Origin of the sequence: Pseudarthrobacter sp. NPDC059871 (genome assembly GCF_042731175.1) — a bacterium.
Classification (GTDB): domain Bacteria; phylum Actinomycetota; class Actinomycetes; order Actinomycetales; family Micrococcaceae; genus Arthrobacter.
The window spans coordinates 57,672-173,014 of record NZ_JBHWJV010000012.1; the positions used below are offsets into that span (position 1 = coordinate 57,672).

General features: G+C 67.0%; 96 protein-coding genes and 1 pseudogene (2 of these 97 cut by a window edge). 54 read left to right on the plus strand and 43 right to left on the minus strand.

Annotation, left to right across the window (positions count from 1 at the left end; all coding sequences use genetic code 11):
* Positions 1 to 1,735: the 5' portion of an excinuclease ABC subunit UvrB gene (uvrB, locus tag ACFV4R_RS16340; RefSeq protein ID WP_377203468.1), read on the minus strand. The gene continues 380 nt to the left of window position 1, outside the view; the window shows 1,735 of its 2,115 coding nt (coding positions 1-1,735); the start codon lies at positions 1,733 to 1,735; its stop codon lies off the left edge, out of view.
* 80 nt (positions 1,736 to 1,815) lie between these two features.
* Complete coding sequence (gene coaE / locus ACFV4R_RS16345; RefSeq protein WP_377203467.1) at positions 1,816 to 3,030, minus strand: dephospho-CoA kinase; 1,215 nt, start codon at positions 3,028 to 3,030, stop codon at positions 1,816 to 1,818.
* Positions 3,031 to 3,124: 94 nt separating this feature from the next.
* Here coaE and ACFV4R_RS16350 point away from each other — a divergent pair, with 94 nt between their 5' ends.
* The 4 genes from ACFV4R_RS16350 to ACFV4R_RS16365 are packed head-to-tail and all read left to right on the plus strand — an operon-like array spanning position 3,125 to position 6,606.
* Complete coding sequence (locus ACFV4R_RS16350; protein WP_377203466.1) at positions 3,125 to 4,063, plus strand: ABC transporter ATP-binding protein; 939 nt, start codon at positions 3,125 to 3,127, stop codon at positions 4,061 to 4,063.
* Positions 4,060 to 5,358: an ABC transporter permease gene (locus ACFV4R_RS16355; protein WP_377203465.1), complete on the plus strand. Its 1,299-nt coding sequence runs from the start codon at positions 4,060 to 4,062 to the stop codon at positions 5,356 to 5,358. Before ACFV4R_RS16350 ends, ACFV4R_RS16355 begins: the two co-directional genes overlap by 4 nt.
* Before the next feature lie 44 nt (positions 5,359 to 5,402).
* Complete coding sequence (locus ACFV4R_RS16360; protein ID WP_377203464.1) at positions 5,403 to 6,104, plus strand: IMPACT family protein; 702 nt, start codon at positions 5,403 to 5,405, stop codon at positions 6,102 to 6,104.
* Complete coding sequence (locus tag ACFV4R_RS16365) at positions 6,088 to 6,606, plus strand: GNAT family N-acetyltransferase (protein ID WP_377203463.1); 519 nt, start codon at positions 6,088 to 6,090, stop codon at positions 6,604 to 6,606. Before ACFV4R_RS16360 ends, ACFV4R_RS16365 begins: the two co-directional genes overlap by 17 nt.
* 101 nt (positions 6,607 to 6,707) lie before the next feature.
* Here ACFV4R_RS16365 and rpsA read toward each other — a convergent pair whose 3' ends face one another.
* The 3 genes from rpsA to polA form a co-directional block, all read right to left on the minus strand.
* Entirely contained in the window at positions 6,708 to 8,183 is a 1,476-nt protein-coding gene (rpsA, locus tag ACFV4R_RS16370) for a 30S ribosomal protein S1 (RefSeq protein WP_056078912.1), read from the minus strand.
* A 284-nt stretch (positions 8,184 to 8,467) separates the two neighbouring features.
* Positions 8,468 to 9,757 (minus strand): GNAT family N-acetyltransferase, encoded by a 1,290-nt coding sequence (locus tag ACFV4R_RS16375; protein ID WP_377203512.1) that lies wholly within the window; start codon positions 9,755 to 9,757, stop codon positions 8,468 to 8,470.
* Positions 9,758 to 9,844: 87 nt separating this feature from the next.
* Positions 9,845 to 12,487, minus strand: a complete 2,643-nt coding sequence (polA, locus tag ACFV4R_RS16380) for a DNA polymerase I (protein ID WP_377203511.1) — start codon at positions 12,485 to 12,487, stop codon at positions 9,845 to 9,847.
* A gap of 184 nt (positions 12,488 to 12,671) precedes the next feature.
* Here polA and ACFV4R_RS16385 point away from each other — a divergent pair, with 184 nt between their 5' ends.
* Positions 12,672 to 13,139, plus strand: a complete 468-nt coding sequence (locus ACFV4R_RS16385) for a PaaI family thioesterase (RefSeq protein WP_377203462.1) — start codon at positions 12,672 to 12,674, stop codon at positions 13,137 to 13,139.
* Between the two features lie 54 nt (positions 13,140 to 13,193).
* Here the strand turns inward: ACFV4R_RS16385 and ACFV4R_RS16390 are convergent, their stop codons facing one another.
* The 7 genes from ACFV4R_RS16390 to ACFV4R_RS16420 all read right to left on the minus strand — a co-directional run bounded on the left by ACFV4R_RS16390 (position 13,194) and on the right by ACFV4R_RS16420 (position 17,563).
* Entirely contained in the window at positions 13,194 to 13,499 is a 306-nt protein-coding gene (locus tag ACFV4R_RS16390; protein ID WP_377203461.1) for a transcriptional regulator, read from the minus strand.
* Positions 13,499 to 13,969, minus strand: coding sequence for a hypothetical protein (locus tag ACFV4R_RS16395; protein WP_377203460.1), 471 nt, complete (start codon positions 13,967 to 13,969; stop codon positions 13,499 to 13,501). The genes ACFV4R_RS16390 and ACFV4R_RS16395 overlap by 1 nt, the downstream gene beginning before the upstream one ends.
* Positions 13,970 to 14,025: 56 nt before the next feature.
* Positions 14,026 to 14,580 (minus strand): dihydrofolate reductase family protein, encoded by a 555-nt coding sequence (locus ACFV4R_RS16400; RefSeq protein WP_377203459.1) that lies wholly within the window; start codon positions 14,578 to 14,580, stop codon positions 14,026 to 14,028.
* Between the two features lie 93 nt (positions 14,581 to 14,673).
* Positions 14,674 to 14,895, minus strand: a complete 222-nt coding sequence (locus ACFV4R_RS16405; RefSeq protein ID WP_056078903.1) for a hypothetical protein — start codon at positions 14,893 to 14,895, stop codon at positions 14,674 to 14,676.
* Positions 14,892 to 16,205, minus strand: coding sequence for an anion permease (locus tag ACFV4R_RS16410; protein ID WP_377203458.1), 1,314 nt, complete (start codon positions 16,203 to 16,205; stop codon positions 14,892 to 14,894). The genes ACFV4R_RS16405 and ACFV4R_RS16410 overlap by 4 nt, the downstream gene beginning before the upstream one ends.
* 152 nt (positions 16,206 to 16,357) lie before the next feature.
* Complete coding sequence (locus ACFV4R_RS16415) at positions 16,358 to 16,864, minus strand: HAD domain-containing protein (RefSeq protein WP_377203457.1); 507 nt, start codon at positions 16,862 to 16,864, stop codon at positions 16,358 to 16,360.
* Between the two features lie 18 nt (positions 16,865 to 16,882).
* Positions 16,883 to 17,563, minus strand: coding sequence for a hypothetical protein (locus ACFV4R_RS16420; RefSeq protein WP_377203456.1), 681 nt, complete (start codon positions 17,561 to 17,563; stop codon positions 16,883 to 16,885).
* 67 nt (positions 17,564 to 17,630) lie between these two features.
* Here ACFV4R_RS16420 and ACFV4R_RS16425 point away from each other — a divergent pair, with 67 nt between their 5' ends.
* The 3 genes from ACFV4R_RS16425 to ACFV4R_RS16435 all read left to right on the plus strand — a co-directional run bounded on the left by ACFV4R_RS16425 (position 17,631) and on the right by ACFV4R_RS16435 (position 21,199).
* Positions 17,631 to 18,185: an SDR family NAD(P)-dependent oxidoreductase gene (locus ACFV4R_RS16425; RefSeq protein WP_377203455.1), complete on the plus strand. Its 555-nt coding sequence runs from the start codon at positions 17,631 to 17,633 to the stop codon at positions 18,183 to 18,185.
* Between the two features lie 80 nt (positions 18,186 to 18,265).
* Positions 18,266 to 19,879 carry a LuxR C-terminal-related transcriptional regulator gene (locus ACFV4R_RS16430; RefSeq protein WP_377203454.1) on the plus strand — a complete coding sequence of 538 codons (1,614 nt, stop codon included), beginning with the start codon at positions 18,266 to 18,268 and terminating at the stop codon, positions 19,877 to 19,879.
* Between the two features lie 237 nt (positions 19,880 to 20,116).
* Positions 20,117 to 21,199: a class I SAM-dependent methyltransferase gene (locus ACFV4R_RS16435; protein ID WP_377203453.1), complete on the plus strand. Its 1,083-nt coding sequence runs from the start codon at positions 20,117 to 20,119 to the stop codon at positions 21,197 to 21,199.
* A gap of 73 nt (positions 21,200 to 21,272) precedes the next feature.
* Here ACFV4R_RS16435 and ACFV4R_RS16440 read toward each other — a convergent pair whose 3' ends face one another.
* The 3 genes from ACFV4R_RS16440 to ACFV4R_RS16450 form a co-directional block, all read right to left on the minus strand.
* Positions 21,273 to 21,707 carry a VOC family protein gene (locus ACFV4R_RS16440; RefSeq protein ID WP_377203452.1) on the minus strand — a complete coding sequence of 145 codons (435 nt, stop codon included), beginning with the start codon at positions 21,705 to 21,707 and terminating at the stop codon, positions 21,273 to 21,275.
* A gap of 118 nt (positions 21,708 to 21,825) precedes the next feature.
* Positions 21,826 to 22,548, minus strand: coding sequence for a response regulator (locus tag ACFV4R_RS16445; protein WP_377203451.1), 723 nt, complete (start codon positions 22,546 to 22,548; stop codon positions 21,826 to 21,828).
* Complete coding sequence (locus ACFV4R_RS16450; RefSeq protein ID WP_377203450.1) at positions 22,545 to 24,452, minus strand: DUF4118 domain-containing protein; 1,908 nt, start codon at positions 24,450 to 24,452, stop codon at positions 22,545 to 22,547. Before ACFV4R_RS16450 ends, ACFV4R_RS16445 begins: the two co-directional genes overlap by 4 nt.
* Before the next feature lie 183 nt (positions 24,453 to 24,635).
* On the opposite strand from ACFV4R_RS16450, the gene ACFV4R_RS16455 reads away from it, so the two are divergent.
* Together ACFV4R_RS16455 and ACFV4R_RS16460 are read left to right on the plus strand one after the other, a co-directional pair.
* On the plus strand, positions 24,636 to 26,612 hold the full coding sequence (locus ACFV4R_RS16455) for an amino acid transporter (RefSeq protein WP_377203449.1): 1,977 nt from the start codon (positions 24,636 to 24,638) through the stop codon (positions 26,610 to 26,612).
* A gap of 50 nt (positions 26,613 to 26,662) precedes the next feature.
* Positions 26,663 to 27,283, plus strand: a complete 621-nt coding sequence (locus ACFV4R_RS16460; RefSeq protein WP_377203448.1) for an L-threonylcarbamoyladenylate synthase — start codon at positions 26,663 to 26,665, stop codon at positions 27,281 to 27,283.
* A gap of 122 nt (positions 27,284 to 27,405) precedes the next feature.
* Here the strand turns inward: ACFV4R_RS16460 and ligD are convergent, their stop codons facing one another.
* Positions 27,406 to 28,443 carry a non-homologous end-joining DNA ligase gene (gene ligD, locus ACFV4R_RS16465; protein WP_377203447.1) on the minus strand — a complete coding sequence of 346 codons (1,038 nt, stop codon included), beginning with the start codon at positions 28,441 to 28,443 and terminating at the stop codon, positions 27,406 to 27,408.
* A 69-nt stretch (positions 28,444 to 28,512) separates the two neighbouring features.
* Here ligD and ACFV4R_RS16470 point away from each other — a divergent pair, with 69 nt between their 5' ends.
* Positions 28,513 to 29,199: an alpha/beta family hydrolase gene (locus ACFV4R_RS16470; RefSeq protein ID WP_377203446.1), complete on the plus strand. Its 687-nt coding sequence runs from the start codon at positions 28,513 to 28,515 to the stop codon at positions 29,197 to 29,199.
* A 22-nt stretch (positions 29,200 to 29,221) separates the two neighbouring features.
* Here ACFV4R_RS16470 and ACFV4R_RS16475 read toward each other — a convergent pair whose 3' ends face one another.
* From ACFV4R_RS16475 to ACFV4R_RS16495, 5 genes are all read right to left on the minus strand, one after another.
* On the minus strand, positions 29,222 to 29,368 hold the full coding sequence (locus ACFV4R_RS16475; RefSeq protein WP_377203445.1) for a hypothetical protein: 147 nt from the start codon (positions 29,366 to 29,368) through the stop codon (positions 29,222 to 29,224).
* 151 nt (positions 29,369 to 29,519) lie between these two features.
* Positions 29,520 to 32,150 (minus strand): ATP-dependent helicase HrpB, encoded by a 2,631-nt coding sequence (hrpB, locus tag ACFV4R_RS16480; protein WP_377203510.1) that lies wholly within the window; start codon positions 32,148 to 32,150, stop codon positions 29,520 to 29,522.
* Between the two features lie 67 nt (positions 32,151 to 32,217).
* Complete coding sequence (locus ACFV4R_RS16485) at positions 32,218 to 32,862, minus strand: hypothetical protein (RefSeq protein WP_377203444.1); 645 nt, start codon at positions 32,860 to 32,862, stop codon at positions 32,218 to 32,220.
* Positions 32,852 to 33,199: a hypothetical protein gene (locus ACFV4R_RS16490; protein ID WP_377203443.1), complete on the minus strand. Its 348-nt coding sequence runs from the start codon at positions 33,197 to 33,199 to the stop codon at positions 32,852 to 32,854. Before ACFV4R_RS16490 ends, ACFV4R_RS16485 begins: the two co-directional genes overlap by 11 nt.
* Before the next feature lie 171 nt (positions 33,200 to 33,370).
* Positions 33,371 to 33,883, minus strand: coding sequence for a flavin reductase family protein (locus tag ACFV4R_RS16495; protein WP_056078865.1), 513 nt, complete (start codon positions 33,881 to 33,883; stop codon positions 33,371 to 33,373).
* 347 nt (positions 33,884 to 34,230) lie between these two features.
* On the opposite strand from ACFV4R_RS16495, the gene ACFV4R_RS16500 reads away from it, so the two are divergent.
* The 6 genes from ACFV4R_RS16500 to ACFV4R_RS16525 are packed head-to-tail and all read left to right on the plus strand — an operon-like array spanning position 34,231 to position 42,128.
* Positions 34,231 to 35,667 (plus strand): FAD-binding oxidoreductase, encoded by a 1,437-nt coding sequence (locus ACFV4R_RS16500; RefSeq protein ID WP_377203442.1) that lies wholly within the window; start codon positions 34,231 to 34,233, stop codon positions 35,665 to 35,667.
* A gap of 39 nt (positions 35,668 to 35,706) precedes the next feature.
* Positions 35,707 to 37,350, plus strand: coding sequence for an ABC transporter substrate-binding protein (locus tag ACFV4R_RS16505; protein ID WP_377203441.1), 1,644 nt, complete (start codon positions 35,707 to 35,709; stop codon positions 37,348 to 37,350).
* Positions 37,347 to 38,300, plus strand: a complete 954-nt coding sequence (locus ACFV4R_RS16510) for an ABC transporter permease (protein ID WP_377203440.1) — start codon at positions 37,347 to 37,349, stop codon at positions 38,298 to 38,300. Before ACFV4R_RS16505 ends, ACFV4R_RS16510 begins: the two co-directional genes overlap by 4 nt.
* A complete protein-coding gene (locus ACFV4R_RS16515) occupies positions 38,297 to 39,148 on the plus strand; it encodes an ABC transporter permease (protein WP_377203439.1) in 852 nt (283 codons plus the stop codon). Before ACFV4R_RS16510 ends, ACFV4R_RS16515 begins: the two co-directional genes overlap by 4 nt.
* Positions 39,145 to 40,920, plus strand: coding sequence for a dipeptide ABC transporter ATP-binding protein (locus tag ACFV4R_RS16520; protein WP_377203438.1), 1,776 nt, complete (start codon positions 39,145 to 39,147; stop codon positions 40,918 to 40,920). The genes ACFV4R_RS16515 and ACFV4R_RS16520 overlap by 4 nt, the downstream gene beginning before the upstream one ends.
* Positions 40,917 to 42,128: a PLP-dependent aminotransferase family protein gene (locus ACFV4R_RS16525; RefSeq protein WP_377203437.1), complete on the plus strand. Its 1,212-nt coding sequence runs from the start codon at positions 40,917 to 40,919 to the stop codon at positions 42,126 to 42,128. Before ACFV4R_RS16520 ends, ACFV4R_RS16525 begins: the two co-directional genes overlap by 4 nt.
* Before the next feature lie 41 nt (positions 42,129 to 42,169).
* Here ACFV4R_RS16525 and ACFV4R_RS16530 read toward each other — a convergent pair whose 3' ends face one another.
* The 7 genes from ACFV4R_RS16530 to ACFV4R_RS16560 form a co-directional block, all read right to left on the minus strand.
* Complete coding sequence (locus ACFV4R_RS16530) at positions 42,170 to 43,117, minus strand: 5'-3' exonuclease H3TH domain-containing protein (protein ID WP_377203436.1); 948 nt, start codon at positions 43,115 to 43,117, stop codon at positions 42,170 to 42,172.
* 66 nt (positions 43,118 to 43,183) lie between these two features.
* Positions 43,184 to 45,091 carry a GTP cyclohydrolase II RibA gene (ribA, locus tag ACFV4R_RS16535; RefSeq protein WP_377203435.1) on the minus strand — a complete coding sequence of 636 codons (1,908 nt, stop codon included), beginning with the start codon at positions 45,089 to 45,091 and terminating at the stop codon, positions 43,184 to 43,186.
* A 119-nt stretch (positions 45,092 to 45,210) separates the two neighbouring features.
* Positions 45,211 to 45,840, minus strand: coding sequence for a dihydrofolate reductase family protein (locus tag ACFV4R_RS16540; protein WP_377203434.1), 630 nt, complete (start codon positions 45,838 to 45,840; stop codon positions 45,211 to 45,213).
* A 154-nt stretch (positions 45,841 to 45,994) separates the two neighbouring features.
* Positions 45,995 to 47,995: a VWA domain-containing protein gene (locus ACFV4R_RS16545; protein ID WP_377203433.1), complete on the minus strand. Its 2,001-nt coding sequence runs from the start codon at positions 47,993 to 47,995 to the stop codon at positions 45,995 to 45,997.
* 31 nt (positions 47,996 to 48,026) lie between these two features.
* Positions 48,027 to 49,415, minus strand: a complete 1,389-nt coding sequence (locus ACFV4R_RS16550) for a sigma 54-interacting transcriptional regulator (protein ID WP_377203432.1) — start codon at positions 49,413 to 49,415, stop codon at positions 48,027 to 48,029.
* 140 nt (positions 49,416 to 49,555) lie between these two features.
* Positions 49,556 to 50,602, minus strand: a complete 1,047-nt coding sequence (locus tag ACFV4R_RS16555; protein ID WP_377203431.1) for an NAD(P)-dependent alcohol dehydrogenase — start codon at positions 50,600 to 50,602, stop codon at positions 49,556 to 49,558.
* Between the two features lie 59 nt (positions 50,603 to 50,661).
* Positions 50,662 to 51,402, minus strand: a complete 741-nt coding sequence (locus ACFV4R_RS16560) for an SDR family NAD(P)-dependent oxidoreductase (RefSeq protein WP_377203430.1) — start codon at positions 51,400 to 51,402, stop codon at positions 50,662 to 50,664.
* Between the two features lie 146 nt (positions 51,403 to 51,548).
* On the opposite strand from ACFV4R_RS16560, the gene ACFV4R_RS16565 reads away from it, so the two are divergent.
* Positions 51,549 to 52,166 (plus strand): TetR family transcriptional regulator, encoded by a 618-nt coding sequence (locus tag ACFV4R_RS16565; protein WP_377203429.1) that lies wholly within the window; start codon positions 51,549 to 51,551, stop codon positions 52,164 to 52,166.
* Positions 52,167 to 52,191: 25 nt separating this feature from the next.
* On the opposite strand, the gene ACFV4R_RS16570 is transcribed toward ACFV4R_RS16565, so the two are convergent.
* On the minus strand, positions 52,192 to 53,016 hold the full coding sequence (locus ACFV4R_RS16570; protein ID WP_377203428.1) for a DUF1206 domain-containing protein: 825 nt from the start codon (positions 53,014 to 53,016) through the stop codon (positions 52,192 to 52,194).
* Between the two features lie 189 nt (positions 53,017 to 53,205).
* On the opposite strand from ACFV4R_RS16570, the gene ACFV4R_RS16575 reads away from it, so the two are divergent.
* The 14 genes and pseudogenes from ACFV4R_RS16575 to ACFV4R_RS16640 all read left to right on the plus strand — a co-directional run bounded on the left by ACFV4R_RS16575 (position 53,206) and on the right by ACFV4R_RS16640 (position 66,204).
* Positions 53,206 to 53,844 (plus strand): DedA family protein, encoded by a 639-nt coding sequence (locus ACFV4R_RS16575; protein WP_377203427.1) that lies wholly within the window; start codon positions 53,206 to 53,208, stop codon positions 53,842 to 53,844.
* Positions 53,845 to 53,904: 60 nt separating this feature from the next.
* Positions 53,905 to 54,057, plus strand: coding sequence for a hypothetical protein (locus ACFV4R_RS16580; RefSeq protein WP_377203426.1), 153 nt, complete (start codon positions 53,905 to 53,907; stop codon positions 54,055 to 54,057).
* Between the two features lie 48 nt (positions 54,058 to 54,105).
* Complete coding sequence (locus tag ACFV4R_RS16585) at positions 54,106 to 55,119, plus strand: cation:proton antiporter (protein WP_377203425.1); 1,014 nt, start codon at positions 54,106 to 54,108, stop codon at positions 55,117 to 55,119.
* A 113-nt stretch (positions 55,120 to 55,232) separates the two neighbouring features.
* On the plus strand, positions 55,233 to 56,732 hold the full coding sequence (locus ACFV4R_RS16590) for an FAD-binding oxidoreductase (protein WP_377203424.1): 1,500 nt from the start codon (positions 55,233 to 55,235) through the stop codon (positions 56,730 to 56,732).
* Between the two features lie 320 nt (positions 56,733 to 57,052).
* Positions 57,053 to 58,495, plus strand: a complete 1,443-nt coding sequence (locus ACFV4R_RS16595) for a flotillin family protein (protein WP_377203423.1) — start codon at positions 57,053 to 57,055, stop codon at positions 58,493 to 58,495.
* Positions 58,496 to 58,502: 7 nt separating this feature from the next.
* On the plus strand, positions 58,503 to 58,745 hold the full coding sequence (locus ACFV4R_RS16600) for a hypothetical protein (RefSeq protein ID WP_015936959.1): 243 nt from the start codon (positions 58,503 to 58,505) through the stop codon (positions 58,743 to 58,745).
* Positions 58,746 to 58,846: 101 nt separating this feature from the next.
* Positions 58,847 to 59,896: pseudogene (locus tag ACFV4R_RS16605) on the plus strand (acyltransferase family protein); the annotation flags it as partial.
* A 273-nt stretch (positions 59,897 to 60,169) separates the two neighbouring features.
* Positions 60,170 to 60,916: an SGNH hydrolase domain-containing protein gene (locus ACFV4R_RS16610; protein ID WP_377227119.1), complete on the plus strand. Its 747-nt coding sequence runs from the start codon at positions 60,170 to 60,172 to the stop codon at positions 60,914 to 60,916.
* A 317-nt stretch (positions 60,917 to 61,233) separates the two neighbouring features.
* Positions 61,234 to 62,025, plus strand: coding sequence for an amino acid ABC transporter ATP-binding protein (locus ACFV4R_RS16615; RefSeq protein ID WP_377203422.1), 792 nt, complete (start codon positions 61,234 to 61,236; stop codon positions 62,023 to 62,025).
* Positions 62,026 to 62,032: 7 nt separating this feature from the next.
* Positions 62,033 to 62,680, plus strand: coding sequence for an amino acid ABC transporter permease (locus tag ACFV4R_RS16620; RefSeq protein ID WP_377203421.1), 648 nt, complete (start codon positions 62,033 to 62,035; stop codon positions 62,678 to 62,680).
* Entirely contained in the window at positions 62,680 to 63,342 is a 663-nt protein-coding gene (locus tag ACFV4R_RS16625; RefSeq protein ID WP_377203420.1) for an amino acid ABC transporter permease, read from the plus strand. The genes ACFV4R_RS16620 and ACFV4R_RS16625 overlap by 1 nt, the downstream gene beginning before the upstream one ends.
* Positions 63,343 to 63,427: 85 nt before the next feature.
* Positions 63,428 to 64,294: a substrate-binding periplasmic protein gene (locus ACFV4R_RS16630; protein ID WP_377203419.1), complete on the plus strand. Its 867-nt coding sequence runs from the start codon at positions 63,428 to 63,430 to the stop codon at positions 64,292 to 64,294.
* A gap of 119 nt (positions 64,295 to 64,413) precedes the next feature.
* Positions 64,414 to 64,842 (plus strand): universal stress protein, encoded by a 429-nt coding sequence (locus tag ACFV4R_RS16635; RefSeq protein WP_377203418.1) that lies wholly within the window; start codon positions 64,414 to 64,416, stop codon positions 64,840 to 64,842.
* A 33-nt stretch (positions 64,843 to 64,875) separates the two neighbouring features.
* On the plus strand, positions 64,876 to 66,204 hold the full coding sequence (locus tag ACFV4R_RS16640; RefSeq protein ID WP_377203417.1) for a flavin monoamine oxidase family protein: 1,329 nt from the start codon (positions 64,876 to 64,878) through the stop codon (positions 66,202 to 66,204).
* Positions 66,205 to 66,240: 36 nt separating this feature from the next.
* Here the strand turns inward: ACFV4R_RS16640 and ACFV4R_RS16645 are convergent, their stop codons facing one another.
* A complete protein-coding gene (locus ACFV4R_RS16645; protein ID WP_045732715.1) occupies positions 66,241 to 66,543 on the minus strand; it encodes a DUF4193 domain-containing protein in 303 nt (100 codons plus the stop codon).
* Between the two features lie 103 nt (positions 66,544 to 66,646).
* Between ACFV4R_RS16645 and ACFV4R_RS16650 the strand changes: the two genes are divergently transcribed.
* The 6 genes from ACFV4R_RS16650 (at position 66,647) to ACFV4R_RS16675 (ending at position 73,355) form a co-directional block, all read left to right on the plus strand.
* The gene (locus ACFV4R_RS16650) at positions 66,647 to 67,321 is read left to right on the plus strand and encodes a haloacid dehalogenase type II (RefSeq protein WP_377203416.1); all 675 of its coding nucleotides are present in this window, start codon (positions 66,647 to 66,649) and stop codon (positions 67,319 to 67,321) included.
* A 3-nt stretch (positions 67,322 to 67,324) separates the two neighbouring features.
* Positions 67,325 to 68,296, plus strand: a complete 972-nt coding sequence (locus ACFV4R_RS16655) for a D-2-hydroxyacid dehydrogenase (RefSeq protein ID WP_377203415.1) — start codon at positions 67,325 to 67,327, stop codon at positions 68,294 to 68,296.
* Positions 68,297 to 68,463: 167 nt separating this feature from the next.
* Positions 68,464 to 69,981, plus strand: a complete 1,518-nt coding sequence (locus ACFV4R_RS16660; RefSeq protein ID WP_377203508.1) for an ABC transporter substrate-binding protein — start codon at positions 68,464 to 68,466, stop codon at positions 69,979 to 69,981.
* 30 nt (positions 69,982 to 70,011) lie between these two features.
* A complete protein-coding gene (locus ACFV4R_RS16665; protein WP_377203414.1) occupies positions 70,012 to 70,953 on the plus strand; it encodes an ABC transporter permease in 942 nt (313 codons plus the stop codon).
* A complete protein-coding gene (locus tag ACFV4R_RS16670) occupies positions 70,946 to 71,782 on the plus strand; it encodes an ABC transporter permease (RefSeq protein WP_377203413.1) in 837 nt (278 codons plus the stop codon). The genes ACFV4R_RS16665 and ACFV4R_RS16670 overlap by 8 nt, the downstream gene beginning before the upstream one ends.
* Entirely contained in the window at positions 71,775 to 73,355 is a 1,581-nt protein-coding gene (locus ACFV4R_RS16675) for an ATP-binding cassette domain-containing protein (RefSeq protein WP_377203412.1), read from the plus strand. The genes ACFV4R_RS16670 and ACFV4R_RS16675 overlap by 8 nt, the downstream gene beginning before the upstream one ends.
* A 25-nt stretch (positions 73,356 to 73,380) precedes the next feature.
* Here the strand turns inward: ACFV4R_RS16675 and ACFV4R_RS16680 are convergent, their stop codons facing one another.
* The 3 genes from ACFV4R_RS16680 to ACFV4R_RS16690 all read right to left on the minus strand — a co-directional run bounded on the left by ACFV4R_RS16680 (position 73,381) and on the right by ACFV4R_RS16690 (position 76,831).
* Positions 73,381 to 74,139 (minus strand): lytic transglycosylase domain-containing protein, encoded by a 759-nt coding sequence (locus ACFV4R_RS16680; RefSeq protein WP_377227118.1) that lies wholly within the window; start codon positions 74,137 to 74,139, stop codon positions 73,381 to 73,383.
* 449 nt (positions 74,140 to 74,588) lie between these two features.
* Positions 74,589 to 75,614 (minus strand): LacI family DNA-binding transcriptional regulator, encoded by a 1,026-nt coding sequence (locus tag ACFV4R_RS16685; RefSeq protein WP_377203410.1) that lies wholly within the window; start codon positions 75,612 to 75,614, stop codon positions 74,589 to 74,591.
* A 14-nt stretch (positions 75,615 to 75,628) separates the two neighbouring features.
* Entirely contained in the window at positions 75,629 to 76,831 is a 1,203-nt protein-coding gene (locus ACFV4R_RS16690) for a Gfo/Idh/MocA family protein (protein ID WP_377203409.1), read from the minus strand.
* Positions 76,832 to 77,068: 237 nt separating this feature from the next.
* Between ACFV4R_RS16690 and ACFV4R_RS16695 the strand changes: the two genes are divergently transcribed.
* The 13 genes from ACFV4R_RS16695 to ACFV4R_RS16755 all read left to right on the plus strand — a co-directional run bounded on the left by ACFV4R_RS16695 (position 77,069) and on the right by ACFV4R_RS16755 (position 99,469).
* The gene (locus tag ACFV4R_RS16695; protein ID WP_261620408.1) at positions 77,069 to 78,013 is read left to right on the plus strand and encodes a carbohydrate ABC transporter permease; all 945 of its coding nucleotides are present in this window, start codon (positions 77,069 to 77,071) and stop codon (positions 78,011 to 78,013) included.
* A 10-nt stretch (positions 78,014 to 78,023) separates the two neighbouring features.
* Positions 78,024 to 78,950, plus strand: a complete 927-nt coding sequence (locus tag ACFV4R_RS16700) for a carbohydrate ABC transporter permease (RefSeq protein WP_377203408.1) — start codon at positions 78,024 to 78,026, stop codon at positions 78,948 to 78,950.
* A gap of 73 nt (positions 78,951 to 79,023) precedes the next feature.
* The gene (locus ACFV4R_RS16705; protein ID WP_377203407.1) at positions 79,024 to 80,370 is read left to right on the plus strand and encodes an ABC transporter substrate-binding protein; all 1,347 of its coding nucleotides are present in this window, start codon (positions 79,024 to 79,026) and stop codon (positions 80,368 to 80,370) included.
* 152 nt (positions 80,371 to 80,522) lie between these two features.
* Entirely contained in the window at positions 80,523 to 82,736 is a 2,214-nt protein-coding gene (locus tag ACFV4R_RS16710) for an alpha-galactosidase (RefSeq protein WP_377203406.1), read from the plus strand.
* 222 nt (positions 82,737 to 82,958) lie between these two features.
* Positions 82,959 to 83,228, plus strand: coding sequence for a hypothetical protein (locus tag ACFV4R_RS16715; protein ID WP_377203405.1), 270 nt, complete (start codon positions 82,959 to 82,961; stop codon positions 83,226 to 83,228).
* A gap of 100 nt (positions 83,229 to 83,328) precedes the next feature.
* Entirely contained in the window at positions 83,329 to 93,924 is a 10,596-nt protein-coding gene (locus ACFV4R_RS16720) for an amino acid adenylation domain-containing protein (protein ID WP_377203404.1), read from the plus strand.
* 64 nt (positions 93,925 to 93,988) lie between these two features.
* Positions 93,989 to 94,201, plus strand: a complete 213-nt coding sequence (locus tag ACFV4R_RS16725) for an MbtH family protein (RefSeq protein ID WP_045730439.1) — start codon at positions 93,989 to 93,991, stop codon at positions 94,199 to 94,201.
* Complete coding sequence (locus ACFV4R_RS16730; RefSeq protein ID WP_377203403.1) at positions 94,198 to 95,175, plus strand: ATP-binding cassette domain-containing protein; 978 nt, start codon at positions 94,198 to 94,200, stop codon at positions 95,173 to 95,175. Before ACFV4R_RS16725 ends, ACFV4R_RS16730 begins: the two co-directional genes overlap by 4 nt.
* On the plus strand, positions 95,172 to 95,972 hold the full coding sequence (locus tag ACFV4R_RS16735; RefSeq protein WP_377203402.1) for an ABC transporter permease: 801 nt from the start codon (positions 95,172 to 95,174) through the stop codon (positions 95,970 to 95,972). Before ACFV4R_RS16730 ends, ACFV4R_RS16735 begins: the two co-directional genes overlap by 4 nt.
* Positions 95,969 to 96,721 carry a 4'-phosphopantetheinyl transferase family protein gene (locus ACFV4R_RS16740; RefSeq protein WP_377203401.1) on the plus strand — a complete coding sequence of 251 codons (753 nt, stop codon included), beginning with the start codon at positions 95,969 to 95,971 and terminating at the stop codon, positions 96,719 to 96,721. Before ACFV4R_RS16735 ends, ACFV4R_RS16740 begins: the two co-directional genes overlap by 4 nt.
* 245 nt (positions 96,722 to 96,966) lie before the next feature.
* Entirely contained in the window at positions 96,967 to 97,680 is a 714-nt protein-coding gene (locus ACFV4R_RS16745; RefSeq protein WP_377203400.1) for an SDR family oxidoreductase, read from the plus strand.
* Between the two features lie 82 nt (positions 97,681 to 97,762).
* Complete coding sequence (locus ACFV4R_RS16750; RefSeq protein ID WP_377203399.1) at positions 97,763 to 98,761, plus strand: NADP-dependent oxidoreductase; 999 nt, start codon at positions 97,763 to 97,765, stop codon at positions 98,759 to 98,761.
* 105 nt (positions 98,762 to 98,866) lie between these two features.
* Entirely contained in the window at positions 98,867 to 99,469 is a 603-nt protein-coding gene (locus ACFV4R_RS16755; RefSeq protein ID WP_377203398.1) for a TetR/AcrR family transcriptional regulator, read from the plus strand.
* A 48-nt stretch (positions 99,470 to 99,517) separates the two neighbouring features.
* On the opposite strand, the gene ACFV4R_RS16760 is transcribed toward ACFV4R_RS16755, so the two are convergent.
* Positions 99,518 to 101,131 (minus strand): hypothetical protein, encoded by a 1,614-nt coding sequence (locus ACFV4R_RS16760; protein WP_377203397.1) that lies wholly within the window; start codon positions 101,129 to 101,131, stop codon positions 99,518 to 99,520.
* A gap of 340 nt (positions 101,132 to 101,471) precedes the next feature.
* Here ACFV4R_RS16760 and ACFV4R_RS16765 point away from each other — a divergent pair, with 340 nt between their 5' ends.
* A complete protein-coding gene (locus ACFV4R_RS16765; protein ID WP_377203396.1) occupies positions 101,472 to 103,916 on the plus strand; it encodes a zinc-dependent metalloprotease in 2,445 nt (814 codons plus the stop codon).
* A gap of 87 nt (positions 103,917 to 104,003) precedes the next feature.
* Here ACFV4R_RS16765 and ACFV4R_RS16770 read toward each other — a convergent pair whose 3' ends face one another.
* From ACFV4R_RS16770 to ACFV4R_RS16805, 8 genes are read right to left on the minus strand one after another with little or no spacing between them, the layout of a single operon-like run.
* Positions 104,004 to 105,668 (minus strand): dipeptide ABC transporter ATP-binding protein, encoded by a 1,665-nt coding sequence (locus tag ACFV4R_RS16770; protein ID WP_377203395.1) that lies wholly within the window; start codon positions 105,666 to 105,668, stop codon positions 104,004 to 104,006.
* Positions 105,665 to 106,576, minus strand: coding sequence for an ABC transporter permease (locus ACFV4R_RS16775; protein ID WP_377203394.1), 912 nt, complete (start codon positions 106,574 to 106,576; stop codon positions 105,665 to 105,667). The genes ACFV4R_RS16770 and ACFV4R_RS16775 overlap by 4 nt, the downstream gene beginning before the upstream one ends.
* A complete protein-coding gene (locus ACFV4R_RS16780; protein ID WP_377203393.1) occupies positions 106,573 to 107,517 on the minus strand; it encodes an ABC transporter permease in 945 nt (314 codons plus the stop codon). Before ACFV4R_RS16780 ends, ACFV4R_RS16775 begins: the two co-directional genes overlap by 4 nt.
* A gap of 6 nt (positions 107,518 to 107,523) precedes the next feature.
* The gene (locus ACFV4R_RS16785) at positions 107,524 to 109,161 is read right to left on the minus strand and encodes an ABC transporter substrate-binding protein (protein ID WP_377203392.1); all 1,638 of its coding nucleotides are present in this window, start codon (positions 109,159 to 109,161) and stop codon (positions 107,524 to 107,526) included.
* A 24-nt stretch (positions 109,162 to 109,185) separates the two neighbouring features.
* On the minus strand, positions 109,186 to 110,253 hold the full coding sequence (locus ACFV4R_RS16790; RefSeq protein WP_377203391.1) for a ketopantoate reductase family protein: 1,068 nt from the start codon (positions 110,251 to 110,253) through the stop codon (positions 109,186 to 109,188).
* Positions 110,250 to 111,080, minus strand: a complete 831-nt coding sequence (locus ACFV4R_RS16795; RefSeq protein WP_377203390.1) for an SDR family NAD(P)-dependent oxidoreductase — start codon at positions 111,078 to 111,080, stop codon at positions 110,250 to 110,252. The genes ACFV4R_RS16790 and ACFV4R_RS16795 overlap by 4 nt, the downstream gene beginning before the upstream one ends.
* On the minus strand, positions 111,077 to 112,021 hold the full coding sequence (locus ACFV4R_RS16800; RefSeq protein ID WP_377203389.1) for a polysaccharide deacetylase: 945 nt from the start codon (positions 112,019 to 112,021) through the stop codon (positions 111,077 to 111,079). The genes ACFV4R_RS16795 and ACFV4R_RS16800 overlap by 4 nt, the downstream gene beginning before the upstream one ends.
* A gap of 13 nt (positions 112,022 to 112,034) precedes the next feature.
* Positions 112,035 to 113,426, minus strand: coding sequence for a M20/M25/M40 family metallo-hydrolase (locus ACFV4R_RS16805; RefSeq protein ID WP_377203388.1), 1,392 nt, complete (start codon positions 113,424 to 113,426; stop codon positions 112,035 to 112,037).
* Positions 113,427 to 113,602: 176 nt separating this feature from the next.
* Here ACFV4R_RS16805 and ACFV4R_RS16810 point away from each other — a divergent pair, with 176 nt between their 5' ends.
* Complete coding sequence (locus ACFV4R_RS16810; protein WP_377203387.1) at positions 113,603 to 114,292, plus strand: GntR family transcriptional regulator; 690 nt, start codon at positions 113,603 to 113,605, stop codon at positions 114,290 to 114,292.
* 91 nt (positions 114,293 to 114,383) lie between these two features.
* On the opposite strand, the gene ACFV4R_RS16815 is transcribed toward ACFV4R_RS16810, so the two are convergent.
* The gene (locus ACFV4R_RS16815; protein ID WP_377203386.1) at positions 114,384 to 114,938 is read right to left on the minus strand and encodes a helix-turn-helix domain-containing protein; all 555 of its coding nucleotides are present in this window, start codon (positions 114,936 to 114,938) and stop codon (positions 114,384 to 114,386) included.
* Positions 114,939 to 114,969: 31 nt separating this feature from the next.
* Here ACFV4R_RS16815 and ACFV4R_RS16820 point away from each other — a divergent pair, with 31 nt between their 5' ends.
* Positions 114,970 to 115,343 carry the start of a DMT family transporter gene (locus tag ACFV4R_RS16820; protein ID WP_377203507.1) on the plus strand. 586 nt of this gene lie beyond the right edge of the window, so the window shows 374 of its 960 coding nt (coding positions 1-374); the start codon lies at positions 114,970 to 114,972; the stop codon falls past the right edge of the window.

Consider the following 115,343-nt stretch of genomic DNA (forward strand, 5'->3'; position numbering starts at 1 on the left):
GGCGCCGATTGGTTTCATCGATGGCGTGGGCCATGGAGTCCGTGATCCGGTCCGCGTACATGTGCACCTGGCCGGAGACGTTACGGGCCGCACGGCCGATGGTCTGGATCAGCGACGTGGAGGACCGGAGGAAGCCTTCCTTGTCGGCATCGAGAATGCTGACCAGGGAGACCTCGGGCAGGTCAAGGCCCTCCCTCAGGAGGTTAATGCCGACGAGGACATCGAAGGTCCCCATCCGCAGCTCCCTCAACAGCTCCACGCGGCGCAGGGTATCGACGTCCGAGTGCAGGTATTCGACTTTGACCCCGTGGCCCAGCAGGTAGTCCGTGAGGTCTTCGGCCATCCGCTTGGTGAGGGTGGTCACCAGGACGCGTTCGTTCTTTTCGGTACGCGTCTTGATCTCGCCCAGCAGGTCATCGATCTGCCCCTTGGTGGGTTTGACCACCACCTCGGGATCGATCAGGCCCGTGGGCCGGATGATCTGCTGCACAAAGCCGTCAGCCTTGCCCAGCTCGTATTTGCCGGGCGTTGCCGACAGATAGACCGTCTGGCCGACCCGCTCAAGGAATTCGTCCCACTTCAGCGGCCGGTTATCCATGGCGGAAGGCAACCGGAAGCCGAAGTCCACGAGGTTCCGCTTCCGGGACATATCACCTTCGTACATGGCGCCGATCTGCGGCACGGTCACGTGGGATTCGTCGATGACCAGCAGGAAGTCGTCCGGGAAGTAGTCAAGGAGGCAGTGCGGAGCGGTGCCGCGGGCGCGTCCGTCAATGTGGGACGAATAGTTCTCGATGCCGTTGCAGAAACCCATCTGCTGCATCATTTCCAGGTCATAGGTGGTGCGCATGCGCAGCCGCTGGGCTTCCACGAGCTTGTTCTGGCTCTCCAGCACCTGGAGCCGCTCGGCGAGTTCGTCCTCGATGCGCTTGATGGCGCGGGCCATCCGTTCCGGACCGGCCACATAGTGCGAGGCCGGGAAGACGTACATTTCCTCTTCATCCTGGATGATTTCGCCGGTCAGCGGGTGAAGGGTCTGGATGTTTTCGATTTCGTCGCCGAAGAACTCGATCCGGATGGCGAGTTCTTCGTACATGGGGATGATTTCCACGGTGTCGCCGCGGACACGGAATGTGCCGCGGTGGAAGTCCATGTCGTTCCGGGCGTACTGCATGGAGACAAACTTCCGGAGGAGGTCGTCCCGGTTCATTTCGGCGCCCTTGCGCAGCGTCACCATGCCGGCGATGTACTCTTCCGGAGTGCCCAGGCCGTAGATGCAGGAGACGGTGGCAACCACAATGACGTCGCGCCGCGTGAGCAGGGCGTTCGTGGCGGAGTGCCGCAGCCGTTCGACTTCCTCGTTGATGGACGAGTCCTTCTCGATGAAGGTGTCCGTCTGTGCGACGTACGCCTCAGGCTGGTAGTAGTCGTAGTAGGAGACGAAGTATTCCACCGCGTTGTTGGGCAGCAGCTCACGGAATTCGTTGGCCAGCTGCGCGGCGAGGGTCTTGTTCTGGACCATCACCAGGGTGGGCCGCTGCACCTGCTCAATGAGCCAGGCGGTAGTGGCACTCTTGCCGGTACCCGTGGCGCCCAGCAGCACCACGTCTTTCTCGCCGTTGTTGATCCGCTCCGTCAGGTCGGCGATGGCGGCAGGCTGGTCGCCGGCCGGCTTGAACTCGCTGATGACTTCGAAGGGCGCTACAACACGGTTGATATCCTGCGCAAGGCTCATGGATCTAATCTACAACCGGGCACTGACACTGGGCGGTCCAGTCCGTTACGGGCGAACAGCCCAGCGCGGTATTGGCGCCTTCAGGGTGCGTACGACGGCGGTTCCCACCCGGTTGCGGTGGCCCACGCTGTCATGGCGGGCCACGCGACATCCGTGAACCACGGTTCCTTGGCTTCCGCATACGGCCTGGTGCTGGCGGCGCCGGCGAATCCGTGTGCGAGTTCAGCCTTATGCGCCGCGTACAGCCGCCGCGCCTGCCCGTCTTGCCGCAGCCAGTCCCGGAACAGCAGGGCGTAACGCCAGCCGGGAGCGCCTGCCACCCGCACGTGGATGTTGACTGCCCTGCCGGGATCGGCGTTGGCGTGGAACCGCTTCTGCCACTGCCCCGGGTCGGGGTCGGTTGGTTTCGGCGTGTCCTGGCCGGCGCCGGGCACCAGGGGGAAGCCTGCAGCACCCAGCATCGGCGCCAGCCTGTCCGCAGCGTCCAGTCCGGACACCGCAACCTGCAGGTCGATGACGTCCTTCGCGGCCAGGCCCGGGACGGAGGTGGAACCGACGTGGTCCACTGCGAGGATTGCCCCGGGTGCCGCAGCCATGAGCCTCGCGGCGATCCGGGCGGCCTGCTGCGGCCAGTCGTCACGGTACGCCTCCAGTACGGGCGCACCGGTCCGTGCGGCCCGCACGCCGGCTGCCAGGTTCCGGGCGTACGGCAGCAGGCGGGTCTCCCAAAGGCTGTCCACCTGCTCCAGCACGTGCTGCAAGGTGCCGGAGTTGTCCAGGACGACGTCGGCCGCGGCCAGCCTGGTATCCCGCGGGGCCTGCGCTGCCATCCTGGCGCGCGCCGCTTCAGCGCTCATGCCCCGCAGTTGCTGCATCCGCTCAATCCGCAGCGCGTCCGGGGCATCCACCACCAGGACGAGGTGGAAGTTGCTGCCCTGGCCGGTCTCCACCAGCAGGGGAATGTCCTGGACCACCACCGCATCTTCCGGCGCGGCTGCCGTGATGGCCGCCGCCCGGGAGCGCACCAGCGGATGCAGAATGCCGTTCAATACGGCCAGGCGGTCCTTGTTGCCGAACACCGCTTCTCCTAGCCGCGGGCGGTCAAGCCGGCCTTCGGCGTCGAGCATGTCCTGGCCAAACTCGGCAACGATGCGTTCCAGGCCTTCGGTGCCGGGCTCCACCACCTCGCGGGCGAGTGCATCAGCGTCCACCAGGACCGCCCCGCGCTCCTTCAGCCGGGAGGCAACCACCGACTTCCCCGACGCGATCCCGCCGGTCAATCCGATCTTCAGCACCGTCCCAGCCTAGACGGACGGCGGGCGGCGCCGCGCCACGTTCCGGCTCGCGCCGCAAGGCCGGGACGGCAGCATGGTTGGGTAATCTGAGTCCATGACTGCAGGGGGTGCGGCCACGGAGCCGCTGGTCCACATCAAGGATTTCCGGATGGATTTCGGTGACGCCACCGTCATCAGGGACCTGTCCTTCGATGTGCGTGCCGGGGAAACGTTCGGGTTCCTGGGGAGCAACGGGTCAGGGAAGACCACCACGCTGCGGGCCCTGCTGGGGATCTACCAGCCCACCGCAGGGACGCTCCACATTGGCGGGAAACCCTTTGAACCCAGCGACGGCGCCCGGCTGGGTTACCTGCCGGAGGAGCGCGGGCTGTATAAGAAGGAACCGGTCCTGGACGTCATGGTCTACTTCGGCCGGCTCAAAGGCCTGGGCAAGGCACAGGCCAAAGCCTGGTCCCTCGACTACCTGGAGCGCGTTCAGCTGGCGGACAAGGCTGCCGCCAACCTGGACAAGCTTTCCGGTGGCCAGCAGCAGAAGATCCAACTCGGCGTCACCATCATGAACGCCCCCGAACTGCTGATCCTGGACGAACCCACGAAGGGCTTCGACCCCGTGAACCGCCGCCTGCTGATGGACATCATCGAAGAACAGAAGCTGGCCGGCGCCACGGTCATCATGGTCACCCACCAGATGGAAGAAGTGGAACGGCTTTGCGACCGCGTCATCCTCCTCAAGGACGGCACCTCCCGGGCCTACGGCAAAGTGGAGGAGGTGCAGGAGCAGTTCGGCGGAACCGTCTACCGGGTGGATTACGACGGCGTCCTGCCCCACTCCACCCAGTACGACATCGCGCTCGACTCGGGCGGGTACGCTGAGCTGGCACCACGTCCGGGTACAGGGCAGGCTGCCGTCCTGCGTGAGCTTGTCACCGCCGGTGTCAGCGTCAGCAGCTTCACCACAGCCCGCGTTTCCCTGGATGAAATTTTCATCAGGGTCTACGGCGAACAGGACCAACCCGTGGAGGCCCGGCCATGAGCTCTGCACCAACACGTTCATCGTCCACTCCGCCCATCCCGGCCCGGCGCCCGGCCGTGCGCTGGCACAACCTGGGCACCGTGGTGGGGTTTGAGTTCTTCCGCACCACCAAAAGACCCCGGTTCTGGATCGCCACACTGGCCATCCCCGTGGTGACGGCCATCGTCTTCGCCCTGATCTTCGTCAGCAACAGCTCCACCAGCGCGTCCGCGGACGCACAGAAGAACGCAGCACTGTCATTCACCTACACGGACGCGTCGGGGATCATCCCGGAGGCCGCCGGCCGGGCAGCCGGCGGGACCAAGGCGGCCAACCCGGAGCAGGCACTCGCTGACGTCAAGGCCGGCACGGTGGACGCCTACTTCGCCTATCCGGCGAACCCCGCCGCCGAACCGGTGCAGGTGTACGGCACGGACCGCGGTGTCTTCGCCAACGGGACCTACGAAGCGGTGGCCAAGCAACTGCTCATGGTGGCGGCTCAGGCAGACATCGGCTCCCCGCAACTGACGGCGGCAGCCAGCGGGAACGTCAAGGTGCACACCGAGACCTACCGGGACGGGCAGGCTTCCGGTGGCTTCGGGGCGGCTGTTCCGCCGCTGATGTTCCTGGTGCTTTTCTACGTGATGATCATCCTGCTCTCGAACCAGATGCTGAACAGCACGCTGGAAGAAAAGGAGAACAGGGTCACTGAAATGATCCTGACCACGCTGAACCCCACCACCCTGATCATCGGGAAGATCATCTCGCTCCTCCTGGTGGGCCTCGTCCAGATTTCGGTGTTCCTGGCACCGGTCGTCATCGGCTTTGCCTTCTTCAGGGACAGGCTGTCCCTGCCGGACATCAACCTCTCCGACGTGGTGTTCGAACCGGGACCGCTGCTGGTGGGCGCACTGCTGCTGCTGGGCGGCTTCCTACTGTTCACCGCAGTCCTGGGTGCCATTGGCGCGGTGATGCCCAACGCCAAGGAAGCCGGCGTGGTCTTCGGCCCGCTGATGGCTCTGATCTTCGTGCCGTTTTACGCTATCAGCCTCATCCTGAGCGACCCACAGTCCCCCATCGTGCAGGCGTTCACCTACTTCCCGCTCTCGGCGCCCGTGACCGCCATGCTCCGGAACGGCTTCGGAACCCTCAGCCCCGCCGAGTCGGTCATCGTGATCGCCGAATTGTTCATTGTCGGCGTCCTGATGCTGCGCTTGTCTGTGCACCTGTTCCGCTACGGCTCCATCCAATACACCGGCAAACTCTCGCTGGCCAAGACACTGCGCCGCCGTCCGCGCGAGACCGCAGGCAAGTAGCGCCGCCGCAATAGCGGCCCGTCAGCTGCAGTTAGACTGGGCCCGTGGTGGAAGCAGCGGAGGCCGGGAACAGCAGGGCCACGGCCTACACCACCCTGTCAGCCGGGGAAGACTTCCGGCAAGAACTGGAGATTAAGCGCTCTCGGTTCATCACCGTGCTGCGCCGGTGCGGCAGCGAAGACGAAGCCCGTTCACTGGTGGCAGACCTCCGCCGCGAGTTCCACGACGCCAGGCACCACTGCTCCGCGTTCGTGATCGGACCAGACCGGGACATCCAGCGCTCCAGTGACGACGGCGAACCCTCCGGAACCGCCGGCATCCCTATGCTGGAAGCCCTCACCAAGAAGGAAACCGTGCCCGGGGCCACGGACCTCAGCGACGTCAGCGCCGTCGTCGTCCGCTATTTCGGCGGCATCCTGCTGGGCGCCGGCGGCCTGGTGCGTGCCTACTCCGAATCTGTGTCCTCGGCGCTGGCCTTGGCACCCCTGGTGCGGCGCAGCCGGCTGCGGATCTGCGCCATCCCTGTGCTGCACGGCGCTGCCGGACGGCTTGAGAACGATCTCCGTGCCGGCGGTTTCACCATGGCGGGCACCAGCTACGGTGGCAGCCATACAGTGCTGCGCATCGCGGTGCCGGACACCGGCGCTGAAGTCTCCGCCGCGGCCGAACGGGTGCTGGGCCTGACCGCCGGATCCGCCACGCTGGCCACTGAAGGAACGGAGTGGATTGATGTGCCCAAAGCCTGAACCGCCACACGGCCCCGGCGTGACGCTGGTGGACGTCGATGAGCTGGTGCTGGAACAGCTGCTGTCCCTTGCCCACCGGGACGCGTCCCCGGACGAAGTGGCTCCCCCGCTGGGAGGGCCCGGCTGGAACCCGGAACGCACGGCATGGTTCCGCAACTACCACCGCGAAGCCGCAGCCGGACTGGACGGGGCGGCCGGGGAAAAGAGCTGGGCGGTCTTCAGCGCCGGCCACGCCGCAGGGTCCGTGCGCCTCAAACGGGTGGCACCGGCGGAGGTCCCCACGGCAGAGACCGGCATCTGGCTTGGACGGACCTACCGGTCCCGGGGCATCGGCAGCGCCGCGCTGGCACTGGTCCTGGAACACGCCCGCCGGGCGGGACTCTCCCGGGTGACCGCCCGGACCCTGGCCGGCAACCGGGCCGCCCAGCAACTGCTGGCCTCAGCCGGCTGCCGCCTCACTCCCGACGACGACGGCACCGTCCTCGCCGTCGTCGACCTCTGAATCCGCGAACCCGCAGCCCGGCCCCGACCCCCTTAAACCAACAGGCCCCCTGCCGTGCGGGCAGGGGGCCTGTTGTGCCAGCCCCGAAGGGCCGGTGGCAATTAGTTGCCGGTCAGCTTCTCACGCAGGGCAGCAAGTGCCTCGTCCGAAGCCAGGGTGCCGGCACCGGAATCGGTGGCAGCGGGCTCCGAGGAGTAGCTGGTGGTACCCGAGTCGCTGTCACCGGACGTTGCTGCTGCAGCGTCGTCGGCGGCGTGCTGGGTAACCTGCTTCTTGTGGGCTTCCCAACGGGTCTGGGCGTCAGCGTACTGCTGCTCCCAGGCGGCGCGCTGGTTCTCGTAGCCTTCAAGCCACTCGTTGGACTCGGGATCGAAGCCCTCGGGGTACTTGTAGTTGCCCTCTTCGTCGTACTCTGCGGCCATGCCGTACAGAGCGGGATCGAATTCGGTGCTGTCGGCGTCGACGCCCTCGTTGGCCTGCTTGAGGGACAGCGAGATACGGCGGCGTTCCAGGTCGATGTCGATGACCTTGACGAACAGTTCGTCGCCAACGGAGACAACCTGCTCGGCCAGTTCAACGTGGCGCACGGCGAGCTCGGAGATGTGGACCAGGCCTTCGATGCCGTCTTCGACGCGGACGAACGCACCGAACGGAACCAGCTTGGTGACCTTACCCGGAACAACCTGGCCCAGGGCGTGGGTGCGGGCGAAGGTCTGCCACGGATCTTCCTGCGTAGCCTTGAGCGACAGGGAGACGCGCTCGCGGTCCAGGTCGACCTCGAGGACCTCGACGGTGACTTCCTGGCCAACTTCGACAACCTCGGACGGGTGGTCGATGTGCTTCCAGGACAGCTCGGAAACGTGAACCAGGCCGTCTACGCCGCCCAGGTCCACGAAGGCACCGAAGTTGACGATGGAGGAAACGACGCCGGGACGGACCTGGCCCTTTTCCAGCTTGTTGAGGAACGTGGAGCGGACCTCGGACTGGGTCTGCTCGAGCCATGCACGGCGGGAGAGCACAACGTTGTTGCGGTTCTTGTCCAGCTCGATGATCTTGGCTTCGATCTGCTGACCGATGTACGGAGCAAGGTCGCGCACACGGCGCATCTCGACGAGGGATGCGGGCAGGAAGCCGCGCAGGCCGATGTCGAGGATAAGACCACCCTTGACAACCTCGATGACGGTACCGGTGACGACACCGTCTTCTTCCTTGACCTTCTCGATGTCGCCCCAGGCACGCTCGTACTGAGCGCGCTTCTTGGAGAGGATCAGACGGCCTTCTTTGTCTTCCTTGGTGAGCACCAGGGCTTCGACCTGATCGCCAACGGAGACAACGTCTCCGGGATCAACGTCGTGCTTGATGGACAGCTCGCGGGAGGGGATGACACCTTCGGTCTTGTAACCGATGTCGAGCAGAACTTCATCGCGGTCGACCTTGACGACGGTACCTTCGACGAGGTCTCCGTCGTTGAAGTACTTGATGGTCGCGTCGACTGCTGCGAGGAAGTCCTCAGCGGTACCGATGTCGTTAATGGCGACTACGGGGGTACCGGGCTTCTCGGTGGAGGTGATGGTCATGTAGTAGGGGCTCCGTTGTGGATAGTTAGTCGGTCAGGCCAACCGGCGCGCCCGCGTCATGGAACGCAGGCGAGATTTTCGGGAAATCCGATGGATTCCCCGGGTCATCCTGATTTATGGATTGATGTACTGAGGTTTTTTATGACCACAGAAGCGTGCACGTGGTACACGCCCGTTTATTCTAGTCGCAGCGCGCAACAGGGGTCAAAAGCAGCTGTTCACCCTATCCCTTTGGCAACCCGCCCCTGACGATCCTCCCGCTGGAAGGCCGGCTACAGAAACGGTCAGAAGTGGGTGAGGCAGTGTGTTGCCCGCTCCACGGCGAACATTTGCTTGGCCTTGAGTGCGGACCCGTGTGTGGCTTCGCGGATTTTCCCGGCAGCCTTCAGCGTCACGGGGCACACGCCGCCCAGGTAGATCGAGGACAGCGCGGAGACGTCCAGTTCGAGGTCGGCGGACGTTTCGTCGGGGACGCGTTCGACGGCGGCCTGGCCGCCGTCGACATCAAGGGCGAAGGTTCCACCGGTGAGGCCGATCGTGTCCCCGACGGCGAGCACCAGCCGGCCGTCTGCCGGGTAGTGCCTGGCGGCCAGCGCCGAGGGAACGTCGAGGAGCCGCAGCCACAGCATGTCGCGGCTATCCGAGGCGTCGATGCAGCGCGGGTCCGCCAGCGCCCAGGCCAGCGGATCGTCCACCGGCGCCTCATTCCAGGAGACGCGCTCGACGAGGTCGATGGCTGCAAGGTAGTCCCACAGTTCAAGGTAGGCGTGGTCCGTGGCGGCCACCAGGTCCACTACCTCCACGGTGTAGGGCTCGGTTTCCCAGCCGAGGAATTTGTAGGAGACGTAGCCGTCCACGCCGCCGTCGGCAGCATAGTGAAGCGCCACCTTAATGGCCGGGTCCTCCTTGCCGTCGCGGCCCAGGGAGCCGGAGGCCAGCTGACGGTACCACTCCTGCCGGCCGATGGACCCCGGGGTGTTGCGGTGGACGCGGTCGAAGACGGCGGGCGCCACGTCCAGCAGCACCTTGGGGTCGGCGACGTCGATGCTTCCGGTGGCCTGGTGTAAAAGCTTGAACCGCGCCGTGGTGTCCACCGTGATGGAACGCTCGAGGCTGGCCACGCCGTAGCCGAACCGCCCGTAGATGGATCCTTCGGAGGCTGTCAGCGCGGCGACAGCTATGCCGTCGTCCTTGGCACCCTGCAGGTCCTCGGTCAACATGCGGCGCAGCAGGCCGCGCCGGCGGTGCGACGTCCGGACGGTCACGGCCGTGACCAGCTGGGCTTCGAGCATGCGGCCGAAGCCGATGTTCAGCGTTTTCCGGAACGTTCCGAACGTGGCCACCGGGACGTCTGCCGGCAGCGACGACGGTGCCACAGAGCCGGTCTGGTAGGCGCCGGTGAAGATGCGGCCGTCCACTTCGTAGGTGGCGAGCGAACGTTCGCGGTGCTCGGGGGTCCGGGTGGACTCATGGAATCCGAACCCTACGGCCTGAGCCCAGGTTTCGGCTTCGGAGTACCCGTCTTTCCCCTTGGATACCGCCGGGAAGCGCCGGATGTCATAGTTTCCGCTCAAATCAGCCACATGGGAGAGCGTAACGAATGCATCCGGCGCCTGACCAGCGCAGACACGCCCGGGACCGGGCGGGTCTGCGCACGCAGCCTAGTGGCCGGCGTCGTACCAGGAGGGCCCGACGCCGATCTGGACTTCCAGCGGCACGGTGAGGTCCGCCGCGGCGGCCATCTGTTCGGTGACCAGGGCCTCCACCGCCGCACGCTCTCCGGGCGCCACTTCGAGGACGAGTTCGTCGTGGACCTGCAGCAGCATCCGCGACTTGAGTCCCTGGGCCTGCAGTTCGGCGTGCACACCGAGCATGGCCCGCTTGATGATGTCCGCGGCAGAGCCCTGGATGGGGCTGTTGAGCGCAATGCGTTCGGCGTTCTCGCGGAGCTGGCGGTCCGTGCTGGTGAGGTCCGGCAGGTAGCGGCGGCGTCCTTCGATGGTAGAGGTGTAGCCGTCCACCCTGGCCTGGTCCACCACTCCGCGCAGGTAGTCCCGGACGGCGCCGAACCGGTCGAAGTAGTCCTTCATGAGGGTGCGGGCCTCGTCCACGGAAATCTCAAGCTGCTTGGACAGCCCGAAGGACGTCAGGCCGTACGCCAGGCCGTAGGACATGGCCTTGACCTTGGAGCGCATGGCGCTGGTGACCTGGTCTGTGGGCACGTGGAAGATGTTCGAGCCGACGAACCGGTGCAGGTCCTCGCCGTCCTTGTACGCCTGGATCAGCCCCGCGTCGCCGGAGAGGTGGGCCATGATGCGCATCTCGATCTGCGAGTAGTCCGCGGACAGCAGGCACTCGTATCCCTCACTGACCACGAAGATGCCGCGGACGCGCCGGCCTTCCTCACTGCGGATGGGGATGTTCTGCAGGTTGGGGTTGTTGGACGAGATCCGGCCCGTGGCTGCCACGTTCTGCGCATAGGTGGTGTGGATGCGGCCGTCTTCGGCTACCGACTTCTTCAGGGACTCGATCATCTGGCGCAGCTTGGCGGCTTCGCGGTGGGCCATGAGCTGGACCAGGAACTCGTGGCCGGTCTTTTCCAGCAGGTTCTTCAGCGATGCGGCATCGGTGGTGTAGCCGGACTTGATCTTCTTGGTCTTGGGCAGCTGCAGTTCCTCGAACAGGACCGTCTGCAGCTGCTTTGGCGAGCCAAGATTGACCTCATGGCCGATCGCCGCGAAGGCCTGCTCCTGCGCCTGGTCGATCACCCTGGCGAGGTCGGCGAGCTGTTCGTCCATGCGGTCCAGGTCGATCCCGATACCGGCCAGTTCCATGTCCGCGAGGACGCGGCTGACCGGCAGCTCCAACGTGGACAGGAGCTCTTCGGCCCGGCGTTCCTTCAGCTCTGTCTCGAAGAACCGGCTCAGGGCGGAGACGACGGCGGCAGCCTGGACGAGTGCTTCGGCGGCGGCGGCGTCGTTGCCGTCGAAGGACAGCTCCAGCTGGCCTGCCTTGGCGGTGGCGGCCGGCATCCCGACGTTGAGGTGGTGCTGGGCCAGCTCCGCGAGCTCGTAGGTGCGCCGGTCCGGCTGGATGAGGTAGCCCGAGATGGACGTGTCGTCCACCACGCCTTCGAGCTCCAGTCCGCGGGCGGTGAGTGCCTTCAGCGCGGCCTTGAACCCGTGCAGGACCTTGGGCGATTCGGGGTCGCGGAGCCAGGCCGCCAGCTCATTCTCGGTGTCCGCGTCGAGGGCGGTGAGGTCCAGGTAGACGGCGGCGCCCGCACGGACGATGGCCACGCCGGCGGCGTCTTCGCCGATGCGTCCCGGGACGAGGTCGACGGCGAGGGCTGAGCGCTGCCCGGCCCCTGCGGCCAGGAACGAGGCCAGTTCGTCCGCGGTGGCCGGAACGGTGTAGGCGGGCGCCTCAATGCTTTCGCGTTCGGCGGCGGGGGCGTCGTCGTCGCCGTAGAGCGCGAAGAGCCGGCTGCGGATGGTCTTGAATTCGAGCTCGTCGAAGAGGTCTTCCAGGGCCGCCTGGTCAGGGCGGGGCTCATACAGGTCATCCAGGGTGACCGGCAGTTCCAGGTCTGTGTGCAGTTGGTTGAGGCGCCGGTTGCGCTTGACGTTGTCCACGTTTTCGCGGAGGGAGTCCCCCACCTTCCCGCCGATGGAGTCTAGGTGTTCCAGGACCCCTTCGAGCCCGCCGTAGAGGTTGATCCACTTGGCCGCAGTCTTGGGACCGACGCCGGGCACGCCGGGGAGGTTGTCCGCGGTCTCGCCCACCAGTGCGGCGAGGTCCGAATAGCGGGACGGCGGGACGAAGTACTTCGCTTCGATGGCCGCGGCGTCCATCCGCGGGATGTCGCTCACGCCCTTCTTCGGGTAGAGCACGAAGACGTTGTCGGTGATGAGCTGGAACGCGTCGCGGTCACCGGACACCAGCAGCACCTCGTGGCCGGCCTTCTCGCCCATCGCCGCGAGGGTGGCGAGGATGTCGTCGGCCTCGTAGCCGGGCATCTTGATGGTCTTGATTCCCCAGGCTTCCATCACCTGGCCGATGAGGTCGATCTGGCCGCTCATCTCCCGCGGCGTTTCGTTCCTGCCGCCCTTGTATTCGCTGTACTCGGCCTTGCGGTGGGTCGATTCGTCGGAGACGTCGAAGGCCACGGCAATGTGGGTGGGCTGCTGTTCCTTGATGAGGTTGATCAGCATGGACGTGAAGCCGTGGATGGCGTTGGTGTGCTGCCCGTTGGACGTGGAGAACTTGTCCGCGGGCAGGGCAAAGAACGCGCGGAACGCCATGGAATGGCCGTCGAGGACCAGGAGCCGGGGCTGGCCGGTCATCGGTACGACGGGGGCGGCAGTGGCTGAAACCGACTCACCGGCTGAGGGGGCCGCATCCTGGGCGGCGGCGCCCTGCGGAAGTACTGGGGATGGAAGAGGGGCCGGTTTGGTTGTTTCACTCACAGGTGCCAGCCTAGTTGGCATGATGGACAATTTCACGCCCGGCCCCTTTGCGGCCGAGCTGACCGGGGCCGGCGTCCCGGAGCACCTGCACGGCTGGCTGGGAGAGTTCGGCATCGGCGCGCTGGTGGTGAAAATGGGCATCCGGTTCCTCGAGATGAGCCCGGAACGGACCGTTGCCACCATGCCGGTGGAAGGGAACACGCAGGTGGCGGGGATCCTGCACGGCGGCGCCCACGTGGTCCTCGCCGAAACCCTTGGCTCGTTTTCGGCCGCCATGCATGCCGGTCCGCACCGGCATGCCGTGGGAATCGAGGTGAACGCCACCCACCACCGCTCCATCGCCAAAGGCCTCGTGACCGGCACCTGCACCGCTGTTCACCTGGGCGGCACACTGGCCACCCATGAAATCGTCATGACCGATGAAGCGGGCCGCCGGCTGTCCACTGCCAGGATCACCAACATGCTCCGCGACAACGTCCGCAGCTGAGGCAACGCCCCGAAGCAATGCCGGGAACGGTGGGCCGTGGCTGATGTGGGGGTTTCAGGCTGGCAGGTGTTCTGCACTGGCTGCGATTTTGCGCAGTTCGTCGACATGGGCGCGGAACGCGTGCGCTCCGGCCGCGGTGAGGCGGACCCAGGTGCGGGTGCGCGTGTTGACCGCACCCTTGCGGAGCTGCACGTAGGCTGCCTGTTCCAGCACTTTAAGGTGCTTGCTGAGGACCGAGTCGCTGAGCGAAAGGGCCTCCCGGATGACCCCGAAATCCACCTCCCCCGCTTCGGCCAGCAGTGCGCAGATACGCAGCCGCGTCGGCGCGTGGATCACTTCGTTGAAGCCGCCGGAGTCCACTAGCGGGGGTTCCTGAGCGACTCAGCGAGTCTGCGTTCCATGGCCGGCCCGCTGACCAGCGACAGGACGAATGCCAGCACAGCCATGAGGTAGACCAGCCAGTCTGCCGCAGTGGCCGCGTGCCAGGCGAGGGCAGACGCGACAAGAACTGCAAAGGCCCCCAGGTACGCGGCGGCGGCCACCCGGCTCCCCCTGTGGGTGTAAACGTCCACAATGACCCGTGACCGCCTGGACTGCATAACGGGGAGCAGGCAGAAAACAACGATGGATGCCGCCAGCGCGGGCGCTGCCCAACTGCGTGACCCGTAGAGCGCGAGTCCCACGATGAACAGGCCCATGCCCAGGCCCTGGACAGGGTACAGCCACCGGGGAGAACCGACGAAGGGTGCCAGCGACCGGTGTGATGCAGCCACGGCCAGCAGCGCGTCGTGTGCTTGGTCGGGACTTGGCCGGGCGCTCTCGTGTGTCATGCCTCCACCATAGACTTTCCATAGTGGAAAGACAAGACTTTCCACTATGGAAAGTCTTAGCGGGCGCTGGCGTCCGCCAGCAGGTACCGGGACTCCACGATCCCCCTGCCCAGGGTTCGGGAGGCAGTCAGCTCAAGCGGCGGCGTCGGGCCCTGAATGGGCAGCAGGCGCTTGCCATCGCCGAGGATGACCGGGATGACGGAGAGGATGATCTCGTCCAGGAGACCCGCAGCGGCGAACTGGGCGGCGAGGTTGCCGCCACCCACCACCCAGATGTTCCGGCCTGCGGCGTCCGCGCGGAAGTCATCGGCGAACTCGGTGACGCTGCCCCGGACGAACGTGATGTCGGAGCCCGGCGGGGCCGCGTGTTCGTGGTGGGTGAAGACGTAGCAGGGGGTGGACGGGTACGGCCATTTGCCCGGTTCATGTTGCATCAGCCAGGCGTAGGTCTCCCCGCCCATGACGATGCAGCCCACGTCCGCCATGAACGATTCATAGCTTTCGCTTCCGCCCTCGAAACCGTCGAACTGCAGGAGCCAGCCGAGATCGTCCCCGGAGGTGGCGATGAAGCCGTCCAGGGAGGCCGCGACGAAATACTGGATGCGTGGCATGGGCCAAGCCTAACCAACGGCGCAGGGCCTGCCCAGTACGCCTGCCGTGGCCGTTGTGCCGGGCAGGACCGCGATGGCCCTCGAGGACGGTGGCTATTTGGAGAAGTACGGGATAATCAGGTAGAGCCCGAAGAGGACCGCGGCGCCACAGAGTCCAAAGCAGAGGTAGGCGAGCGACCGCTTCAGCCCTGGAGAGGGCTGCTGGGCATCGGCGGCAATCGCCGTCAGCCGGACACCCAGCGCGTACAGCGTCACCACCGTGGAGGCGGCAATGAGTGTGGCGCCGGCAACTGTCAGGAGTTCCAACCACTTCATCGCTGCGTTTCCTTCGGGTTGGTTGCGTCGGCGTCGGCCGGCGCCTGTGACTGCGACTCCGCTTCCGTCTGCGGCCTGGCGTTTGCCTTGGCGCTGGCTTCGGCTTTCGCTTTGGCCTTGGCCTCGGCGCGCGCCCTGGCCATGGCCTTCTTCTTGGCGAAGCGGACGGCCTGCCCGGCTTCCTCTACCTCCACGGCGTTGTGGTGGCCCACGGCGGACTTGCGGGAGTAGAAGAACATGAACAGTACGGCGCCTGTACCGGCGATCGCTGCGATGAGGACGCCCACCACTCCGGTGTTGACGAGCAGGGCAGTCAGCGCGCCGACAATGCCGGCGGCTGGAAGGGTGAACAGCCAGCCGATGGCGATCTTTCCCACCATGTTCCAGCGGACCGTGGTGCCCTTGCGGCCCATTCCGGAGCCGATGACGGAGCCGGAGGCCACCTGCGTGGTGGACAGCGCGAAGCCCAGGTGCGAGGAAGCCAGGATGGCCGATGCGGTGCTGGTCTCAGCGGCGAAGCCCTGGGCGGGCTTGACCTCGGTAAGGCCGGATCCCATGGTGCGGATGATGCGCCAGCCGCCGGAGTAGGTGCCGATGGCGATAGCCAGGGCACAGGCAGCGATAACCCAGAACTGGGGTCCGGTGCCGGGTGCCTGGGTGCCGGCGGCGATGAGGACCAGGGTGATAATGCCCATGGTCTTCTGGGCATCGTTGGTGCCGTGCGCCAGCGCCACGAGGCTGGAAGTGAAGATCTGGCCCGTGCGGAAGCCGCCACGTTTCTGCGTCAGTTTGCTGCCGGTCTCGGGATCGTGCCGCGAGGTCAGTGCGTACGCGAGGCGGGTGCACACATAGGCCACCAGCCCGGCGATCAGGGGGGCAAAGATGGCCGGCAGGATGACCTTCTGCATGAGCGTTTCGAGGTTGACGGAGCCGAACCCGATGCCCGCGATTGCTGCGCCGATCAGGCCGCCGAACAGGGCGTGGGAGGAGCTGGACGGCAGACCCTTGAGCCAGGTGATCATGTTCCAGAGGATGGCACCCATCAGGCCTGCGAAAATGATCTCCGGAGTGATCTGGACCCCGTCGGTGCCTTCGCGGATGATGCCGCCGGAAACCGTCTTCGCCACCTCGGTGGACAGGAAAGCGCCCACCAGGTTGAGGAGGGCGGCCAGAGTCACCGCGGTCTTCGGCTTGATGGCACCCGTGGCGATGGGTGTTGCCATGGCGTTCGCGGTGTCGTGGAAGCCGTTCGTGAAGTCGAAAAATAGAGCCAGTGCAATGACCAGCGCCACCATGAAGGTGATGTCCACCTGTTGCCCAATCTGCAGAGTTGGTGTTCAGCAGTTTCCGTACCCCGGCTGCCGTGCACAGCATAATTCACCGGATGTTCGTGGGGAATGTCCTGTGCTGCTAACCAAACCGGTGCGAAACCCTATCGATCGTACGCGCCCGTGGCAGCAGGTCAAAACAGCGATCCGGCCAGGAAAGACCGGACGGACTCCAGTTCGGCGGGCGAGATTCCGCGCCGGGGATCCGGGGAAACGGCAAGCATCCGGCGGCCCAGCAGCCGCACCCATGACTGCGCTTCCGCCTCGTAGCCAAGCTGGTCATCGATCCACACGGCAGCGTCCGGACCCGTGGTTTCCAGGTGGTCCATGATGGCCTGGAATTTCCACCACCCCTCCCCCGTCCCCGCTCCTGCCGCCGTGAGGTATGGCCAGTCCCTGCCGTCCAGGCCGATGGCCGGGCACAGATACTGGGGGGCAAGCTCCTCCCAGCTGGTGAGCCACACGCAGCGGACGCCTTCGGTGCGGGCGATGCCGTTGAGCCCGGCGACCAGCTCAGCGGCATAGGCCACCGGCAGCAGCCCGGCATCGGCCCGCCGCCACGCAGTACCCCACCCGGTGGTTCCGGCAGGCCCAAAAGGGCAGATGACGCCGTCGACGTCGATATACATCGTGCGTGCCACGGTGTCCGTCCGAGCGGGTCAGCCGGGCTGGTCCGATGGCCTGCGTCCGGTGCCCAGGCCGGGTGCAGCAAGCCTTTCGAGCGCGGCGATGGTCACGTCCGGCAGGACGATCAGTCCGTCCAGTTCGCGCCGCGCCCGCTTGTAGGCGGCCTGCCGCTCCGCCGGGGTGGCGGCCGCGTTCTCAGCGATCATCAGCAGCGTCCTGGCCGTGGCGAGCCGCTCACGCTCGGGTCCGGAAAACTTGCTGTCGCGGATCCGGCGGGCTTCCCGCTCTGCCACGTCCAGGGCAACGGCAAAGGCATTGACTGCCGTCCGGTAGGCGTCCAGCCGGGCAGGCGACAAGTCCTCGGCGGACTGGGGACGCTGGCCGTCGGCGTCGCGCTTGGCCCGCAGGAACGCGACGGTCAGGGGTTCGCGCACGTCCGTCATGAGTGGAAAGTCGATGAGCTTGCCCACGTCGAGTTCGTACTCGAGCCACCGCCGGTTGGTGGCATCATGCGTGGCGGTCAGCGCCTCCACATCGGCCACCGAAGCCTTCCCGGCCTCCCTGGCCTGATTCTTCAAAGTGAGCAGTTCCACCTTGCGCCGGTGCCGCCGCTCGCTGGCCTTGCGCCACGAATTGGCATAGTGGCCGGCGAAAGCGGTCAGCGGAAAGACCAGCCACCATTTATCGGAGAGGAAATCAAAGAGGGGCTCCACTGCACCATCCTCGCAGGAGGCAGGGGCCGCCTCAAGGCTGCGGCCTGGCCGTTGGTTCATGATGTAGGTGAATCAGCTTCATCAGAGGACAGGAGAGGTCAACGTCTTCGGCGCTATGCGGCTGGCCCAGCTGGCACTTCCGCACATGCGCGCGCAGGGCTCCGGCACCATCGTGAACATCACCTCGATGGGCGGAAAGATCTACACCCCCCTGGGCGGCTGGTACCACGGCACCAAGTTCGCCTTGGAAACCCTCAGTGACTGCCTGCGGCTCAAGGTCAAACCCTTCGGCATCGACGTTGTGGTCATCGAGCCCGGCGGGATTGCCACCGAATGGGGCGGAATCGCAGCAGACCTGGTGCAGGAAACCTCCGGCAAGGGCCCGTACGCGGCCCAGGCGAAGGCCGTGGCAAAGTCTTTGCGGTCCGAAACCAACGCGAACCGCAACTCCCCGCCGTCGGTCATCGCCGACGCTGTCGGCAAGTCAGCCACAGCGGAAAAACCCAAGACGCGCTACGCCGTTGGGTTCGGTGCCCGGCCCCTCATCGCGACGCGCAGGCTCCTCAGCGACCGGCTGTTCGACACGCTCATCAGCAGGGCCGTCGGGCTGCCGCGCACCTGAGCCGGCCTGTTCGGGCCTAAGCCTGCCTGTTCGGGCCACGGCGGCGGCAGTACGCTGGAGACGATGTCCCGGAGGGGCCAATGACGGAACTGGACCAGCTGCTGGCGTCCGGGCGGGAAGCATTCGCCCGGCGGGACTGGCCTGCGGCCGAACTGTACCTCCGCGAAGCGTCCCGGCTGGAGCCCCTGCCTGCCGGCGACCTCGAAGCACTCGCGGACTCCGCCTGGTGGCTGGGAGATATGGCGGCAACGCTGGCAGACTCCGAAGAGCTGTACCGGCGCCTCGCTGAAAGCGGCGACCGTGCCGGGGCGGCCATGGCAGCCATTGAACTGAGCCTGCGGTGGGGTACCCGGGGGGACCTGGCCCTCGCGTCCGGATGGCTCAGCCGCGCCCGGCGGACCCTCCTCGGGCTTGAGTCGCTGCCCGCCTACGGCTACCTCCAATACCTGGAGGCAACCATGACCATGGATTTCGAGGGCGACCCGGGACCTGCCGCAGACGCAGCCGAGGCACTTGAGGCCCAGTCGCGGGCCTGCAGCGACCCGGTCCTGGCTTGCTTCTCACGGGTGCTGTCGGGCCTGGCCCTTGCCCGCGCCGGCGACGTGGAAACGGGCTTCCGGCACCTCGATGAAGCAATGCTGCCCGTCCTCGCCGGCGAGGTCCCGGCCGAGTGGAGCGGCGACATCTACTGCACCGTGACGCACCTCTGCCATGCCTTGGGCGACTACGCACGGATGCGGTCATGGACCGATGCACTGCAACGGTGGACAGCCGGGATGTCCGGCACATTCGTGTACGCCCACGTGACCCGGGTCCACGAGCTTCAGCTGCTCAGCACCGAAGGTTCCTGGGAGGAAGTACTCAGGGAGATCGGCCCGCTGAGTGAATCGCTGGCCGGCGCGCACGGGTGGATGGCGGGTGCCGGCTTCTGCGAACTGGGTGACATCCTGCGGCTCCGTGGGGATTGGGCGGGGGCCAGGGCGGCGTACGCCAGGGCACGGGAGGCCGGGGTGGACCCCCAGCCGGGTGCGGCCCTACTGCTGCTGGCAGCCGGCCGGCGCACCGAGGCCCTCGAACTCATGGGCCGCTCGCTGGGCGAGGCTACCGCACTGGACAGGGCCCGCCTCCTGCTGCCCGCCACGGAAGCGGCGCTGGCTACCGGGCAGCGGGCGCTCGCCGAAGCCTATTGCGCCGAACTGGAAGAGAGCGCATCCCGCTTTGCCTCGCCCGGCTTCCTTGCCTGGGCGGCCCATGCCCGCGCACGGGTGCTCGTGGCCGCGGGCAGGCACGCCGATGCACTGGAGCCGTTGGAGACCGCCATCCGGATCTACCGCCACCAGCATGCGCGGTATGGCATCGCCGCCGTGCATGAACTCCTGGCGGCCTGCAGGCACAGCCTGGGGCAGCAGGGCGCCGCTGCAGCGGACCGAGCCACAGCACTGGCGATCTACCGCGGGCTTGGCGCGCACCCTGATGTCCGCCGCCTGGGCGATCCTCTGCCAGGCGGACTCACGGCTCGCGAGACAGAGGTGCTGGCCCTGGTGAGCCGCGGTGCCAGCAACCGGGACGTGGCGGCCGCCCTGGTCCTCAGCGAGAAGACGGTGGGACGGCACCTCGCCAACATCTTCGCCAAGATCGGCGTGGCCTCGCGGACGGCGGCGGCGGATTGGGCGCGGGACAACCACGTGGCCTGACGGACGACGCCGGCAGGGGCATCCAGCGCGGGCCCCCTTGGGTGCGCCCCGCCGTCGCACGACCCCGGGAGGGTGCCCGCCTGCATCATCCGCACCACGCCGGTTCCTTGACGATGCATCATCCGCCCGACGCGGCAGCCTGCTGCTCCGCCCTACGGTGGTGGCATCCGGAGAGCCCGGATAACCCCGGGCCGAAGGAACCGGCACCCGGGGACAGGACAAGACAGAGGACAGGCGATGACCACCTACCAGGCGGAAAAGGGAAGCGAACCAGCAGCGGCCCTGGAAGCAGCGGCAGCGGAACGGCTCATGGGCATCCTGAACGACGGGTCTGCCGCCGTGCTCATCAGCATCGGCCACCAGGCGGGGCTGTTCGACGTCCTGGCAGGCCTGCCGCCGGCCACCAGCGCGCAGATCGCCGATGCTGCCGGGCTAAACGAACGCTATGTGCGCGAGTGGCTGGGCGGGCTGGTGACGGCAGGCATCATCGGCTACGAGCCAGCGTCGGAAGCTTACGTCCTGCAGCCGGCCTACGTGCCGTCCATGACCGGGACAGGCGTGGACAACCTTGCCAGGACACTGACCTTCGTCACGCTCATGGGCGAGGTGGCCGGAAAGGTCGCTGCCAGGTTCCGCACCGGAGGCGGACTGCAGTACGGCGAGTACCCCGGCTTCGTCCAGATCCAGGCCGCCGACAGTGCCGCCGTCCACGACTATTCGCTGGTGGACGTGATCCTTCCGCTGTCCGGGAGGGTGGCGGACCTGCGTTCGGGAATCCGGGTGGCCGATGTGGGCTGCGGCGCCGGCCACGCGGTCAACCTGATGGCGCAGGCGTTTCCTGCCAGCACATTCGTGGGCTACGACTTCCTGGCAGAAGCCCTGGAAGCCGGCCGGGACGAAGCGCTGCGGCTGGGGCTGTCCAACGTCCGGTTTGAGCTTCGCGACGCCGCCGCACTGGACCTCCGGGAGGAACTGGACCTCGTCACGGTGTTCGATGCCGTGCACGACCAGGCCCACCCGGCAGCAGTGCTCCGGAACATCCGGCGGGCCCTCAAACCCGGCGGGACCTTCCTGATGGTGGATATCAAGGCCTCCAGCGCCCTGGAAGACAACGTGGGCCTCCCCTGGGCCGCCTTCCTTTATGCCATTTCCACCACGCACTGCATGTCCGTATCGCTGGCCCAGGACGGCGACGGCCTGGGCACCGTCTGGGGCGTCCAGCTGGCTGAAGCCATGCTGCGGGACGCCGGCTTCCGTGACGTCGAGGTGCTGGACCTCGCGGAAGACCCCTTCAACGCGTACTTCGTCGCGTCGGTGTAGCACCGGCCAGGAACCAGGAAGGGCACCCCTGCGATGCTTCGCGGGAGTGCCCTTCGCTGACCTGGATACAGGATCAGGGGGCGTCTGCGGCACGCTCCCCCGCGTTGGCGTTGACCAGCCATGCAACGCCGAACCGGTCCGTGCACATGCCGAAGACGTCACCCCACGGGGATTTCTCCATCGGAACGGTGACGGCGCCGCCTTCGCCGCTGAGCTTGTCGTAGTAGCCGCGCAATTCCGTTTCATCCTCGCCGCTAAGGGAAATGGAGATGGCGGAGCCCTCACTGAATTCCATGTGGCTGGGGGTGTCCGAGCCCATGAGCACCAGGCCGTTGGGCGTGGTCAGCATGCCGTGCATGACCTTGTCCGCTTCCGCCGGGTCCTCGGCCATCTGGTATTCGCCGAACGTGCTGACCCGCAGGTCGCCGCCGAAGACTGACTGGTAGAAGTTCAGGGCCTCACGGGCGTTGTCCCGGAAGCTGATGTATGGGTTGAGGATGGTCGGCATACTGGATCTCCTTCGCATGGTGTCTTGCACATGAACCAGACAACATCCTGCACCATGGGCGCCTCCGGGGGTAGGGGTTGCCGGCAGACGGGGGGGCGAGGTTGTGGGGGCACGAATTTCAGGGCACGAACCGGTACCCGATGCCGGGCTCGGTGAGCAGGTGCCGCGGCCTGCCGGCGTCGGCCTCCAGCTTCCGCCGCAGCTGCGCCATGTACACGCGCAGGTAGTTGGCTTCCTTGACGTAGCCGGGACCCCACACCCGTGCCAGCAGCTGCTGCTGGGTGATGAGCCGGTTGGGGTTCAGGACCAGGATTTCGAGGATCTTCCACTCAGTGGGCGTCAGCCGGACCGCCGTGCCGCCGCGGTCCACCCGGCGGGCCGCCAGGTCCACGCTGAACGCCGCGGAGGCCACCACGGGTGCCGCTTCCGGGGCAGGGACGCGGCGTTGCAGGGCGCGCAGCCGTGCCAGGAGTTCGTCCAGTCCGAAGGGCTTGGTGATGTAGTCGTCAGCACCGGCGTCCAGGGCGCCTACCTTGTCCGCCGAGCCATGCCGCGCCGAGAGCACCAGCACCGGCATCGTGCTCCACCGCCGCAGGTCCCGCAGCACTTCGACGCCGTCCATGTCCGGCAGTCCCAGGTCCAGGATCAGCAGGTCCGGTGCGTGCCGCGACACGGCAACCAGCGCCGCTGCGCCGTCGGCGGCCGCGTCCACCGCGTATCCGTGGGCGGCAAGGGTGATCCGCAGCGCCTTCAGCAGATGGGGATCATCGTCCACCACCAGCACCCTGGCGTGGGCAGCCGGTGCGCCGGACGCCGTCGTATCCTGGTTCGCGTGCGTCATGCCCCCGCCCCTCCCGCCGGCCCGGCACCGGGTCCGGTGAGGGCACGTCCGGCAACTGGCGATCCTGCGAGGGGCGGCCCGGCGGACAGCGGCAGGCGGATGACCATCGTCAGGCCGCCGCCCGGTGTTTCCTCAGCGTCGAGGCTTCCGCGCATCGCCTGCACGAAACCCTGCGCCACGGCCAGCCCCAGCCCGATGCCGGTTCCCTGGTCCGCGTCCCCCAGCCGCTGGAACGGCTGGAACATCTCCACCACCTTGCGGGCCGGAACCCCCGGGCCGTGGTCGACGATGCGCAGCTCACCGGCCGGGTGGCCGCCCGGGCCGGCCTGTTGCATCGGGGTTCCGGATATGGTGATGCCCGCACCGGGGGCGTACTTCAGCGCATTTTCCACGATGTTGGCGATGGCGCGCTCCAGCAGCCCGGGGTCCGCTTCCACAGCCGGCATGTTGGCTGGAAGGGCCACCGTCACTGCACCGGCCGGGCACGTCCGGAGGGCATGGTCCACAGCGACCCGCCACCGCACGGGTTCCAGCAGCGGTTCCACGGACTGGGCAGTAATCCTGGACATGTCCAGGAGGTTGCCCACCAGCCCGTCCAGCCGGTCAGTGCACTCATCAATGGTTTCCAGCAGTTCCCGGCGTTCCTCCGGTCCGTAGCCGATGCCGTCCTGGAGCAGGCCCCCGGCCGCCAGCTTGATGCCTGCCAGCGGGGTCCGAAGATCATGGGACACTGCCCGGAGGATGGCGGTCCGCATGGCGTTCCCCTCGGCAAGGCGGGAAATCTCGAGCCTGCTCGCCTCCAGTTGCCGCCGTTCCAGCCGTGCCCGGACATGGACACCGAAGGCGTCCACCAGCCGGCGCTCCGCCCGGGGAATCTCCCGCCCGAAAAGGAGCAGCCAGGTGCGGCTGCCCAGTTCTTCGGCGGTCCGTGCCGCCGAACCCTCCGGGCCCTCATCCCAGCCCGGGATGTCCCCCGCTCCCGCCACCAGTTCCCAGCCCGGCTGCCGAGGGTCAGTGGCAGCCGTGACCACGGCCGCTCCGGAGACCCCGAAGACGCTGAGTGACTCCGAGAGCAGCGCCTGCAGCGTGTCCTCGGAACGGGAAGCCCCCAAGGCCAAGTCCCCCAGGGTTGCTGCTTCGGCCCGGGCGAGGGCCGCTTCCTTGGAGCGGCGGGCCGATCCGTCCACCACGCCGGCCACGGCAACGGATACCCCCACGAAGACGCCCAGCGCCAATACGTCCTGGGGGTCGTGGATGGCAAGGTCCCCCACGGGCGGCGTGGAAAAGTAGTTGACCAGCAGGCTGCTCCAAAGTGCACCGGCCACGGCCGGCCACAGCCCGCCCACCAGGGCGACAGCCACCGCTCCGGCCAGCTGGACCAGCACCGCCGTGGCCACGCTGTGGTCCAGCACAGCCAGGAGCAGCTGAAGGCCGGCCGGAAGGGTAGCCGCGAGCGCGAAACCCGCCAGGGTCCTGCCCCGGCCAAGTTCCGTCCGCACCCGCCGCGGCGGGCGGGCAGCCCGGTCACGGGGCACCACCTGGACATCGATGTCGCCGGCGTCGCGCACCACCCGGGCTTCAACGCTGCCGCGGAACAGTCCCGTAATCCGCCGCCGTGACTGTCCCACCAGGATATGGGTCGCCTGCACCGACCGCGCGTAGTCCAGCAGGGCCTGCGCGACGTCGTTTCCGGCGAGCGCGTGGTACTCGCCGCCGAGGCCGGCCACTGCCCGGCGCTGGTCTTCGAGGGCGCGTGGCGAGTCGCCGCGGGTCCCTGCCGGGGTCCTCACGTGCACCGCCAGCAACTCCCCTCCGCCGCGCCCCGCAAGGCGCGCGGCGCGCCTGACCAGGAGTTCGTCGTCGTCCCCGCCCTTAAGGCCGGCGACGATCCGTTCGGTTGCCATGAGGCACATTCTTCCACCGTTACGGCCGGTGGACGCGCTGCGCGGCCGCGGGGTGTGGGGCCGCTCACAACGGCGTTAAGGATGCATCAAGATCGCCCGTTTGCCGGTTCCGCGGCCCGTGCCCGGTGCTACGTTCGGCTGTGCCCGGCGGCGTGCCGGGACTTTGAATCGAAAGGCATGGCGATGACCACCATGAGCCGGCCCCCGGCTGATCCCTCAGCCCCACCGCTCCCCAGGGGCGTGGCAATGAAGAACTGGCTGCTGTTCGGGCTGCAGGACACCAAGGGCACGCACCAGGGTCCGGGCGGCGTGGCAGCCAGCGGTCACCGGAAGCACCACTGGTGGCAGGTGATGTGCCTGACCGGCGTGGACTACTTCTCCACCCTGGGCTACCAGCCTGCCATCGCGGCCCTCGCCGCCGGTGCCATCTCGCCGCTCGCCACCCTGGTGCTGGTGGCGGTCACCCTGTTCGGGGCGCTTCCCGTGTACCGCAGGGTTGCGGCGGAGAGCCCGCGCGGCGAGGGGTCCATCGCCATGCTTGAGCGCCTCCTTCCCCGCTGGGGCGGGAAGCTGCTGGTCCTGGTCCTCCTCGGCTTCGCGGCGACCGACTTCATGATCACCATGACGCTGTCCGCGGCCGATGCCACCGCCCACCTGATCGAGAACCCCTTCGCGCCGGGCTGGCTGCACGGCCAGAACGTCGCCATCACCCTGGTGCTGTTGGGCCTGCTCGCGGCAGTGTTCCTGCGCGGATTCAAGGAGGCCATCGGCATCGCGGTGGTGCTGGTGGCCGTGTACCTGGCACTGAACGTGGTGGTCGTGGCCCGGGCACTCGCCGAGGCTGCCACCCACCCGGTGGCGGTCAGCGGATGGTGGGATGCCCTCACCACCAGCCACGGAAACCCCCTGATGGCGGTGGCCGTCGCGCTGCTGGTCTTCCCCCGCCTGGCACTGGGCCTGTCCGGGTTTGAGACGGGCGTGGCGGTCATGCCGCAGATCCGGGGCGCCGCCGGTGACACCGAGGCCAACCCTGCAGGGCGGATCCGCGGTACCCGCCGCATGCTGACCACTGCAGCCCTGATCATGAGCACGTTCCTCATCACCAGCAGCTTCGCCACGGTGGTCCTGATTCCGGAGCAGCAGTTCCAGCCCGGCGGCGAGGCGAATGGACGCGCCCTGGCGTTCCTGGCGCACACCTACCTGGGCCCGGAGTTCGGCACCGTATACGACATCAGCACCATCGCCATCCTGTGGTTTGCCGGCGCCTCCGCGATGGCCGGGCTCCTGAACCTCGTACCCCGGTACCTGCCCCGCTACGGCATGGCACCGGAGTGGGCCAAAGCGGTACGGCCCCTGGTGCTGGTCTTCACGCTGACGGGCGTCCTCATCACGGTGCTGTTCGAGGCCGACGTCGATGCGCAGGGCGGCGCCTACGCCACCGGTGTCCTGGTGCTGATGACCTCCGCCGCAGTAGCCGTGACGTTGTCCGCGCGCCGTCTCCGGCAACGGCGCAGGAGCGTCGGCTTCTCCGTCATTGCGTTGCTGTTCCTCTACACCACGGTGGCCAACATCTTCGAGCGGCCCGAGGGCATCCGGATTGCCGGGTTCTTCATCCTGGCGATCGTGGCCATCTCCCTGCTCTCCAGGGTGATGCGGTCCTTCGAGCTGCACGCCACCCATGTCCGCCTGGACACGGAGGCGCTGGAGTTCGTCACCTCCGCGGTGGCCGGACCCATCGGCATCATCGCCCACGAGCCGCTGCGCCAGTCCGCCGAGGCGTACCGCCGGAAGCTGGCCTCCGCTACCGAGGCGAGCCATTTCCCGGACAACGCCACCCCCCTGTTCCTCGAAGTGATGGTGGACGACTCCTCGGACTTCGAAACGGCCCTGGAAGTACGCGGCGTCCTCCGCCACGGCTACCCCGTGCTGGAAGTCCACGGCCCGGTGGTTCCCAACACCATCGCCTCGGTGCTCCTGCATATCCGCGACGTCACAGGGCTGATGCCGCACATCTACTTCCGCTGGACCGAAGGCAACCCGGTGTCGAACCTGCTGCGGTTCCTGGTGCTCGGCGAGGGCGAGATTGCCCCGGTGACCCGCGAAATCCTCCGTGAGGCCGAACCGGACGTCACCCAGCGCCCGTGGGTCCACGTCGGCTGACCCGGATGAAAAGTGGTGCCTATCGCACCGGAGGAAAGTAGGCTCGGGTGATGGCCAGATTCTTTGATGTTCATCCGCACGATCCCCAGCCCCGCGCCATTGCGCAAGCCGTCAACATCGTCCGCGACGGCGGGCTCATCGCCTACCCCACCGACTCCTGCTATGCGCTGGGGGCACAAATGGGCAACAAGGACGCACTGGACCGGATCCGGACCATCCGCCACCTGGATGACAAGCACCACTTCACCCTGGTGTGCCGTGACTTCGCCCAGCTGGGCCAGTTGGTGAACATCGGCAACGATGTGTTCCGGAGCATCAAGTCCGTAACACCCGGAAGCTACACGTTCATCCTGCCGGCCACCAAGGAGGTCCCCAAACGGCTGCTGCACCCGAAGAAGAAGACAGTGGGCGTGCGGATCCCGGACAACCGGGTAGTCCAGGCCCTGCTGGCCGAACTGGGTGAACCGCTGCTGTCCAGTACGCTGCTGCTGCCGGACGAGGACGAACCACTGACCGTGGGCTGGGAGATCAAGGAACGGCTGGACCACCAGGTGGACGCCGTGATCGATGCCGGCGACTGCGGGGCCGAACCCACCACGGTGGTGGATTTCTCCAGCGGCGTGGCCGAGGTGGTCCGCCGCGGTATGGGAGACCCGTCCCGCTTCGAATAGATCTTCGAACAATCCCGGGCCGCACCTACGGTCCCGGGGCGCATTGCCGCCGGCCGCCGTCGTAATTTCCCGACGGCGGCCGGCGTGTCCGCGCCAAGGTGCCCCGTTGTGGAGGGCGCAGGTCAGTCGTCGCTGGCGTCAGTCTGCTTTTTCGCCCGGCTGGGCTGGACCCGGGGCGGTTCGCCGGGCATCTTGGGGTAGTCCGGCGGGAACGGCATCTCACCGAGCCCGTCCTTGGCGTCCCGGTCCCACCACTCCAGCAGGGTTCCGATGCTGCCGGGCTTGTCACCGAACCCGGCCCAGGGGTCGCCGACAGTTTTCAGCCGGTCCGGGACGGTGAGGACGGTGAACTTCCGGGGATCAGTGGTTTCCAGTTCATCCCACGTGATGGGACAGGAGACCGGGGCGTGCGGGAGGGCGCGGGGACTGTAGGCGCCGGCGATGGTCCGGTCCCGGTTGGCCTGGTTGAAGTCCAGGAAAATCCGCTCACCGCGCTCCTCCTTCCACCACGCCGTGGTCACTTTGTCCGGCATCCGCCGTTCCACCTCCCGGGCGGCGGCAATGACGGCGTGCCGGACGTCCAGGAATTCGCGGGCAGGCTCGATCGGGGCGTAGACATGCAGCCCACGGTTACCCGAGGTTTTGATGAACGATTCGAGTCCGGCTTCGGCCAGGACGTCCCGCAGCACCTGGGCGGCCGGGATGGCGTCGTCGAAGTCCGTACCGGGCTGCGGGTCAAGGTCGATGCGGAGCTGGTCGGGGTTATCCGTGTTCTCCGCCCGGGACGGCCAGGGGTGGAACACCACGGTGTTCATCTGCACGGCCCAGACGGCGGCCGCCGGCTCGTCCAGCACCAGTTGGGGATGGGAACGCGCGCTGGGATAGACCACCTTCACGGACCGGACGAAATCCGGAGTGCCCCTGGGCGGGTTCTTCGAAAAGAACATCTCCCCGTCAATGTTGTCGGAGTACCGCTGCAGCGACACCGGACGGTCCCCGTTCGCTGCGATGAACGCTTCCCCCACCTCGCAGATATAACGGGCGAGGTCCAGTTTGGTCAGGCCCAGGTCCGGGAACAGTACCCGGCTGGGGCTGGAAATGCGCATCTCGCGCCCGCCGTTCGGGCCCGGGACGGTGATGGTGGTCTGTTCGCTCGCCATGGGGACAACGTACACCCCGCGGTCCGCATGGCAGCACATTTGACCTGCCAGGTCCGGCATGATGGATCCATGCCCGCAACCGATCAGCACCTGTCCATCCCGGTGGGCGATACCGCCGTCTCCGCCGACTATGCCCGCCCGGACAGCCCGGCGGGCCCCGTATGTACTGTGGTGGTGGCGCACGGTGCCGGCGCCGGGATGGAGCACCCGTTCCTGCGCGGGTTCACCGATGCCCTGAACGTATTGGGCCTGGCCACGCTCCGGTTCAACTTCCCTTACCGTGAAGCGGGCCGTAAATTTCCGGACCGCCCGCCGCTGGCCATCGCCACCTGGCGGGCCGTCATGGACACCGCCGCGGAGCAGGCAACGGTCCACGGTGACACGGGCCCCGTGTGGGCCTGCGGCAAATCCTTTGGCGGCCGGATGGCGTCAATGGCCGTGGCGGAGGGGATGCCGGCGGCCGGCCTCGTCTACCTGGGTTACCCGCTGCACCCGCCGGGCAAGCCGGAGAAGCTGCGCGACGAACACCTGTACGGCCTGGCCACTCCCATGCTGTTCCTGCAGGGCAGCCGGGACACCTTTGCCACTGCCGCCCTCCTTGAGGACGTGGTGGCCAGGATCGGCCCGACGGCGGTCCTGCAGTGGGTGGACGGCGGCGACCATTCCTTTGCGGTAGCGGGGGCTAAACGGCCCGCAGACCAGGTTGGTGCCTCGTTGGCGGCACCGGTGGCGGATTTCATCAGATCCGGCGGCTGATAACGCCCTGGCACGGCGCCTGCTAAGCGGCGTCTTCGTGCCACCAGCCCTCCCACGCTGCAGAGGTCAGCCGGCCCGCCGGGAACCTGCCGGATTCGGTGTTGCGGGGTCCGCCGGCGTCGTTGCGGCGGCCATCCAGCAGGAGGTTGAGGCTGGTCAAGAGAAACATGGTGAGTCCTTCCGTAGGTGGTGCGGACCACGCTGTCCGCGTAGGAAAGAGCCTAGGCAAGGGATGTTTCAGCACGTCGACGGGACGTTTCGGCTTTGTATCGTTGTTCTCACGCAGCCGTCTCCGCACCCGTGCGCCTTGGGCAAGCGCCTCAGTTCCGCCGGTTGGTCCGTGCGGTGGCCGGAGCAGCCCAGGGGTCCTCGGGCCACGGATGCCGGGGATACCTGCCGCGCATCTCGGCCCGGACCTGGGCATACGGCCCGGACCAGAACGAGGTGAGGTCGTCGGTGACGGCCAGCGGCCGGCGTGCCGGGGACAGCAGGTGGAACAGGACCGGAACGCGCCCGCCGGCCAGCCGCGGTGACTCAGCCAGCCCGAAGCACTCCTGCAGCTTCACGGCCACCACAGGCCGTGTGGTTTCCTCTCCGGGGACCGGGTAGGCCACCCGGATCCTTGATCCGCTGGGGACCTCAAGCCATTCGGGCGCCAGCTCATCGAACCGTGCCGCGTCCGGCCAGGGCAGCAGGTTCCGCAGCGGCCCGGCCAAGTCAACGCGCCCGACGGCGGCCCCTTCCGCGAGTGCCTGGAGTTCCGGTCCGAGCCACTCGTCGAGGCGCTCCAGGAGCGCGACGTCCGAAACATCGGGCCACGGTGCGCCCAGCTCGCGGTGCAGGAGGGCGAGGCGCCCGCGAAGGTCGCGTGCCGCCGTCGACCACTCCAGCAGGCCGAGCCCGTCCCGGCGCAGGGCCGCGCTGACCGCTGTACGGCCCGCCTCCGGGGTGGGCAGGACAGGGGTTTCTGACAGCACGATGGCACCAAGCCGCCGCACCTTCCGTGCCGTGACCCGCCCCTGACGGAACTCAGCCTCAACGGCTTCGGCCAGGAGGTGGCTGGCGGCGGACTCGGCCTGCGCTGCGGTGAGCGGCGCCGCAGACCTGATCACTGCCCCGGTGCCCGCGGCGTCCCGCCCACCGGCCCTCGACACCTCCGCGACCGCGAGCCATTCATGGCCGCCCAGTGAACTGCCCGCCGGGAGTCCGGCCCTGGTCCCGGAGCTCAGCAGGTAACGGGCAGGGCCGTCGCCGGGCACCAGGCGTGCAACCCGGTCCGGGTATGCCAGCGCGACGACGGCGCCCGGCGCCTCGCCGGCGGCAGGGCCGGTGCGTCCGGCCGCGTTGCGTCCTGCGGCGTTGGAACCGTGCCGGCGGGCGAGTGCTTCCAGGCGCCGGGTCTCCTCGTGCCACCGCCGCTGGGCCGGGCCCGCCTCCGTACGCAACCTGCCGAGCAGCCGCGGCAGGTCGGCGTCGGGCGCCCGCTGGTCCCCGGCAATGGCCGCCACCACTTCGGCGGCCGCCTGGGCACCCACCTCCGCGGCGCCGTCGAGCAGTGCCCGGGCCAGCCGGGGATCTGCCGGGATTTCCGCGAGGACCCGGCCCGTGGCGGTGGCATGGCCGTCCTGGGTGACGGCGCCGAGCTCGCGCAGCACTTCCATGGCCTCGTCCATGGCCTGCCGCGGCGGCGCGTCCGGCAGCGCCAGGCCCTGGCCGCCGGGGGAACCCCAGCAGGCCAGGGTCAGGGCGGCACCGGCCAGGTCCGCCACCCTGATTTCCGGGGTGGCATGTGCGGGCGCCGCACCGAACGCCTGCTGGCTGTAGCAGCGGACCACGGTGCCTGGCCCCTGCCGCGCGGCACGGCCCGCCCGCTGCTCCGCCGAGGCGCGTGCGCAGGACACTGTCACCAGGCCGGCCATGCCGCGGGCAGCGTCGCGCCGGGGTTCCCTGGCCAGGCCGGAGTCGACGACCAGGCGGACGCCGGGTACCGTCAGCGACGATTCGGCAAGGTCCGTGGACACGATGATCCTTGGTTTACCGCCCGGCAGGCGGCCCGAGACTGCCCTGTCCTGTTCGGCAGGGCCGGCCTGGCCGTGGAGTTCGAGGACGTCCACTGCAGCGCCCAGCCGGTGCCGCAGTCCGGCCGCCACGTGGGCCACCTCGCGGGCGCCGGGAAGGAATACCAGCGCATCGGCCGAAGCCTCCGTGCGCAGGGCGTGCATCGTGGCTTCTGCTGCAGTGGTGGCAACGTGGTCAAGGAAGGCGCGCGTCACGCCGCGGTCGTCCAGCCGGGAAGCCGCGGCAGGATGCCAGCGGACCTCCAGGGCGTGGAGGACCGACGGCGAGTCCACCACGGGAGCGGGCCGTCCGGCGTCGGGGTCCCCCAGCAGGGCCGCGAACCGAGCGGCCTCCACCGTGGCGGACATGGCCACCACCTGCAGGTCGCCGCGCAATTGGCGCACCTCGGCGAGCATTCCCACCAGCAGGTCCGTTTCCAGGCCCCGTTCGTGGACTTCGTCCAGCACGACGGCGGCCACGCCCGTCAGCCCGGGATCGGCCAGCAGGCGGCGCAGCAGGATGCCGGGGGTCACGAACTCGACGAGGGTTTCCGCTCCGGCCCGGCGCTCGCCGCGGACGGTGTAGCCCACCCTGCCGCCCAGGGGGCTGGCATCCAGGGCGGCCAGCCGCCGTGCGGCGGCACGGGCTGCGACGCGGCGCGGCTGGGTTACCACAACGCGGCCCGCTCCGCCGGCCAGGTTGGCCATCAGCGGCGGCAGCATGGTGGTCTTGCCGGTGCCGGGAGGGGCCTGGACCACCGCGGCGGCTGACGGGCCGCCGGCGTCGAGCGCCTTCCGGAGTTCCGGGAGGGATTGTGCGAACGCCAGGTCCGCGCCGATGGCGGCGAGGTCAAAGGGCTGGGTATCAGGGGTGGCGGGCGGACCGGCGGACAAACTCACCTGTCCATTCTGCCTCCGGTACCGTCCCCTGCGTTCCTGCGGGGTGGTCCCGGCGTACGGGTCAGGGTTTGTTGTGGCCCTTGGCTTTGCCCTGGGGTGCTATGACGCCGGGCGGAGGGCCGGGCTGCTGCTGCACGGCCGGTGCGGGTGCCGGCGCGGCAGGAGCAGGTGCCGCAGGGGCAGGTGCCGGCACGGCTCCGGCGTCCGCGGAAGTGGATGTTGGCGTGCCGTCAGCGGACGTGGTGGCGTCCGCTGTGGGGGCTGTCCCGGCGGCAGCGGCGGTACCGGCCACCGCAGCCCGGGACTCCAGTTGTCCGCTGATGTCGGCCCGCACGGCGCCCAGGGCACTCTCGATGCCGCGCAGCCTTGGCGCGGTGATCCGGCCGTCGAGGGCAGCACGGTCGAGGTCGTCCTCCAGCCCCTGCAGCGCCGCCAGTGCGCCTTCAAGCCTGTTTTCCGCTGCAGCCTGGCTGATGCTCAGGACCCGGATCTGGAAGCCCCGCAAGGTGGCTTGGTCAGTGTCGCCGGCCTGCTGCCCCTGGTAGACCGCCAGGGAGGCGGCCGTGAGGCCTGCAGCGAGCAGGACGGCGATGCCGCTTCGTATCAGAGTGGAGCGCGACAGGCGGCTGGGGCGCCGTGTTGGCAATGACGGGGCAACGGGAACGGCGGCGCGGCCTTCCCCGCCGGGCAGCAACTCAGGCAGCATGCCGGCCCCGGAGCGGGGCCAAAGATGCAGCAGGGCGCATCGGCAGGGTGGAAACCCTCGCCGGAACAGGGGCTCCGGCGGTGTCACGCAGAGCGGCATCCGCCCCGGCAACTGCCTGTGGGCCGGGCGGGGTGGCAGCACGAAGGCGCCGGAGCACCACCTGCACCGTGGCGCGCAACAGGACCGCTGCCAGCTGTCCGATGCCGACGCCCAACAGCACGTGGCCGGCCAGGAACTGTCCGCCCGGTGCCGCATCGCCATAGGGGGCGGACGCGGCAACGGCTGCTCCTCCGGCTGTGAGCATCAGTGACCAGGCAACGCCGAATACTGCGCCCATTGTTCCTGCTTCCCTCGTCCGCTAATCAGCAAGCTTACGGTAATGCTCAGCAAGCTTACTACTCGGCGGTGCGGATGCAAGAACCCTGCAGGGAACCGGACCAGGACCACGCCGCGACCCGGCCGGAGACGGCCGCCCACGGCGCCGTCATCCCGAAGCGGAAGTGGGTGGTCAGCTGGCGGCTTCGAGCAGGCGGACCGGCGAAAGTCCGGCGTACCGGCCCTTGAAGAACAGGAGCGGCTCGGCGTCCGTCCGGGCACTCAGGTGCCGGACGCTGGCCACCACGATGGTGTGGTCGCCGCCGTCGTACTCCGCGTGAAGTTCGCAGTCGATCCAGGCGAGGGCATCGTCAAGGATGGGATTGCCCAGGGGCGAGGACGTGTGGCTGACCCCGGCGAACTTGTCCGTTCCGGAGCGGGCAAACTGTCCGGCGAGGTGCTGGTGTTCGGCCGGCAGGATGTTCACCGTGAACGAGCCCGCGTCCCGCAGGACGGGCCACGTGCTGGAGGTTCGGGCGGGGCTGAACGTGACCAGCGCGGGTTCCAGCGACAGGGATGCGAACGACTGGCAGGTAAAGCCCGCCGGCCCTTGCGGAGTTGAGCTGGTAATTACCGTCAGCCCGCTGGCAAAGGTTCCAAAAATATCGCGAAGCCGGCGGGGGGCAAGATCTGATGTGGCTGTCATTATGTGGCCTCTCGTTTGGATCGTTACCTCACCAAACCACTACCCAAATCAATTCGACAAGCACCGCCGCAATGCACTGACGCGCTCCGCAACGCGGCTTCACGCCGGTACCCGCGGCGTCATCTGGCGGGACTGTTACGCCGTTCATGACAGTTTCTTACCGCCCGTTGATCCGCATGTCCTGCAATTTCGTTTTGTTTATTCCGGTTTCGTCCAGGTTCGCGGCACAGGGGCCAACAAAGCTAATTTCCCTTAGAACCGAATTGGAAAATGACGCTCCGGGAAAATTCCCCTTCCCCCTCCTGTCACATTCTTCCGCCATGCACCCACCCCGAAAGAGATCCGGCATGACATCAGCAGAACCCGAAGCGCGGCTGCGCCCCACCCATCCGCAACGGGCCGTGGACTCATTCGTCCTGGAACTGTCCGCCCGCCACCCGGACATCGACGTGTTGGCGCCGGCACCGGAAACCGGGCGCTACCGTTACGACGCCGCGACGGCGAAAACCGCCGGGCCTGACGCCGGCGCGGATGGTCCCGCCGTCGTTTTCCCCGCCAGCGCCGGTGAGGTGCAGCAGGTGGTGCGGCTGGCCGCTGAATTGGGAGTTTCGGTGGTTCCCCGCGGCGCCGGTACCGGCCTGTCCGGCGGCGCCACCGCCGAAGCCAGCCAGGTGGTGGTGTCCACGGAACGGCTGACAGCTGTCATCGAGGTTTCGCCGCTCGACGAAGTTGCCGTAGTGGAGCCGGGCCTCATTAACGCTGACCTGAACGCACGCCTCGCACCGTACGGACTGTTTTATGCCCCTGATCCTGCCAGCTTCGATATCTCGTCGATCGGCGGCAACATCGCTACCAACGCCGGTGGGCTGAGGTGCGCCAAGTACGGCGTGACCCGTGAATCCGTCCTGGCCCTCGACGTCGTCCTCGCTGACGGCAGCCTGGTCAGCGTGGGGCACCGCTCCATCAAGGGCGTGACCGGCCTGGACCTGACCTCGCTGTTTGTCGGCTCGGAGGGAATCCTGGGGATCGTGGTCCGGGCCACCGTCCGGCTGCGGCCCATCCCGGTGGCCCGGAAGACCGTCACGGCGTTCTTCGACAGCACGGAAGCCGGCGCCAAGGGCCTCTCCGCCATCACCCTCTCCCCGGTCCGGCCCGCGGCCATCGAGTTCTTCGATACCCCCAGCCTGGAAAACATCGACAGCCATTCCGGCACCAGCCTCCGCGGCCGCGGCGCCGCGCTGATCCTGATCGAACTCGACGGCTACGGCATCGAGGCGCAGTCCGCCGACCTTACTGCGGCGCTCACCGCCGCCGGCGGGCGGGTCACCGTGGAATCGGACGACGACGGCGTGCGGCTCTGGGAGCTGCGCCGCAGCGGCCGCGGCCTCCCGCAGGACAAGTGGTACATCGGCGAGGACATTGCCGTCCCGAAGTCCCGGCTGCCTGAGGTCTACGCAGCGTTTCCGGCCCTGGAAGCACGCTTCGGCGTGGACATCTCGGCCGTATCGCACGCCGGTGACGGCAACCTCCACCCGCTGATCACGCTCGACAAACAGCCCGGCGACGACCCCGCGCAGCCGCCGGCGGCCCTGCAGGAGGCCGCCACCGAACTGGTCCGCGTGGCACTCTCGCTCGGCGGCACCGTCACCGGCGAACACGGCATCGGCAGCATCAAACAAGACTGGGCCGCGCTGGAACTGTCCCCGCGGATCCGCCAGGCGCAGCACGCCATTAAATCAGCCCTGGACCCGCACGCACTGCTCAACCCCGGCAAAGCCATCTAGCCCAGCGGGCTCCCACCACTTCCACCCAGGAGAACTCCCATGACCCCCATCGAATTCCGCCGCCGCGTCTTCCTCGCCGGCATCACCGCCATCACCGGCTCCGCCGTCCTCACCGCATGCGGAGGCCCCGCGGCCACCAGCTCCTCCGACGCCGGCACCCCGGTTGACGGCGGAAACATCACCTTCCTCATCCAGGGCTACGACACTGGCTGGGTCTCCAGCAAGACATCCATTTCCAGCTACGAGGGCAACCTCTGGGGCCAGATCACCGACAAGCTGGTCTACGTCGACGACAAGGGCCAGCTCAGCCCCTGGGTCGCCAGCAGCTGGGAGGAACTCAACGGGGCCAAGGACTTCGTCCTGCACCTCAAGGACGGAGTGACCTTCTCCGACGGGACGCCCCTGGATGCGGCCGCCGTCGTGGCCAACCTCAACGCCTGGGCCAAGGGCGCCCCGGACCGCGGCGTCAGCAAGGTGGGCCTCTTCCCGTCCAGCAACTTCGTCAGCGCCGAAGCCGCCGACGCCAAGACGGTCAAGGTCTCCTTCTCCTCCCCCGCCCTGGGCTTCATCGCCACACTCGCCTACCACGGCTGCATCCTGCTGTCCCCCAAGACCCTTGCCCTGCCGGTGGACGCCCAGGCGGACCTGGCACAGGAAATCGGCAGCGGCCCGTTCGTCCTCAAGTCCTGGAAGCAGGGCGACTCCTACGTGCTGGAGAAGCGCAAGGACTACAACTGGGGGCCCGCCGCCCTGGGCCACACGGGCCCGGCGCGGCTGGACACCATCACCTACAAGGTCATCAAGGACACGTCGGTGCGGACCTCCACGGTGGCGTCAGGCCAGGCCGAGGTCGCCTTCAACGTGGAACCGCAGGAAATCGAGTCCCTCAAAGCGCAGGGCTTCACCGTGGGAACACCCAAGTACCTGGGCTTCGTGGACGGCTTCCAGGTCAACACCCAGGCCTTCCCCACCAACGATCCCAGCGTCCGCCAGGCCATCCAGCACGGCATCGACCGCGAGGAGATCCGCAACACCGTCTACACAGAGGACTGGGACGCGGCCACCACCTTCATCCAGGGCAACGTCCCGGAGGCCGGCGACTACAGCAGCGCCTTCGCCTTTGATGCGGACAAGGCAAAGAAGCTGCTGGACGACGCCGGCTGGAAGCCCGGGCCCGACGGGTTCCGCGTGAAGGACGGCAAGGTCCTCGAATTCCCGCTCACGCCCAACCCGTACGTTCCCTCCACCAAGGCCGAGGACGAGCTCATCGCCCAGCAGCTGGAGCGCATCGGCATCAAGGTCAACCTCAAGGTGGTGGACGTGGCAGGTTACGCCGCCATCCAGGCCAGCCGGCCGCCGCTGTTCCAGACCTCCCGCAGCTTCGTGGACGTGGGAACGGTGGCCGGCGTGCTGACCAGCCAGAACAACGGTGAAAACTGGTTCAACCTGGGCACCAGCGACCAGAAGCTCAACGAACTGTCCACCGCCATCGCCAGCGCGTCTGACCGGGAATCCCGCGAAAAGATCGCCGGCGACCTGCAGCAGTACGTGCTGGAGCAGGGCTACTTCATCCCCCTCAACCAGCTGGTACAGCGGCTGTACCTCATCTCGCCGGCGGTCAAGGGCGTCCAGTACAACGGCCTGGCGTACGCCAACTTCTACACTGCCTGGGTCGCCAAGTGACCAGAGGCTATGGCCGCTTCGCCCTTGCCCGGGCCGGGCAGGCGGCGGTGGTGGTGCTCCTGGCCTACGTGCTGACGTTCCTGGTCATCAGCGTCCTGCCCGGTGACGCCATCACCAACTCGCTGCGTGACCCGCAGTCCGGCCTGAGTGAAGCCGACATCCAGCGGATTGTGGAGTTTTACGGGCTGGACCAGCCGGTCCTCGTCCAGCTGGCGTTGTCGCTGGGCCGCTTCCTTACCGGCGAGCTGGGATTCTCCCTTCAGTCCAACCTGCCGGTGGCCCAGATCGTGGGTGACGCCCTGCCGTCAACGCTCACGCTGGCCACCACGGCCCTGGCCATCGCCGTGGTCTTCGCCGTCGCCATCGCCTATGGCGCGCACTACGCTCCGCAGAGGTGGGCCGGCATCCTGCGCTCCATCCCGTCCTTCTTCCTGTCCGTGCCCAACTTCGTGATCGGCCTGGTCCTGATCGAGCTCTTCGCGTTCCGGCTGCACTCCTTCACCACCACTGACCCGAACAGCGCCACCGCAACCCTGTTCGCGGCCGTCACCCTCGCCATCCCGGTATCAGCGCCGCTTGCCGAAGTGCTGATTGCCAGCCTGGACCATGAATCCCGCCAGGAGTACGCACTCGTGGCCCGCTCCCGTGGCCTCGCCGAAGCGCAACTGTTCGCCCGGCACCTGGTGAAGCCGTCGGCCCTGCCTTCAGTGGCCATGGTGGCCCTCATCGTGGGCGAACTGCTGGGCGGCTCCGTCATCACCGAGACCATCTTCGGCCGCGACGGCATCGGCACCGTGGTCCAGAAAGCCGTCACGGGCGAGGACCAGCCGGTCCTGCAGGCGGTGGTGTCCCTTTCCGCGGTGGTCTTTGTGGCGGTCAACCTCGCCGCGGACCTCCTTACCCCGTTGCTCGACCCGCGGGTCAACGTCAGAGAGGCAGCCAACGCATGAGTGCGGACCTGAATTTCGCCCGTCTTCGCAGCGCCGGGACGGCAACGCTCCGCAGCCGGCCCGGCATCCCGCCCACGGTGCTGGTGTCCTTCCTCGTCATCCTGGTCGTGGTGCTGTGGTCGCTGCTGCCCTCACTGTTCACCGGGTACAGCCCCGTGAACGGGGACACCGGCAGCAAGCTCGACGCGCCCAGCCTGCAGCACTGGTTCGGCACCGACTACCTGGGCCGGGACCAGTACGCGCGGGTGGTCTACGGAACAGCGTCCTCGGTCACCAGCGCCCTGGTTGCCGTGGCCATTGGCCTGGTGGTGGGCAGCGCCATCGGCCTGGCCAGCGGCTTCCGCGGCGGGTGGCTCGATGCCACCCTCGGCAGGTTCGTGGACGTGCTCCTGGCCATCCCCGGCTTCCTGCTGGCCGTGGTGATCGTCAGTTCGCTGGGATTCCAGACCATCAACGCAGCGATCGCCACCGGAGTATCCGCCGTGGCCGTCTTCGCCCGGCTCATGCGTGCGGAGGTCATCCGGGTCCGCCGCTCGGCGTTCGTGGAAGCGTCCTACCTGGAGGGCGGCAACAGGCTCCAGGCGCTGCTGACCCACGTCCTGCCCAACGCCTACCGTTCGGTGCTGGTGCTGGCGGTGCTGCAGTTTGGAACGTCCATCCTGGTGATCGCCTCCCTCGCCTTCCTGGGCTACGGTGATCCGCCCCCATCCTCCGACTGGGGCCTGCTGGTGGCCTCGGGCAAGACCTACGTCACTGCGCCCTGGCTGGTCTACGCCCCGGCCCTGGTGATCGTAGCCACGGTCCTGTCCATCAACCGCATCAGCCGCTGGCTCAGGAACAGCAAATGAGCGCCCCCAACCCCGGTGGACCCACCAGAGGAAAGGACACGACAGTGCCTGAAACCAAGCCATCCCCGCTGTTGAGCGTCGAGGGCCTGCACGTCGCCTACGGGGACCGGAAGGTGGTCCACGATGTCGGGTTCACTTTGGCCCGCGGCGGAAGCCTGGCCCTGATCGGCGAATCCGGGTCCGGAAAGTCGACCATCGCCAAGGCAGTGCTGCGGCTGCTGCAGCCCGCCGAAGCGTCAGTGGGCGGCAGCGTCAGGCTGGCCGGGACTGACGTACTGTCCTTGCCGGAGCGGCAGTTCCGCGCCCTGCGCGGCCGGCAGCTCGGGTTCATCCCGCAGGACCCCGGCTCGGCACTGAATCCGGTGCGCAGCATCGGCACCCAGGCGCACGAGGCCGCAGCACTGACCGGGGAACGGGACGCCGCCGCCCGCCGCCGGATCATCCTGGAGGTCTTTGACCAGGTGGGCCTGCCCGATCCTGTCCGCGTCTACGATTCCTACCCCCACCAGCTGTCCGGCGGAATGCTCCAGCGGGTACTCATCGCCCTGACGGTACTGCCGCGGCCGTCCCTGATCGTGGCGGACGAACCGACGTCGGCCCTCGACGTCACGGTCCAGAAGCTCATCCTGGACCTGCTGGGCGATCTCCGGAAGGAGCTGGACATCGGCCTGCTCCTCATCACGCACGACCTCGCCATCGCCGCCGAACGCGCCGACACGCTGGTGGTGCTCAAGGACGGGGCCGTCCAGGAACAGGGCCCCTCAGCCCAGGTCTTCGCCGCACCCCGCACGGACTACGCCCGCAACCTGCAGGCCGATGTTCCCGCGCTCAATCCCGACCGGTACCGCAGCCAGCGCACCAGGCAGGACAGCGATTCACAGGCCGTCGCCACACAGGACGGCACGACGGCGGACGCCAGCACCGCGGATAGGCCGGCACAGATCGCGGTCACCGATGTCACCAAGAGCTTCCGGACGCGAGGCAAGGAGGTGCGCGCGGTCGACGGAGTCTCTTTCGCCGTCGAACGCGGCCGAACCCATGCCCTGGTGGGCGAATCCGGCTCCGGCAAGACCACAGCTGTCCGGCTGCTGCTTGGACTGGAACAGCCAGACAGCGGCGCCATCACGGTGGGCGGCCACTCCACCGCCGGACTTACCCGGGCCGGCCTGCGCGATGTTCGCCGCCACCTGCAGCTGGTCTACCAGAACCCCTTCACATCGCTGGACCCCACGTGGCGGGTGGGCAGGATCGTCCGCGAACCCCTGGACCGGTTCGGAGTGGGCAGCACGGCCGAGCGCGCGGACAGAGTGCGCGATGCCCTTCAGTCCGTGGGCCTGCCGGACGACGCTGCGGACCGCCGTCCTGCCCAGCTCTCCGGCGGACAACGGCAGCGCGTGGCCATCGCCCGCGCACTGGTGGTCCGGCCCGACGTCGTGGTCCTGGACGAGCCCACCTCCGCGCTGGACGTCAGTGTGCAGGCCGGCATCCTCGAACTGCTGGCCCGGCTCCAGCGGGACCTTGGGCTGACCTACGTGTTCGTCTCCCATGACCTTGCCCTGGTGCGGCAGGTGGCGGACACCGTGTCAGTGCTGCGCCGCGGCCAGGTGGTGGAACACGGCACCGTAGACCAGGTCTTCGACCGGCCGCAGCACCCCTACACCCGGGCGCTCCTGGACGCCATCCCGGGCACCTCAGGACTGGCGTCGCCTGCCGTGGCGGCCGCTCCCGCCGAACACAGCCACATCCCGAAACTAGCAGAGGCAGCACTATGACTTTGACCCCCACCGCAACCGCCGGCCCGGAATCGCTGCGGAAGCCCGCCCTGATCGCCGGCTTCACCGCGCCCAAGGGGTTTGGTGATGCCACCCTGCGGGACAAGCGGGAGGACGCCATCGAGCTGCTGGGCGGCGTCCCGGACCCCGGCGTCCTTCCGGCGGCAGAGCTCGCCGCCGCCACGGCAAGGGTCCTCTCGAGGCCAGGCCTGCCCTCCCTGCAGTACTCCCGCACCGAAGGCATTTCACCCCTGCGCGAGTGGATCGCAGACCGCGAGGGCGTGCCCGTGGAGCGGATCATCATCACCAACGGCGGATTCCATGGCCTGTCCCTCGGCATCCAGACCGTTGTGGAGCGCGGTGACCTCGTAGCCGTGGACAACCCGATCTTCCCGCTGTTCCTTCGCGGGCTGCAGCTCTCCGGAGCGCAGACCCTGCCCGTGACAGTCGGTGCCCACGGGATCGACGTGGACGAACTGGAAGACAAACTGCGCCAAGGCGCCCGGCCCTCTGCCCTGTACACGGTGCCGGACTTCCACAACCCGTCCCAGGGCACACTCCCCGCCGAGGCCCGCAACAGGCTGGCCGGACTCGCGGAGCACTACGGATTCGTGGTCCTGGCGGACAACCCCTACCGCGAGCTTTGGTATTCCGGCGGGCCGGAGAGCGTGGATGCCTTCAATCACTCGGACCACGTCATCCACATCAACACCTTCACCAAAACCCTGGGACCGGGCCTGCGGCTGGGCTGGCTGGTGGCACCGGAACGCCTGCTGCCGGACCTCGTGGCGCTGCGGAGCCGCCAGGACTCGCACAGTTCCACCCTGGTGCAGGCGGTAGTGGGCGAAGCCCTGACGGCGGACCCGGGCCTGTTCGATTCGACCCTTGGCCGGGCGCGCGAGCTGTACCGCACGCGGGCCGAAGCGCTGATCGCGGCACTGGACCGGGAGGCTCCCGGGGCGTTCGACAGCGTGCTTCCCGGTGGCGGACTCTTCCTGTGGCCGCGGCTGCGCGACGCCGGCATCGATCCGGATCTCCTGGCGGCGGCGGCCAGTGCCGAAGGCGTCGAGTACCAGCGGGGTTCGTTCTTCGCTTCGGGGCCGGGCACCGGTTCGGACCGCCACCTCCGCTTTGCGTTCGGCGATGTTTCCGTGCCCCGGCTCGAGGAGGCTGCGGCCCGGCTGGGACGGGCGCTGAAGAGCCTCTGATCCCGGCCCGGCAGGAACCCGGGCGCCGGGCCTGCGCGGGGTCAGCCCGGCTGCCCCCGCAGGTCCAGGGCATCCAGGAGCCGGCGGACCGATCCGCCCAGGTTCCAGTCGGTAGCGATCCGTTCCAGTTCCGCCCGCCGGCGGCCGGCCACCGGTTCCAGCATGGCGCCGGCCTCCTCCGCGGCGGGCAGTTGCAGGTCCCGCACCAGGCGGACGACGGCGGGGGCTGCTTCGAGGTAGGCGGCCGCGGCGGACAGCCGCGCCCGGACAGGTCCTGACACGCCGCCGTCGGGGGTGTCCGCTGCCGCCAGGAGGGCATCCAGGGTGCCGTACTTGAGCAGCAGCGACGCCGCCGTCTTCTCGCCGATGCCGGCAACGCCGGGCAGGCCGTCTGACGCGTCGCCGCGGAGGGTGGCGTAATCGGCGTACTGCTGCGGCAGGACTTTGTATTTGGCCACGATGGTTTCCTCCGTGCAGACCTCCAGGTTCCGCATTCCGCGCGCCGTGTAGATCACCCGGACCTGCCGTTCGTCGTCGCACACCTGGAAGAGGTCCCGGTCCCCGGTGACGACGTCCACGGGCATGGCCGCGTGCGTGGCGTAGGTGCCGATGACGTCGTCGGCCTCATGCTGCGCTGCCCCCACGATGGCGATGCCGGCAAGCTCCAGGGCCTCCCGGATCATTGGCAGCTGCGCCTCCAGCGCATCGGGCACCACCTCAACGTCGGTGCCGCCGGGCTTGGCCTCGGCCACCCGGTGCGCCTTGTAGGTGGGGATTAGGTCCACGCGCCATTGCGGACGCCAGTCATCGTCCCAGCAGGCAACGAGGTGGGTGGCGTGGTAGTCCGTGGTGAGCCGGGCAATCATGTCCAGCAGGCCCCGGACCGCGTTGACCGGCGTTCCGTCGGCGCGCCGGATGGTGTCCGGGAGGCCGTAGAAGGCACGGAAGTACAGCGAGGCAGTGTCGAGCAGCATAAGGCGCTGGGGCATACCTGATCCTGCCACGGAACCACCCGGAATGGTGGCAGCGGCAGGATACCGCCGCCACCCGGGGCCCTAGAAGGACGGAGCGGTGAAGCCCAGCCCCAGCAAACCACGGCCTGCCTGTTCAAGAATGGGATCGATGCCCAGGGTGGGATGGTTCAGCAGCACGCCGACGTCGCGCTGGATGCGCTGCAGGGGATGGCTAAGCCGGTGGGCGCTGCCGCCCGAACCGGCGAGGACCACCCTTACGGCTTCCTGCGCTGCCTCGGCGCTCAGGGCGAGTGAGAGCCGGAACGCGGCCCTCTCCCCCTCCGGCAGGCCTGGCGCCTGCAGGCCACGGGACACCGGCTGCACCGAGGCCGCCACGGCGGAGAGCCCTGCCTCCCAGTGCAGTTGCGCCGAGGCCAGCAGTCCGGCGGCCCGGGCGTAGCGCGCCTGCGCCAGAGGGGAATCGGCCTGCCGGATGTCGACGCCGTTCTTCACCTTCGGCGCAAGCAGCTGGTCACGGAAGAGTTCCACCGCATATTCGGCCGAACCCAGTGCCGCCGCCGGGGCCACCAGGTTCAGCAGTGTGGCCATTGGGGTGTGGATCAGGGGATCGGAATGGATCAGGCTGCCCGGGTTGTCCGCCGCGCTGAGTAGCGCCCAGTCCATCACCCGGTATTCCGGGACGAACAGATCCGCGGCGCGCAGATCGTTGCTGCCGGTGCCCCGGAGCCCGTCCGTGTGCCAGGCATCAACCAGTTCCAGGTCGGCGAGGGGAACCAGCGCCTGCAGCCGGTGGCCGTCCTGCTGGATGGCCACCAGCGCCCACTCCGAATGCATGATGCCGGAGGCAAAGCTCCAGTGGCCCGAGACCGCGTAGCCGCCGGGAACCTTCCGGGCAGCACCGACGGGTGCGCTGGTAGCGGCCGCGAGCGGCATCCCGCCGCCGGCGAAGACCTCATCCTGTACCCGTTTCGGCCAGCGGGCCAGCATCCAGGCATGCTCGGCGAGATGGCCTGCGGTCCAGGCCGTGGAGGCGCATCCCCGGGCCAGGCGGCGGACCGCCTCGCCGTACGTTTCCGCGCCCAGTCCATAGCCGCCCACCGCGGCAGGTGCGAGGATCCTGAAGACCCCGGCGGCTTCAAGGTTGTCAACCGTGGCATCCGGGAGGCGGCGCAGCCCCTCCGTTTCTTCGGCCGCCGCCCGCAGTGCGGGCACCAAAGCCGCCACACGGTCGAGCATTTCCTCATGGCCGGGCACCTCCGCGGCGCCCTTCGCCATGCCGGGCACGACGGCGGGTTCGGCACCTGTGCCTTGGCCCGGTCCAACGCGCGGGTCATGATCCAGGTCCAGGGTATGGCCCGTACGGTCACGTTTGGCTGCCAGGTAGCGGCTGTTCGCGGCGGACAGGTGGACACCCGTGGGTACCTTTTCGCCGACGCCAATACCAAAAGCGGTCAGCTGCCCGGCTTTGTCCGGGTTGTTGCTCAGGAGCCGGATGCTGGTGGCACCCAGTGCTTCCAGCATTTGTGCTGCGGCGGAGTAGTCCCGCTCGTCCTCGCCGTGGCCCAGCGCGAGGTTGGCATCGTAGGTATCCAAGCCCTGGTCCTGCAGGGCGTAGGCATCCAGCTTGGAGTACAGGCCGATGCCGCGGCCCTCCTGCCGGAGATAGAGGAGGAAACCGCCGGCGCCCGTGATGGTTTCGGCAGCTTCCCGCAGCTGCGGGCCGCAGTCGCAGCGCTCGCTGCCGAACACGTCGCCGGTCATGCACTCGCTGTGCAGGCGGACCATCGGTTGCCCGCTGAGGAGAGCCTGCTCCCAGGGCCCAAGAGCCAGCAGCAGGTGTTCCTTGCCGTCCGCCAGGCCGTCGAAGGTGAGGATCTCCGCCGTCGTGGAATAGCCATCCGGGAAACGAAGCGGGACGGTGACGCGGCTGCGGACGGTGGCCGCGGGGAGGGCGGCGTGCGGCAGCGGGGCGTGGGCAACAGCAGTCATGGGGTCCTCGGCAGTCGGAAACGGAAATACTTGAAGCTTGAACTAAATCCTACGTCCAGTTAGTTCAATGTTCAAGCATTTGCGTCTTCCGGTGACACTCTTCCCGCAGCGTGCTCCGCTCACCTGCTGCCGGGCGGGCCGGCGAGGACCGTGGGAACGTACTCCAGCAGCTGCAGCCGGCCGTCAAAGGTCCTGCTCTGCACCATCTCCAGCATCACGTCCGGGTAACCGTCGTAGATCCGTTCCCGGCCGGTGGCGCCAGTGATCACCGGGAAGACAACCAGCCGGAAACGGTCCACCAGGCCAGCGGCGAGCAATGACCTGGTCAGCTTCAGGCTGCCGAGGGTGCTCAGCGGTCCTGTTCCGGTCCGCTTCAACTCCCGGACTGCCTCCACAGCGTCCCCGGTGACCAGGGTGGAGTTCGGCCAGTCCAGGGGCGCCTGCAGCGTGGACGAGAACACCATCTTGGGCACAGCGGCCAGGCCGGTGAGGCTGGCGCCCTCCTCCGCGGAGAACCCGGTGCGGTCGGCCGCTGCCTGGGCAGACATGCCGTACATCAGCCGGTACGTGTTGGCCCCCAAGAGGAAGGTGTAGTTCTTGGCCGCCTCTTCGTCCAGCCAGGCCAGGTACTCCGGCCCTTCCAGTCCCCACCAGCCGGGCCACCCCTCGGCGGAGGCATATCCGTCCAGCGAGATGATGAGGTCCATCATCAGGGTTGCTGGTGACGTTTCAGCAGGTGTGGCGCCCATGGCCGGCTCCTTGGACTGATCGGCGTGGATGTGGCCGCCATGTTATGCCCGGAGGGGCGCCGGTTCAAGGGTCCGCCCTGCTGACGTTCCACCGCGAACACCGCCCCTGGCTGACCGAGCTCATTTCGGAGGCGGGCCTGGACACCGGAATTGCCTAGAGTGCCCAGTCTGTGTCGCTGTAGGAGCTTCGGACGTGGGCGCGGAGGTACTCCCCCACCACTGCGGCCCCCAGGCCGCCGACATCCGGCGCCACCACCCGCGCGTCGATCCGCCGGGCCATCCGCTGCACGAAACGTTCCAGCCCGGGGTCGTCACCAAGCCGGAATAAAGTGGCCTGCACGCCGGAGCGCCCCAGCCGGTCCAGCTCGGCGACTGTGACGCGGATGGTTTCGGTATCCGGAGGCCAGTTGAACCAGGAGTCGCCGTCCGGGAGCAGGTGTGCCGTCGGCTCGCCGTCGGTCACCACCAGCAGGACGTGCTGCATGGACGGGTGCCGGCGGAAGAAGCGCCCGGCCAGCAGCAGCCCGTGGTGCAGGTTCGTCCCTTGCTCCCGCAGTGCCGGCAGCGACGTGAGTTCACCGATGTCCATGGACTGCGCATAGCGGCCGAACGTGACCAGCTGCAGCCGGTCGCCGCGGAACCGGGTGGACACAAGGTGGTGCAGCGCGAGGGCCGTCCTTTTCATCGGCACCCACCGCCCCTCGGCGGCCATGGAAAAGGACACGTCAACCAGGAGCACCACGGCGGCCTGGGTGCGGGCTTCGGTTTCGGCCACCTCGATGTCTTCCGGGGTCAGCCGGAGTTCCCTGGCCGGGTTCCCGCCGTCGGACATGGTGCGCTGGATCGCATTGGTCATGGTGCGGGTCACGTCCCAGGGCTCCGCATCCCCGAACTCCCACGGACGGCTGGAGCCGGTCTGCTCTCCGGCCGCTCCAGCCAGGCGGGTGTCCCGCTGCCCCTGCCGCCCGGACAGCTGCCGTGCAGTGTCCTGCAGCAGGGACTTGCCGAGGCGCCGCATAGCCTGTGGGGACAGGCGGAGGTCGCCATCGGGTCCCCGGCGCAAGTAGCCTCCGTCCTCCATGGCCCGCTCGATCTCGGCCAGGGTACGGGCGCTGATGGCGGCGTCCGGGCCCAGCTGGCGGCTAAGGGCGTCGAGGTCAAGGTCGTCCAGGCGTGAGCCGTTGTAGGACTGCGACAGCTGTTCCGACAATCCGTCCAGCTCTGCCAGGTCCTGCAGGACTCCAGTGCCATCCCCCAGGCCCAGGCCTTCCTGCCCGTCGAAGGTCTCCGAACCGTCCCAGTCTTCGCCGGGCCGCAGCGCCTGGAGGTTTCCGTCGAGTTCGCTGAGCTGGTCCATCAGCCCGGCTGAGCCGAAGGCCTGGGCGGAAAGGCGCATCAGCTCTTCGCGCTGCTCCGGTGACATGGACTGCAGGAGCCGCTGTGCGGCGGCGGACCGCTTGGCCAGCGCGTCCACCAGCTCTTCGACCGACTGCGGGTTTTCGGGAAAGTGCTGCCCGTGTTTTGCCATGAACTCCTGGAAGTCCGCCGCGGTGTCCTCGCCCCGGCGGTGCCTGCCCAGGAGTCCGTTCAGGTCGCGGAGCATGTCGCTGACGGCTTCGCGGTCCTCGTCGGTGGCGTTCTCCAAGGCCTGTTTCATGCCGGCGAACCGCTGGTCCAGGACTTCGCGTCCCAGGAGGTCCCTGATGCGTTCGTACGCTTCCCTGGCGGTGCCCGACTGCCAGTCGTAGGAGGCGAGTTCGTTGACCGCTGCCGCCGTGGACGGCGGCAGGTTCTGCAGCTGCATCTCCCGGATGGCGCGGTCGGTGTTGTCCATCATAGCGTCCCTGGCCAGCTGCTTGCGTTCCTCCAGGACTGCAGTGTCCAGCAGCTTGCGGACGTCTTCGAGCGTGCCGTCCAGCCGGTGCCGGCTCAGCAGGTCCTTGCGCCGTTCCTGTACGCGGCGGGCCAGGTTGTCCAGGCCGTCCCGGTTCCGGCCGCCGCGCTGGAGGAACTCCTGCAGGGCGTGGCGGGGCGAGTACCCGTCCATCACGTCTTCGGCCACGGCGTCGAGCGCCTCGGTGAGGTCAACGGGCGGGGCCAGCGGGTCCGGTCCGCCGGCGTACCGGCCGTACCGTGACCTGTCGTGATGGGTCATGCTGCCTCCTGTTGTGGCTGCAGGCCTGCGGTCAGCCGTAGACCGTTTCTTCGTCGTCGGCCTCTTTGGAGATCCGCCGGCCCAGGTACAGCCCTTCGAGGGCCAGTTCGACGGCGGCGGCGCGCTGTCCGTCGTTCTGCGCACCCATGCGTTGGCCAATCAGGTCGTACAAACCTGATCCGTTCAGCGAGGGGAGGTTACCCAGGAACTCCTTCGCCGTCACCTGCCCGCCGGTGGTCACTGTCCTGTGGCCGTCGAGGGCTGCCACGAGCGGGCCCATGTCGATGCCCTGGAAATGGGCCCTGACGGCTTCGGCGGTGGCGGTGCGCAGGAGGTGGTCAAGGATGCCCTGTTCGCGGCCTTCCTCCCCGGATTCAAATTCCAGCTTGCCGCTGAGGACTTCCACTGCCGGTTCCAGGTCGATGATCCGGGCAACGGCCTCGTCCTCGCCGCGGAGGCTGGCCCTGCGCAGGGCCGCGGCGGCCACCGTCTCCGCGCCGGCAATGGCGAACCGCGCGGAGACCCCGGATGTCTGGTTGATGGCCGGCGAGTGCCGCAGCGCACGCGTGTACCGCGCAAGGATCTCCAGGATGACAGCGGGCACGTCCGCCACGAGCCGCCCCTCCTGCCGGATGACGGCAACCTCGTCCTCCAGTTCGATGGGGTAATGGGTGCGGATCTCGGCGCCGAAGCGGTCCTTCAGCGGGGTGATGATCCGTCCGCGGTTGGTGTAGTCCTCGGGGTTCGCCGATGCCACTACCAGGACGTCCAGCGGCAGCCGCAGCACGTAGCCGCGGATCTGGATGTCCCGTTCCTCCATCACGTTGAGCATGGCTACCTGGATCCGCTCGGCAAGGTCCGGAAGTTCGTTGATGGCGATGATGCCGCGGTTGGAGCGCGGAATCAGTCCGTAGTGGATGGTTTCGGGGTCGCCCAGGCGGCGGCCCTCGGCCACCCGCATGGGGTCCACGTCGCCGATGAGGTCTGCCACGGAGGTGTCCGGGGTGGCGAGCTTCTCCACATAACGCTCCGAGCGGTGCCGCCAGCCAACCCGCAGCCGGTCCCCCTCCGAGGCGGCAAGGGCCCGCGAGGCTTCCGTGATCGGTTCGTAGGGGTGTTCGTTAAGCTCTGAGCCGTCGATGACCGGCGACCATTCGTCGAGCAGCCCGGCCAGCGTGCGCAGCACCCGGGTCTTACCCTGGCCGCGTTCGCCCAGCAGCACCAGGTCATGCCCGGCGATCAGCGCCCGCTCCAGTTGGGGCAGGACGGTCCGGCCGAACCCGTACAGCCCCGGCCAGGGATCCTGCCCGTCCGCGAGCGCGGCCAGCAGGTTGTCTCGGATTTCGTGGCGCAGGTCCTTGAGGACATAACCCGCGGCACGCAGTTCGCCAACAGTGGAGATTTCGGGACGGTCAGTCACCCCTCTACGGTAATCCCCGTCCTCCCCCTAATCGAGGGATTCCACCATATTCCCAGCCAGGGAACGCGCTTCGGCAGGCGCTGCCCCCGGCCCTCCGGCCTGTGGGCGGTGGCCGGACCGTGCGGCCCGGCCACCACTGCCTAGGCCTGGTGCGGAACCACCACGGCGCGGGCACTTAGCTGCCCGTCAGCCAGCTTCCGGTATGCCGTGAGTCCATCCTCCAGGGAAAAGGTTTCGATTTCCGGGGTAATCTGCCCTGCCCGGTACATGTCCACCACTTCGTGGAGTTCCTCAATGGTTCCCCAATACGTGTTGGTGATGGTGGACTCGTAGGGGGTGTTGAAGAACGTCCATTCGTGTACGCCGCCGGCAATCCCGACGACGGTCAGCCGCCCGCCGACCGCCATTGAACCGGTGGCGGTGGCGATCGTCGGAGTAACACCGACGAAGTCGAAGGCGGCGTCCACGCCCCGGCCGCCGGTGATTTCCCGGATGCGTGCCACCTGGTCCGGGCCGCCGGGAACCGTGATGGCCCCTGCCGCTTCCGCCTTGGCCATCGCCTCGGGTTTCATGTCCGTGGCAATGACGGTGGCTCCCGTCAGCGCCTTGAGGATCTGGACGGCGATCTGTCCCAGGCCGCCGAGTCCCACCACCAGCGCATAACGCCCGCCGCCGTTCAGGTGCGGCAGTGCGGTCTTGATGGCGTGGTACGGAGTCAGGGCGGCGTCGGCCAGCGGTGCCGCCGCGATGGGATCCGCATCGCCGAGGGGGATCAGGTTGCGCACGGGGACCGTGACGTACTCAGCCATGCCGCCGTCGCGGCCCAGGCCGATGCCCAGGTAGGGGTTGGTTGCCGCGTTCTCGCAGTAGGTGTCCTGGCCGCGGGAACATGCCTTGCAGTGGCCGCAGCCGATGGGGCCGTAGACCAGGTAGGCGGCACCCACCTCGATGCCGTCCACGCCCGCGCCCAGTTCCTCCACCCACCCTGAGTTCTCATGGCCCAGAACGAAGCCCTTGGCCATGTTCCCGGGAACTTCAGCCGTGAAGTCCTCGAAGATGCTGACGTCAGAGTGGCAGGCTCCGGCACCGGCCACCTTCAGCAGCACCTCGCCTGGACCGGGTGTGGGCCGGTCCACGTCCTCGAGTGCGGGAAACTGCTGCCATTCCTTGAATACGATCGCGCGCATGCGATGCCCTTCCTGTTTCTGCTGCATGGTGTTCGGTTGAATGCCCGGAGGCGGTCCGGTCAGCGGGCGGTGTAGCCGCCGTCGACCACCAGTTCGGACCCGGTCATGAACGCGGCGTCGTCGCTGGCGGCGAAGAGAATGACGGCGGCAACGTCCTCGGGACGACCCAGCCGGGCCATGGGCGTGGTGTCCGTCAGGAGCTTCCGGTCCGTGTCACCGAGGATCGGGGTGTCAATGAAGCCGGGGTGTACGGAGTTCACGCGGATTCCCTGGGTGGCCCAGCCGAGTGCGGTGTTCTTGGTCAGGGTGCGGACGGCGCCCTTGGCCGCCGCGTAAGCGGGAGAGGTTCCGAAGCCACCCACGATGCCGAACATGGAGGACACGTTGACCACGGCACCGTTGCCTGACGCCTTCAGGGCTTCCGCTGCGGCCTTCTCGCCGAGGAATACGCTGGTCTGCGTCACGGCCACCACCTTGGCATACGTCTCAACGCTGGTGTCTTCGATGGCCTGGTTGTCGCCGATGCCCGCGTTGTTGACCAGTACGTCGAGCCGGCCGAATTCCTCAAGGGCGAAAGCTACGACGCCGGCCCAGCCGGACTCGCTGGTTACGTCCAGGTGGAAGGCACGCGCATGGCCGCCGGCGGCGCCGATCTCGGCGGCCACCTGGGCGGCCAGATCGTCCTGGATGTCCGCAACCACCACGGACCCGCCTTCGCCGGCAAAGCGGACGGCAGTTGCCCGGCCGATGCCGCTGGCTCCTCCGGTGATGATGGCGACTCGTCCGTCAAAACGTGACATGGGTGCTTCCTTTCCACAGCGGGCCGGGTGGTGCACGCAGCGGCCCAAGACATTTATCCGACATTTGTTGGATAGTTAAAACGGTACGCTCGACGTGGCGGTTTATCCACCGCCGGCGGCCAAGATCACCCGGGAGTGTGACCTGCATGACATCGCAACCGAAGCAGGACCTCGAAGCACCTGCGCTTCGCGATCCGCGGGCTCTCCGCAGCCGGGAAAAGCTGGCCTCGGCCATCCTGGACCTTGCCGGGGAGAACGACGCCGGAGCGCTCGCTGCGGGGCAGGTCGCAGCCGCCGCCGGGGTCAACAGGTCCACCTTCTACCAGCACGCAGCGTCCCCGGCTGCCCTGCTGCGAAAGGTCCTTTCCGACGAACTGGATGTGCTCCGCGCGGAACACCTCGGCGCGGCCGGCGGCGACATTGGCCCGGCCATAGGCGCGGTCACGGCCGACGTGGTCCGGCACCTCGACCAGCACCGCGCCATCTATCGCCGGGGACTGGTCACCGACGCCGGATCCGGCGGCCTGCATGCCATGCTCGGAGCGCACTTCGAAGGTTCCGTCCGCCTGCTGCTCGAACGCCGCGCCATTGCGGTACCGGCACCGGGCGGCCGGGAAGTCCCGCAGCCGATGGTTGCCCGGTTCATCGCCTACGGCGTGGTGGGCGCATTGGAGTCCCGCCTGGTGGAGGCCTCGCCCCGTCCGGTGGACGAATTCCTGGCGGACCTGCGCGAGTTGCTTCCCGGGTGGTGGCCCACCGGCTGAGCGTGCACCGGGCCCCGGCAGACGGCTAGAAGCGTCCGTAGCGTGCCCGTGCCATCGAATACACCCCGTAGCAGGCCAGCCCCACGGCGATGACAGCCAGCAGGACGGTGCCGTAAGGCTGCGAGCCGAGCGTCTTCAGTCCCCCGTCCAGGCCGGTGGACTTTGACGGATCGGCGGTGACGGCAGCGGCGATCACCAGGACGCCGACGACTGCGAGCACCACGCCCTTGGCGACGTAACCGACGCTGCCGGTCCATTCAACGGCAGTCCGGGCGTTGCCGGGGTCCTGCAGGTCCTCCATGAAATTCCGGGTGAAGCCCTTGTAGGCGTAGTACCCGCCGGCGCCGATGATGGCGAGCCCCACGGCAATCAACAGCACGACGCCGGCAGGCGCCGCCATCAGTTTCGCGGTGAAGTCGGTGGCGGACTGGCTTGAACTCTTGCTTCCGCCGGTGGCAAACACCGCGAATGTGAAGGCAAGGACCCCGAACACCAGCGCCTTCCCACCGGCGGTGCCGGCTTTTTGCAGCTTCTTCTTGGACTCCGCTTGGGAACGCGCCTCAAAAACTGCCTCGCTGACCATCCACAAGGCCAGCGCGGCGCAGGCGACGGCACCCGCCCACAGCAGGAAGACGCCACCGGGCTTTGAGGCCACCGCCCCGATGGCGCCGGTCTGGTCAGCCTCGCCGCCCTGCCCGCCGGCGATCTGCAGGGCGATCACCCCGATCAGGATGTGAAGCAGCCCAATGAAGACGAACCCGGCGCGGGCCAACACCCGCAGCGCGGGGCTCCGGCTCGCCGACGCCGCTCCGGAAACTGCACGGTTTGCCTTCTCCGAGGCGTTGCCCATGGCCGGCCCTTTCGATCTGACGCTGATCATCTGTTCCGAGGCGTCCGTGCCCTGGCCGCGGTGGGAATGCTTCAGTGTAGATCTGTAAGAGCCGTGCGGACAGACCTGCCAGGCCGGGATCCGGCGGCGCGGGTACACAATGGCAGTCATGGAGATTAGAAGGCGGCAGGCCGTGACGGCGGCGCTCCCGTGAGCGGCCTGGTGGACGGGATCCTCGGAGTGAGTCCGGCGCTCGCCTACACGCTGGTGGCCCTGCTTGTCTTCGCCGAGGACGCACTGTTCATCGGCTTCGTCATTCCCGGCGAAACAGCCGCCGTGCTGGGCGGGGTGGTGGCCAGCCGCGGCCAGGTGCAGTTGGGCGTCATGATGGGGCTGGTGGTGCTGGCCGCAATCATCGGCGACAGTGTGGGATATGAGGTGGGCAAGCATATGGGCCCCAAGCTGTTGGAGAACCGGTTCCTGCTCCGGCACCGCGACAACCTCGACAAGGCCCAGGACTTCCTGCGGCGCCGCGGCGGATCAGCAGTCTTCCTCGGCCGGTTCGTGGCGCTCTTCCGGGCCCTGATGCCGGCACTGGCAGGCGTCTCCGGTATGCACTATCCGCGCTTCCTGGCCTTCAACGCCGCAGGCGGACTCATCTGGGGTGCTGGCTTCGTGCTGCTCGGATACCTCGCCGGCAACTCCTACGGCGCCGTAGCCAAGGCCGCGGGCGAAGACGTGACTGCCGCCGTCGTGGTCATTGGCCTCGTTGCCGTGGTGATCTGGCGGGTGCGGCGCGCCCGCAGCACTAAGCGGCAGCCGTCCGGGCCACCGCCAACCCAAAGCTGAGGCGGGTCCTGCGCTAACGCCCTGTTCCCGCGGCGCCCCGTTGCCGTTACCATCTCCTCCATGCAGGAGCTGTCCACATCGCTGGTCCTGATCGCCTTCCTGGCAATTGCGGCGCCCCTGGCGGCGCGATTCCTGGACCACGTGGTGAAGATCCCGATCGTCGTCTTCGAAATCGTCCTGGGCATCGCATTGGGCCCCAGCGTCCTGGGCTGAATCCAGTCCACTGACTTCACGGACACCCTGGCGGACTTCGGGCTGGCCATGCTCTTCTTTGTTGCCGGCAACGAAATCGACTTCGCCCTGATCCGGGGGCGGCCGGTGCTACGCGCCGGCGGCGGCTGGCTGATCTCCCTGGCCGCCGGAGTCGGTGCAGGTTTCCTCCTGGCGCCCACACCCACATCGGCCATCATCATCGGCGTGGCCCTTTGCTCCACTGCGTTGGGCACACTGCTCCCCATCCTGCGCGATGCCGGCGAATCGCGCTCCGCCGCGGGCGTGGCCGTGACCGCGCTGGGAGCCGCCGGAGAGTTCGGTCCACTCATCGCCATCTCGCTGTTTTTCAGCGGCAGGCAACTGGGCCCCGCCACGGCGGTGCTGCTGGGATTTGTCCTTCTGGCGGCGCTGGCGATCTTCCTGGCTTCGCGCGCCAGGCATACCCTGCTGCATTCCCAGGTCACCAGGACCCTCCACACCAGCGGCCAGTTCGCGGTGCGGTCCATCATGTTCATCCTCACGGTGCTGGTGGTGCTGAGCATGGTGCTGGGACTGGACATGCTGCTGGGGGCCTTCGCGGCCGGAGTCCTGTGGAAGGTTGCCATCGCCCGGGCGCCGGAGCGGGACCGCACGGTGATCGAAGCGAAGATCGACGCCGTCGCGTTTGGGTTCCTGGTACCGGTCTTCTTCATTGACACCGGCATCGACTATGAGCTGCACGCGCTCACTGACTCGCCGGCCGCACTGGCCCTCGTTCCGCTGTTCCTGGTCCTGCTGCTGGTGATCCGCGGAGTACCGTCGCTGCTGGCCGTTCCCCCACGGTCCTCTTCCGCAACCAAACGGGCCATCATGCTCTTCGGTGCCACTGGGCTGCCGATTATCGTGGCAGTGACGTCCATCGGCAGGGACCAGGGGCTGATTTCGAGTGCGGTTTCGGCGGCTTTGGTGGGTGCGGGCATGCTCTCGGTGCTCATCTTTCCCCTGCTGGCGCTGCGCCAACTGCCCCGCAAATCGCTTGGCCCCACACCGGCGGAACATAGGGGGGCAGGGGCGGGTTCCTGAGCCTTGACGGCGGTGGTGGCCGGGCGTATACCGAAATGGTCAGCGCGCTGGCCCCCGCTGGGCCCCGTATGGAGTCGGCTGCCCCCTGGTCTTGGTACACATCTGGAGTTGTCATGGGTAGCGATCGTTTTGACGTGCTCCGCGAACAGGTCCGCGGACAGGTCATCGAAGAAGGGGACGCCGGGTACGAGGAGGCCCGGCACGTCTACAACGGCATGATCGACCGCCGGCCAGCTGCGGTCCTGCAGGTCTCCCAGGCGGCAGACGTCATGGCCGCCGTGCGCTTCGCCCGCGGCCTCGGCATTGATGTTGCGGTGCGCGGCGGCGGGCACAGCGCCCCCGGATTCGGAACGGTCGACGACGGCCTGGTCCTGGATTTCTCGGCGCGCCGCGGGGTGCGGGTTGACCCGGCAGCAAGGACAGCGCGCGTTGAAGCCGGCGCGACGTGGGCTGACTACAACCACGCCACACACGCGTTCGGCCTGGCCAGCACCGGCGGCATAGTCGGCACCACCGGCGTCAGTGGACTGACCCTGGGCGGCGGCATCGGCTACCTGGCCCGCAAATACGGCCTGTCCTGCGACAACCTGATCGGGGCCGACGTCGTGCTGGCTGACGGTTCATTCGTGACGGCCAGCGACGCCGAGAACGTTGACCTCTTCTGGGCTTTGCGCGGCGGTAGCGGCAACTTCGGCGTGGTCACCTCGCTCGAGTTCCGACTGCACCCCGTGGACATGGTCCATGTGGGCATTATCTTCTTCGACGCGTCCACCGGAGCCGGCGTGGGTGCTGCCTACCGCGAATGGATAGCCGCCGAACCTGAGGAAATGGGAGCCTTCCTGGGCTTCCACCAGGGACCTCCGGTTCCGTTCCTGCCCGAGGAATGGCATGGACGGCCGGTCACAGTCATCGTGGGCATGTGGACTGGCGATGCAGACGCCGGCCCGGCCCATTGGCAGCCGATGCTGGACGCAGGAGAACCGCTGGGCAGCTTCTTCGCGCCCATGCCCTATCCCGCGCTGAACATGATGTTCGACGGACTGAATGTTCCCGGGCTCCAGGGATACTGGAAGGCCGATTTCCTCCGGACCCTCAGCGATGATGCGCTGCGCGTCGCCGTCGACAAATCGCCCGGCATCCCGAGCATCCACACAGCCAATCACTTCTACCCGGTTGACGGGGCAGTGCAGCGGGTAGCACCCGAAGCCACAGCCTTCGCCTACCGGAACGTCAATTTTGCACCGGTGATCGCGGGACAGTGGCCCGACGCCTCGGAGAATGAGGCGAACATCGCCTGGGTCCGCGACTATTGGACGTCACTTCATGAATTCTCCGAACCCGGCGGGTACCTCAACTTCCAGGACTCGGACGATCAATCGCGCATCGAGGAGACGCTGGGTTCGAACTACGCGCGGCTTGCCGAGCTCAAGGCCAAGTACGACCCCGACAACTTCTTCCACATCAACCAGAACATCACGCCGGCTCCGGCAACGGGCGCCGGGGCTGCACGTCCTGCCGCGGAGGCACCTGTATCCCTGCAGCGGGAGTCAGCGGACCTGCAACCCGGGGCCGGCTCGGACGCCGCACCTCCGGAGGCCGCTCCCGCATCCTGAACACCTGAACGGCCTTTGACACCGGTCCGGGTCCGGGGAGGCGTCCCCGCCAGGTGAGGCCCCAAGCCCGCTGTGCCGCCACGGCGGCGCGGAGGGCCTGCCTGCGTGGCCCGGATGCCGTCGTCGTGCGCTGTTTTGTTGCCGCGGGCAAATAGCAATGGCCGGGCTATGGACTCTTCGGCAGGCCGCAATCACACTAACTACAACAGTTGGCCAGCGGATGGACAGTTAAGGGCACAAATTGATCGGCCGGGAATGGGCAGCTGCATTGTTGGGGTGTTATCCGAGGCGGGTTTTCGAACCCGTGAAAGGACCTGGTCATGCCGGACTTGTCACCATTCTTCCCACTCATTGCGATCATCCTGGGAGTTCTTTGTGCCGTTGGCTTCATTTGGGTGGCCACCAAACTGATGTGGAAAGTGGCAGAACCCAACGAAGCCCTGATTATTTCCGGGCTGACCCGTGGAACCCTGGATACCCGGGCCGGCATGGACTTCAAGATCGTGACGGGCAAGGGGGCGCTGGTACTTCCCGGGCTGCAGACCGTGCGCCCGCTTTCGCTCACCCTGAACGAAACGGAACTCAAGGTTTCCTGCGTCACCTCACAGGGAATCCAGGTAGTGGTGGAAGGGGTGGTCATCTACAAGATTGGGGACGCGCCACCGTTTATTGCCAACGCCGCCCGCCGGTTCCTCGGCCAGCAGCCCAAAATGGAAAGCCAGGTCTACAACGTCTTCGAGGGGCACCTGCGTTCCATCATCGGCAGCATGACCATGGAGGAAATTATCCGGGAACGGGACAAGCTCGCTTCGCAGGTCCGCAGCGCCAGCGGCGTGGAAATGGAGAAGCTCGGCCTCGTGGTGGATTCGCTGCAGATCAAGGATCTGCAGGATCCCACCGGGTACATCCAGAACATCGCCAAGCCGCACATTGCCCAGGTGAAGATGGAAGCCAGGATCGCCGAGGCCACCCGCAACCGGGAGGCGGCCGAGAAGGAGGCCGAAGCGGCCGCACTGATCGCTGATGCCCAAAGCCTTTCCGCCATCAGGCAGTCGGTGGCGCAGGCCAACGCGGAACGTGCCCGGGCCAACGCTGCCCAGGCCGGCCCGCTGGCGGAGGCCACAGCACGCCAGCAGGTGGTGGTCCAGGAAACCGAAGTCGCCAAGCTCGAGGCGGACCGCGAGGAACAAAAGCTCCAGACCACCATCCGGAAGCCCGCAGATGCGAAGGCCTACGCCAAGCGCACCGATGCGGAGGGGCAGAAGGCCGCGGACATCAGCGCCGCGGAAGCCCTGGCACGGCGCACCGAGCTCGAAGCCCAGGCCAACGCCCGCCGGACGGAAGTGACGGCACAGGCAAATGCTACCGCTGCGGCAGCTGCGGCGGGCGCCACCAAGGTCACCGGTGAGGCCGAGGCGGCGGCCACCAAGGCCAAGGGCGATGCCGCCGCCTCCGCCATCAAGGCCAAGGCCCTGGCCGAGGCGGACGGCATCAAGGCACGTGCCGAAGCCCTGGCCAGCAACCAGGATGCGGTAATTTCCCAGCAGCTCGCCGAAAACATGCCCGCCATCATCGCGGCAGCCGCCGAACCCTTCTCGCACGTTGGGCAGATGACCGTCCTCAACGGCGGCGAAGGCGTCAACAAGATGCTCGGCGGGATCCTGGCCCAGGCCGGCGACTACCTGCCGGCACTGCGCACCGCACTCCGCAACGGCAAGGACGCCAAAGACTCCACCCGGACACCAACGGCTCCCGGCGCCTAGGAAGGCCATGCACAGGAATGCCGACCGCAGCCTGACAGGCAAGATTGCCCGCGTGACGGGACGGATCGGGCCCGGCACCATCGGCGAGGTCATGTTGCCCTATCTCGGCGGAACCATGGCCTTCCATGCCCACCCCTTCGACAAGGCGAGCGGTTTCGCGGTGGGCGAGGAAGTGCTGGTGATCTACTTCGAACCGCCGCAGACTGTGTACGTCGAAGAACTCCCGGACGTGCTCCGGCACGCAGAGTAACCACCCGGCATCCGATACAATCTCCTGTCGGCGAGCCTCCGCTCGCCCCTGATTTTCCCTGCGCACGGCGCGGGACTGAAGAAGTACACAGAGGGGACGCAATGAGGCATGCCTCCGCGGTCAAGCGCGCCAACAACGGAACCGGGCACGCCCCACGGCTCGACATCCAGGGGCTCCGCGCACTGGCCGTAGGCCTCGTGGTGATCTACCACCTCCGGCCGGAGGCCCTGGCGGGCGGGTTCATCGGCGTCGACGTCTTCTTCGTCCTTTCAGGTTTCCTGATCATCGGCTCCCTGGCACGGGAAGCTGCCAAGCACTCGACGATCGCCGTCCTCGCCTTCTATGCCAGGCGGATCCGCAGGCTCTTCCCGGCGTCGGCCGCCGTGCTGGTGGCAGTCCTGCTGGGGACCGTGCTGCTGCTTCCGCAGAGCCGCTGGCAGGGCATCTCGGCCGATGTGCTCTTTTCGCTTCTCCAGGTGCAGAACTGGCACCAGGCGTTGTCCGCGGTGTCCTACGCGGGGGCCACTGGAGAAGTGTCCCCGCTTCAGCACTTCTGGTCCCTCGCGGTCGAGGAGCAGTTCTACCTGGTGATCCCGTTCTTCTTCCTGGGCCTTGTGCTGGCCGCCCGCCGCATGAACCGGGCGGCAGACGGATTTATCGTTCCCGCCTTGTCTGCGGTGGCGTTGGTGTCCTTCGCGTACAGCATTTACCTCAGCAACCACGAACACACCCTGGCCTACTTCGTGACGGGCACTAGGGTGTGGGAGCTGGCTGTCGGCGGACTGGCGGCCCTGGTGCCGGCGATGGGCATCCTCACCGGGCGCCGTGCCGCCCTTGCCAGCTGGGCGGGCGTGGCCGCCGTCGTCATCCCCGTCTTCTTCCTGACTACCGATATGCCGTTCCCCGGCAGCATCGCCGCCATACCCGTGCTCGGCACTGCACTGCTCCTGAGGTCAGGCAGCGCGGCGGCAGCCGTTCCGTGGTCAGCGTCAAGGCTGCTCAGCGTCCGTCCGCTCACCTTCATTGGCGACGTATCCTACTCGCTCTACCTGTGGCACTGGCCCGTCATCGTCTTCGCCGTAGCCCTGCTGGGCCGCGCGCCACGGATCAGGGAGGCCATCCTCCTGGCCGTGCTGAGCCTCGGGCTCGCAGCAGCGTCCTATTACTGGGTGGAGCAGCGCTTCCGGCGCCCTTCCAGCCGGAACACCAGGTGGGGCGGACACCGGAAGGTGTACGTCCTTGCCATGTGCAGCGCGGTGCTGGTGACCGTGGCGGCGTGGGCGCCGTGGCAGGTTGTCGAGGTCAAGCGGGCCCAGCTGTCCACTGCCCTGTCCGACCGGGACTACCCCGGCGCCCAGGCGTGGTCCGAGCGTCCCGCCGCCGTCCCCGCGGGCATGCCCGTTCGCCCGGATCCTTCCGTGGCGATGCAGGACCTTCCGGCCACGAGTGCCGGCGCGTGCGGTGTCTACGATCCTGCCACGGTGCCTGATACTGACTGCTGGTTCGGGTCACAGGACCAGGAGGCACCGGTGGTGGTCGTGGTGGGCGATTCGCACGCCGGCCAGTTCGTGGATCCGCTTGTTGCGGTGTCGAAGAAGATTCCGCTCAGGATCCATGCGATGGTGCGCAACGGGTGCCCGTTTGCGCTGACGCCGCCACGCTCCGCGGACACCGTGTACGCCAACTGCTCGGCGCAGAACGCCGTCACCGCCGAGAAGATCATCGTCCAGAAGCCGGATCTGGTCCTGGTGGCGGGGATGCGCGAGGACGGCTACCGCAAGGCGCTCGGGTGGCACTGGGCTCCGGAATCCCCGCTGGCAGACGGTTACATCCAGTCCCTGTCACGGCTGCGCGGGGCGGGCCTGCGCGTCGCCGTGATCGCCGATCCGCCCTACCCCGGCGGAAATCCGGTGGAATGCCTGCAGAAGCACGGCAAGCAGGATCAATGCGCAACGGCTGCAGCCGAGGCCCTTGCAGGAACGGACACACTGGTGGATGCCGCCGGCAGTGTTCCCGGGGTTGAAACGATCGACCTGTCCCGCCATTTCTGCCGCGACGGTGTCTGCCCGGCGGTTATCGGCAATGTCCTTGTCTACCGCGACAACCACATGACCAACACGTTCGCGAAGTCGCTCGCCCCGGACCTCGCCGTGGCACTGCGCCTGGGCTAAGGCCCAGGAGCCGGCGGGCCGGCCACCTGCGTTGCCGATGGTTCAGATCCGGCGGCCGAGGTGGCGGCACGCCCCGCTCTTTTCACTGCACCCGCGCTGCGGTCCAAGTTAGCGACGTCATCAAAAAAACTTTTCGTGATCTGTGATCACATATCTAGACAGCGCGCGTTTTGCTTACTAAAGTGACGTGCAGCACATGGCGCAATTCATGGCGCAGCCGGTGTCATTACCAAGCAATCCCGCATCTCCTCCACGTCACAGCCACAGCTGTACGCGCCTTCCAGGGCGGATGCGTCCGCTAGTCAAAGGAAAAAACAATGGGCCTAAGCTTCGGCACAAAAGCTCCTCCAACTGCGCTCTCCGGTGAGGTGGTTGTCACCGGCCTCGGTAAGAGTTACGGCGCGGCACGCGTGTTGTCGGACGTGAATCTTGCGATGAACGAGGGCGAGGTTGTCTCGATTATTGGCCCATCCGGCGCGGGCAAGAGCACGTTCCTGCGGTGCCTTAACTATCTTGAGGTGCCCACGGAGGGCGAAATCTCCATCGGCGGCGCCCATGTGGTGGCCGGTGGGAAGCTGCCCGACAAGGCCAGCCTTGACCACCTCCGGCGCGTGACAGGAATGGTGTTCCAGAGCTTCAACCTCTTCCCGCACCTAACGGTGATGGACAACATCACCCTGCCCCAGCGCAAGGTGCTGGGCTCCAGCAAGGAACAGGCGCAGGCGGTTGCAGAGCGGCTGCTTAAACGTGTTGGGCTGCCGGACAAGGCCAAGGCCTACCCCGCCCGTTTGTCAGGGGGGCAACAACAACGCATCGCCATCGCCCGTGCCCTGGCGCTCTCGCCGAAAGTCATGCTCTTCGACGAGCCAACCTCAGCCCTTGATCCCGAGATCGGCCTCGAAGTCCTGGCAGTCATGCGCGACCTCGCAGACGAGGGCATGACCATGCTGGTGGTCACCCACGAAATGCACTTCGCCAGGGACGTCTCGGACCGGATCATGGTGATGGGCAACGGCGGTGTCCTGGAGATCGGGCCCAGCGAACAGGTCATGTCCCAGCCGCAGAACGAACGCACCCGGCAGTTCCTCAAGGCAGTGCTGGACAGGTGAGGCGTCGATGATCACCCAACTCCTGTCCTCGATCGCCCAAGGCGTCGGACTTACCCTGTACGTCACGGCAGCGTCCCTGGTGATCGGCGGCGTGATCGGCCTGGTCCTGGTGGGCGCCGCCCGCTCCCCTATCGCCCTCATCCGCAGCATCGCCAGCCTGTACATCAACGTGGTCCGGGTCATTCCGCCAATCACCTGGCTGTTCCTGATCTACTTCGGCCTTCCCCAGTTCGCGCTGAAACTCACCACAATCCAGGCGGCCATTATCGGCTTTTCGATCATAGCCTCGGCGTTCATGGCTGAGATCTACCGGTCGGGGCTGTTGAGCATCCCTGATGGCCAGCGCGAAGCCGCCCATGCGTTGGGACTCAGCACTGTCACCACCGTGGGGCACATCATCACCCCACAGGCATTCCGGGTCGCGCTTCCGGCCATCGCCACCTACGGCATCGGCCTGTTGAAGGACTCAGCCCTGGCGTCCACAATCGGAGTCCGCGAAATCACCTACTACGCCCAGCAAAGCGCAAAGCAAACGCACGGGGGCCTCCTGTCCTTCGTCGTCGCCGGGCTCCTCTACATCGTGATCAGCCTTATCGTCGCCCTCGTCTCGCGGCGGGTCGACCTGACGCTGCGCCGGAAGATCGGAGTGGCGTGATGGACCTGCTTACCCAATGGCTTGGCTGGTTGCCGAACCTCGCGCCGGGACTGATGGTCAGCCTCCAGCTGACCGGACTGTCCCTGCTCTTCGGATTCCCCCTCGGGTTGCTGTTCGCCGTGATGGCAGCGTCCAAGCCCGCCCCGCTGCGGTGGATCTCCTTCCTGTTCGTGGAGATCGGACGCGGCCTGCCCGCCCTGGTGCTGCTCTATCTGATGTACTTCAGCCTCCCCGACGCCGGCATCACACTGACCTCGCTGACCACCGCGATCATTGCCCTGACCTGGAACACCGGCGCCTACGCCTCGGAGTACTTCCGCGCCGGACTTGCCGCCGTCCCCCTGGGGCAGAAGGAAGCTGCACTCACTTCAGGCCTCCGCGGCTGGACGGGATTCCGGCTGATCATCCTGCCGCAGGCCCTCCGCATTTCCACCCCTCCCCTGGCCGGGCTCGCCGTCCTGGTCTTCCAGGGCAGTGCCCTGGCCTTCGTGATCGCCGTACCCGAACTGATGTCCAAAGCCTTCGAAATCGGCTCCATCACCTTTGAATACCTCAGCGTCTACGTCCTCACCGCAGTGGTCTATGGATCCATTACCCTCGTATTCCTCGCCCTCGTCCGGGTGCTCGAATGGCGCCTCGGCCGCCACCTGCAACGCAACTGAAACCCACACTGGACCCCACCCCGAAACCACACTGCTTCATCACACACACCGGGCCACCAGCCCATTCCCACAACAAAGGAAAACCATGATGCGACCCTCCCGTACCCTCGTGCGCGCACTCTCGGCCGGTACCGCCGCCGGCCTGCTCGCCATCTCCCTCAGCGCCTGCGGAGGATCCGAGTCCGCCGGCGGCAGCTCCGACTGCAAACCGGCCCACGAAGGGCTCAAGACAATCAACGACGGCGAACTCACCGTCGCCAGCTACGACTACGCACCCGCCACCATCCTCGACGGCGAGAACGTCACCGGCATGGAGGGCGACCTGATCAACGAGATCGCCAAGCTCGAATGCCTCAAAGTCACCGTCAGCACCTCAGGCGGCGCCGGCGCCGTCATCCCGTCAGTACAGACCAAACGTGTGGACATCGGCTCGGGCAACTGGCTGCGCACCAAGGAACGGACCAAGATCGTCTACCTCAGCACGCCACTGTGGAGCGATCCGCAGGCGATTGTTTCGACCAAGGGCATCACGAGCGACGACCTGGACGGCAAGATTGTCGGTTCGGTGGCCGGCAACCTCTGGAACGACAGCATGAGCAAATGGCTGGGCGACAAATTCAAGATCTACCAGGATGACGAGTCCATCTACTCTGACCTCAAGGCCGGCCGGATCGACGCCCTGGTGGCATCATCGGCATCCGCCAAGTACCGGTTCAAGGACGCACCCATCGAAGGTGCCAAAGTCATCGACGTCAAGCCCAACGCCAACGTCCCCCAGTTCGCCGCAGTGGGCCAGGTGATGCTGCCGTCGAGCCTCGAGAACGACGCGCTCGGCAAAGCCCTGGACGAGGACATCCAGACGCTCCGCGACAACGGCACCATCAAGAAGATCCTGGACAAATACGGCATCGACGCCTCAGTCGGCGAACCAGGGGCACCCAGCGAGCTCTGACGCCGTCGTCATCCTTCAGTGCGGCGCCGGCTCACCTGAGCGGCGCCGCACTGAAGGTATCCCGGAGACCGGGAGGTCCCGGGACTGAAAACTTTCTACGATAGCAAGGGAGCATGCACATGAGCGGAACCATTGTGGTGGGTGTCGACGGCAGCGAGACGGCCAGGAAAGCAGCTGAGGCTGCGCGGGACCTTGCCACGGCGCTGGGTGCAACACTCCATGTGGTCTCGGCCTTCGACGCTGACCGTTCCGGGGTCTTCGGCAGCGGCAGCAACCAATGGTTGGTCTCCGACGCCGACAAAGCCGAACATGTCGCCAGAGCTGTAGCCGACACCTTGGGCGGTGACATCAACATCACCTACGCAGCATCCCGGGGCAGGCCCGCGGATGCCCTGATCCGGGAAGCGATCAGCAAGGAAGCCCGGCTCATCGTGGTGGGCAACCGCATGATGCAAGGGATCGGACGGGTCCTGGGAAGCGTCGCCAACAGCGTGGCCCACAACGCCCCGTGCGACGTCTACATCGCCAACACCTACGACGCCGCCTGAGGCGATCCCCATAATTTCCAGAAGGAGCGAATATTGCATGACGTAATCGTTGTTGGGGCCGGCGCCGCCGGGCTCGGCACTGCGTATTACCTCCGGGACTCGGGCTTGGACGTTCTGGTCCTTGAGGCCGGGCAGGACATCGGCGGCCGGTCCCACACTGTGCAGCTGGCCGGGACACCGGCAAATTCCGGGGCGATGTTCGTGTACAAGGGGACAAACACGGAAAAGCTTGTCCATGAGCTGGGCATCGAGACCTCTCCCTTCCTCCCCATGACGTACGGTATCCACGTCAACGGCAGGACCGTCGTGTCCCGGTCCAATGCGGACGTGGTGGCCGGCCTCAACCTCACCGAACCTGAAAAAACCGAGCTGATGAAGTTCATTGATGACTCCCTCACCGAGTACCAGGACTACGTCAGTGACCGGACCACCGCCAGCCAGCTCCACCGTCTTACGGACGAGACGGTGGCCGAAAGAATTGCCGGACTCCTGCCGGCTGTCCGCGACGTCATCGCCACGGCCATCCGGGGCGGCGCCGTGGGCGACCCCGCGAATCTGTCGGCAAAATACGCGATGCGCTACTTTGCCAGCTACCTGGCCAGGGAAAGGGACAACCGCCTTTACGCGGTAAAAGGAATGCAGGAGATTCCACGGGCAATGCTTCGCCAACTGCCCGCCGGCACGGTCCGGTGCGATGCGCGGGTAACGGGAGTGGCTTCGCTCCAGGACCGGGACGGTTACGCAGTGTCCGTTGCGGGCGGGGCCGGTGGGCAGGAACTGACTGCCAAACACGTGGTTCTGGCCGTGCCCGCCCCGGTGGTGCCCCACGTCGTCGGGAATTTGCCGGAATGGAAAGTGGCGGCACTGGACAGGGTGGCCTGCCCGGGAAGCACCACCCTGAACATTGTGGCCAACATAGAGGGTCTCCCCGAATTCCGGGACTGGGCTTTCGTGGTGACAGTCGGGATGCCATTCGACGCCATCATCAACCCCGTGCCGGGCGGCAGCCCGGAGGCCTTCGGGCAGGACATCCTCCAGCTCACCTGCTACGGCAATTCCTCGGGCTACCTGCCAGGCTTCGGCAACGATGAGGAAAGGATCGCCGAATGGACGGAGCACGTCTACACGGTGGCCCCTGAGCTCCGCGGCCGGGTAATCGGCGTGCATGCCCAAACCTGGCAACATTGCTTTGCCCTGCTCAGCCCGGAGCGGGCCGGAGCCCTACCCGAACTCCAGCGTTCCATCGGCTCAATGCATTTCGCCGGCGACTACACCTCGGAGACTGCCGGAACGCATGGAGCTTACGCCGAGGCGGAGCGGGTGGCGGCGCAGATCCGGGCTGCCCTGAAGCCTGATTGCTAGTGGCGCCAGGGCGGGCCAGGCCTGCTCACACTGCTTCTAACCCTCGCACTCACGGCAGTAAGCGTGGCCGTTGCTTTCGCGCGCCAGCTGGGAGCGGTGGCGGACCAGGAAGCAGGAATAGCAGGTGAATTCGTCAGCGCCCTGGGGGATGACCTGGACAGTCAGTTCCTCGGAGACGATTTCCCCGCCGGGGGTCAGCCCCTCATCCAGTGCGTCCGCCTCGTCCAACTGGGTGACCACGCTGCGGGCGTCGGGGGCGTTGGCGGATTGCAACGCCTCCAGGGAACGGTCCTGGGACTCCTTGACGTCGGAGCGGACCTCGTCATAATCGGTTGCCACGGATGCATCTCATTTCTCTCGCCGATTGCTCTCTTGACGTGTCTCCAACGTGCGCCGCTACTCCGTTGTTCCCGGACAGGTCAACGCACCTAGAGTTCAATCCATGGCTTTCACGAATTTCCGTCCGCAGTACATCTCCTTTGACTGCTACGGCACGCTGATCAACTTCCAGCTCGATGCAACCACCCGGCACCTCCTCTCGGGCCGGCTTGCAGAAGAGCAGTGGCCTGCCTTCAAGGCGATGTTCAGGGCCTACAGGTATGACCAGGTGTGCGGGGACTACTACGCTTACGAGCAGGTCCTGGAGGATGCTTTCAACAGGGTCTGCAGAAGGTGGGGCCTGGAACCCACCGAGGGGGCCGGGGCCCGGTTCGGCGACGCCGTCCGGGGTTGGGGGGCGCACGACGACGTCCCCCGGCCGCTGGAGATCATGGGCCGGAACTACCCGCTGGTCATCCTCTCCAACGCCGACCACAGCTTCCTCGACATCAGCGTTCCACGCCTCGGCGCGACGTTCCACGCGGTGTATTCCGCGGAACAGGCAGGGGCCTACAAGCCGAGGTACCAGGCCTTCGAGTTCATGCTTGACTCCCTGGCTGCCTCACCGGAGGACTTCCTGCACGTGTCCTCCCACACCCGGTACGACCTGATGCCAGCCCACGACCTCGGCTTCACCAACACCGTCTACTTCGACCGCGGCTACGACCCCCACAGTCCCGGTTACAACTACGCCACCATCCGGTCACTGGATGAGCTCAACGGAAAGCTGGGCCTGTAGCCCGTGCCCGGCCACCGCAAACGGCCGGTCGTCGCCGTCCTGTACCGGGAGGAGCTTCCGCCCCGCCTTCACGACATCGAAAAGTTGGCAGAAGTCCGTGCCGTGACCGCGAATGGACTGGCAGATGCCTTGACGGGAGCCGACGTCCTGTACCAGTGGTACTCGTTCTCGCCGGCGTTGCGGGACAACTGGCAGGCAGCCTCCTCTCTGCAGTGGATTCACGTTTCCGCCGCCGGTGTTGACCAGCTGCTGTTCGACGAACTGGTCCGCAGCGACGTTACCTATACAAATTCCAGGGGCGTGCTCAGCCGCGCCATTGCAGAATTTACCCTGGGTTTCGTCCTGGACATCGCCAAGGACGCGCAGGGTTCGTTCCTGCTGCAACAGCACCAGCTATGGCAGCACCGCGTCACCCGGAAGATCCAGGGCCGGCGTGTGCTGGTGGTGGGTACCGGCTCCATCGGCCGCGAGATCGCGCGACTGTTATGCGCCGTGGGAATGGACGTGAGCGGAGCCGGGCGCAGCAGCCGGCCCGGGGATTCGGACTTCACTGACATCCACAGCTCAGGAAACCTGGCAGGCGTGGTGGGCAGCTTCGACTTCGTGGTGCTTGCCGCTCCCTTGACCCCGGCCACCCGCGGAATGATCGGCACGGAGGTACTTGCCGCGATGAAACCTTCGGCCCATGTCATCAACGTCGGGAGGGGCGAACTTATCCAGACCGACGCCCTGGTACACGCTCTCACCAGCGGAGGCATCGCCGGGGCTGCCCTCGACGTGGTCCATCCGGAGCCCCTTCCCCCGGGGCATCCCCTGTGGAACATGCGGAACGTGACCCTCACGCCCCATATGAGCGGTGACACCGAGGCTTACCTGGAGGATCTGGCCGAACTGTTCGTCCGCAACCTGCAGCGGTTCGTCCAGGGCGACCCCCTGATGAATGTGGTGGACAAATCGCTGGGCTTCGTTCCCTGACGGGTTTGCGGCCGCGGAACGTCAGCCGTGTTACTCCCCATCCCGGACCCCGGTTTCCCACCGGGCAAAAGGTTAGGCTAACCTAAACCGTCTTCGTTTCTTCTGCCCAACCCGTTCGGGCACTTCTTCAGGCGGTCCCAGTGCGCAAACTCGGCCAACTTTCAGCGATGGGGCTTGCCGCCCTCACGGCCCTCACAGGCTGCGGACTCAGCGGCGGCGGGACAGGTGCCGCCAGCAAGGTGGCCGACACCAACCAGCGGATCGTCGTCGACAATTTCCGGGCGCCCGTGGCGAACTGGGCCCTTGAATCGGATGCCGCGTACATCCTGTCCCTCTCGGGCTGCCTTGAAACCCTGACGAAGTACGACTCCGCCCAGGGGAAGGTTGTTCCCTTCCTGGCCACGGAGTGGAAGCAGGCTTCGCCGCTGGAATGGGACTTCACCATCCGCGACGGGGTCAAGTTCCAGGACGGCACGGACCTCACCGCCGAATCGGTGGCGGCGTCCCTCACGTCCGTCCTCAACGCCAAAGTACCCGCCCGTGCGTTCAGCCCCAGCATTGTCAGCAAGGTAGAAGCCAAAGACGCCAACACTGTTCGGGTCACCACCCCCTCGGAGAGTCCGCTGGTGCCGTTCAGGCTGGCGAGTGTCAACACCGGCATCCTTGCTCCCGCTGCCTATCAGGGCGCCACCGTGGATCCGTTCGGGCACTGCACCGGCCCGTTTACTCCGGTATCCGAGAAAGCAAAGCAGTCCCTCACGCTTGACCGCAACGGGAACTACTGGGGCGGGGACGTCCAGCTGGCCGGCGCTGAAGTACGGTTCATCACCAACGGCGCCACCCGGGCCACCCAGGTCCAGACCGGTGAGGCGGACATCGCCCTCTCCATTCCGGCGTCAGCTCTGTCCTCCCTGGAGAGCGCCCCTGAAGTTTCGGTCCTCAAGGCGGACTCCCCGCGCACTGCCACGCTCTACATGAACAACGGCCGTGCCCCTTTCAACAACGTTGACTTCCGCAAGGCACTCCGCTCCGCCCTGGACCTTGGGGCGCTGGCTGCCAGCGTCTACGAGGGCGCCGCACTGCCCGCAGCTGGCCCCTTCGCACCCTCCGAGCCTTGGACGGGTTCGGCCACCGCACCACAGCAGAATGTAGATGAAGCCAAGAAACTGCTTGAGTCGGCGGGGTACACGGCAGACAGGCCGCTGGAGATCATCGCCATCGTTGAACGGGCCGAATTCGCGGACGTCGCCACCGTCATCCAGGACAACCTCAAAGCGATCGGCGTCCCGGTCAGCATCCAGGCCAAGGAATACGCTTCCGCTGAGCCGGACGTCCTGGCCGGGAACTACGACATGATCCTCAGCCAGCGGAACCGGCTGATCGACATCGCCGATCCCATTGGCTTCCTCACCGCCGACTACACCTGCAAAGGCACCTACAACCTGAGCCACTTCTGCAACCAGGACTATGACGAGGTCATCGCGCAGGCGGCCCGGACGTCCAGCACCGAAGACCGCTACAAGCTGTACGCGAAAGCCGGCGAAATCCTGGACGCAGAAGCCGTCAACCTCTGGCTGGTCAACGAGCAGGCAACGGATGCCCTGCGCAGCAGCGTCCTGAACTACGTGCAGGATCCCCTGTCCCGGTACGTGCTGACGGCCCAGACGGCTAAGTCCGGGTCCTAAGGACCGGTCCAAGACCTTCGGACCAGGAGCATGCTCACCTTTCTCGCGAAGCGGACGGCGACCCTCGTGGCCGCCGTCCTGCTGTCGTCCTACGCCGTCTTCCTCATCCCCTACGTGACGCCGGGCGATCCCGTCCGGAAGATCATCCGTTCCCGCGTCGCCGGGGACGTGGTGGATGATTCCACCGTCAAGGCCCTGAGTGAAAGCCTGGGACTCCAGGACCCGTTGCCCATCCAGTACCTTCGGTGGCTCGGCGACTTCTTCACCGGCGACATGGGCCTGTCCCACGTCAGCCGCACACCCGTGGCGGACCAGGTCATCCCCGCGCTGGGAATCACCCTCAGCCTGGTGATCGTTGCCCTGGGCACCGCCGTCCTGGTCTCGCTGCCGCTGGGCATCATCGCAGCGCTCAGGCAGGGCGGCAAGGTGGACAAGCTGATCACCACCATCACGCAATCCTTTATTGCCATGCCCGAGTACTGGCTGGCGCCGCTCCTGGTCCTGGTCTTCGCCCTGAAGCTTTCGCTGCTTCCGTCGGCAGGGTGGAGTACGCCCGCCTCGATGGTGTTGCCGGCAGCCACACTGGCCCTGAGGCCCATCAGTTTCTTCACCTCGGCCGTCCGCTCCGGGGTGATCGACGCCCTTGAAGCCGAACACATTCCGGCCGCCAGGGCACGCGGCCTGAGCCGGACGCAGACCATCCTCCACCACGTGGTGCCCAATGGTCTTGTCCCGCTGTCCACGCTCTTTGCCGTCTGGTTTGCCGGGCTCCTGGGCGGTTCGGTCATCGTTGAGGTCATCTTCGCCATCCCGGGCATGGGCCGGTTGCTTTACGACGCCGTCATCAACAGCGACATCCCGCTGGCGCAGGGCGGCGTGGTGGTCGTGGTGGGACTCGCCGTGGCCATCACCACCCTCGCCGATTTCCTGCATCGGACCCTCAGCCCCAAGGTGGGAGGCACCCTTGCGTAAATGGCCGGCAATCGACGCTGCCGCCGTCGTAATCCTCATCCTCTCGGTAGCCGCCATAGCGGCGGCCCCCTGGCTGGCACCCTTTCCCCCTGACGAGCAGAATCTCTCCGCCCGCCTGGCAGCTCCGGGAGGCGCGCACCTGCTTGGTACTGACCATCTGGGGCGCGACACCCTGAGCAGGCTGCTCGACGGCGGGCGCTTCTCCATGCTGGTGGCGGCGCTGGCCACGGTCCTCACCGGAGTCATCGGACTGTCCATCGGCATCCTCAGCGCCCGGCGCAAAGGCTGGCTGGATGAGTTCTTTACCCGCACCAACGATGTCCTGCTTGCCCTTCCCGAAATGGTGGTGGCGCTCTTCATCGTGGCTGCCATGGGTACGGGCTTCACCTCGTTGCTGGTTGCCCTGACAGTGACCGGATGGACGCCGTTCGCCCGGCTTGCCCGCACCCTGGCCTACGACGTGTCGGCACGGGGATTCGTGGAGGCGGCGCGCGTGGTGGGGTGCCCGCCGTCGTTCATTATCTTCCGCCATGTCCTCCCCCATCTGGCCGCTCCCATGCTGGGGCAGGCAACGCTTCGGTTCGGGCAGCTGCTCATCAGCGTGGGCGCACTGTCCTACCTGGGGCTTGGGGTGCAGCCGCCCCAATCCGACTGGGGCTCCATGCTGGCAGCGGCGCAGCCATACGCGGAAAGGGCCCCGTGGGGAATCCTGGCGCCCGGCCTCGCCATCTTCGTCATCGCTTTGTGCGTCACCCTCATCGGGCAGCGCGCGGCCCGCCGGGCAGCGGATCCGATCGACGCAATCGTGACGGAGGGCCAGCATGCCTGAGCTTGTCATCGAGAACCTGTCAGTGGGCGGCCCCGGACAGACGGTGCTGTCCGGGGTCAGCCTGACGGTCCGGCCAGGTGAGTTCGTGGCGCTGGTGGGCGGCTCGGGCTCCGGCAAGACCATGACGGCCCGGTCAGTGCTGCAGCTGCTGCCTCCGGCCTTGGGCGTGCAGCAGGGCTCCGTCCGATTGGGCGGGCAGGAGCTTACGACGGCGTCCGAGACTGAGCTGAACCGCGTCCGCGGCGGCCGGTTGGGAATGCTCTTCCAGCAGCCCAAGAAGATGTTCAACCCGAACAGGACCATCCGCAAGCATCTCCTGGAGCCCCTGAAGCTCCATGGCGGACTTCGCGGCCGGGCGGCCGACGCAAAAGTGCTGGACCTCCTGGCCGAGGTCGGCTTCGAAAACCCGGAGTGGGGCGCCCGCGCCTACCCCCACCAGCTCTCGGGCGGCATGGCCCAGAGGGCCATGACAGCCATGGCCCTGGCGGGCCAGCCGGAGATCCTCCTGGCCGATGAGCCGACGTCTGCCCTGGACAAAGTCCTGGAGCAGCAGGTCCTGGAACTGCTTGACCGGGAAAGGATCCAGCGCGGACTGGGAATCCTCTACATCACCCATAACCTGGCCTCCGTGGCGGCGTTCGCGGACAGGGTGATGGTGATGCAGGACGGGAAGATCGTGGAATCCGGAACCACGGAGTCCGTCCTGCGAACCCCGCAGACCGGCTATGCCCGGAAACTCCTGGAGGCATCCAGCCTGGCACCATCCGGCACATTGGACACCGTCGGCGGACAACCCGAAGTGCTGACCCTGGCCAATGTCTGCAAACAATTTGGTTCCGGGCGGCGCCGGGCGCGACCGGCCTTGGATGATGTCTCCCTCACCCTGAAACGCGGCGAGATTCTTGGCGTGCTGGGCCAGTCGGGCTCTGGGAAGAGCACCCTGGCCCGGGCCATTGTGGGGCTGGAGACCATCAGTGGTGGGACCATGACCCGGACATTGTCGCCCGGAGGCGGCGAAGCACCAACAGCCGTTCAAATGGTGTTCCAGGAACCGCATGACTCCTTCGACCCGCGGATGACCCTCCGGGCAAGCCTGGAGGCGCCCCTGCGGCGCGGGCTTGATCCCGTGGAGCGCAGCCGGCGGCTTGGCCAGGCAATGGAGGACGTAGAACTTGATCCGGCGTTCCTGGACCGGCGCCCCGGGGAGTGCTCAGGCGGGCAGTTGCAGCGCGTCACGATCGCGCGGGCCCTGCTGATGGAGCCAGAGGTGCTCATCTGCGACGAAGCCACCTCGGCGCTGGACGCACTGACCCAGCGGACCATCCTGGACCTACTGCAGCGGCTCAACAGCAAACGGGGGCTGTCCCTGATGGTCATTACCCACGACATGGACGTGGTGCGGCACATGTGCCAGCGGGTGGCAGTCCTCTACCAGGGGCGCCTCGTGGAACTCACCGACACCCACCGCTTCTTCGCCGACCCCCAGCATCAGCACAGCCAGGACCTCGTATCCGCCGCCATCCCCTGCCGCGGACTACACCTGAAGCGGATGCGGGCGGCGGCATCCGCCTGACCCGTGCCGCGAATGGTGTCCCGGCCTAATCCTTCAGGGTGGCGGTCACCGTTGCGTAGGTAACCGCCTTGTCCTTGACCTGGCGGATGTAGGCATCGGACTGGTTGTACGAGTAAATGGCCTGCGTCCACCCTTGGGAGGTTCGAAGGTCGCGGCCGTGAAGGCAGAGATAAGTGGCAGCACTGAGGGCGGCGTCGTCGATATTGAAGGGGTCCGCTGTTCCATCGCCGTTGCCGTCACGACCCACCAGGCGCCAGGTCGAGGGTATGAACTGCATGGGTCCGACGGCCCGGTCCCACCGGGCATCTCCGTCCACTGCTCCGCCATCGGTATCCGGAATGGCGGCGAATCCTTCGCCGTCGAGCCTTGGGCCCACAATGGCACCGCTGGCCTGCCCTTCCGTGTCCAGGCTGCCGCCGCCGTGGGTCCCGTGCCCCGATTCCACGGAGCCGATCGCCGCCAGCGTGTTCCAGCCGATCCCGCAGGCCGGGGAAGATCCGCTGGCAGAGGCGGCTGCGGCCACGTAGGCGCGCAGGGCCCGGGCAGGGATGCCGGTCTGCGCGGCTGCATCCATAAGCCATTGGGCATCCGGGCTGGCCGTGACGTTCACGGCCGTTGCCATGCCGGTACGCCCGGCATCGAGTTTCACGCCCGCCAAAGGCGGCGGTGGAAGGACTTGTCCGGTGTCCTCCGCACCGGGCTGCCCGGCAACCCAGAAGGAAAATGCGGCGCCCACGCAGATCAGGAACAGGCAGAGAACCACATAACGTCGAATACGGAGCACTGACTAATCAAACCATCAACACCGGCAGGCAATTCATCTGTACATATCACTGGCGTCACCGTGGCTTGAGGGCGTTGGGTGGGGTATCTTGTTGCTACTCGTGGTTGAGCAGCCAGCCCGCACAGTGCGTGCAAGGGAGCCCCCGTGAGTTCTAGGCCAACCATCAATGGACCAGCGATTCACGACGCTCCCCTCCGTAGCTTTGCCCTGGAAACGGGCTAAAGACCACCTGTTGCACCGAGGAAGCGGTAACAGGTGAGGGTGGCCCAATGCAGTACCGGCCCCCGCCGTGGGCCGGTACCAAAATTGGGGGCCGGCCCACGGTCCACCCGCAAAGGACTCTGTCCGGAACAGGAGGGCACGACGGCGGCGGAAGCGTTCGCTGCCGCGCTCCAGTTTTCGGTGGCGTCGGGCCAGGCGTCCCCGGGCCCGTGCCCGCCGCTGCGGGATCATTCCCGGCGGCAGCCGCAGGATTGGCGGACCTGGAGGTCGGCGGGGAAGATGAGGTGTTCGGGGGTGTTGCCCCGGCCGGTGCCGATCAGGGCGTTGACCGCGGCCTCGGCCATGGCCTGTGCCGGTTGCCTGACCGTGGTCAGGGGCGGCCAGCTGTACTCCGCTTCCGCCGACCCGTCGAAGGACGCCAACGCCATATCCTCCGGCACGGACAGGCCCGCCTCATGCAGCGCCCGCAGAATCCCCACCGCCTGCAGGTCAGACGTCGCAAAAATAGCCGTAGGCCGCTCCGCCCCGGCCAACAGGCGCTTGCCCGCAGCGTACCCGCCCTCCCGCGTGAACGGCGTCCGCACAATCGGCCCCTCCGGCAGGCCCGCCCCGGCCAGGGCCTGCAACCAGCCCTCCTCACGGCCGTCATAGTAATTGCCCGTGTTCGTCCCCATCGCCAACGCGATGCTGGTGTGCCCGTGACCGATCAGGTGCTCCACGGCAGCCCGCGCACCGGCCACCAGATCCACCCCCACACTGTTGAACCCCGGCGCCTCGGCACTGTGGTTCAACAACACCACCGGGACCTCCGCCGACTCAAAGTCCGCCGCCCCGGGTTCCATCAGCACACTCGAGACGATGACACCATCCACCTGCCGCGCCGCCAGGTTACGGACGTTCCGGCGCTCCTTGGCCACATTCCCGTCCGAATTGGTCAGCACCAGGGCATACCCCAACTCGGCCGCGGCCTCTTCCACCGCGTGGGCCAGCAACGAAAAGAACGGATTGCTGTTATCCGGAATGACCAGCCCGATGGTCTCACTCGAGCCCAGCTTCAACGCCCGCGCCGCAGCATTGGGCCGGTACCCCAACCGCCGGATAGCATCCTGGACCTTCGCCTCAGTAGCCGGCGCCACCCGCTTCGGACCACCATTAACCACATAACTCACCACGGCAGTACTGACCCCGGCAAACCGCGCAACATCCTTACGCGTCACAGGCCCCCGAGGCCCCGGCACAGCCGACATGGTCATGGGATACGCGCTTACTACGGGTTGGCCGGGGCGTCGCCGAAGTCGTGGATGGGGAGCCGCGCCCCGTTCTGTTGCGCCGAGGCGTGGGCGACGATGCCGGGAAGGGTGAAGCGTGCTGCTACCCAGGCGTTGACCGGGGGCAAAGTTCCTTCGTTGACGGCGGTGACGAAGTCGTCCACCAGGAAGTGGTGGCTGCCCTCGTGTCCGTTGGGGGCGCCGCGGAACTCTTCAGGCAGCCGGCCCGCGTCGTGCACCGGGGCGAGCCCTGATACGAACGCGTCCCGCAGTTCGGGTGCCACGTTGGCCAAGGACGGGTCGTCCAGCGGAATGCTGGGCCGCGTCTCCATCTGCTCCGAAATGTCGTGGACGTTCTTCTTGTCCTGCCACACCGTGACTTTGGCGAGCTGTTCGAAGCTGGCCTCGGTTCCGAAGAAGCGGAACCGGGATTCCCGGATGTGGGAGGGGTAGCCCACGCGGCGCATTTCGTTGGTGCGCATCACGCCGCCGTCGTTCAGTTCAAAGAGAGCCGTGGCGTTGGAGAAGTCGTTGCCGAACATGCTGACGTCCTTGTCGAAGACGCCGTCATTGCGGTCGTCCTGGACGCCGAAGCAGCTGACACTGACGGCATGCGACGGGAGGGCACCGAGGACGCCGCCGATGGCATGCGTGGGGTACAGCATGGGCGGGTAGCTGGCCGTCTCCTTCCAGCGGTCGCCGCCGCTGTACTGGTAGGCGTCGTAGAAGCCCAGGTCCATGTCATGGACGTAGTCGCCCTCCGAGTAGAAGATCCGCCCAAACTTGCCTGCAGCGTGCTGTTCGCGGGCGTAAACGGTGGCGGGGTTGTAATAGCTGGTCTCCCCCATCATGTACACCAGGCCGGTTTCACGGACGGCCTCGATGATGCGGGCGATTTCTGCTTCAGTCACCGCCATGGGCACGGCCGAGTAGACATGCTTGCCCGCGCGGAGTGCCTGTTCAACCAGCGGACCGTGGGTCCAGCGCTGGGTGAAGATGGCCACGGCGTCAACATCGGAGGCCAGGAGGGCCTCGAAATCCGGCTTCACGCCGGCGAGGTCATAGCGGTCCACCGCTTCTGCAGCGCGTTCCGGGCGCTCGTCCACCACGTACACCTCCTTGACGCCGGGGTGGAGGTTGAACAGGTGGGCAAACTGGCCGCCGAACTGGCCGGCGCCAACGATGCCGATTGAGAACGTCATTGTTTTCCTTCTGTGTGGAAGTGGATGTGCGCCGGTGGCGGCGCACCAGCAGGAATCCGGTAAGCGTTTCCCGCCCTGCCAGTGCAGGAATCTGGAGGTTCTACTCGAGTCAACAACTCTGCGCCACAAAAATCAAGCCGTTTTGGGGCTGAAATTAATCTCTTGCCTCACTTCATCTACTCGTGTAGATTGCTGCGCAGGTTGTTAGGCGCATCACACAATCAGGAAGGGTCGAAGATGACCACCCTTACCAGGAACCCCCGTTCGCGGGAGCAAAACCCCAAGCGAACACTGCTCAACCGGAAGCTGCCCGGCACCCGCAGCGACGTCAGGATTGCACTGTTCTTCATCGCACCGGCCATGATCGGATTCGTCCTCTTCTACCTGGTGCCCACCATCCGCGGGATCTACCTCAGCTTCACGGAATACAACATCCTCGGAGACCCGGAATGGATCGGGCTGGAAAACTACCAGGCGATCGCCAAGGATCCCCTGTTTTGGAACTCACTGGCTGTCACCGGCCAGTACGTCATCCTGAACATCGCGCTGCAGACGTCACTGGCACTGGGGCTGGCGCTGCTCATGCACCAGGTGGCCAAATCCACCATCATCCGGGGAGCTCTGCTGCTTCCCTACCTGATGTCCAACGTCATTGCCGCCCTGCTGTGGTTCTGGATGCTGGACTACCAGATCGGCGTGGTGAACCAGTTCATCGAGTGGGCCGGCCTGCCCCGGGCCGCCTTCTTCGGCAGCGAGGAATGGGCCATCCCCACCCAGGCACTGATTAACACCTGGCGGCACATGGGCTACACCGCGCTGCTGATCTTCGCCGGCCTGCAGTCCATCCCCGGCCACGTCTACGAGGTGGCCAAGCTGGACGGTGCGTCTGCATGGCAGACCTTCAGCAAGATCACCATCCCGCTGCTGCGTCCGGTCCTGGTACTGGTCCTGGTGGTCACCGTTATCGGTTCATTCCAGGTCTTCGACACCGTCGCGGTGACCACAGGCGGCGGCCCGGTGAACGCCACCCGCGTCATCCAGTACTACATCTACCAGCGCGCCTTCACGGAGTCGGACTTCGGCTACGGATCGGCCATCGCCGTCATTCTCTTCCTCATCCTCGCCCTGGTGGCCTTCATCCAGATGAAGTTCCTCAAGGGCAACGAGTCGGACCTGGACTAAGGAGTCCTCCATGACCACCACCGCAAGCCGCGCGCCACTGGCCAAGCCGGCCAGCCGCCGTCGTCCGTTCAACCCTCGCCGCGCCGGCGCCTGGGCCCTGCTGATCCTGGCCATCGCCGTCTCCGTCCTTCCCTTCCTCTGGGTGCTGCGGACCGCGCTGTCCACCAACAACGCGCTGGCCACCAACGCCAGCAGCCTCCTCCCGGCCGAGTTCACCTTCGGCGCCTTCAAGCGGGTCTTCGGCCTGCAGACTCCCGCGGAAGCCGTTGCCGAAGGTGGCTCGGGCGCAGCCATCGATTTCTGGATCTACCTGCGCAACTCCGTTGTCTTCTCCTCCATCACCACCGCCGGGGCCGTGTTCTTCAGCGCCATGGCCGCCTACGCTTTCGCCCGGCTCCGCTGGAAGGGCCGGAACGCCGTCTTCAGCCTCTTCCTCGGCACCATGCTGGTTCCGCCGATCTTCACGGCACTGCCCAACTTCCTGCTGATCAAGAACCTGGACCTGCTGAACACCATGCTCGGAATGGTGCTCCCCTATCTGTTCATGACCCCGTTCGCCATCTTCTTCCTCCGCCAGTTCTTCCTGAACATGTCCCGGGAGGTAGAGGAAGCGGCCATGCTCGACGGCGCCAAGCACCTCCGCATCTTCTTCCAGATTGTCCTGCCCAACGCCGCAGCCCCCATCGCCACCCTCGCCCTGCTCACCTTCATCGGCCAGTGGAACGAGTACTTCTGGCCGCTGCTGGTCGGCTCCCAGGATGACGTCCGCGTGCTCCAGGTGGGGCTCGGCGTCTTCAAATCGCAGTCCCCGCAGGGCGCACCGGACTGGTCCGGCCTGATGGCCGCCACCCTCGTCTCGGCCCTGCCGGTCCTGATCCTTTTCGCCGCCTTCGGCAAGAAGATCGTCAACTCCATCGGCTTCTCCGGCATCAAGTAGACCCACTCTTTCCTCCTGCAACCTCGCGCAGGCCATGGCGGCCTGCCCGAAAACATCCCTGAAAGGACCTCCCATGAAGAAAATGAAAGCAACCGGCGCCCTTGCTGCGGCCGCCGCAGCAGTCCTCGCTCTCTCCGCCTGCGGCAGCGGCGGCGGTTCAGCCGAAGCCGGCAAGGGCGAAATCAGCTACTGGCTCTGGGACGCCAACCAGCTCCCCGCCTACCAGCAGTGCGCCGACGACTTCACGAAGGCAAACCCGGACATCACCGTCAAGATCACCCAGCGCGGCTGGGACGACTACTGGAGCACCCTCACCAACGGCTTCGTGGGCGGCACCGCACCGGATGTCTTCACGAACCACCTGGGCCGGTACGGCGAGCTCGCCGAGAACAAGCAGCTGCTGGCCATCGATAACGCAGTGGCCAAGGACAAGGTGGACCTGTCCGCCTACAACGAAGGCCTCGCGGACCTCTGGGTTGGCCAGGACGGCAAGCGGTACGGCCTGCCCAAGGACTGGGACACCATCGGCCTGTTCTACAACAAGGACATGCTCTCCGCCGCCGGCATTTCCGAGGACCAGATGAAGGACCTCACCTGGAATCCCGAGGACGGCGGCACCTACGAGAAGGTCATCGCCCACCTCACCGTGGACAAGAGCGGCAAGCGCGGCGACGAGCCCGGGTTCGACAAGAACAACGTCCAGGTCTACGGCCTGGGCCTGAACGGCGGCGGCGACTCCTCCGGCCAGACCGAGTGGAGCTACCTCACGAACACCACCGGCTGGTCCCACACGGACAAGAACCCGTGGGGCACCCACTACAACTATGACGATCCGAAGTTCCAGGACAGCATGCAGTGGTTCGCGGGCCTGGCAGACAAGGGCTACATGCCCAAGCTCGAAACCACCGTCGGCGCCAGCATGGCTGACATCTTCGCCGCCGGCAAGTCTGCCATCAACGCCCACGGTTCGTGGATGATCGGCCAGTACACCGGATACAAGGGCATCCAGGTGGGCATTGCTCCCACTCCGGTGGGCCCCGAAGGCAAGCGCGCCTCCATGTTCAACGGTCTGGCCGACTCCATCTGGGCCGGCACCAAGAAGAAGGACGCCTCCATCAAGTGGGTTGAATACCTGGCTTCCTCCTCCTGCCAGGACGTCGTTGCGTCAAAGGCCGTGGTCTTCCCCGCACTGAAGGCTTCCTCGGACAAGGCCGCCGCAGCGTTCCAGGCCAAGGGCGTGGATGTCACCGCGTTCACCGAGCACGTGAAGAACAAGACCACGTTCCTGTACCCGATCACGGACAACACCGCCAAGGTCAAGGGCATCATGGAACCGGCCATGGACGCCGTAGTGTCCGGCAAGGCGCCGGTCAGTTCGCTGACGGCCGCCAACGAACAGGTCAATGCGCTGTTCAAGTAACCCCTGAAAACGTGGCTGCGTTTGTGGTCGCAGCCACCCGGCCGGGTCCCGCCGTCCTCCTCCTCGCGGCGGCGGCACCCGGCCACCCCCTTCCCTGGCATTCCCGTTTTGCGTAACTTAAGACGCACCCCTGAACACCGAAAGAGACCATCATGGATCCCCTGCACCTCCGTTCCGCCGGCACCAGCCTGCTGATCAGCTTCGACAGCGGGGAGGCCGAGGTCATTCACTGGGGCGCGGACCTGGGTGCAGTACTTCCAGACCTCGCGGTCCTCACCACGCCTGTGGGAAATTCCTCCGTGGACGCCCGCGTCCCGGCCGCGCTCCTCCCCCAGGCTTCCTCGTCCTGGCGGGGCCGCCCTGCCCTCCGCGGCAACCGGATCACCGACGGCGCTCCTGGCCTGGACTTCTCCTCCCGCCTCCGCGTCACCGCGGTGGACACCGCTGTCGCCGGGCAGGCCACCATCGTCCAGGCCGACGCCGACACCGGCATCAGCGTGGCCACCTCCCTCACGCTGCACCCCGGCGGATTGCTGGAACTGCGGCACACCCTCACCAACAACGGCACCACCCCTTTCCAGGTGGACGAACTGGCCACCGTGCTCCCGGTGGCGCCGGACGCCGTCGAACTCCTCGACCTCACCGGACGCTGGTGCCGCGAACGCCACCCGCAGCGGCGACCCATCCAGCAGGGCACGTGGGTCCGCTCCGGGCGGCACGGCCGCACCGGCCACGATTCCTCTCTCCTCTTCGCCGCCGGCACCCAAAGTTTCGGCAACCGGCACGGCAAGGTCTGGGCCACCCACCTGGCCTGGAGCGGCAACCACGAACAGTTCGCGGACACCATCGGCGACGGACGGACCATGATCGGCGGCTCGGAACTGCTGGGCTCCGCCGAGGTCATCCTCGCGGCGGGCGGCAGCTACAGCACACCCGCCCTGTTTGCCGCCTATTCGGACCGCGGCCTGGACGGCATCACCGAGGCCTTCTACAGCTGGTTCCGGTCCCGCCCCCACCACATCCTTCCTGCCGCTGCGGCCGGCGCTCCCGCCGCGAAGCCGCGCCCCGCCGCGAAGCCGCGCCCGGTAGTGCTGAACACCTGGGAGGCCGTGTACTTCAACCACGACCTCGACACCCTGATCGAGCTTGCCGATTCCGCCGCAGACCTCGGCGTGGAGCGCTTCGTGCTCGACGACGGCTGGTTCCGCGGCCGCCGCGACGACCACGCGGGCCTGGGCGACTGGTACGTGGACGAAACCCTCTGGCCGGACGGGCTGACGCCGCTGATCGATGCTGTCACCTCGCGCGGAATGGAGTTCGGGCTGTGGGTGGAACCGGAGATGGTCAACCTGGACTCTGATGTTGCCCGGGCACACCCGGACTGGATTTCGGGCCCGTCGGCGGTAGCCCACAAAGACGGCGGCCGGCTGCCTCTCGAGTGGCGCAACCAGCACGTCATCGACCTCGTCAACCCGGAGGCCTGGCAGTACGTCTTCGACCGGATTTCGGCACTCCTGGCTGAGAACAACATCAGCTACCTCAAGTGGGACCAGAACCGGGACATCGTTGAACAGGGCCATGCCGGCCGCGCGTCCGTCCACGAACAGACCCTCGCCGCCTACCGGCTGTTCGACGAGCTCCGCAAGGCCCATCCCGGCGTCGAAATTGAAAGCTGCTCCTCCGGCGGCGGACGCGTTGACTTGGGAATCCTGGAGCGGACCGGACGTGTCTGGGCATCGGACTGCAACGACGCCCTGGAACGGCAGACCATCCAGCGCTGGACCGGCGCCGTGGTTCCGCCGGAGCTCGTGGGCAGCCACATCGGCCCCACCACTTCGCACACCACCGCGCGCACGCATGACCTGTCCTTCCGTGCCATCACGGCCTTCTTCGGCCACTTCGGCATGGAATGGGACGTCCGCGGCGTCCAGGGTGCCGAGCGGGAAGAGCTGCGGCGCGTCGTCGGGCTCTACAAGGAGCACCGGGGCCTGATCCACAGCGGCCGCCCGGTCCACGCGGACATCCCTGATGAGGCATACCAGATCCACGGCGTGGCCGCGGCGGAACCCGCTGCGGAAGGTACGACGGCGGCGCTGTTCGCCTTCGTCTGTGCCCGCACCTCGGGTGCCGAGCAGCCGGGAAGGATGGGGCTGCCCGGCCTCGACCCGGACCGGACCTACCGGGTGGACCCCATCTTCCCGGCCCCCGGCGACAGCGACTACGGGCACACCTTTACCCAGGTGCAGCCGCCGGCCTGGCTCACGGACGGCGCAACAGCCAGCGGCCAGTTCCTCGGCGAGGTGGGCCTGCCCATGCCAATGCTCAATCCGGAACACGCCCTGCTCATCAAGGTCACTGCCCTCTAAGCACTAACAACCCACTGCACGTATGGCCCGGCGGAACTTCCGCCGGGCCATACGTGTATGGCACGAAATCTTTAGCCGGAGCGACCGCGCCGGAACCCCGGCTCCGAGGGGTTTCATGCGATGGCATGGCGCTGCCGCCCATCCGGTCCTCCGTCAGGTCCGAATGCCCTTATGACACCTGAACGAGTGTGGAATCTGTTTTATACCTGACTGGAGATGATCGTGAACCAGAGTGCCAAGACCATTACCCGTACCGCCGCCGCTTCCCTGCTGGCCCTGACCGGTTTCGCCGCAACCACCCTCCCCGCACAGGCCGCCACGGCGTCCGGCCCCGTCGCTGAAGTCACCCAGCAGTCCAGCGGCTCACCGCTCCTTGGCAACATCCTCTCCGGGGGAATCCTGAACGGTGGCGTCATCAACGGACCCGTGGTGGACGGCCCACTGGTAGACCTGGGCGGCACCGGCCCCTTCCAGTTCGGCCAGTTCCAGTAACCTTCCCCGCCTGACCAACCGCTGCCCCGGCTTCCCCGCCGGGCAGCGGGGCTTAGCCATGCCCCGATGTGCCAGCCGCCCCGAGATCCCGAGAAGGAACATGTCCCACGACGCACTGAGCTCCCCTGCCCGCCCCGCTTCTCCGCGGCTGGACCTGACCCAGGCCCAACGCGGCATCTGGTATGCCCAGAAGCTGGCACCGGAGAATCCGATGTTCCAGATCGGCCAGTTTGTTGAGATCACCGGCCCCTTGGACCACGAGGTCCTGGCGGCCGCCCTGAATCAGGGGGTTGCAGGCACCGAGGCCCTCACCATGGCTTTCAGCGAAGACGAAGACGGTCCCTTCCAGTTCCCGCTCCCGCGGCCGGCCATCCTTGACGTCACAGACCTGGCCGGCGCTGCAGACCCGGAGGCACAGGCCCGCGCCCTCATGGACGCGGATTTGGCGCTCCCCCGGGATCCTTCGTCGGACAACCTGCTCCACACGGAGCTCATCCGCCTCACCCCCGAACGGCACTTCTTCTACCAGCGCGTGCACCACCTCCTGTTGGACGGCTATTCCGCGGTCCTTGTCCTGCGCCGCGTAGCTGAGCTCTACAACACCCTCCTGGCGGACGACGGCGGCGGGCAGGCCGCCGGCGAAGGTCCGGGTTTTGCGCGGTTCAAGGATCTCCTGGCGGCTGAGGCAGATTATGCCGGGTCCGACGGCGCCGCGGCGGACCGCGCCTTCTGGGATGCGGAGCTTGCCGAGGCGCCTCCTGCCACCGGCCTGGCCGGGCGGCCCAACGGTGCCGCGGGGTCGCTGATCCGGGCTTCGGTGGCCCTCCCGCCCGCCGCGGCCATGGCCCTCGAGGTTGCGCCGGCGAGCGCGCCGGCGCTGGTCCTGACGGCTGCGTCTCTGTACCTGCACCGGATCACCGGTGAACGCACCGTCTCGGTGGCACTGCCCGTCACGGCCCGGCGTGGACATTTGGCCAAATCAACGCCGTCAATGCTGTCCAACATCGTTCCCGTGAAGCTGGCCGTCGATCCCGGCGAAACCGTCGCCGCCACCGCCGCTGCCGTGGGACGCAGCCTCCGTGGCGCCCTGGTCCACCAGCGCTTCCGCTATGAGGACCTGGACACCGGGGGCGGTTACCTCGGCCCGTCGGTCAACATCCTGCCCGTCCTGGATGCGATCGCGTTCGGCAAAGCCCGGGGTGCCATGAACATCCTCTCTACCGGGCCCATCGATGATCTCTCGATCGTGGTCCACGGCCTCGGTGCCGGCGCAGCAGCACCGCCGCCCACAGTCCAGTTCGAGGCCAACGCGGCGATGTACACGCAGGACGTGCTGGCCGGCCACCTGGACCGCTTTGTTCGGCTGCTGGACCACGTGGCCACCCGGCCCGACGCGCTGGTGGCTGACCTGGCGGTCACCACCCCGGCCGAGGAACAGCAACTGCTCGCCGCGGGCCAGGCGCACGGCCAGCACCTGCCGGGCCACACCATCGTGGAGGAATTCCAGCAGAATGCGGCGGCACAGCCTGATCAGACGGCCGTGGTGGCCCCGGAGGGCACTCTCACGTTCGCTGAACTGGAGTCCCGTTCGAACCAGCTGGCCCGGTTCCTGGCCGGGCACGGCGCAGGGCCCGGCAGCACGGTGGCGGTGCGGCTGGACCGTGGCCTGTTGCTGCCGATAGCACTCTTGGCGATCCTCAAGTGCGGCGCCGCCTATCTTCCGCTGGATCCGGACTACCCGGCCGGCCGCGTGGAGGGAATGCTCCACGACGCCGCGCCCCTCAGGCTCCTCACCTCAGCAGCGTTTACGGCGGCAGGGTCCGGGGCGGGGAACCCGCCGGCACCCGGACACGATGAGTTGGCCACGGACGTCCCGGTCACGGTCCTGGACTCCGCCCTGATGGAGGCCTGCCTCGCCGGCAAGAACGCGTCGGCTCCCCCGCCCGTTGCCGCCCAGCAGGACCTGGCCTACGTCATTTTCACGTCCGGCTCCACGGGCCGGCCCAAGGGTGTTGGGGTTGAACACCTGGCCCTGCTGAACCTTTACACCTCCCACCGGGACTCCATCTTCGCCCCGGCGGAGGCGCGGCTGGGCCGCAAGCTGAGGGTGGCGCACACCGCGGGGCTGTCCTTTGACGCGTCCTGGGACCCCATCCTGTGGCTGGTGGCCGGGCATGAACTTCACCTCGTGGACAACCGGACCCGCCGGGATCCCGAGGCCCTCAGCACCTATCTGGCCGAGGCCGGCATCGACTCCATCGAGACCACGCCCTCTTTCGCCAAGGTACTGGTGGCCGGCGGACTGTTCAGCCAGGAACGGCATCCATCCGTGGTGGCGCTGGGCGGCGAGGCAGTGGACACCCAGCTGTGGGAAGACCTGGCGGGGCGCAGCGGGGTTGTGGCCTACAACTTCTATGGACCCACCGAGACTACCGTGGACTCGCTCACCGCGGTCATGGAAGCTGGCACCGCACCCACCCTGGGCGGTTCGGTGGCAAACACCCGCCACTACATCCTGGACTCCGGCCTGAACCCGGTTCCGGACAATGCCGTGGGCGAGCTCTACGTTGCCGGCATCAACCTTGCCCGGGGTTACCTGGACCAGCCCGGGCTCAGCTCCGAACGCTTTGTGGCGGACCCTTTCGCGCTGGACGGCTCGCGGATGTACCGTACCGGAGACATTGTGCGCCGCCAGGACGACGGCACCCTTGAATTCCGGGGCCGGCTCGATGCCCAGGTCAAGATCCGCGGATTCCGCATTGAACTCGCCGAGATCGAACAGGTGCTGCGCGCCCTGCCCGGCGTAGACCAGGCAGCCATCACCGTAGGCACCAACCGGGCCGGCTACGACCAGCTCCTGGCGTACGTCACGCCAGCGCCCACGGCCGACGGCGGGCCACAGCATTTGCTGGACACCGCCGACCTTCGGCGGCAGGCACGGCGCCACCTGCCCGACTACATGGTGCCCGCCACCGTCACCAGCATTCCTGCCCTGCCCCTGACACCCAACGGGAAACTGGACGTCCAGGCCCTGCCCGTACCGGAACAGGACACCTCCGCCACTACGCCGCGCAACGAGCCCGAACGGATAGTGGCCGCTGCGTTCCGTGACGTTCTGGGCCTCGACTCGGTGGGGCTGGAGGACGACTTCTTCGACCTGGGCGGGCACTCACTGCTGGCCACCCGGCTGGTGGCCCTGCTGCGGGACCGCACCGGCACGGCTCCCGCGCTCCGCACCATCTTCGAAAAGACAACCGTGGCTGCCCTCGCCGAAACCCTGGACCTGGGTACGGCTCCGGCCCGGCCGCTGACTGCCGCCACCCGGCCGGCAGTCCTGCCGCTGTCTTTCGCCCAGCGCCGGCTGTGGTTCCTCAACCGGCTGGATCCCGCGGCCGGGACGTACAACATCCCGGTGGTCCTGGACCTGCGCGGGCCCCTGGACGTCACAGCTCTCGCTGCGGCCCTCGGCGAAGTCACCGACCGGCACGAGACGCTCCGCACGGTATTCCCCCTGGTTGACGGCGAACCCGCCCAGAACATCCTGCCGCCGGCAGAGGGGCGGCCATCCCTGGTTGCCGTGGAATGCTCCACCGCCGGGCTGCCGTCCGCGCTTGCCGCGGAGACGGGACGCGGGTTCGACCTGGGCCAGGACCTGCCGTTGCGCGCGGTCCTGTTCCAGCTGGCGCCGGACCACCACGTCCTGGCCGTCACCCTGCACCACATCGCTGCCGACGGCTGGTCCCTGGCACCCCTCGCCCGGGATTTGTCGGCCGCGTACAACCATCTCACCGCGGGCACGGACGTGGATCTGCCGCCGATGCCCGTGCAGTATGCCGATTACACGCTCTGGCAGCGTTCCGAACTGGGCAGTGAGTCGGATCCGGAGAGCGCCATTTCGCGGCAGCTGGAGTTCTGGGCACGCGAACTGCGCGGCGCCCCCGAGGAGCTGCTGCTGCCGTTTGACCGCGCCCGCGGCACCCGCGGTGACGCTGCGCACCCGGACGGGGGTGCGGCGTCGTCCGTTGCCCTGAACATTGGCCGCGAGACGGCGGAGCGGCTCAACGCCCTGGCACGGGAGCACAACGCAAGCCTGTTCATGGTGCTGCAGGCAGCCTTCGCGGCGCTCCTCACCAAGGCCGGCGCCGGTGACGACATCCCGTTGGGCACCCCGGTGGCCGGGCGGACGGACACCCAGCTGGACAGCCTGGTGGGCTTCTTCGTCAACACGCTGGTCCTGCGCACGAACACCTCCGGCAACCCCACCGCCGGTGAACTCGTGGAGAGCGTCCGGTATACCAACCTGCATGCCTACGCCAACCAGGATGCACCCTTTGAGCGGGTGGTGGAGGAGCTCAACCCTTCCCGCTCGCAGCACCGGCACCCCCTGTTCCAGGTCATGCTGACCCTTCAGAACACCGCCAGCACGCAACTGGCCATGGACGGCCTGGAAGCCACTGCTGACCAGGCCCGGGAGGCGGCCGGAGCCAAATTCGACCTGCTCCTGGACCTCGCCGAAAGGTCAGGCGGCCTCACCGGATCCCTCGCCTACGACCCCGCCCTCTTCAACGCGGGCACCGTCCAACTGCTGGCCGACGGCTTCCTGGCCGTTGTGGACCAGTTCGCCGCGGACCCCACCGTCACTTTGGACAGGCTGCGGATCCAGTCGCCTGAACAGCAGGCCCTGGTGCTGGCTCACAGCACCGGCAACACCGCGTACAGCACCGGAGACGGGACTGATCAAACGGTAGTGGATGCCTTCCTGGCCACCGCCGCCAGGACCCCATCTGCGTCCGCCGTGGTGGACGCGGGCGGCACCGCCGCAGGCCTCACTTTCGGCCGGCTGCGGCAACGTGTGGAATCTGTGGCCAAGGGCCTGGTGGCGCTGGGTGTCCGGCCCGGCGACAGGGTGGCCGTGGCCCTTCCCCGCACGGCCGATGTGGCCACGGCCGCGCTGGCGGTCCTTGCTGCGGGAGCGGTGTACATCCCGGTAGACCTCACCTACCCGGCCGAACGGATCGTCATGATCGTCGACGACGGCGGCCCCGCCCTGGTGCTCGCAGCACCTGCGGGCCCGGGCCAGACGGGCCCCGTTCCGGCCGCCCGGACCGTCAGCATGGAGATGCTGATCGCTGCCGGAACCGGCGTCACTGACACAGACCTGGCCGGGCGGCGGCCCGCTCCGGAAGACCTCGCATACGTCCTCTTCACCTCGGGGTCAACAGGCCGGCCGAAGGGTGTCGCCGTATCCCACGGTGCTCTGGCAAACCTCTACTCCCACCACCTCCGGACTCTCTTTACACCGCGGTTCGAAGCAGCCCGGGGCGCAACCGTATCCGTAGCCCACATCGCAGGGCTCGGATTCGATGCAGCCTGGGACCCCATGCTGTGGCTGGTGGCCGGGGCCGAAATTCACATGGTGGCCGATGCCGTGCGCACCGACGCCCAGGCGCTGGCGTCCTACTGCCAGGACCACGCCATCGGAGTCCTGGAAACCACCCCCTCCTACGCGGACCAGCTCCTGCAGTTCGGCCTCGGTGCGGAGCCGGCTTCCCACACCGCAGATACCGGGCAGGCACTGCCGCTGCTGTTGCTGCTGGGCGGCGAAGCCGTGCCTGCCGGGCTGTGGGCAACCCTGTCCGATATGCCCGGCGTGGACGCCTGGAACTTCTACGGGCCCACCGAATTCACCGTGGATTCCACCACCGCGCGGGTCCAGGGGCCCCGGCCCACCATCGGCACGGGAATCGCCCACACCGGCACCCTGGTCCTGGACCAGCACCTGGCCCTGGTACCCCTGGGCGTCCCGGGAGAGCTGTACCTGGCCGGAGCCGGAATGGCCCAGGGCTACCACCGGCGACCCGGCGAAACAGCGGCCCGGTTCGTGGCCAACCCCTACGCCACCGACGGCAGCCGGATGTACCGCACCGGTGACCTGGTGCGGCGAACCGGCGACGGGACCCTCGAGTTCGTTGCCCGCAACGACGAGCAGGTAAAGGTCCGCGGATTCCGGGTGGAACCGGCTGAGATCGAGGCTGCGCTTGGGGCCCACGCACTGGTGGACCGGGCCGTGGTTCTTCCCGACGGCGAACCGGCACACCGGCTGATCGCCTACTACACGGGTACTGCTGCACCGGAGGACATCCGGGCCCACGCTGCGGAACGGCTGCCGGACTACATGGTCCCGGCCATCCTGATGCCCATCCCGGACATTCCGCTGACACCGCACGGCAAGCTGGACCGCAAAGCCCTGCCCGCCCCCGCCGCGTCAACAGCCGGGGTGGGGGCAGCACCGCGCACTCAGGACGAGCACGCCATGGCCGCCGTTTTCGCCGCCGTCCTGGCCGTGGACAACGTCTCCATGGGCGACGACTTCTTCGCCCTGGGCGGGCATTCGCTGCTGGCCATCGACCTGATGGGCAGGATCCGGACGGACTTCGGCCGGGAACTTCCCTTGCGCACCCTGTTCGACGCCCCCACCCCCGCCGGGCTGCTGGCCGCGCTGCGTCCCGGATCGGCGGAGGCCGGGACGGACACTGTCGCCGCCGGAGACCCTGACGGGCCCAGCAAGGCCGCGAACACTGGCACCGCCATCATGCCGCTCGGCGAATGGCTGGACACCGCCGGGACCACCCGGCCGGAGCACCTGGAACTGTCCCACGCGCAGGCACGCATGTGGTTCCTCAACCAGCTTGATCCAGGCGCTGCCGACTACAACATCTCCCTGGCAGTGCGGCTGACCGGCACCCTCGACGAGCAGGCCCTGGCCTCCGCCGTGAAAGCACTGTTCCACCGGCATGAGGTCCTCCGGACGGTATACCCGGAGACCGGCGGCGTCCCCGGCCAGCACATCCTCTCCACCCGCACTGCCGGCCACGCGGCTTGGATGAACCTTGCCGTCAGCACCGCCACGTCCGAGGACAACCTCCGCGACCAACTGCAGGCACAGGCAAGCCGCGGCTTCGATGTCCGCACCGAGGTGCCGCTGAGGGCCGGGCTCATCCGGATCCACGGCGAGGCCGGTGAACCACCGCAGGAGACAGGACCACAATGGGTTCTGCACCTGGTGATCCACCACATCGCCGGCGACGGCGCCTCCCTGGCACCGCTGGCACGGGACCTTTCCGCGGCGTACTCCGCCGCGCTCGCAGCCGCGGACGGGGCACCGGCCGGGCAGGCCCTGTCTCCCCTGCCGCTGCAGTATGCCGACTTCAGCTCCTGGCAGCGGCAGCAACTGGCCGGGCCCGCCTTGGCTGGAAAGGTTGGCCACTGGCGGCACGCCCTCGCCGGGATCCCGCCCGAATTGATGCTGCCCGCTGACCACCAGAGGCCACGCACCGCACGCCAACCGGGCGGCCAGGTGGGCTTCCGCGTTTCCCCTGAAAGTGTCGCGGCCCTCTCAACCCTCGCGTCGTCGTCGAACGCCACCCTGTTCATGGCCCTGCACGCCGGCCTTGCCGGTTACCTGCTCCGGACCGGCGCCGGTGAGGACCTGGTGATCGGTTCGCCCACCGCGGGCCGCGCCGATCCGCTGCTCGCCCCCATGGTGGGCTTCTTCGTGAACACCCTGCCGCTGCGCGTCAACGCCGCCGGCAACCCTGGCCTGCGCACCCTGCTGGACCGGTCCAGGGCCAGCATCCTGGACGCCTTCGACCATGACGATGTGCCCTTTGAGCGGCTGGTGGAGGCCGCGGGACCGGAACGCGAACTGGGCCGCCATCCCCTGTTCCAGACCATGCTCACGGTGGACAGTGACGTGCCGGCGATCCCCCAGCTTCCCGGCGTCACGGTGGTTCCCGAGCCGGAGTCCGGAACAGGCGAGGCCAAGTTCGATCTGTCCTTCACGCTCCGGCCGGATGACGAAGGGGGCCTGGCCGGAACCCTGGACTACAACTCCGCCATGTTCGAACCTGGTACCGCCCGGCGCCTGGCGGCAGGGTTCACCCGGTTGCTGGACCTGGCCGCCTCGGCTCCGGACGTGCCGTTGCCGGAGCTGCCGCTGCTGGACGGGCACGAGGCCCGTGCCCTGGTAGCGGCAACGGCGGGCTCCCTCGCCGGGACTGCCGCCCTCGGGGCCGGGCATGCACCCGGACAAGCACCGGGGCATGCCGACCAGGACATCCCGGCGGCCTTCGCGGCGGCAGTCCGTGCCACGCCGGACGCCGTGGCACTTGTGTCTGACGCCGGTTCGCTCAGTTTCGCGGACCTTGCAGCGTCTTCCGAACGCATCGCCGCCGCACTCACCGCAGCCGGCGCGGGCGGCGGCCTGGTGTCCGTCATGGTGCCCAGGTCCGCCGGCACGGTCGAGGCCCTCCTCGGGGTGTTGCTGGCGGGCAGCGCCTACAACCCCATCGATACCGCGTATCCGGACGAGCGCGTGGCCGCCATCCTCGAAGATGCCGCGCCCGAGGTAGTGCTCACCAGCTCCGCCGTGGCGCCCAGGCTCTCCGGCATCCTGGCGGGGCTGGATGTTGAACCCCGCGTGCTCCTGATCGAAGACCTGGCCCGCACCACCGCACAGCCGCCGGTGCCCCACCGCGCCAGGGACCCGCGTGAGCTTGCGTCGGTGATGTTCACCTCCGGCTCGACAGGCCGGCCCAAGGGCGTGGAGGTCAGCCACGGTGCACTGGCCGCGCTGCTGGCCTCCCACCGGGAGACGCTGCTTGCCGGCATCAGCAGGCGGAAGGTGGCCCACACAACGGGCGTCGGCTTCGATGCATCGTGGGATCCCATCCTCTGGCTGGCCGCCGGACATGAACTGCACCTGCTCTCCGACGACCTCCGCCGGGACCCAACGGCCCTGGCCGGGTACTTTGTCCGCCAAGGCATCAGTGCTTGGGAAACAACTCCGGGCTACCTGCGCCAACTCCTGGCCGAACCGGAGTTCGCCGCCTACCTGGCCAACCACCCGGGCGGCCGGGACGCCTTCAGCCTCGCCCTGGGCGGTGAAGCGTTCGACGCCGGCCTGTGGACGTCCGTGGCGAAGCTACCCGGCGTCCGGGCCTGGAACCTCTACGGTCCCACCGAAGCCACCGTGGATACCATCGTGGCAGCGGTGGCCAACAGTGATGCGCCCGTGTTGGGCCGGCCCACGCCCCGTACCCGGCTCTACGTCCTGGATGACCGGCTGCAGCACGCCCTCCCGGGCGCAGCCGGCGAACTGTACATCGCCGGCGCGCAATTGGCACGGGGCTACCGCGGGCGCCCGGACCTTACCGCTGAACGGTTCGTGCCGGACCCCTTCCATGGCGGGGGCGAACGGATGTACCGCACCGGTGACGTGGTCTACCGCCACCAGGACGGGCGGCTGGTCTTCGCCGGCCGCAACGACGGGCAGCTGAAGATCCGTGGTTTCCGGGTGGAACCCGGTGAGGTGGAGTCGGTCCTGAGGGCTGCCCCGGGCGTCCGGGCCGCAGTGGTCCGGGCAGTGGGTGAAGGCAGCGCAGCGCGGCTGGCGGGTTACGTGGTCGCGTCCGGTGACGCCGCGGAAGACCTGCCCCACGCAGTGCGCCGCCATGCCCAGGCGGCCCTGCCGGACTACATGGTGCCCTCGGTGGTCATGGTGATCCCGGAAGTGCCACTGACGCCGCACGGCAAGGTGGATGCCAACGCGCTCCCCGATGCCTCCACCGCGGCACGCTCCGGCGGCCGTGCGCCGCGGTCCCCGCAGGAGAAGACCGTGGCCGGCATCTTCGCCGAGGTGCTGTCCCTTGACCGGGCGGGCATTGACGAGTCGTTCTTCGAACTCGGGGGCCACTCCTTCCTGGCGCAGCCGCTGGTCGCAAAGGTCAACGCTGCCCTGGGCACGGACCTGCAGGTCCAGTCGCTCTTCCGGGCGCCCACCGTGGAAGGGCTGCTGCTGGAAGCGGCCAACGGCTCACGTGCCAGCATCGCTGACAGCCTGCGGCAGGTGCTGCCCCTCCGGGCGGCCGGGTCCAAGGCGCCGCTGTTTGCCGTGCACCCGGCGTCGGGCATCGGCTGGGGATTTGCCTCCATGCTGGGGCAGCTGGACCCCGAACGCCCCCTGATCGGGCTGCAGATGCCAGGCATGGAACCAGGCCGGACCTCTCCGGTGGCGGCCGCAACCCTGACGGAACTGGCTGATGACTACATTGCCCGGATCCGCAGCGTGCAGCCCGAGGGGCCATACCACCTGCTGGGCTGGTCATTCGGCGGCTATCTGGCCCACCGGCTGGCCACCCGGCTGCAGGAACGTGGCCACGAGGTGGCGTTCCTGTCCATCCTCGACGCCTTCCCGGACAACCAGGAAAACAACACTGCGCCCGGCGAAGGCCAGGCGCTGTGGGCCAGCTACTTGGAAGCGCAGGGCTACGACCTCACCGGGGAAGACCTGGCAGACATCGACGTGCACCGGGCCCAGGAGATCCTGCGCGCCAACCACAACCCGGTGGGAACGGTCCCCACGGATTCGGTGGAGGCCATGGCCCGGAACTTCCCGGTGCTGGCACGCCTGATCCGGGACGAACGGCCCCAACTGTTCACCGGTGACCTGCTGTTCTTCCGCGCCACGGAGCAGGTCCCGCCGGGCACTCCCGGCAGCGATGCGTGGTCGCCGTTCGTCACCGGGGCCATCGCCGATGTTCCCGTCGGCGAGAGGCATTCCCAGCTCCTCAGTGACCGGGCTCTCAGGACAATCATGCCTTCCCTGGCCATCCACCTGGGCGGCGGAACCGAATAACAGATGATGCTCCTGTGACGCCTGGGGCCCCCGCACACCACCAAAAACGCCAGGAAAGGTCATAATGACGAACCCGTTCGATGACAAGTCCGCCACCTTCTCCGTACTGGTCAACGAGTACCAGCAGCACTCCCTCTGGCCCGTCTTTGCCGCCGTCCCGGAGGGGTGGGTGACCATGTTCGGCCCCGACAACCGGGAAGCGTGCCTTGACTACGTGTCGCGGACGTGGACGGACATGGCTCCGCGCAAGGTTTCCGAGCTCGCCGCTTCGCAGTGATCCGCGTAGAGAACGTCAGCAAGAGCTTCGGCAGCTTCAAAGCCCTCGACGGGTTGACCCTGAAGGCGGGCGAAGGAACCGTCCTGGGGCTCCTGGGACCGAACGGCTCCGGGAAGACCACCACCGTCAAGATCCTCACCACACTCCTGGCTCCGGACAGCGGGGACGCCCGGGTGGCAGGGCACTCCGTGCTCTCGGCCCCGGACCTGGTACGGCGCAACCTGGGCCTGTCCGGGCAGTACGCGGCCGTGGACGAAAAACTCACCGCCTTCGAGAACCTGCACATGGTGGGACGCCTGTACGGCATGAACCGGCGTACTGCCTCCGCCAGGGCGTCGGAGCTGCTGGAGAATTTCAGGCTCACGGATGTGGCAGCCAAACGGTCCGGAACCTTCTCCGGCGGAATGCGGCGCCGCCTGGACCTCGCGGGTGCCATCGTGGCCCGGCCGAAGGTGGTTGTCCTTGATGAACCCACCACAGGGCTGGACCCGCGCGGCCGCCTGGACACATGGGACGTCGTCTCCCGGCTCGTCGCCGACGGCACCACTGTGCTCCTGACTACCCAGTACCTGGAAGAAGCGGACCGGCTGGCTGACAACATCGCCGTCATCAACCACGGCAAGGTCATCGCCGAGGGGACGGCCGCACAACTGAAGCAAAATGCCGGAACTGAACGCATCGGCGTCGTCATGCGCCATGCTGCGGACCTGCCTGCTGCAGCCGCCGTGCTCCACGCCGCCGCCGGTCCGGACGTCCGGCCGGAGCTGGATCCGCAGAACATGGGCGTGTCCATCGCCGCCCCGCAGGGCCACCGCACCCTGGTGCGCATCCTGACCGAACTGGACGCACAGTCCCTTGCGGTGGAGGAGGCCTCGCTCCGCAGGCCCACCCTGGACGATGTGTTCCTTAAACTGACCGGCCACGCCACTGACCCGTCCGTGACCGATGCCGAAAAGGAGGAAGTGACCGTATGACCGCCATTACCGCAGCCGCGAGGGACAGCTCCGTCATTGCCCGCCGCAACCTCCTCAATGTCCTCCGGACACCCGGTGCCCTGGTGACCGGTCTCGTGCAGCCCATCATGTTCGTGCTGCTGCTCGGCTTCGTGTTCGGCGGCACCCTCGGCGGCGACCAGTACCGAAGCTTCCTGATCGGCGGAATCCTGGCGCAGACGCTCACCTTCAACGCCTCCTTCACGGCCGTGTACCTGGCCAAGGACCTTCAGCTGGGGCTCATCGACAGGTTCCGGTCCCTGCCGATGTCTCGTGGCGCCGTGATCCTGGGCCGCACCACCTCCGACCTCGCCACAAGCGTGCTCTCCGTAGCGGCCACCACGCTGTGCGGGCTGGCCATCGGCTGGCGGATCACCAATGGCCCCGGCCCCGCTCTTGCGGCGTTGGCCCTGCTGCTGCTTTTCGCCTTCGCTGTGTCCTGGATCGGTGCAGTGATCGCGCTGACCGCCCGCAGCGTCGAAGTGGCGCAAAGCCTGGGCCTCGTGTGGCTGTTCCCCGTCACGTTCATATCCGGGGCATTTGTCTCGGTGGATTCCCTGCCAGGTCCGCTGCGGACCATCGCCGAATGGAACCCGGTGACCGCCGTCGCTACTGCGGCGCGTGAACTGTTCGGGAACACGGCCCCCGCCGGCTTCGGCGTTCCGGGCGGCTGGGCGGCGGATAACGCGGTGCTCTACTCAGTGCTCTGCAGTGTCGGGATCATTGCGGTGTTCGCGCCGCTGGCCATTACGCAGTACCGGCGCATCAGCCGGCGATGAGCAGCCGGAACCCTGCTGCCGGCCCGGTTTTCCTCACTGCCTTCTCGGCAGATCTTGAGGCTGCGTGCGCGCCGATTGGCGGTTTGACGGCCTGCCTCTCCCCTGCCGAAGCACACTCCGCCCGGCGCTACGCCCGCCCCGGAGACCGCCTTGACTACCTGGCCTCCCATGCCTTGTTCCGGTTGCTTGCTGCGCAAAGGCTGGGGCACGGGTTCGCTGAGGCGCCGCAGCTGGAAGTCACCCGGCGGTGCGCCGGCTGCGGGAGCACCGGGCACGGCAAGCCGGCAATCGCGGGGGCCAGCCTTAGCCTGTCCCGGAGCAAGGGCGCCGTGATGGTGGCTGCAGGGCCCGAAGGTACCCGGGTCGGCGCGGATATCGAACACATTCCCGACACCCTGCACAGCGGATTCGACCATTACGTCGCGTCCACGGCCGAACGTGAGGCGCTTGCCCCCGGTGACATACCCGCGCGGCTCCGCCTTTGGGTGGCTAAGGAAGCAGTGCTCAAGGCGGCCGGGCTCGGCCTCAGCGTACCTCCGGCCGAAGTCCATTTGGCCTGCAATCCAGCCAACGACGACGACTGCCCCACCCTCCGCGCCGACAGCCCTGCCCACCCGCAGGTGCACGGACTGGGTGCGGTTTTCCTTCCTGCCCCTCCGGGGTACGCCGCGGCCCTGTCCACGGCCGGGCCCATGCCACTCACCAGGCTGTCTTTGAGCGATTTGCTGCCTCCACTGCCGGCAACCTGACGGGAGGGGATCGCATCCCCGCCCGCCCCGGTGACGCTCGATGCGTCTTCCTGCCGACTGGATCGCACCACGCTGATACTTCGGCAGCCGCGTTGCCTTTTCCAAACACCGGGAATATTTGCTGAGCGCACTCAGTTATGAGTGTAGTCACCCGGAGAGATGCCGGGTGATATGCGGGGCCTTCCGGTCCCGCACCGTCCGTGCCATCCGGCGCGCACGGCAAGCAGCCCAGGAAGGTTTCCAACATGTATTCACTCAATGGAGCAGTGGTCCTCGTCACTGGCGCCAACGGCGGCATCGGCACACACTTCGTTCGCAACGCCCTGGCCCGGGGTGCCAGCAAGGTGTACGCCACCGCCCGCACCCCGCGCAGCTGGGATGACGAGCGGATCGTCCCGCTTGCCCTCGATATCACGGACCCTGACTCAATACAGGCTGCCGTGGCGGCCGCGGATGACGTCACCGTGCTGATCAACAACGCTGGAGCGTCGGTCGCCACCCCGGGCATCCTGACGCATTCCGACGCGGAAATCCGTACCAACGTCGAGACGAACTTCCTCGGCCCCCTGTTCCTCGCCCGCGCCTTTGCACCGGTTCTGACAGCTAAGGAGAAGTCCGCGATGATCGACATCCACTCCGCGATGAGCTGGTACGCCGTTGGCGGCATATACAGTGCCACCAAAGCAGCACTGTGGTCGGCCACGAACTCGCTGCGCCTGGAACTGGCACCCGAAGGGGTGCACGTGGTGGGAGTCCATGTCGGCTACGTCGACACGGCGATGGCGGCGCATGCCACCGACCCTAAGATAGACCCGGCCGATCTGGTCACCACGGTATTTGACGCCCTCGAAGCCGGCGAGTACGAAGTTCTCGCCGACCAAACGTCCGTGCAGCTCAAGGCCGGACTCAGCGCTCCCATCGAGGCACTCTACCCTCAACTTGCGCGCAGCAAGTCCTAAAAACAGCCGTATGGCCATGGACCACGATGCAGCCGTGGACCGACATCAGCCCTAAGATCACACCCCAGAAGGAGCAACCCGCATGCGGGCTTTTGGTATCAACAATTACAAGGAACCACTAACCGAAATTGAGGTTGCCGAGCCGCTGGTCGGCGAAGGCGACGTACTGGTGAAAGTTCAGGCAGCCGGCCTCAACCAGCTGGACGAGAAGATCCGCACGGGTGAGTTCAAGCAGATCCTGCCCCACAAGTTTCCACTGGTGCTGGGCAACGATGTTGCCGGCACGGTGCTCGCAGTGGGGGCAGCCGTCAGCGGGTTCAAACCCGGGGATGAAGTGTACGCCCACCCCCGCAAAGACCGTATCGGCACGTTTGCTGAGCGGATAGCCATTCCAGCGGAAGACGTGGCGCTGAAACCGGCTTCGGTCAGCATGGTGGAGGCCGGATCATTGCCGCTCGTGGCGCTTACCGCGTGGCAAGCCCTCGTCGAGCGGGGAAATGTGCGTCCCGGGCAAAAAATCCTCATTCACGCCGGCGCCGGCGGTGTGGGCACCATCGCCATCCAGCTCGCCAAGCACCTGGGTGCGACGGTTGCAACCACCGCGAGCCACCACAACGCCGCCTTCTTGCGGGACCTCGGGGCAGACACCGTCATCGACTACCGTAGCCAGGATTTTGGGCAACTCCTCAGCGGCTACGACCTCGTGCTGGACAGCCTGGGCGGGAAAACCCTGGAAAAGTCGCTGCGTATCCTCAAACCTGGCGGCAAGGCCATCGGAATATCCGGGCCGCCGGATCCCGGCTTTGCGCGCGAAGCCAGGCTGAACCCCGTACTGCGACTGGCTATCGCAGCGCTCAGCAGCAGGGTCCGTTGGCAGGCGAGGAAACTCGGCGTCAGCTATGAATTCCTCTTCATGCGCGCCAGCGGCGAGCAGTTGCTAAAAATCAGCGCACTGCTGGACGACGGCGTGCTGCGCCCCGTCGTCGGGAAGGTCTCCAGCTTCAACGAAACGCCTGCGGCGCTGGAGTCCCTGGCCGCTGGGGGCTTCCGCGGCAAGGCGGTCCTCACAGTCACGAGCTGAGCCAGGCCGGCATCACCGCGCTCATCCCGACGTCTCGCCCAGGAGAACCACACCTGTCTATATACTCAATATTGAGTCCAGTCAGTTTGAGTCCAGAGGAATCCGATGCCTGTTACACCTCAACCGCTGGGACGAAGGCAACGGAACAAGCTTGAGAAGCTGGACCGCATCACGGCCGCAGCCACTGAACTGTTCGCCCAGTACGGGGTGGATGAAGTCACCACCCAGCAGATTGCCGACAAGGCTGACATCGGCACCGGAACCCTGTTCCTTTACGCCAGGAACAAAGGCGAACTCCTCCTCCTCGTCCAGAACGCCCACTACGCCGAAGCGCTTGAGCGGGGCCGGGCAGAGGCTGAAACCGTTCCGGACGTTGTGGGCGCGGTGATGGCGATAGTGCGGCCCATCGTGGAGTGCAACCGCGTCCAGATCGACAACGGGCGCTTCTACCTGCGGGAAATGGTCTTCGGCGACCCCACGGAACCACACCACAACGAGGCACTTACCATCGTCGCGCAGACAGAGGAGGCCCTTGCTGCCGTTCTGGGCCGCCTTGGCCGTAACGCTGCTGGCGACCCCGCAACGACGGCCCGGATTATCTCGGCAATCATGTTCGTCACCATGGCCGCAAGTGTGAACGCCGAATTGGAGACTGAGGCGCTGGTGGCGGACATCAGGTCACAAATCAGCCTGCTCATCCGACACTGATGCGGCCGGCGCGCCCTGGACAGCAACCACTCCGCCAGGGTCAGCAAACTAGCCGCCGGCAGTGGGAGCCAGAAGGATCTGCACGGCCTCGATCCGTTTGCCAAGACCGGTTGTCCCAGCCGTGCCGCCGTCGGCTGTGAATGGCTGCCAGCCCACATCCTGCACGTGGGCGCGGTAGTGGATGCTGTAGTGGTTCGCCAGCTCACCGCTGAGCCGGATTTCGAAGGCTTCCAAACGGAGTCCCTGCCCGGTGGTGCCGATGGGATTGGCTGAAGATACCCACGGCTGCCAACCGACGTCCTGCACATGCCCGCGCCATTGGATGTCGCCGGCATAGGCCGTACTGGAAACGGTGAGGCGCAGGGCCTCCACCCGCAGGGCCTGGCCGGTAGTCCCCGCGACCGTGCCGTCGGCAACGCTGGGCGTCCAGCCGAGGTTTTGGACGTGGGCGGTGTACATGGCGGTAAAGGCCGGAGGGATCCGTGGAACCAGGTCGATGGTTACCGCTTCCACCCGCAAGCCCTGCCCGACGGTGCCGGCCGTCGCACCGTCAACCACGTAGGGCTGCCAGCCGACGTTCTGCACGTGGGCGCGGTACCGGATGCTGTACTGCGAGGCGAGGTCCCCCGTCAGCCGCAACTCCAAAGCCTCCAACCGCAGACCGAGACCGGTGGACCCGATGGGGGACGCCGCCGTCGTCCATGGCTGCCAGCCCAGGTTCTGCATATGCCCGCGCCACAGGATGTCGCCGGGCAGGCGGTCTCCTGCCACTGAGAGGCGCAGCGCCTCCAGCGGCAGTGACCGGCCGGTGGTGCCGGCAGTGCCGCCGTCGGAGACACTGGGCTGCCAGCCGAGGGTGGCAACGTGGGCCTGGTAAGCGCCCGCGCAGGTTATGTCGTAATCGTAGGTGCCGTCCGTCCACTGCGTGAGGTGAACGGTGCCGCCGGAGAAGCTGGGATTCACGCAAAGGTCTGAAGCCTCACTGGCGAAGTCCAGGCGCCCTGCCGGTGACCAGACGGGCACATCGGGAAGCTGCCACGATCCGGTGATCACGTCCCAAGCGCTCGCATAGGAGTAGAAGCCGTGCGGGAACCCTGCATCCGCAAGTGCTGACAGGAGCCCGGAAATGACGTACCGGTTCTCCTGCCGCTCGGCTGCCGAGGAGCTGGGCCACGGCTGCTGCGGGCGGGGCTCGACATCCACCCAGATCCGCTCCGGCCGCCACCCCACCCTGCTGAGGGACGCGAGGGCCGCGCGCCCTTCGGCGTACCCGACGTTGCGCAGCCGGTCCGGCCGGGCAGTTGCCGGGTAGGGCCCTCCGCCGCCATAAGTGTCGTACTGGGCGGCGGTGGGGAACGTGGCCATGGCATACGCCTGGGCGCGGACGCCGCGGTCCAACACCCACTGATACTGCTGCTGAAGGCAGGGGTTTTCGGTGAAAGCGAGCCCGCGCGTCAGCCCCACCACCAGGAACTCAGTGGTTTCCGGCGGCATCGGCAACCCGCCGGGGCATTGCGGCCAGGAGACGTCGTGTCCGTAGTCGACTGCGCCGACCGGCGGGGCGAACAACACCCCGAACGCGAGCGCCAGCAAAACCGCCAGGAGCCGGGGCATGGATGCCCGGGAGCGGCGGCCCGATTGAGGAGCAGCAAGGCCGGCCATGATGGTCCCCCTGTTTCGAAGGATGACCACATTTTCCCACCATGCCGGCTGCGCGGCTAGCTGCCCATCACCATCAGCGGGCTCCGCCGCCCGCACCGCCGTAGCGCATGTTTCCCAACGAAGGTCCTGCCACTGTCCCGCCTCTGTCGGGTTTGCCGGCACCTGCAGGTTGTATTGCGCGCAGAGGAAACATGACTGTGCATGTCGGTCTGTTTCGGCCCGAGTCACCGCATTATGTGGGCATTGCAACCCTTTGTAGCTTGTGAATGAGACGGAGCTTGCCGGGGACCTACACGGTGCTCCCGGCAGGCATCAATCCATATCCAGGGGGGTCCAATCCATGGCGTTGTCCATCACCGGCGCAGAGGCACATCTGCAGAAAACCAGCAACGAACTCGCACGGTACCAGGAGGGATTGTTTCCACTCATCGTGGATGCGGCACGTGGCCGTGTGTGGCTCGGTATCAGAACCTTTGGCAAGCCATTCCTTATCGGTGGAGGCCTGACGTCCGGGCTGGGCTCGAGCGAATGGGGCCTCGACCGTGGCCGCCCATCTTCCGTCCGGACAGCCGTATTCCTCCAACGCAACGGTGACGTCTTCCTGAAGTACGTCAGCAGGGAGTTCGGAGCAGGCTCGCCCCACTACCCCGAAGCGGGCGCCAGCCGCGCGGTGGAGGACTCCTTTGCCGGGTCCCTGGTGTACCGGGCTCCTTCGTTCACGGTGACAGACCTGCCTCAGGTGCTCCTGGACCAGTTTGACAGCCGGTCCCGGCAAAGCCTTGCCGCTGACCAGGACACAAGGTTCATTGACTTCACGGATTTCATCACCTCGGACGTGTGGAATCTGGCCGCATTCCTGGCCGCCGGCCCGGTCCGCCCGGGTGCCCCGGACCCCACAAACGCCGGCTTTCGGCCAGTCCCTGAGCTTTCGGTCGTCTCCACGGGCTCTGCCACTGCCTACCCTGAAAGCACCGAGCTGGAAGCGCTCCTCACCTTCTCGCCGGACAACACCACCGAGGTAAAGATCCCCTCCGTCGCTCCGGACGGCCGCCGCATTTCCCTCACTCAGCACCTGACCCTGCTGGCCCTGCCCCTGGGCTTTGAAGCGAAAAACTACCACCCCCGTTCCGGCGCCTACGCAAAGGGCTTCCGCGACCTCACAGCCACGGGACCGGACCTTCCTGACCGGCTCTTCCAGCCAAGATTCCGCCTCACGCCCGCGGGCCCGCGGGACGGGCAGGGCCTGGTCAACGTGGAGACACCGATCATCTTCTACGTGGACCCCGCCATACCGGAGCCTTACCGGAGCGCCGTCATCGAGGGCGGAAACTGGTGGGGCGAAGCCTTTGAAGCCGCTGGATACAGGGATGCCTACCGTGTTGAGCTCCTTCCGGAGAACACGGATCCGTGGCGCGTGGGGGTCAACACAGTCTGGTGGGTTCACCGTTCGGGCCGTGGCTGGTCCTTGGGTGGCGCCCTCACCGATCCCTATACCGGGGAAATCCTGCGGGGAAACGTCCGTTTGGGGTCGCAGCGGATCACCCAGCTCCAACAGACGTTCGAAGCGCTTTTATCTCCATATGGCTCGCCCACCGAGGAACGGTCCTTGGCCGCCATCGAAGCGGCCATCGTGCAGCGCATCCGGCACCTTGCCGCCCATGAGATCGGCCACGCCCTTGGCTTCATGCACAATTACGCTTCCCATGCGCACCCTGCCCCGTCGGTGATGGACTACCCGCATCCGCGCATTGTCATCGGGCCGGACGGCGCACTCGACCTCGGCCGGGCCTACAGCGCGGGGCTTGGCCCCTGGGACATTTTCCTGGTCCGCCATGCCTACGCTGACCAGGCCACCCAGGCGAAGCTGCGGGCCGAATATTCCGGCCTGGCCTACCTGACTGACGAGGACGGCGCATCCCCGGAGGCAGGCTCACCGCACGCCAGCCCGTGGGTAGTTCCGTTCGCGGAAGAAGCGGCGGACGATCTCGCTGCCCTCGAACACGTATTGCGGGTCCGCCGGACGGCGCTGGCCGGATTCGGGCCGGGATCTGCACCGCCGGCGGCCGACAACGGTGAACTGGCCTCGCGGTTCCCCGCCCTCCACCTGATGCACCGGTTCCAGGCAGCTGCCGTCGTCCGGCATCTCGGCGGCGTGGAGCACGCGTACGGCCAACTGACCGACCGCACAGGCGGTCCGAAACCTGTGGCGTCGGCATCGCAGCACCGTGCGCTCGCGGCGGTCCTGTCGCTCTTGGACCCGGCGGTGCTGTCGGTGCCGGACCGGGTCCTGGCGGTGCTCTCACCACCGTCCATCCGCTACGGCCGAGGGCCCGGCCACCTGCCGCACCGCCTCGGCCCTGCGTTCGACTCAGAGGCGGCAGCCGCTGCGGCTGCGGGTGTTGTCCTGGCCGAACTGTTCGCCGCGGCCCGGCTGAACCGGTTGGTGGCCCAACACCGACGCAACAGGGACGTACCGGAGCTGCACGCCATCGTCGGGGGCGCCCTGGCAGCCCTCGCCGACGTGAAGCACGACGGCGACTTAGCGGTGACAGGGCTGCGTTACCTCCTGCATGGCCTCGCCTCGCCCGACCTCACCGACGGCGCATATGGCACCGTTGAGGAGCTGCTGCAGGACATTGCCGGCGAACAACCTGTTGGCGCCTACCTGCCGACGCCGGTGCATGCCGCGTTTGTCCGGGCCGGGCTGTCCCGGGTGGCGGCCGGAACACTGTCCGGTGCGCAGAGGTATGCCCTTCCGGCCATCCCCCTGGGCATTCCGTTGTAAGTCCAGGGGCGGCCGCAACAGCCCAAGGCGTCCCGCTCACCGTGAGCGGGACGCCTTCGCTGTGCTGTGCGGAGCAGGTGTGCCGTGTCAGGCCGTTACGCGGCGGCCGGGGATAGCCTCAATCAGCCGTTGCGTGTAGTCGTGAAGCGGCTGGTTGAATACCTGCTCCGCCGGCCCGGATTGGACGATTCTTCCGGCCTGCATCACGGCAACATCGTCGGAGATGGCCTCCACGACGCTGAGGTCATGGGAGATAAACAGGTAGCTGAGCTGCAGTTCCTGCTGAAGTGTTGCCAGGAGCTCGAGGATCTGTGCCTGCACGGAGACATCCAGGGCCGAGATCGGCTCGTCGCAGACCACCAGCTCCGGCTTCAGCGCCAGCGCACGGGCGATTGCGACACGCTGCCGCTGCCCTCCGGACAGTTCCTGCGGCCAGCGCGAGGCGTAGGACGACGGCAGCCCAACCTGGTCCAGCAGCTCACGCGAGCGGGCCGCGCGGTTGGCCGCAGTGCCGATTCCGAAGGATTTCAGTGGCTCTTCGATAATCCGCTGCAACGACCACCGGGGATTCAACGAGCTGTAGGGGTTTTGCTGGATCAGCTGGAAACGTTGCCGCAGCTCCCGCAACTTTCCCCGCTGCAGGCCGGTAACGTCCACACCATCGAACTCCACCGACCCCGCCGTTGGCTTCTCCAGTGCCATGACCAGCCGCGCCGTGGTGGATTTTCCCGACCCCGACTCGCCGACGATTGAAAAGGTGCTGCCCCTCCGGATGCCGAAGGACACATCATCCACCGCCCGGAACCGAAACCGCCCGCCGTCGGGTCCGCGGCTGGTGAACTCTTTCACCAGCCCCTTGGCATTAACCAGCGGAATTCGGGATTCAGCGGCGGCCGGAATCACCGGCCGCCGGACACGGGCTGGACCTGCACCGTGCCTGGATGGCGCAGCCGCCAGCAAGGCACGGGTGTAGTCATGGCTTGGCGCCGCAAGGACCCGGGCCGTGGGCCCCTGCTCCACAATGCGGCCTTTGGACATCACCACCAGGTGGTCAGAGCGCTCCGCCGCAACGGCAAGGTCATGGGTGACCAAAACCACGGAGGTTCCATGCTGCCGTCGGAGCACATCGAGCCTGTCCAGGATCTGCCGCTGGACAGTAACGTCAAGGGCGCTGGTGGGCTCGTCCGCAATGATGAGCTCGGGGTTGCAGGACCAGGCCATCCCAATCAGCACGCGTTGCCGCATGCCGCCCGAAAACTCGTGGGGGTACTGGCGGGCGCGCCGTTCCGGATCGTCCACGCCGGCTGCATCCAGGATGCCCACCGCCTTCTCGGCTGCCTGCTTTCTGGTGGCCAGGCCGTGCACGCGCAGAGCCTCCGCGATCTGGTGGCCGATCCGTTGGGTGGGATCGAGGGACACGGTGGGGTCCTGCGGGATGAGCGCGAAGGACCGTCCCCTGCGGCTGCGCAGCGCCGCAGGGGACATCCCTACGACCTCTTCCCCCTTGAACCGGATGCTGCCTGAGGCAACCACCGCATTTCCTGGCAAGAGCCCCATAGCCGCGAGCGCCGTCGTGCTCTTCCCGGAGCCCGACTCGCCCACCACGGCCACTACTTGGCCGTGATAGACATCGAAACTGGCATCCTTGACGGCGGGCTTGTCCGGTCCATAGTTGACGGTCAGGTTCCGGACGGCCAGTACGGGTGCCGCCGCGGCGCCATCCGTTGTGGCCGTTTGCTCAAGGCTGGTCATGATTTTCCTTTGGGTTTGTCGCCCCATGCCTGGAGGCTTTGCGAGATGCGGTTGATGGACAGGACCACCGCCACCACCACCAGGCCCGGGATGCTGACCAGCCACCAGGAAGTGGCCATATAGTCCCGTCCAGTGGACATCAGCGCGCCCCACTCGGGGGCGGGCGGCGGTTCCCCGTACCCGAGGAAGCTGAGCCCCGCGATGGAGAGCAGGGCAGTACCGAACTCGATGGTGGCGAGCACTACCACCGGCCCGCGGGCTGCCGGCAGAACGTGGCTGAACATGATGGACCACCACCGGGCACCACCCGCCCTGGCCGCCTCAACGTACGGTGCCACCAGGGCTTTGAGGACTGCACTTCGCATTGTCCTGGTGACGCTGCCGATGCCGGCGATGCCCACTGCCACGGCCACCACCAGTGTTCCCCTGCCCAACACAGTGATGATTGCCATGGACAGCAGGATGCTGGGGACGGCAAGCATCACGTCGGTCAGGCGCATGACGGCATCATCCAGCCACCCCCCTGCGTAACCGGCCACCAGTCCCAGCAGGGTGCCTGCCACCAAAGCAAGCAGGACCGCTATGGCGGCACCCGTCAGGGAAAGAGACGTCCCGTGGACCACCCTGCTGTACAGGTCCCTGCCGGTCTGGTCCGTTCCAAAGGGGTGTTCCCCGCTGGGCGGGAGAAGCTTGTCCGCTCCTGTGCCAAGGAGCGGATTATGGCTGGTGAACAACGCCGGGAACACGGCCCAGAGGACAATCACGGCCAGCACCAGGATGGACAGCCAGAGGAAAACGCTGCGCAAGGCGGGCCGCCAGGGCAGGCGTGGTGCCTTCACCGGCGCTGCGTTGCCATTGGGGCCGGAGGCCACCTGCCCGGCGGGCCGGTTATCGAGGAAGGTGCTCATGAGGCCTCCTGGTGAAGTTTGATCCGTGGGTCGAGCACCGTGTAGAGGATGTCCACTGCCAGGCTCACCACAACGAAGATCAGCGCTGCCAGCAACACGACGCCCTGGACAACGGGGATGTCCTTCTGGCCAACGGCAACAGCGGCCACCTGGCCGAGTCCGTTCCGTGAGAAGACGGTCTCCGTCAGGACGGAGCCCCCCAGCAGGCCCGCCACCATTACTCCCACCGTGGTCAGCGCGGGCAGTGATGCGTTGCGCAGGCCGTGGGCAAACAGTATTCGCAAAGGGCCTACCCCCTTGGCCCGCAGGACGTCGGCGTAGGGCTCACGGATGGTGGCGCTGAGGCTCTTGTTCAGGACCTGGGCGGTGGCGGCAGAAATGGGCACTGCCAGAGTGACGGTGGGCAGGACCAGGGTGGCGGCGGTCCGCTCACCGAAGGCCGGGAACCAGCCAAGCTGGAAGGAGAAGATCTGGAGGAGCATGAGGCCCACCCAGAAAGTGGGCAGCGAAACACCGAGCGGCGGCAGGGTGAGCAGGAACCCACGGACCAATCCGGAGCGCGTGAGGTTTGCCAGCACAGCGATGGCGACGCCGGCCGCTACCCCCAGCGCCAGGGATGCGGCCGCCAGCGCAATGGTTTTGGGTGCTGCCTCGCCAAGGATCTGGGTGACACCCACGCCGTTGCTGTAGGCCTGGCCAAGGTCCAGGTGGAGGGCGCGCCACAACTGGTCGCCGTACTGGACCAGGAAGGGCTGGTCCGTTCCCATGGTGTGGCGCAGTTCGGCAAGTTCGGCGGGCGTCAGCGATGCCATCTGCTCGGTGCCCAGCATGAGGGCCACCGGGTCTCCGGGCAGGACGAACAGCACGGTGAAGGACAGGGTGAACGCGGCCCACAGCACAAGGAGTGCGTGGGCCACGCGCTTGGTGAGGAACCTGAGCATTGCCGGCTACTCCACGAAACCGGCGTCGTAGAAAGTGACCACGGAGAAGGAATCGAAGGAGAGTCCGGTCACGTCCGGCGACACCCCAAGGACCTGCACCAGTTGCGCCAGCGGGAAGGACCAGTTGCGTTCAATCAGCTGGTCCTGGATCTTGCCGGCGATCGCTGCGCGCTGGCCGGTGTCAGTTGTTTCGCGCTGCTGCTGGAGCAAGGCCTGGATCTCCGCGTTGCCGGCAGTCCCGTCCTTGGCAAAGGTGGAGTTGTTCAGGCTCTGGCCGAAAACCGTGCGGAGGATGTCCGCGTCAGGCCGGGAAAAGGACGCCTGCACCAGGTCTGTCTTGCCGGAACGCATCTCGGTGGAGAAGACGGCGGCCGTCACTTGGTTCAGGACCAAGTCGATGCCCACTGCGCGCAACTGCTGCTGCAGGTACTCGTAGACGTTGGTCTGGTAGAAGTACAGGACGCTGAGGGACAGGCGTTTGCCGTCCTTTTCCCGGATGCCGTCTGCTCCGGTCTTCCAGCCGTTGTCCTCGAGCAGCTTTTTGGCGCCTTCCGGGTCGGCGGCGAGTTCCGCCGACAGGTCCTTGAAGCCGGGCGTCGTTTCACCCAGGACGCTCTTGGCCACGCCGTAGGAAGGCGAGAGGACCACGTTGCTGATATCTTCGCGGTCGATAGCCAGCTGCAGCGCCTCCCGGATGGTGCCGTCGGCGATGAGGCCGGTTCCCGAGAGGTTGGCCGAGACGGCCGTCAGCACTCCAGGGTTGACGCGGGAGGCGATGGTGAACCCCCCACCGGAGAGGCTTGCCTCATCCTGGGACTGGATGGTGGTTGCCACGTCAACCTGCCCCGACTTCAGGCTGCCGCTGCGGACGCTGGGCTCGGCGCTGACGGTGTAGGTCACCGAGTCAAGGTAGGGGGCGCCCTGGTGCGCGGCGCCGGCCGGTGCCCAGTTGTAGTCCTTGCGTCCGGTGATCCTGGCATTTTCACCAGGGGTGAAGGAGTCCAGCACAAATGGGCCGGAACCAATCAGTCCCTTGCCCAGGCACCTGTCTTCGAACGTGGTGTTGACGGTGGACGGGCTGAGAATGCCCAGCGAGCGGCTGGCGGCCCCGGTGAGGAAAGGTGCGTTGGGGGCCGCGAATTCCACCGTCAGGTGTGTTGCGTCAGCCACTGAGGTGCCTTTGTACCCTGCCAGGAAACCCGCACCTGTGGGGTTCTTGCCGGCGCTGGCGGCCACCTGGTCGAAGAAGGTCTTAACGGCGGTTGCGTCCACGGGGGCTCCGTCGGAGAACGTTGCCCCTTCCCGGAGGACGAAACTGAAGCCGGTGGCGTCGGCGTTCGCGGTCCAGCTTTCAGCGAGCCAGGGCTTGAACTCGCTGGTTTCGGGGTCTTGGAACAGCAGTGAGTCCACCAGCTGGCGTCCAATGACGCCGCTGGCGATGAGGTTGCTCTGGCTGGGGTCGAGGCAAATGGGATCGGCGTCGATAGCAACCTTGAGGTCTCCCCCGGCCTTCGGCGTTGCGGTGGATGCTGCCCCGCCGGAAGACGTTCCGGCAGAGGTACCGCAGCCGGACAGGACCAGTGCGCCGGCAGCTGCCAGTGCGGCGACGGCGGCAGGGAGCCGCCGGGGTGAGGAAATGGTCATGATGTGTTCGCTTTCGGAGGGTGGTTAGCTGGTAAGAGCCGGGGCTTCGGCGAAGCGGCGGCGCAGGCTGTCGAGGTGTGTCCAGGAGAACTGTCCACGCCCGGCGGCCACATCCTGGAGGATGCTGCGGACGGCCGCGTTGAGTTCAGTGGACACGGAATGTTTTGCGGCGAGGTCCGCGTATCCGTCGTCGATGAGGAGCCGCTCTGTAGGCCGATGGCGGACGGCGATGTCGCGGAATCCACCACTGCGGTCCTTCGGCTGGGTGGCCAGCCAGTCGGAGAGGCGGGTGGTTGCGGCGTCGCGGGCCGATCCTGAGGCGGCGTCGCTGAACGCGTAAGGTTCGAAGGCGTCGAAACTTTCCAGGATGATCCCTTCACGGACTGCAACTTCAACGGCTTCCCGGGCGGCCAGGAAGGCGAGGTCCGGATACTTTGCCACCACGTCGGCCAGCGGTGCGTCCACCACGGAAGCCAGCCCCAGGATGGCCGCGAATGAGCGCTTGGCCCAGCGGTAGCCTGCCAGGTTCGCCGTGGACGTGACGGGACCGTAGGCCCGGAAGTCGGACGCGACGTCCAGCACCCGGGTGTCAGGGGCGCCGCCGCCAGGATGTCCTACGGACAGCGCTCCGGGCCCGCCAAAGCTGATGACGCCCGGCTCCAGGTAGTCCGCGAAGATGTTCACGAACGCCCCCAGCACGCGGTGGGGACCTGCCACGGAAGCGATAACCGGCTCATTGTGCCCGTTCTGCAGCGACACGATGAAACCGTTGTGGCTAAGGTGGGCGGCGGCCCACTGCGCGGCGTCGAGGGTGTGCTGGGATTTGGTCGCGATCACGGCCCGTTCGATGGGGCCGCGTCCGGCCGGATAATCGTCCGGCGTGTAGATGTGGGGCACCTGCACGGTGTCCTCACGCCCGTCCGGGAATCTGATGCCCAGGCCCTCGTCCCGGACGGCCTGTACGTGGGAGGCGTCGGTATCGATGAACACTACCGGGTGGCCGGCCTTGAGGAGGGCGTGGCCAACTGTGCCGCCGATGGCCCCCGCTCCGATGATCGTGTAGCCGCGCTTGGTGTGCCGGTGTGATGTCATGGGCTGGTCTCCTCGTGGTTATGGGGTGCTGGGCGGTGTCCGGACTGCCAGCCGGTCTGTTCCTCCCAGTGCTGTGGAAGTGCTGTGGTCCCTGCGGATGAGCCGCCGTCCACCGGGATGACGGCTCCGTGGATCCAGCGCGCTCCCTCACCGAGCAGGAAGTGGACTGCTGCGCCTACGGAGGCGGGCCTGGCTGGTCCCGGCAGGACTGTCCCGGAAAGGAGGTCCGCGTATTCCTCTGTGACCGGGTTTACGGCGCTTTCCACCCGGAAGAAGCCCGGTGATACGGCGTTGACCCGGATGCCGGCGCCGCCCAGTTCGATGGCCGTGGCTTTGGTGACCATAACCAGGGCAGCCTTCGAGGTGGAATAGTGGGCGGCCCCCGGACGTGCCCGATTTGCTGCGCCGGAGGCGATATTTACGACGGCGGCGGGCCGGCCGGCTGCGATGGCCAGGCGTCCCAGTGCTTGAGTTGCGAGCAGCGGGGCCAGGACGTTGACGTTCTGCACCCTGTTCCAGTCCTCCGCCGTCAGGTCGAAGAAGCCGATGGCGGGGTAAATGCCAGCAGCATTAACCAGGCCGTCCACCGGGGCATCAGCCCATGCAGTGGGCACCACTGATGCGGCGAAGCCGGCATCACCCAGGTCTCCGGCGATGGACCGTGTCCTGACGCCATAGGTTGCTGCGAGGTCGCCGAGGTGGCGGCCGAGCTCCTCCTCCTGCAGATCCACGCCCGTGACGTTCCAGCCGTGGGAGGCCAGTTCCTGGGCAATCGCGGCGCCGAGCCCGGACGCGGCGCCGGTGACAACGGCGTGCGGGGCGGTCATACCGGCTGTCCCGCTGCAGCGTAGTCTCCGGCGGAGGCGCTTCCGGCGAGAAGGCCCGGGGCAACATGCCGGGCGATGTCCTCGTGGGTGGCGAACCAGGCGTCCGATTTTTCGCGGATATAGGTGATCAGCTCCTCCAGGATCCCGATACGGGACCGGTGCCCAATCAGGGCCGGATGCATTGTGAGCTGGAAGAGGCCTCCCTCCTGCAGGGCGCCGTCGAACTCTGCTTTCCAGATGCCCAGCACATCGGCAGGGGTTGAATGCGGCCGGACTGCGGCGTACCGGGCGAATCCGAAGTAGGGGGCGTCGTCCCGGATCCATTCCACGGGCAGTTCGATGATCCCGGTGGGGCTCCCTGCGGCGAGGAGTTCGTAGGGCTCGTCGTCGGCCATCAGGGAAGAATCGTAAGTGAAGCCGAGTTGGCGAATGATCTGCAGCGTATTGGGCGAGAAATCCCAGGACGGTGTACGGATCCCCGTGGGCCGCCGCCCGCTGGCCTTTTCCAGCACGTCCAGGCTCCGGCCAGTGAGGTCCAGTTCGTCTTCGTAGGCCAGGAGCGTGTTGCGCTCGTGGATCCAACCGTGCACCCCCACTTCATGGCCGGCGTCGACGAAGTCAGCTATCTGCCCCGGGTACAGCAGGGCCGAGACGGCGGGCACGTAGAACGACGCCGGGACATCGTGTCGGGCGAGCAGGTCCAGGATGCGCCGCTGGCCGGTCCGGGCCCCGTACTGTCCGGTGGACAGTGTCCCCGGTGTAGTGGCGGCATCCCGGAGTGCGGGGGTTTCGTGGTCGGCGTCGAAGCTTATGCCCACGGCCACCTGCGCGCCGCCGGGCCATCGGGCAGGGGTGAGGCTTTGCCCGGCGCGGACGTGCTCAACCAGAGGGCGCCAGACGGCTTCCGGCCACTGCCAGGGTTCTGTTGTTGGAAGGGTCATTGGAGTATTCCTGTCAGGGTTTTGTGTTTTTAGCGCTGGAACCGGCGGAGGCCAGTATCTTGCCTTCTCGCCCGGGCGCCAGGAAGGCGAGCGTGGCGTGCTCAAGCGCCGCCACCGTGCGGAGCAGGCTGGTGACATCGATGTGTTCGTTCGCGCCGTGGAAGAGGGACCGGTACTTGCCGATGCCCCACTCGGGTTCGAACAGGGCGAAGCCGTAGGCGTTGCCGCCCCGCTGCCGGATGAACCGGGCATCGGTGCCGCCGCCGGTGAGGACCGGAACGGTGTCTGCTCCGGGAAACTGGTGGCGGACGGCGTCGGACAGCGCGCGGTACAACCGGCTGTCCTCGGAGGACGGGAGTTGCGGTGGCCAGAATCCCAGCCGTTCAATGGTCAGTTCCGGAGCGAGGTCGCCCAGCGCCGCCGCGAGTTCCGCGTCAACATCCTCTTCTGTTTGTCCGGGCAGGACCCTGATATCCAGGTGCAGGGTCCCTTCTCCCGGAATGACGTTGGCCTTGCCGCCGGCGTGAAGGACATTGGGCGAGATGGTCAGGTGGGTTACGGCGTGGGCGAACCTGACAGCGTCCGCGAAGGAGCCGAGGGCGCTGCCAAGGGTGTCCTCATTCAGCAGCGCAGCTTCGGTGGCAGCATCAAATCCATGCGCCCGGACAAAGCGTTCCCACTGACCACCCAGAAGCGGCGCGCCCCTGTGGCGGGCGAGTCGGAGGGTGGCGTCGGCAATGATGACGGCTGCGTTGCGGCTTCCGTATGGCATGGAGCCGTGCCCGGACACTCCGCGGGCAACGATTCTTCGGGGAGCTGACCCTTTCTCCCCCACCGTGATGGTGAGGGTTCGCCTGTCCTTTGATGGCAGGTGGGCGCCGCCGCTTTCCGTCAGCGCATTGCCCCACGGCAGCAAGTCCTCCCGGTTCCGGGAGATCCAGCCCACGCCGAACCTGCTGCCGGCTTCCTCGTCGGCCACGGCGGCGAACACAAGGTCTCCGGCAAGCGGTTCGCCGCGTTCGGCGATGCGCTTTGTGACCACGGCCATCGATGCGGTCAGGTTCAGCATGTCGACGGCGCCGCGCCCCCAGACCGTGCCGTCACGAATGTCCCCGCTGAACGGCGGCCTCTCCCATTCCCTGTCATCGGCCGGGACCACATCCGTGTGTCCAAGGAGTGTCAGCGGTTCGGCGTCGGGATCCGTCCCGGGAACCCGGAAAATCAGGCTGACCCGCCCCGGGTGCGGTTCCACCCATTCGTGCCGGACGCCGGACCCCTCGAAGAAATCCAGCAACGTGCGGGCGTTCCTGATCTCCTGGCCCGAGTCCGGGGTCCCGTCGTTCACGCAGGCGTTGCGGATCAGGCGGGACAGGAGTCCAACGGTTTCAAGGTGTTCGGTGGTCATGGAACACACGATAAGCAGCTATGGATACATATGGATACAGGCGTTACCTAGCGAGTACGTCAGTTACATAAGATGATGACTTATTACAAACTGCGTACGGCAGGATTCGATAGGATCCTTGATTACACAGCAACATGACGCTTACTTGGCCCCGTTGCGCACCCACAGAGGACCCCATGACGACAGAGATGTCCAGCGCTGCGCCCGCCCCGCCCGGAGCAGCAGAATCTTTCACCGGCACACCCGCCGACTGCTACTCCCGCCTGAAGGCCGAGCTCATCGACCACTCGATCAACCGAGGAACAGTCCTCTTGGAAACCGCACTGGCAAAGCGGTACGGGGTGTCCCGAACCCCCGTCCGGGAGGCCCTGACGCGGCTGGAACAAGATGGGCTGCTCGAACGCGTGCCCAGGGGATTCCGGGTCAGGGACTCGTCCTCGGAAGACATCATGGAGTTGTATGAAGCCAGGATTGCCTTGGAATCAGCGGCGGCAGCATCCGCGGCGCTCCGCCGCACGGACCTGGATCTGGCTCGGCTGGCACACCTGGGGGAAGTGCTGGCACAACAGGAGAACGTGCAGGGATTTTCCGCTGCGAGCGCCAGTTGGCACCAGGCGCTGTGGGCTTCTGCGCACAACAAGACGCTGGCGGCGCTCCTGGACCGCGTGATCACGCAAATGCGGCTCTTCGATGACGCCCCTGTAGGCAACGCATGGAGCTTGGAGCACACGGTCGAAGAGCACGAGCTGATTCTCGAAGCCATCCGTGACCACGACCAGGACGGCGCCTCCGAGGCCTTGGCCACGCACCTGGGGCGCACCCGCGATCTGCGCCTTGCTGCGTTGGCTCAGCAGCCCATCCGCTAGGCTGGCCGGGCGCCGGGCGATCCGACCTGGGCGCCCGAGTGAACGTCGGCGGCTTCTGGCCTCGCTCGCCTGACCAGGGGGATGGGGTATGTCAGCTGACGACGACACGAGCGAAGCGTGCCCGGGTGTCGGAAACGTTGGCGTAGGCGTACTGCTGCGAAGTGGGGAAAGCGAGGTGATCACCTGCATGAAGGTCGGTGACGCCGCCTTCCTGCTCGACGCGGACTGATCCCTCGGAGACGAGGAGCATCTCCGACCATCCCACGGGATCGGGCTCTGCGTCGTAGCGATCGCCTGGTTCGAGCGTCCAGGCCCACAGTTGCGCATCCTTGGCGGCGGGAACGGATGCCAGAAGCACTGCGACACTGCCCGCCTGATTTCCCCGCCATGCAACTTCGCTGATATCTGCATGGGGTGCCGCAGGTGCAGCCACGAGGTCGACGAAGGTGACACCCAACGCATCGGCAAGATGATCGAGACCAGTCAGGCTGATGTTTGCCTCACCCGCCTCAAGCTTGACGACAGTGCGGCGGCTGATGCCGGCACGGTCTGCCAGCGCAAGCTGGCTTAGATGGGCCGCCGCCCGATAGTGCCGAACATTCTCGCTGACGTGCGCCAGGACTCCGGCCGTTTCCTCATGTTGCATGTGCACCATTCTGCACCATACAGTGAGCATTATGTTGCACAACCGCACGCCGTGGCGTTTACTCTCCAAGCAAGAAGCCGCACTCGTCCTCATTACTGCCGTGTGGGGGGCAACCTTCCTCATTGTGCACATCGCGGTGCAACACAGCGGACCATGGTTCTTCGTCGGCATCCGGTTCCTGACGGCCGCTGTTATCAGCGTGCTGGTGTTCGCACGCAGCCTCCGTGGCATCACACTGAAGGAGATCGCGGCAGGCTCCGCTATAGGTGTGATGATCTTCCTGGGATATGGACTCCAGACTGTTGGCCTTCAAACGATCAACAGCAGCACTTCAGCCTTCATCACAGCCCTCTACGTTCCCCTGGTTCCCCTGCTTCAGTGGCTGGTTTTCAGGAAGCCGCCACG

Bases quoted from the DNA above. Each gene is read 5' to 3' on its own strand.
- ACFV4R_RS16350 (WP_377203466.1), top strand. From the start codon at position 3,125: ATGACTGCAGGGGGTGCGGCCACGGAGCCGCTGGTCCACATCAAGGAT.
- ACFV4R_RS16355 (WP_377203465.1), top strand. From the start codon at position 4,060: ATGAGCTCTGCACCAACACGTTCATCGTCCACTCCGCCCATCCCGGCC.
- ACFV4R_RS16365 (WP_377203463.1), top strand. From the start codon at position 6,088: ATGTGCCCAAAGCCTGAACCGCCACACGGCCCCGGCGTGACGCTGGTG.
- rpsA (WP_056078912.1), bottom strand. From the start codon at position 8,183: ATGACCATCACCTCCACCGAGAAGCCCGGTACCCCCGTAGTCGCCATT.
- polA (WP_377203511.1), bottom strand. From the start codon at position 12,487: ATGGCGTTCCGCGCGTTCTTTGCCCTGCCCGCGGACAAGTTCTCCACG.
- ACFV4R_RS16385 (WP_377203462.1), top strand. From the start codon at position 12,672: ATGATGGACAATTTCACGCCCGGCCCCTTTGCGGCCGAGCTGACCGGG.
- ACFV4R_RS16395 (WP_377203460.1), bottom strand. From the start codon at position 13,969: ATGACACACGAGAGCGCCCGGCCAAGTCCCGACCAAGCACACGACGCG.
- ACFV4R_RS16400 (WP_377203459.1), bottom strand. From the start codon at position 14,580: ATGCCACGCATCCAGTATTTCGTCGCGGCCTCCCTGGACGGCTTCATC.
- ACFV4R_RS16405 (WP_056078903.1), bottom strand. From the start codon at position 14,895: ATGAAGTGGTTGGAACTCCTGACAGTTGCCGGCGCCACACTCATTGCC.
- ACFV4R_RS16430 (WP_377203454.1), top strand. From the start codon at position 18,266: ATGACGGAACTGGACCAGCTGCTGGCGTCCGGGCGGGAAGCATTCGCC.
- ACFV4R_RS16435 (WP_377203453.1), top strand. From the start codon at position 20,117: ATGACCACCTACCAGGCGGAAAAGGGAAGCGAACCAGCAGCGGCCCTG.
- ACFV4R_RS16440 (WP_377203452.1), bottom strand. From the start codon at position 21,707: ATGCCGACCATCCTCAACCCATACATCAGCTTCCGGGACAACGCCCGT.
- ACFV4R_RS16445 (WP_377203451.1), bottom strand. From the start codon at position 22,548: ATGACGCACGCGAACCAGGATACGACGGCGTCCGGCGCACCGGCTGCC.
- ACFV4R_RS16450 (WP_377203450.1), bottom strand. From the start codon at position 24,452: ATGGCAACCGAACGGATCGTCGCCGGCCTTAAGGGCGGGGACGACGAC.
- ACFV4R_RS16455 (WP_377203449.1), top strand. From the start codon at position 24,636: ATGACCACCATGAGCCGGCCCCCGGCTGATCCCTCAGCCCCACCGCTC.
- ACFV4R_RS16460 (WP_377203448.1), top strand. From the start codon at position 26,663: ATGGCCAGATTCTTTGATGTTCATCCGCACGATCCCCAGCCCCGCGCC.
- ligD (WP_377203447.1), bottom strand. From the start codon at position 28,443: ATGGCGAGCGAACAGACCACCATCACCGTCCCGGGCCCGAACGGCGGG.
- ACFV4R_RS16470 (WP_377203446.1), top strand. From the start codon at position 28,513: ATGCCCGCAACCGATCAGCACCTGTCCATCCCGGTGGGCGATACCGCC.
- ACFV4R_RS16475 (WP_377203445.1), bottom strand. From the start codon at position 29,368: ATGTTTCTCTTGACCAGCCTCAACCTCCTGCTGGATGGCCGCCGCAAC.
- ACFV4R_RS16485 (WP_377203444.1), bottom strand. From the start codon at position 32,862: ATGCTGCCTGAGTTGCTGCCCGGCGGGGAAGGCCGCGCCGCCGTTCCC.
- ACFV4R_RS16490 (WP_377203443.1), bottom strand. From the start codon at position 33,199: ATGGGCGCAGTATTCGGCGTTGCCTGGTCACTGATGCTCACAGCCGGA.
- ACFV4R_RS16495 (WP_056078865.1), bottom strand. From the start codon at position 33,883: ATGACAGCCACATCAGATCTTGCCCCCCGCCGGCTTCGCGATATTTTT.
- ACFV4R_RS16500 (WP_377203442.1), top strand. From the start codon at position 34,231: ATGACATCAGCAGAACCCGAAGCGCGGCTGCGCCCCACCCATCCGCAA.
- ACFV4R_RS16505 (WP_377203441.1), top strand. From the start codon at position 35,707: ATGACCCCCATCGAATTCCGCCGCCGCGTCTTCCTCGCCGGCATCACC.
- ACFV4R_RS16515 (WP_377203439.1), top strand. From the start codon at position 38,297: ATGAGTGCGGACCTGAATTTCGCCCGTCTTCGCAGCGCCGGGACGGCA.
- ACFV4R_RS16520 (WP_377203438.1), top strand. From the start codon at position 39,145: ATGAGCGCCCCCAACCCCGGTGGACCCACCAGAGGAAAGGACACGACA.
- ACFV4R_RS16525 (WP_377203437.1), top strand. From the start codon at position 40,917: ATGACTTTGACCCCCACCGCAACCGCCGGCCCGGAATCGCTGCGGAAG.
- ACFV4R_RS16530 (WP_377203436.1), bottom strand. From the start codon at position 43,117: ATGCCCCAGCGCCTTATGCTGCTCGACACTGCCTCGCTGTACTTCCGT.
- ribA (WP_377203435.1), bottom strand. From the start codon at position 45,091: ATGACTGCTGTTGCCCACGCCCCGCTGCCGCACGCCGCCCTCCCCGCG.
- ACFV4R_RS16540 (WP_377203434.1), bottom strand. From the start codon at position 45,840: ATGGGCGCCACACCTGCTGAAACGTCACCAGCAACCCTGATGATGGAC.
- ACFV4R_RS16545 (WP_377203433.1), bottom strand. From the start codon at position 47,995: ATGACCCATCACGACAGGTCACGGTACGGCCGGTACGCCGGCGGACCG.
- ACFV4R_RS16555 (WP_377203431.1), bottom strand. From the start codon at position 50,602: ATGCGCGCGATCGTATTCAAGGAATGGCAGCAGTTTCCCGCACTCGAG.
- ACFV4R_RS16560 (WP_377203430.1), bottom strand. From the start codon at position 51,402: ATGTCACGTTTTGACGGACGAGTCGCCATCATCACCGGAGGAGCCAGC.
- ACFV4R_RS16565 (WP_377203429.1), top strand. From the start codon at position 51,549: ATGACATCGCAACCGAAGCAGGACCTCGAAGCACCTGCGCTTCGCGAT.
- ACFV4R_RS16570 (WP_377203428.1), bottom strand. From the start codon at position 53,016: ATGGGCAACGCCTCGGAGAAGGCAAACCGTGCAGTTTCCGGAGCGGCG.
- ACFV4R_RS16580 (WP_377203426.1), top strand. From the start codon at position 53,905: ATGCAGGAGCTGTCCACATCGCTGGTCCTGATCGCCTTCCTGGCAATT.
- ACFV4R_RS16585 (WP_377203425.1), top strand. From the start codon at position 54,106: ATGCTCTTCTTTGTTGCCGGCAACGAAATCGACTTCGCCCTGATCCGG.
- ACFV4R_RS16590 (WP_377203424.1), top strand. From the start codon at position 55,233: ATGGGTAGCGATCGTTTTGACGTGCTCCGCGAACAGGTCCGCGGACAG.
- ACFV4R_RS16595 (WP_377203423.1), top strand. From the start codon at position 57,053: ATGCCGGACTTGTCACCATTCTTCCCACTCATTGCGATCATCCTGGGA.
- ACFV4R_RS16600 (WP_015936959.1), top strand. From the start codon at position 58,503: ATGCACAGGAATGCCGACCGCAGCCTGACAGGCAAGATTGCCCGCGTG.
- ACFV4R_RS16610 (WP_377227119.1), top strand. From the start codon at position 60,170: ATGCAGGACCTTCCGGCCACGAGTGCCGGCGCGTGCGGTGTCTACGAT.
- ACFV4R_RS16615 (WP_377203422.1), top strand. From the start codon at position 61,234: ATGGGCCTAAGCTTCGGCACAAAAGCTCCTCCAACTGCGCTCTCCGGT.
- ACFV4R_RS16620 (WP_377203421.1), top strand. From the start codon at position 62,033: ATGATCACCCAACTCCTGTCCTCGATCGCCCAAGGCGTCGGACTTACC.
- ACFV4R_RS16625 (WP_377203420.1), top strand. From the start codon at position 62,680: ATGGACCTGCTTACCCAATGGCTTGGCTGGTTGCCGAACCTCGCGCCG.
- ACFV4R_RS16630 (WP_377203419.1), top strand. From the start codon at position 63,428: ATGATGCGACCCTCCCGTACCCTCGTGCGCGCACTCTCGGCCGGTACC.
- ACFV4R_RS16635 (WP_377203418.1), top strand. From the start codon at position 64,414: ATGAGCGGAACCATTGTGGTGGGTGTCGACGGCAGCGAGACGGCCAGG.
- ACFV4R_RS16650 (WP_377203416.1), top strand. From the start codon at position 66,647: ATGGCTTTCACGAATTTCCGTCCGCAGTACATCTCCTTTGACTGCTAC.
- ACFV4R_RS16660 (WP_377203508.1), top strand. From the start codon at position 68,464: ATGGGGCTTGCCGCCCTCACGGCCCTCACAGGCTGCGGACTCAGCGGC.
- ACFV4R_RS16665 (WP_377203414.1), top strand. From the start codon at position 70,012: ATGCTCACCTTTCTCGCGAAGCGGACGGCGACCCTCGTGGCCGCCGTC.
- ACFV4R_RS16675 (WP_377203412.1), top strand. From the start codon at position 71,775: ATGCCTGAGCTTGTCATCGAGAACCTGTCAGTGGGCGGCCCCGGACAG.
- ACFV4R_RS16685 (WP_377203410.1), bottom strand. From the start codon at position 75,614: ATGACCATGTCGGCTGTGCCGGGGCCTCGGGGGCCTGTGACGCGTAAG.
- ACFV4R_RS16690 (WP_377203409.1), bottom strand. From the start codon at position 76,831: ATGACGTTCTCAATCGGCATCGTTGGCGCCGGCCAGTTCGGCGGCCAG.
- ACFV4R_RS16695 (WP_261620408.1), top strand. From the start codon at position 77,069: ATGACCACCCTTACCAGGAACCCCCGTTCGCGGGAGCAAAACCCCAAG.
- ACFV4R_RS16700 (WP_377203408.1), top strand. From the start codon at position 78,024: ATGACCACCACCGCAAGCCGCGCGCCACTGGCCAAGCCGGCCAGCCGC.
- ACFV4R_RS16705 (WP_377203407.1), top strand. From the start codon at position 79,024: ATGAAGAAAATGAAAGCAACCGGCGCCCTTGCTGCGGCCGCCGCAGCA.
- ACFV4R_RS16710 (WP_377203406.1), top strand. From the start codon at position 80,523: ATGGATCCCCTGCACCTCCGTTCCGCCGGCACCAGCCTGCTGATCAGC.
- ACFV4R_RS16720 (WP_377203404.1), top strand. From the start codon at position 83,329: ATGTCCCACGACGCACTGAGCTCCCCTGCCCGCCCCGCTTCTCCGCGG.
- ACFV4R_RS16725 (WP_045730439.1), top strand. From the start codon at position 93,989: ATGACGAACCCGTTCGATGACAAGTCCGCCACCTTCTCCGTACTGGTC.
- ACFV4R_RS16735 (WP_377203402.1), top strand. From the start codon at position 95,172: ATGACCGCCATTACCGCAGCCGCGAGGGACAGCTCCGTCATTGCCCGC.
- ACFV4R_RS16740 (WP_377203401.1), top strand. From the start codon at position 95,969: ATGAGCAGCCGGAACCCTGCTGCCGGCCCGGTTTTCCTCACTGCCTTC.
- ACFV4R_RS16745 (WP_377203400.1), top strand. From the start codon at position 96,967: ATGTATTCACTCAATGGAGCAGTGGTCCTCGTCACTGGCGCCAACGGC.
- ACFV4R_RS16750 (WP_377203399.1), top strand. From the start codon at position 97,763: ATGCGGGCTTTTGGTATCAACAATTACAAGGAACCACTAACCGAAATT.
- ACFV4R_RS16755 (WP_377203398.1), top strand. From the start codon at position 98,867: ATGCCTGTTACACCTCAACCGCTGGGACGAAGGCAACGGAACAAGCTT.
- ACFV4R_RS16760 (WP_377203397.1), bottom strand. From the start codon at position 101,131: ATGGCCGGCCTTGCTGCTCCTCAATCGGGCCGCCGCTCCCGGGCATCC.
- ACFV4R_RS16765 (WP_377203396.1), top strand. From the start codon at position 101,472: ATGGCGTTGTCCATCACCGGCGCAGAGGCACATCTGCAGAAAACCAGC.
- ACFV4R_RS16770 (WP_377203395.1), bottom strand. From the start codon at position 105,668: ATGACCAGCCTTGAGCAAACGGCCACAACGGATGGCGCCGCGGCGGCA.
- ACFV4R_RS16775 (WP_377203394.1), bottom strand. From the start codon at position 106,576: ATGAGCACCTTCCTCGATAACCGGCCCGCCGGGCAGGTGGCCTCCGGC.
- ACFV4R_RS16780 (WP_377203393.1), bottom strand. From the start codon at position 107,517: ATGCTCAGGTTCCTCACCAAGCGCGTGGCCCACGCACTCCTTGTGCTG.
- ACFV4R_RS16785 (WP_377203392.1), bottom strand. From the start codon at position 109,161: ATGACCATTTCCTCACCCCGGCGGCTCCCTGCCGCCGTCGCCGCACTG.
- ACFV4R_RS16790 (WP_377203391.1), bottom strand. From the start codon at position 110,253: ATGACATCACACCGGCACACCAAGCGCGGCTACACGATCATCGGAGCG.
- ACFV4R_RS16795 (WP_377203390.1), bottom strand. From the start codon at position 111,080: ATGACCGCCCCGCACGCCGTTGTCACCGGCGCCGCGTCCGGGCTCGGC.
- ACFV4R_RS16800 (WP_377203389.1), bottom strand. From the start codon at position 112,021: ATGACCCTTCCAACAACAGAACCCTGGCAGTGGCCGGAAGCCGTCTGG.
- ACFV4R_RS16805 (WP_377203388.1), bottom strand. From the start codon at position 113,426: ATGACCACCGAACACCTTGAAACCGTTGGACTCCTGTCCCGCCTGATC.
- ACFV4R_RS16810 (WP_377203387.1), top strand. From the start codon at position 113,603: ATGACGACAGAGATGTCCAGCGCTGCGCCCGCCCCGCCCGGAGCAGCA.
- ACFV4R_RS16815 (WP_377203386.1), bottom strand. From the start codon at position 114,938: ATGCAACATGAGGAAACGGCCGGAGTCCTGGCGCACGTCAGCGAGAAT.